Source organism: Nonomuraea sp. NPDC051941 (genome assembly GCF_044593615.1).
The window spans coordinates 1-115,017 of record NZ_JBIUCF010000020.1 but is presented as its reverse complement, the minus strand read 5'-3'; the positions used below and the strand labels follow the sequence as shown (position 1 = coordinate 115,017).

Annotated in this window: 101 protein-coding genes and 1 riboswitch (1 of these 102 only partly in view); of the genes, 60 read left to right on the top strand and 41 right to left on the bottom strand. The window is 71.0% G+C overall.

What is annotated here, in order from left to right:
• Positions 1–1,594, top strand: the 3' portion of a protein-coding gene (locus ACIHFD_RS31140) for a protein kinase (RefSeq protein ID WP_397369897.1). The gene continues 197 nt to the left of window position 1, outside the view; 1,594 of the gene's 1,791 nt are visible here — the last part of the coding sequence; its start codon lies off the left edge, out of view; its stop codon occupies positions 1,592–1,594.
• Positions 1,595–1,623: 29 nt separating this feature from the next.
• Here the strand turns inward: ACIHFD_RS31140 and ACIHFD_RS31135 are convergent, their stop codons facing one another.
• Positions 1,624–2,526 carry a D-isomer specific 2-hydroxyacid dehydrogenase family protein gene (locus ACIHFD_RS31135; RefSeq protein WP_355192353.1) on the bottom strand — a complete coding sequence of 301 codons (903 nt, stop codon included), beginning with the start codon at positions 2,524–2,526 and terminating at the stop codon, positions 1,624–1,626.
• A 107-nt stretch (positions 2,527–2,633) separates the two neighbouring features.
• Between ACIHFD_RS31135 and ACIHFD_RS31130 the strand changes: the two genes are divergently transcribed.
• The gene (locus ACIHFD_RS31130; RefSeq protein WP_397369896.1) at positions 2,634–3,947 is read left to right on the top strand and encodes an acyltransferase family protein; all 1,314 of its coding nucleotides are present in this window, start codon (positions 2,634–2,636) and stop codon (positions 3,945–3,947) included.
• A gap of 425 nt (positions 3,948–4,372) precedes the next feature.
• Positions 4,373–5,563 (top strand): hypothetical protein, encoded by a 1,191-nt coding sequence (locus ACIHFD_RS31125; protein WP_397369895.1) that lies wholly within the window; start codon positions 4,373–4,375, stop codon positions 5,561–5,563.
• 33 nt (positions 5,564–5,596) lie between these two features.
• On the opposite strand, the gene ACIHFD_RS31120 is transcribed toward ACIHFD_RS31125, so the two are convergent.
• Positions 5,597–6,220 (bottom strand): FMN-dependent NADH-azoreductase, encoded by a 624-nt coding sequence (locus ACIHFD_RS31120; RefSeq protein WP_397369894.1) that lies wholly within the window; start codon positions 6,218–6,220, stop codon positions 5,597–5,599.
• Between the two features lie 173 nt (positions 6,221–6,393).
• Between ACIHFD_RS31120 and ACIHFD_RS31115 the strand changes: the two genes are divergently transcribed.
• From ACIHFD_RS31115 to ACIHFD_RS31090, 6 genes are all read left to right on the top strand, one after another.
• Positions 6,394–7,590: a sensor histidine kinase gene (locus ACIHFD_RS31115; protein WP_397369893.1), complete on the top strand. Its 1,197-nt coding sequence runs from the start codon at positions 6,394–6,396 to the stop codon at positions 7,588–7,590.
• Positions 7,587–8,258, top strand: a complete 672-nt coding sequence (locus tag ACIHFD_RS31110) for a response regulator (RefSeq protein ID WP_397369892.1) — start codon at positions 7,587–7,589, stop codon at positions 8,256–8,258. Before ACIHFD_RS31115 ends, ACIHFD_RS31110 begins: the two co-directional genes overlap by 4 nt.
• A gap of 226 nt (positions 8,259–8,484) precedes the next feature.
• On the top strand, positions 8,485–9,729 hold the full coding sequence (locus ACIHFD_RS31105) for a glycosyltransferase (RefSeq protein WP_397369891.1): 1,245 nt from the start codon (positions 8,485–8,487) through the stop codon (positions 9,727–9,729).
• Positions 9,730–9,755: 26 nt separating this feature from the next.
• Positions 9,756–11,807 (top strand): ArnT family glycosyltransferase, encoded by a 2,052-nt coding sequence (locus ACIHFD_RS31100; protein ID WP_397369890.1) that lies wholly within the window; start codon positions 9,756–9,758, stop codon positions 11,805–11,807.
• Between the two features lie 67 nt (positions 11,808–11,874).
• Complete coding sequence (locus ACIHFD_RS31095; RefSeq protein ID WP_397369889.1) at positions 11,875–13,080, top strand: FAD-dependent monooxygenase; 1,206 nt, start codon at positions 11,875–11,877, stop codon at positions 13,078–13,080.
• Between the two features lie 34 nt (positions 13,081–13,114).
• Positions 13,115–13,831 (top strand): TetR/AcrR family transcriptional regulator, encoded by a 717-nt coding sequence (locus ACIHFD_RS31090; protein WP_397369888.1) that lies wholly within the window; start codon positions 13,115–13,117, stop codon positions 13,829–13,831.
• An 18-nt stretch (positions 13,832–13,849) separates the two neighbouring features.
• Here the strand turns inward: ACIHFD_RS31090 and ACIHFD_RS31085 are convergent, their stop codons facing one another.
• Positions 13,850–15,136, bottom strand: a complete 1,287-nt coding sequence (locus tag ACIHFD_RS31085) for an ABC transporter ATP-binding protein (RefSeq protein WP_397369887.1) — start codon at positions 15,134–15,136, stop codon at positions 13,850–13,852.
• Between the two features lie 229 nt (positions 15,137–15,365).
• Between ACIHFD_RS31085 and ACIHFD_RS31080 the strand changes: the two genes are divergently transcribed.
• Genes ACIHFD_RS31080 through ACIHFD_RS31070 form a run of 3 tightly spaced genes read left to right on the top strand, consistent with a single transcriptional unit; the run spans position 15,366 to position 18,726 of the window.
• The gene (locus tag ACIHFD_RS31080; protein WP_397369886.1) at positions 15,366–16,826 is read left to right on the top strand and encodes a glycoside hydrolase family 13 protein; all 1,461 of its coding nucleotides are present in this window, start codon (positions 15,366–15,368) and stop codon (positions 16,824–16,826) included.
• Positions 16,827–16,831: 5 nt separating this feature from the next.
• On the top strand, positions 16,832–17,857 hold the full coding sequence (locus ACIHFD_RS31075) for a LacI family DNA-binding transcriptional regulator (RefSeq protein ID WP_350726872.1): 1,026 nt from the start codon (positions 16,832–16,834) through the stop codon (positions 17,855–17,857).
• Positions 17,854–18,726, top strand: a complete 873-nt coding sequence (locus tag ACIHFD_RS31070; protein ID WP_397369885.1) for a carbohydrate kinase family protein — start codon at positions 17,854–17,856, stop codon at positions 18,724–18,726. The genes ACIHFD_RS31075 and ACIHFD_RS31070 overlap by 4 nt, the downstream gene beginning before the upstream one ends.
• Here ACIHFD_RS31070 and ACIHFD_RS31065 read toward each other — a convergent pair.
• Positions 18,710–19,921 carry an MFS transporter gene (locus ACIHFD_RS31065; RefSeq protein WP_397369884.1) on the bottom strand — a complete coding sequence of 404 codons (1,212 nt, stop codon included), beginning with the start codon at positions 19,919–19,921 and terminating at the stop codon, positions 18,710–18,712. The two genes, ACIHFD_RS31070 and ACIHFD_RS31065, sit on opposite strands and share 17 nt — an antisense overlap.
• 102 nt (positions 19,922–20,023) lie before the next feature.
• On the bottom strand, positions 20,024–21,091 hold the full coding sequence (locus ACIHFD_RS31060) for a cation diffusion facilitator family transporter (protein ID WP_397369883.1): 1,068 nt from the start codon (positions 21,089–21,091) through the stop codon (positions 20,024–20,026).
• 49 nt (positions 21,092–21,140) lie between these two features.
• Here ACIHFD_RS31060 and ACIHFD_RS31055 point away from each other — a divergent pair, with 49 nt between their 5' ends.
• The gene (locus ACIHFD_RS31055; protein ID WP_397369882.1) at positions 21,141–21,497 is read left to right on the top strand and encodes an ArsR/SmtB family transcription factor; all 357 of its coding nucleotides are present in this window, start codon (positions 21,141–21,143) and stop codon (positions 21,495–21,497) included.
• Here the strand turns inward: ACIHFD_RS31055 and ACIHFD_RS31050 are convergent.
• On the bottom strand, positions 21,494–22,123 hold the full coding sequence (locus tag ACIHFD_RS31050; protein WP_350726867.1) for an amino acid-binding protein: 630 nt from the start codon (positions 22,121–22,123) through the stop codon (positions 21,494–21,496). The genes ACIHFD_RS31055 and ACIHFD_RS31050 overlap by 4 nt on opposite strands.
• A gap of 465 nt (positions 22,124–22,588) precedes the next feature.
• On the bottom strand, positions 22,589–25,699 hold the full coding sequence (locus tag ACIHFD_RS31045) for a bifunctional cytochrome P450/NADPH--P450 reductase (RefSeq protein WP_397369881.1): 3,111 nt from the start codon (positions 25,697–25,699) through the stop codon (positions 22,589–22,591).
• 54 nt (positions 25,700–25,753) lie between these two features.
• Between ACIHFD_RS31045 and ACIHFD_RS31040 the strand changes: the two genes are divergently transcribed.
• The 3 genes from ACIHFD_RS31040 (at position 25,754) to ACIHFD_RS31030 (ending at position 28,275) form a co-directional block, all read left to right on the top strand.
• Positions 25,754–26,317 (top strand): TetR/AcrR family transcriptional regulator, encoded by a 564-nt coding sequence (locus tag ACIHFD_RS31040; RefSeq protein WP_350726865.1) that lies wholly within the window; start codon positions 25,754–25,756, stop codon positions 26,315–26,317.
• Between the two features lie 76 nt (positions 26,318–26,393).
• Positions 26,394–27,551, top strand: coding sequence for a thiolase family protein (locus ACIHFD_RS31035; protein WP_364247255.1), 1,158 nt, complete (start codon positions 26,394–26,396; stop codon positions 27,549–27,551).
• Positions 27,552–27,573: 22 nt separating this feature from the next.
• Positions 27,574–28,275: an SDR family oxidoreductase gene (locus tag ACIHFD_RS31030; protein ID WP_397369880.1), complete on the top strand. Its 702-nt coding sequence runs from the start codon at positions 27,574–27,576 to the stop codon at positions 28,273–28,275.
• A gap of 4 nt (positions 28,276–28,279) precedes the next feature.
• Here ACIHFD_RS31030 and ACIHFD_RS31025 read toward each other — a convergent pair whose 3' ends face one another.
• The 7 genes from ACIHFD_RS31025 to ACIHFD_RS30995 all read right to left on the bottom strand — a co-directional run bounded on the left by ACIHFD_RS31025 (position 28,280) and on the right by ACIHFD_RS30995 (position 36,210).
• A complete protein-coding gene (locus tag ACIHFD_RS31025; protein ID WP_364247249.1) occupies positions 28,280–28,582 on the bottom strand; it encodes a hypothetical protein in 303 nt (100 codons plus the stop codon).
• 9 nt (positions 28,583–28,591) lie between these two features.
• Positions 28,592–29,203, bottom strand: coding sequence for a TetR family transcriptional regulator (locus ACIHFD_RS31020; RefSeq protein ID WP_397369879.1), 612 nt, complete (start codon positions 29,201–29,203; stop codon positions 28,592–28,594).
• Positions 29,204–29,413: 210 nt separating this feature from the next.
• On the bottom strand, positions 29,414–30,670 hold the full coding sequence (locus ACIHFD_RS31015) for a right-handed parallel beta-helix repeat-containing protein (RefSeq protein WP_397369878.1): 1,257 nt from the start codon (positions 30,668–30,670) through the stop codon (positions 29,414–29,416).
• 55 nt (positions 30,671–30,725) lie between these two features.
• Positions 30,726–32,510: a glycoside hydrolase family 13 protein gene (locus ACIHFD_RS31010; protein ID WP_397369877.1), complete on the bottom strand. Its 1,785-nt coding sequence runs from the start codon at positions 32,508–32,510 to the stop codon at positions 30,726–30,728.
• Positions 32,511–33,350 (bottom strand): sugar ABC transporter permease, encoded by an 840-nt coding sequence (locus tag ACIHFD_RS31005; protein WP_319714304.1) that lies wholly within the window; start codon positions 33,348–33,350, stop codon positions 32,511–32,513.
• Positions 33,347–34,927, bottom strand: a complete 1,581-nt coding sequence (locus ACIHFD_RS31000; RefSeq protein WP_397369876.1) for an ABC transporter permease subunit — start codon at positions 34,925–34,927, stop codon at positions 33,347–33,349. Before ACIHFD_RS31000 ends, ACIHFD_RS31005 begins: the two co-directional genes overlap by 4 nt.
• A 2-nt stretch (positions 34,928–34,929) precedes the next feature.
• A complete protein-coding gene (locus ACIHFD_RS30995) occupies positions 34,930–36,210 on the bottom strand; it encodes a maltose ABC transporter substrate-binding protein (RefSeq protein ID WP_363964268.1) in 1,281 nt (426 codons plus the stop codon).
• Positions 36,211–36,511: 301 nt separating this feature from the next.
• On the opposite strand from ACIHFD_RS30995, the gene ACIHFD_RS30990 reads away from it, so the two are divergent.
• The 3 genes from ACIHFD_RS30990 to ACIHFD_RS30980 all read left to right on the top strand — a co-directional run bounded on the left by ACIHFD_RS30990 (position 36,512) and on the right by ACIHFD_RS30980 (position 40,295).
• A complete protein-coding gene (locus ACIHFD_RS30990) occupies positions 36,512–38,005 on the top strand; it encodes a glycoside hydrolase family 13 protein (protein WP_397369875.1) in 1,494 nt (497 codons plus the stop codon).
• A 78-nt stretch (positions 38,006–38,083) separates the two neighbouring features.
• Positions 38,084–39,427 carry a sensor histidine kinase gene (locus ACIHFD_RS30985; RefSeq protein WP_397369874.1) on the top strand — a complete coding sequence of 448 codons (1,344 nt, stop codon included), beginning with the start codon at positions 38,084–38,086 and terminating at the stop codon, positions 39,425–39,427.
• Between the two features lie 46 nt (positions 39,428–39,473).
• Positions 39,474–40,295, top strand: coding sequence for an SAM-dependent methyltransferase (locus tag ACIHFD_RS30980; protein ID WP_350726849.1), 822 nt, complete (start codon positions 39,474–39,476; stop codon positions 40,293–40,295).
• Here ACIHFD_RS30980 and ACIHFD_RS30975 read toward each other — a convergent pair.
• Positions 40,292–41,629, bottom strand: coding sequence for a cation:dicarboxylate symporter family transporter (locus tag ACIHFD_RS30975; RefSeq protein WP_397369873.1), 1,338 nt, complete (start codon positions 41,627–41,629; stop codon positions 40,292–40,294). The genes ACIHFD_RS30980 and ACIHFD_RS30975 overlap by 4 nt on opposite strands.
• A gap of 108 nt (positions 41,630–41,737) precedes the next feature.
• On the opposite strand from ACIHFD_RS30975, the gene ACIHFD_RS30970 reads away from it, so the two are divergent.
• The 5 genes from ACIHFD_RS30970 to ACIHFD_RS30950 all read left to right on the top strand — a co-directional run bounded on the left by ACIHFD_RS30970 (position 41,738) and on the right by ACIHFD_RS30950 (position 48,276).
• Entirely contained in the window at positions 41,738–43,231 is a 1,494-nt protein-coding gene (locus ACIHFD_RS30970; RefSeq protein WP_397369872.1) for an ATP-binding protein, read from the top strand.
• On the top strand, positions 43,228–43,923 hold the full coding sequence (locus tag ACIHFD_RS30965) for a response regulator (protein ID WP_350726843.1): 696 nt from the start codon (positions 43,228–43,230) through the stop codon (positions 43,921–43,923). The genes ACIHFD_RS30970 and ACIHFD_RS30965 overlap by 4 nt, the downstream gene beginning before the upstream one ends.
• A gap of 72 nt (positions 43,924–43,995) precedes the next feature.
• Positions 43,996–46,032 (top strand): N-acetylneuraminate synthase family protein, encoded by a 2,037-nt coding sequence (locus ACIHFD_RS30960; RefSeq protein ID WP_397369871.1) that lies wholly within the window; start codon positions 43,996–43,998, stop codon positions 46,030–46,032.
• A gap of 28 nt (positions 46,033–46,060) precedes the next feature.
• Positions 46,061–47,041 carry a glycosyltransferase family 2 protein gene (locus ACIHFD_RS30955; protein ID WP_397369870.1) on the top strand — a complete coding sequence of 327 codons (981 nt, stop codon included), beginning with the start codon at positions 46,061–46,063 and terminating at the stop codon, positions 47,039–47,041.
• Positions 47,041–48,276, top strand: coding sequence for a polysialyltransferase family glycosyltransferase (locus ACIHFD_RS30950; RefSeq protein WP_397369869.1), 1,236 nt, complete (start codon positions 47,041–47,043; stop codon positions 48,274–48,276). Before ACIHFD_RS30955 ends, ACIHFD_RS30950 begins: the two co-directional genes overlap by 1 nt.
• Positions 48,277–48,564: 288 nt before the next feature.
• Here ACIHFD_RS30950 and ACIHFD_RS30945 read toward each other — a convergent pair whose 3' ends face one another.
• Positions 48,565–49,725: a DUF6716 putative glycosyltransferase gene (locus ACIHFD_RS30945; RefSeq protein ID WP_397370001.1), complete on the bottom strand. Its 1,161-nt coding sequence runs from the start codon at positions 49,723–49,725 to the stop codon at positions 48,565–48,567.
• 2 nt (positions 49,726–49,727) lie between these two features.
• Positions 49,728–50,672, bottom strand: a complete 945-nt coding sequence (locus ACIHFD_RS30940) for a hypothetical protein (protein WP_350726835.1) — start codon at positions 50,670–50,672, stop codon at positions 49,728–49,730.
• Positions 50,673–50,769: 97 nt separating this feature from the next.
• On the opposite strand from ACIHFD_RS30940, the gene ACIHFD_RS30935 reads away from it, so the two are divergent.
• The 4 genes from ACIHFD_RS30935 to ACIHFD_RS30920 all read left to right on the top strand — a co-directional run bounded on the left by ACIHFD_RS30935 (position 50,770) and on the right by ACIHFD_RS30920 (position 54,548).
• A complete protein-coding gene (locus ACIHFD_RS30935) occupies positions 50,770–51,591 on the top strand; it encodes an aldo/keto reductase (protein ID WP_364247214.1) in 822 nt (273 codons plus the stop codon).
• A 19-nt stretch (positions 51,592–51,610) separates the two neighbouring features.
• Positions 51,611–52,564: a Gfo/Idh/MocA family oxidoreductase gene (locus ACIHFD_RS30930; protein WP_364247212.1), complete on the top strand. Its 954-nt coding sequence runs from the start codon at positions 51,611–51,613 to the stop codon at positions 52,562–52,564.
• Between the two features lie 117 nt (positions 52,565–52,681).
• Positions 52,682–52,819: riboswitch (cyclic di-AMP (ydaO/yuaA leader) on the top strand.
• Positions 52,820–52,832: 13 nt separating this feature from the next.
• Positions 52,833–53,519 (top strand): CHAP domain-containing protein, encoded by a 687-nt coding sequence (locus ACIHFD_RS30925; RefSeq protein ID WP_397369867.1) that lies wholly within the window; start codon positions 52,833–52,835, stop codon positions 53,517–53,519.
• A 282-nt stretch (positions 53,520–53,801) separates the two neighbouring features.
• Entirely contained in the window at positions 53,802–54,548 is a 747-nt protein-coding gene (locus ACIHFD_RS30920) for a YoaK family protein (RefSeq protein WP_397369866.1), read from the top strand.
• On the opposite strand, the gene ACIHFD_RS30915 is transcribed toward ACIHFD_RS30920, so the two are convergent.
• Positions 54,514–55,320, bottom strand: a complete 807-nt coding sequence (locus tag ACIHFD_RS30915; protein ID WP_397369865.1) for an alpha/beta fold hydrolase — start codon at positions 55,318–55,320, stop codon at positions 54,514–54,516. The genes ACIHFD_RS30920 and ACIHFD_RS30915 overlap by 35 nt on opposite strands.
• A 71-nt stretch (positions 55,321–55,391) precedes the next feature.
• On the opposite strand from ACIHFD_RS30915, the gene ACIHFD_RS30910 reads away from it, so the two are divergent.
• From ACIHFD_RS30910 to ACIHFD_RS30865, 10 genes are all read left to right on the top strand, one after another.
• The gene (locus tag ACIHFD_RS30910) at positions 55,392–56,255 is read left to right on the top strand and encodes a LysR family transcriptional regulator (protein ID WP_397369864.1); all 864 of its coding nucleotides are present in this window, start codon (positions 55,392–55,394) and stop codon (positions 56,253–56,255) included.
• A gap of 63 nt (positions 56,256–56,318) precedes the next feature.
• Positions 56,319–57,053, top strand: a complete 735-nt coding sequence (locus tag ACIHFD_RS30905; RefSeq protein ID WP_397369863.1) for a TetR/AcrR family transcriptional regulator — start codon at positions 56,319–56,321, stop codon at positions 57,051–57,053.
• Between the two features lie 82 nt (positions 57,054–57,135).
• Positions 57,136–57,576 carry a YciI family protein gene (locus ACIHFD_RS30900; RefSeq protein WP_397369862.1) on the top strand — a complete coding sequence of 147 codons (441 nt, stop codon included), beginning with the start codon at positions 57,136–57,138 and terminating at the stop codon, positions 57,574–57,576.
• A 96-nt stretch (positions 57,577–57,672) separates the two neighbouring features.
• Positions 57,673–58,953 carry an RNA polymerase sigma factor gene (locus ACIHFD_RS30895; protein WP_397369861.1) on the top strand — a complete coding sequence of 427 codons (1,281 nt, stop codon included), beginning with the start codon at positions 57,673–57,675 and terminating at the stop codon, positions 58,951–58,953.
• Positions 58,954–59,401: 448 nt separating this feature from the next.
• Positions 59,402–60,748, top strand: a complete 1,347-nt coding sequence (locus ACIHFD_RS30890) for an extracellular solute-binding protein (RefSeq protein ID WP_397369860.1) — start codon at positions 59,402–59,404, stop codon at positions 60,746–60,748.
• Positions 60,749–60,817: 69 nt separating this feature from the next.
• Positions 60,818–61,774, top strand: coding sequence for a carbohydrate ABC transporter permease (locus tag ACIHFD_RS30885; protein WP_397369858.1), 957 nt, complete (start codon positions 60,818–60,820; stop codon positions 61,772–61,774).
• Positions 61,771–62,601: a carbohydrate ABC transporter permease gene (locus ACIHFD_RS30880; protein WP_350726814.1), complete on the top strand. Its 831-nt coding sequence runs from the start codon at positions 61,771–61,773 to the stop codon at positions 62,599–62,601. Before ACIHFD_RS30885 ends, ACIHFD_RS30880 begins: the two co-directional genes overlap by 4 nt.
• Positions 62,598–64,007 carry a GH1 family beta-glucosidase gene (locus tag ACIHFD_RS30875; RefSeq protein ID WP_397369857.1) on the top strand — a complete coding sequence of 470 codons (1,410 nt, stop codon included), beginning with the start codon at positions 62,598–62,600 and terminating at the stop codon, positions 64,005–64,007. The genes ACIHFD_RS30880 and ACIHFD_RS30875 overlap by 4 nt, the downstream gene beginning before the upstream one ends.
• The gene (locus ACIHFD_RS30870) at positions 63,988–64,986 is read left to right on the top strand and encodes a LacI family DNA-binding transcriptional regulator (protein WP_363964229.1); all 999 of its coding nucleotides are present in this window, start codon (positions 63,988–63,990) and stop codon (positions 64,984–64,986) included. The genes ACIHFD_RS30875 and ACIHFD_RS30870 overlap by 20 nt, the downstream gene beginning before the upstream one ends.
• Positions 64,987–64,995: 9 nt before the next feature.
• Positions 64,996–65,991 carry an aminoglycoside phosphotransferase family protein gene (locus ACIHFD_RS30865; RefSeq protein WP_350726808.1) on the top strand — a complete coding sequence of 332 codons (996 nt, stop codon included), beginning with the start codon at positions 64,996–64,998 and terminating at the stop codon, positions 65,989–65,991.
• Here ACIHFD_RS30865 and ACIHFD_RS30860 read toward each other — a convergent pair.
• Positions 65,935–68,154, bottom strand: a complete 2,220-nt coding sequence (locus tag ACIHFD_RS30860; protein WP_397369856.1) for a M64 family metallopeptidase — start codon at positions 68,152–68,154, stop codon at positions 65,935–65,937. The genes ACIHFD_RS30865 and ACIHFD_RS30860 overlap by 57 nt on opposite strands.
• A 51-nt stretch (positions 68,155–68,205) precedes the next feature.
• Positions 68,206–69,159 carry an anti-sigma factor domain-containing protein gene (locus tag ACIHFD_RS30855; protein ID WP_397369855.1) on the bottom strand — a complete coding sequence of 318 codons (954 nt, stop codon included), beginning with the start codon at positions 69,157–69,159 and terminating at the stop codon, positions 68,206–68,208.
• Between the two features lie 116 nt (positions 69,160–69,275).
• Here ACIHFD_RS30855 and ACIHFD_RS30850 point away from each other — a divergent pair, with 116 nt between their 5' ends.
• From ACIHFD_RS30850 to ACIHFD_RS30840, 3 genes are all read left to right on the top strand, one after another.
• Complete coding sequence (locus ACIHFD_RS30850; protein ID WP_397369854.1) at positions 69,276–70,472, top strand: FAD-dependent oxidoreductase; 1,197 nt, start codon at positions 69,276–69,278, stop codon at positions 70,470–70,472.
• A gap of 92 nt (positions 70,473–70,564) precedes the next feature.
• Positions 70,565–71,902 carry a class II 3-deoxy-7-phosphoheptulonate synthase gene (locus ACIHFD_RS30845; RefSeq protein ID WP_350726801.1) on the top strand — a complete coding sequence of 446 codons (1,338 nt, stop codon included), beginning with the start codon at positions 70,565–70,567 and terminating at the stop codon, positions 71,900–71,902.
• Positions 71,903–72,341: 439 nt separating this feature from the next.
• Entirely contained in the window at positions 72,342–73,109 is a 768-nt protein-coding gene (locus ACIHFD_RS30840; protein WP_397369853.1) for an SAM-dependent methyltransferase, read from the top strand.
• Between the two features lie 15 nt (positions 73,110–73,124).
• Here the strand turns inward: ACIHFD_RS30840 and ACIHFD_RS30835 are convergent, their stop codons facing one another.
• On the bottom strand, positions 73,125–73,490 hold the full coding sequence (locus ACIHFD_RS30835) for a co-chaperone YbbN (protein WP_192792540.1): 366 nt from the start codon (positions 73,488–73,490) through the stop codon (positions 73,125–73,127).
• 370 nt (positions 73,491–73,860) lie between these two features.
• Positions 73,861–74,049 carry a hypothetical protein gene (locus tag ACIHFD_RS30830; protein ID WP_397369851.1) on the bottom strand — a complete coding sequence of 63 codons (189 nt, stop codon included), beginning with the start codon at positions 74,047–74,049 and terminating at the stop codon, positions 73,861–73,863.
• Between the two features lie 146 nt (positions 74,050–74,195).
• Here ACIHFD_RS30830 and ACIHFD_RS30825 point away from each other — a divergent pair, with 146 nt between their 5' ends.
• Positions 74,196–75,512 (top strand): pentapeptide repeat-containing protein, encoded by a 1,317-nt coding sequence (locus ACIHFD_RS30825; protein WP_397369850.1) that lies wholly within the window; start codon positions 74,196–74,198, stop codon positions 75,510–75,512.
• Positions 75,513–75,556: 44 nt separating this feature from the next.
• Here the strand turns inward: ACIHFD_RS30825 and ACIHFD_RS30820 are convergent, their stop codons facing one another.
• The 3 genes from ACIHFD_RS30820 to ACIHFD_RS30810 are packed head-to-tail and all read right to left on the bottom strand — an operon-like array spanning position 75,557 to position 76,684.
• Positions 75,557–76,012, bottom strand: a complete 456-nt coding sequence (locus ACIHFD_RS30820) for an SRPBCC domain-containing protein (RefSeq protein WP_397369849.1) — start codon at positions 76,010–76,012, stop codon at positions 75,557–75,559.
• A complete protein-coding gene (locus ACIHFD_RS30815; protein ID WP_350726792.1) occupies positions 76,002–76,334 on the bottom strand; it encodes a metalloregulator ArsR/SmtB family transcription factor in 333 nt (110 codons plus the stop codon). The genes ACIHFD_RS30820 and ACIHFD_RS30815 overlap by 11 nt, the downstream gene beginning before the upstream one ends.
• The gene (locus tag ACIHFD_RS30810; RefSeq protein WP_397369848.1) at positions 76,331–76,684 is read right to left on the bottom strand and encodes a VOC family protein; all 354 of its coding nucleotides are present in this window, start codon (positions 76,682–76,684) and stop codon (positions 76,331–76,333) included. The genes ACIHFD_RS30815 and ACIHFD_RS30810 overlap by 4 nt, the downstream gene beginning before the upstream one ends.
• Positions 76,685–76,789: 105 nt before the next feature.
• Here ACIHFD_RS30810 and ACIHFD_RS30805 point away from each other — a divergent pair, with 105 nt between their 5' ends.
• The gene (locus tag ACIHFD_RS30805; protein WP_350726788.1) at positions 76,790–77,458 is read left to right on the top strand and encodes a permease prefix domain 1-containing protein; all 669 of its coding nucleotides are present in this window, start codon (positions 76,790–76,792) and stop codon (positions 77,456–77,458) included.
• Here the strand turns inward: ACIHFD_RS30805 and ACIHFD_RS30800 are convergent.
• A complete protein-coding gene (locus tag ACIHFD_RS30800; protein ID WP_350726786.1) occupies positions 77,430–77,795 on the bottom strand; it encodes a helix-turn-helix transcriptional regulator in 366 nt (121 codons plus the stop codon). The genes ACIHFD_RS30805 and ACIHFD_RS30800 overlap by 29 nt on opposite strands.
• A gap of 156 nt (positions 77,796–77,951) precedes the next feature.
• Here ACIHFD_RS30800 and ACIHFD_RS30795 point away from each other — a divergent pair, with 156 nt between their 5' ends.
• The 8 genes from ACIHFD_RS30795 (at position 77,952) to ACIHFD_RS30760 (ending at position 85,940) form a co-directional block, all read left to right on the top strand.
• Complete coding sequence (locus ACIHFD_RS30795; protein ID WP_397369847.1) at positions 77,952–79,121, top strand: cytochrome ubiquinol oxidase subunit I; 1,170 nt, start codon at positions 77,952–77,954, stop codon at positions 79,119–79,121.
• Between the two features lie 13 nt (positions 79,122–79,134).
• Positions 79,135–79,899 (top strand): cytochrome d ubiquinol oxidase subunit II, encoded by a 765-nt coding sequence (locus ACIHFD_RS30790; RefSeq protein WP_397369846.1) that lies wholly within the window; start codon positions 79,135–79,137, stop codon positions 79,897–79,899.
• Between the two features lie 16 nt (positions 79,900–79,915).
• Positions 79,916–81,616 carry a thiol reductant ABC exporter subunit CydD gene (cydD, locus tag ACIHFD_RS30785; protein WP_397369845.1) on the top strand — a complete coding sequence of 567 codons (1,701 nt, stop codon included), beginning with the start codon at positions 79,916–79,918 and terminating at the stop codon, positions 81,614–81,616.
• Positions 81,613–83,289: a thiol reductant ABC exporter subunit CydC gene (gene cydC / locus ACIHFD_RS30780; RefSeq protein ID WP_397369844.1), complete on the top strand. Its 1,677-nt coding sequence runs from the start codon at positions 81,613–81,615 to the stop codon at positions 83,287–83,289. The genes cydD and cydC overlap by 4 nt, the downstream gene beginning before the upstream one ends.
• 82 nt (positions 83,290–83,371) lie before the next feature.
• On the top strand, positions 83,372–83,998 hold the full coding sequence (locus tag ACIHFD_RS30775) for a hypothetical protein (RefSeq protein WP_397369843.1): 627 nt from the start codon (positions 83,372–83,374) through the stop codon (positions 83,996–83,998).
• Positions 83,995–84,321, top strand: coding sequence for a transcriptional regulator (locus ACIHFD_RS30770; protein WP_397369842.1), 327 nt, complete (start codon positions 83,995–83,997; stop codon positions 84,319–84,321). Before ACIHFD_RS30775 ends, ACIHFD_RS30770 begins: the two co-directional genes overlap by 4 nt.
• Before the next feature lie 4 nt (positions 84,322–84,325).
• The gene (locus ACIHFD_RS30765) at positions 84,326–85,207 is read left to right on the top strand and encodes an ABC transporter ATP-binding protein (protein WP_397369841.1); all 882 of its coding nucleotides are present in this window, start codon (positions 84,326–84,328) and stop codon (positions 85,205–85,207) included.
• Positions 85,200–85,940 (top strand): ABC transporter permease, encoded by a 741-nt coding sequence (locus ACIHFD_RS30760; RefSeq protein ID WP_397369840.1) that lies wholly within the window; start codon positions 85,200–85,202, stop codon positions 85,938–85,940. The genes ACIHFD_RS30765 and ACIHFD_RS30760 overlap by 8 nt, the downstream gene beginning before the upstream one ends.
• A 67-nt stretch (positions 85,941–86,007) precedes the next feature.
• On the opposite strand, the gene ACIHFD_RS30755 is transcribed toward ACIHFD_RS30760, so the two are convergent.
• From ACIHFD_RS30755 to ACIHFD_RS30725, 7 genes are all read right to left on the bottom strand, one after another.
• Complete coding sequence (locus ACIHFD_RS30755; RefSeq protein WP_355192235.1) at positions 86,008–87,243, bottom strand: trypsin-like peptidase domain-containing protein; 1,236 nt, start codon at positions 87,241–87,243, stop codon at positions 86,008–86,010.
• Between the two features lie 153 nt (positions 87,244–87,396).
• Positions 87,397–88,932 carry an AMP-binding protein gene (locus ACIHFD_RS30750; RefSeq protein ID WP_397369839.1) on the bottom strand — a complete coding sequence of 512 codons (1,536 nt, stop codon included), beginning with the start codon at positions 88,930–88,932 and terminating at the stop codon, positions 87,397–87,399.
• Positions 88,933–89,034: 102 nt separating this feature from the next.
• Positions 89,035–89,880 (bottom strand): MetQ/NlpA family ABC transporter substrate-binding protein, encoded by an 846-nt coding sequence (locus tag ACIHFD_RS30745; RefSeq protein ID WP_397369838.1) that lies wholly within the window; start codon positions 89,878–89,880, stop codon positions 89,035–89,037.
• A gap of 9 nt (positions 89,881–89,889) precedes the next feature.
• Positions 89,890–90,546, bottom strand: a complete 657-nt coding sequence (locus tag ACIHFD_RS30740; protein ID WP_363964193.1) for a methionine ABC transporter permease — start codon at positions 90,544–90,546, stop codon at positions 89,890–89,892.
• Positions 90,543–91,496 carry an ATP-binding cassette domain-containing protein gene (locus tag ACIHFD_RS30735; protein ID WP_363964191.1) on the bottom strand — a complete coding sequence of 318 codons (954 nt, stop codon included), beginning with the start codon at positions 91,494–91,496 and terminating at the stop codon, positions 90,543–90,545. The genes ACIHFD_RS30740 and ACIHFD_RS30735 overlap by 4 nt, the downstream gene beginning before the upstream one ends.
• A gap of 280 nt (positions 91,497–91,776) precedes the next feature.
• Positions 91,777–93,063: an alpha-amylase family protein gene (locus ACIHFD_RS30730; RefSeq protein WP_397369837.1), complete on the bottom strand. Its 1,287-nt coding sequence runs from the start codon at positions 93,061–93,063 to the stop codon at positions 91,777–91,779.
• Entirely contained in the window at positions 93,047–94,057 is a 1,011-nt protein-coding gene (locus tag ACIHFD_RS30725) for an FUSC family protein (RefSeq protein ID WP_397369836.1), read from the bottom strand. The genes ACIHFD_RS30730 and ACIHFD_RS30725 overlap by 17 nt, the downstream gene beginning before the upstream one ends.
• Positions 94,058–94,169: 112 nt before the next feature.
• Between ACIHFD_RS30725 and ACIHFD_RS30720 the strand changes: the two genes are divergently transcribed.
• Positions 94,170–94,595, top strand: a complete 426-nt coding sequence (locus ACIHFD_RS30720; RefSeq protein ID WP_355192221.1) for a MarR family transcriptional regulator — start codon at positions 94,170–94,172, stop codon at positions 94,593–94,595.
• Here the strand turns inward: ACIHFD_RS30720 and ACIHFD_RS30715 are convergent.
• Both ACIHFD_RS30715 and lon read right to left on the bottom strand, forming a co-directional pair.
• A complete protein-coding gene (locus ACIHFD_RS30715) occupies positions 94,592–95,719 on the bottom strand; it encodes a Fic family protein (protein ID WP_397369835.1) in 1,128 nt (375 codons plus the stop codon). The genes ACIHFD_RS30720 and ACIHFD_RS30715 overlap by 4 nt on opposite strands.
• A 67-nt stretch (positions 95,720–95,786) precedes the next feature.
• A complete protein-coding gene (gene lon / locus ACIHFD_RS30710; RefSeq protein ID WP_397369834.1) occupies positions 95,787–98,144 on the bottom strand; it encodes an endopeptidase La in 2,358 nt (785 codons plus the stop codon).
• A gap of 177 nt (positions 98,145–98,321) precedes the next feature.
• Between lon and ACIHFD_RS30705 the strand changes: the two genes are divergently transcribed.
• The 7 genes from ACIHFD_RS30705 to ACIHFD_RS30675 all read left to right on the top strand — a co-directional run bounded on the left by ACIHFD_RS30705 (position 98,322) and on the right by ACIHFD_RS30675 (position 107,830).
• A complete protein-coding gene (locus tag ACIHFD_RS30705; protein WP_397369833.1) occupies positions 98,322–99,971 on the top strand; it encodes a sensor histidine kinase in 1,650 nt (549 codons plus the stop codon).
• A 19-nt stretch (positions 99,972–99,990) separates the two neighbouring features.
• Positions 99,991–100,647, top strand: a complete 657-nt coding sequence (locus ACIHFD_RS30700; RefSeq protein WP_397369832.1) for a response regulator — start codon at positions 99,991–99,993, stop codon at positions 100,645–100,647.
• 204 nt (positions 100,648–100,851) lie between these two features.
• Complete coding sequence (locus tag ACIHFD_RS30695; protein ID WP_397369831.1) at positions 100,852–102,213, top strand: phenylacetate--CoA ligase family protein; 1,362 nt, start codon at positions 100,852–100,854, stop codon at positions 102,211–102,213.
• A gap of 494 nt (positions 102,214–102,707) precedes the next feature.
• Entirely contained in the window at positions 102,708–103,880 is a 1,173-nt protein-coding gene (locus ACIHFD_RS30690; protein ID WP_397369830.1) for an alpha/beta hydrolase, read from the top strand.
• A gap of 128 nt (positions 103,881–104,008) precedes the next feature.
• The gene (locus tag ACIHFD_RS30685; RefSeq protein WP_397369829.1) at positions 104,009–104,653 is read left to right on the top strand and encodes a heme oxygenase (biliverdin-producing); all 645 of its coding nucleotides are present in this window, start codon (positions 104,009–104,011) and stop codon (positions 104,651–104,653) included.
• 1,147 nt (positions 104,654–105,800) lie between these two features.
• Positions 105,801–106,400 carry a TetR/AcrR family transcriptional regulator gene (locus tag ACIHFD_RS30680; protein ID WP_350726742.1) on the top strand — a complete coding sequence of 200 codons (600 nt, stop codon included), beginning with the start codon at positions 105,801–105,803 and terminating at the stop codon, positions 106,398–106,400.
• Positions 106,401–106,432: 32 nt separating this feature from the next.
• Positions 106,433–107,830 carry an MFS transporter gene (locus ACIHFD_RS30675; RefSeq protein ID WP_397369828.1) on the top strand — a complete coding sequence of 466 codons (1,398 nt, stop codon included), beginning with the start codon at positions 106,433–106,435 and terminating at the stop codon, positions 107,828–107,830.
• Positions 107,831–107,844: 14 nt separating this feature from the next.
• On the opposite strand, the gene ACIHFD_RS30670 is transcribed toward ACIHFD_RS30675, so the two are convergent.
• Positions 107,845–109,074, bottom strand: coding sequence for a cytochrome P450 (locus ACIHFD_RS30670; RefSeq protein WP_350726738.1), 1,230 nt, complete (start codon positions 109,072–109,074; stop codon positions 107,845–107,847).
• A gap of 120 nt (positions 109,075–109,194) precedes the next feature.
• On the opposite strand from ACIHFD_RS30670, the gene ACIHFD_RS30665 reads away from it, so the two are divergent.
• The gene (locus ACIHFD_RS30665) at positions 109,195–110,571 is read left to right on the top strand and encodes an FG-GAP and VCBS repeat-containing protein (RefSeq protein WP_397369827.1); all 1,377 of its coding nucleotides are present in this window, start codon (positions 109,195–109,197) and stop codon (positions 110,569–110,571) included.
• Between the two features lie 124 nt (positions 110,572–110,695).
• On the opposite strand, the gene ACIHFD_RS30660 is transcribed toward ACIHFD_RS30665, so the two are convergent.
• The 5 genes from ACIHFD_RS30660 to ACIHFD_RS30640 are packed head-to-tail and all read right to left on the bottom strand — an operon-like array spanning position 110,696 to position 114,857.
• Positions 110,696–112,168 (bottom strand): sensor histidine kinase, encoded by a 1,473-nt coding sequence (locus tag ACIHFD_RS30660; protein WP_397369826.1) that lies wholly within the window; start codon positions 112,166–112,168, stop codon positions 110,696–110,698.
• A 47-nt stretch (positions 112,169–112,215) separates the two neighbouring features.
• Positions 112,216–112,911, bottom strand: coding sequence for a response regulator transcription factor (locus ACIHFD_RS30655; protein ID WP_350726732.1), 696 nt, complete (start codon positions 112,909–112,911; stop codon positions 112,216–112,218).
• Positions 112,908–113,453, bottom strand: coding sequence for a hypothetical protein (locus tag ACIHFD_RS30650; RefSeq protein WP_363964164.1), 546 nt, complete (start codon positions 113,451–113,453; stop codon positions 112,908–112,910). Before ACIHFD_RS30650 ends, ACIHFD_RS30655 begins: the two co-directional genes overlap by 4 nt.
• Positions 113,454–113,463: 10 nt before the next feature.
• On the bottom strand, positions 113,464–114,723 hold the full coding sequence (locus ACIHFD_RS30645) for an ABC transporter permease (protein ID WP_397369825.1): 1,260 nt from the start codon (positions 114,721–114,723) through the stop codon (positions 113,464–113,466).
• Positions 114,720–114,857 (bottom strand): hypothetical protein, encoded by a 138-nt coding sequence (locus ACIHFD_RS30640; RefSeq protein WP_397369824.1) that lies wholly within the window; start codon positions 114,855–114,857, stop codon positions 114,720–114,722. Before ACIHFD_RS30640 ends, ACIHFD_RS30645 begins: the two co-directional genes overlap by 4 nt.
• Between the last annotated feature and the right edge of the window lie 160 nt (positions 114,858–115,017).

Sequence of the window (115,017 nt, the reverse complement as noted above, 5' to 3'; positions counted from 1 at the left end):
AGAGGTGTCCAACGCGCGCAAGGTGGCCTCGTTCTGCACGGCGCGCGTGCTCGACCACGGCGAGGACCGCGGCGTCCTCTACCTCGTCACCGAGTACATCGACGGCATCTCGCTAGAGGACCACCTGATCGAGCACGGCGCGCTGTCGCCGTCGGTGCTGCACTCCGCGGCCGTCGGCGTGGCCGCCGCGCTGACCGCGATCCACGCGGCCGGGCTGGTGCACCGCGACCTCAAGCCGGCCAACGTGATGCTGACGCTGGCCGGGCCCCGGGTGATCGACTTCGGGCTGGCGCGCTCGACGCACGTCAGCTCCCGGCACACGAACGCCGGCATGGTGATGGGCACGCCCGGATGGATCGCTCCCGAGCAGGTCTTCGAGGGGCGCACCAGCCCGGCGGGCGACGTGTTCGCCTGGGGGTCGCTGATCGCCTACGCGGGGCTGGGCGGGCATCCGTTCGGCGAGGGTGACGCGTACGTGATGGCGGCCCGGGCCCGCAGCGCGCCGCCCGACCTGCGGGGGCTGCCCGCGCCGCTGGACCGGCTGGTGGCCGCGGCCATCCACCCCGACCCGGCGCGCCGGCCCGCGGCCAAGCAGCTGCTGCTGGAGCTGGTGGGGGCGGCCGACGAGCCCGCGGCGCAGCTCGCCGCCACCAAGCACCTGACCAACTCGTGGAACCCGTCGGACTTCCCGATGATGCCGCCTCCGATGCCGCCCGACCGTTCGGGCGCGGGTCGCCCGCCCCGCCGGCCCGAGGGTCGCGGCCCGCATGCCGAGCCCCGCGGGCGGCAGCCGCAGCCGCAGCCGCCCGCCGAACGCACCGGCCCCACGCCGAGGGCGGCGAGCCACGTGCCGCCCGCCGAGCGCACCGGCCCCAAGCCCGGCATGATGCAGCCGCCGCCTGCCGAGCGGACCGGGCCCACGCCCGGCGTCGGCCGGGTGCCGCAGCAGCCGCCGGCGCCCCACCCCGAGCGGACCGGTCCCGTGCCGCAGACCGGGATGGGCCCGCGGGGGCCGCATCCGGATCTCACCGGGCCGGTCCCCCACCACCAGACCGGGCAGGGGCCGATGCCCCACCCCTCCGCCACCGGCCAGGGGCCGTTGCCGGGCTATCCGCCCGCCAAGCCCAAGCGGGGGGTGTTCGCGGGCTGCATGACCGCCTTGATCATCGCGTTCGTGCTGGTGGTGGGGCTGATCCTCGTGCTGATCTGGGTGCTGCGGCCCTCGTCGGCCGGCGAGGACGGGCCCGTGCAGGACGGCAAGCTGCGCTTCGCCGTCACCAGCACGAAGTGTCCCAAGCCCGTGAAGTCCGCGCCGACCCGCACGTGCCAGATCGGCGTGCGGGTCAGCAACGTCGGCCAGGAGGCCAGGGTGCTCTACCCGGGCCAGCAGAAGCTGGTGGATGAGGACAAGGAGTTACACGGCGGCACCAAGCTGCTCGACAAGGACGGCAAGGAGATCACGCCGATCCGCATCGAGGCGGGCCAGTCGTTCGCCGGCGCGCTGGTGTTCGAGCTGCCGAAGGACCTCGCCCCGGCCGCGCTCGAGGTGCACGACTCGGGGCTGAGCAACGGGGCCCGCCTCAACCTCGGCTGAGCCGTCTCTGAGCCGTCTCTGGGGGCGCCTCAGAACCCCTCGGTCGGGGAGACCACGCCCTCCAGCGGGGCGCCGTCGCCGAAGCGCCGCACGTTGGCGGTGACGCGTTCGGTCAGGCCGCGCCAGTAGGAGGAGGGCGGGTTGGCGGAGTGGGGCGTGATGAGCACGTTGTCCAGGCTCCACAGCGGATGCCCGTCGGGCAGCGGCTCCGGGTCCGTCACGTCCAGCGCCGCGCCGCCGATGCGGCCCGCGCGCAGCGCGTCCACCAGCTCGTCGGTCACGACGAGGCTGCCGCGGGCGACGTTCACCAGCCAGGCGTCCTCGCGCATGAGCTCGAACTCCCGCTTCCCGAACATCCCCCTCGTCTCCGGCGTGGCCGGCGCCAGGACCACCACGTAGTCGGCCTCGGGCAGCACCTCGCGGTAGCGGGCGCGCGGCAGCACGAGGTCCGCGCCGGGCGCCTCTCCGCTGTCGGTGACCGCCAGGACCCGGCAGCCGAACGGCTCCATCATCCGCATGAGCACCCGCCCGATGCCGCCGTAGCCGACGATCGCGACCGTCGAGCCCGCGAACTCCCTGGACGTCTTCGGCTCCCACGTCTTGACCCTGGCCGCCCGGTACAGCCGGCGCGCGGCCGCCAGCATCAGGGCCATCGCGTGCTCGGCCACCGGCAGGCCGTAGGAGCCGGTGGCGGCGGTGAAGACCGGGTGCTCGGAGATCAGCCCGGCGTCGGCGAACCGCTCGATGCCCGCGCTCGGCAGTTGCACCCAGCGGATGCCCTCGTGGAGCATCGGCCGCAGCTCCGCGGGACCGCCGCCGAAGAAGACGATCGCCTCGGCCTCCTCCAGCGGCACGACCTGGCCGCCCGCCTGACGCACCGCCTCGATGAGCACGGGCACCGGCTCGGGTCCGACATGGACGGCGACGGTCATGCTGGGGCCTCCTTCTCGCCACGGGATCATTAGCGTATCGGTGATGCCCGAGCACGACGTTCTCCGGTGCCAGCATCTCTTCAGCCTTCGTGGGTAGGTTTGGGCGGGTGTCCGCCGTCGCCGCCCAGCCCGTGACCACCCCCGTCCCCGCCGCCGCCCGGCTCGCGTGGCTGGACGCGCTCCGGGGGATCGGCGCGCTGGCCGTGGTGGCCGAGCACCTGCTGCCGTGGTTCCTGCCCCAGCTCAGGCCGTACTGGTTCAGCCTCGGCATCTACGGCATCCTCGTGTTCTTCCTGGTCAGCGGCTACATCATCCCCACGTCCCTGGAACGCCACGGCGACGTGCGCAAGTTCTGGATCAGCCGGTTCTTCCGGCTCTATCCCCTCTACCTCGGCGTGGTCGTCCTCGTGCTGGCCCTGGCCTGGTGGGTGCCGGTGCGGCCGGAGGTGCCCAGGGACGCCAGCGCGGTGGCGGCGCACGCGACCATGCTGCTCGACGTCGTGAACGTGGGCGGCGTGGCCGACACGATGTGGACGCTGTCGTACGAGATGATCTTCTACCTCCTGGTCACCGCGCTGTTCCTGATCGGAGGGCACGGCCGGAGCGGGCTGCTGTCGGTGTCGTTCGCGGCGGGGGCCGTGGTGGTGGGGCTGGTGGCGTCGGGGGCGGTGCTGACGGGCGGGTGGCCCGCCTACGTCTCCGCCGCGATGTTCGCAGCCGGGCTGGCCTGCGTCGTGCGGGGTCGCCTGCGCACGGCCGCGGCCTGCGTGCTGGGGCTGATGGCGCTGACGCTGCTGCCGCTGAGCAGCCGGGTGCCGTGGCTCGCGGTGGCGGTGCTGGCGGTGATGTTCGCGGGGACGGCCATCCACCGGTGGGAGCGGGGCCACGGACGGCTGTGGCCGGTCGCGATGGCCGCGGCGCTGGTGGGGATCGCGCCGCTGTGGGCCGTCCAGGGCGGCTGGTGGTGGGTGCAGGCTGATGTGTGGCTGACGACGATCGTGCTGGCCGGGGCCACGTTCGCGGCGGGGATGGCGCTGCGGGGGCGGCGGCTGCCCAGGGTGCTGACCTGGCTCGGGCTGATCAGCTACTCGCTCTACCTGGTGCATCACCCGCTGCTGAAGTATTTCGTGGCGATCACCGGCGACCTGCGGCGGGCGGAGCCGGCGTACCAGCTCATGATGGCGGCGCTGGCCCTGACCGTGGTGCTGGCCGTCAGCACGCTCACCTACAGATACGTCGAACGGCCCATGCAGGCGCTGGGCCGCCGCCTCTCAGGCGGGCGCGGACGCCGGCTCCAGGGCGAGGGCGATCGCGGGGTGGCTCGACAGGACGCGCGACACGACGGGGTCCTCGGCCACGAGGAAGCCCAGGTGCCGGACCGCGTGCGCGACCACGTTGGCCAGGGCGACGCGCTCAGGTGACGGGGTCGCGGGCGCCTCGCCCCTGGCGATCTCCAGCTCGGGCACCTCGACCGCGGGCAGCCACGGCGCCGGGTCCGGGCAGACCGCATAGGTCAGGACGACCCCGCCGTCCGGCTCGTATCGCCAGCTCGTGGAGTGCACGACGGTCCCGGGGTCCTCGGCCGCGACCCCGCCGAGCCGGCGGGCCGCCTCGTCGGGGCTTTCCCCTCGCCGCGGCCGGGTAAGGGCATGCCGGTAGGACCAGCGATTGTCGGTGCCCACCCGTAGCATGAGCGTCTCAACCAGGATCACGTGTCTTCCCGTCACCGCCACCAACTTACTGCCAATCATATGCAAGTACGTCCCAGACGCATTGTCGCAACGCTCTTGAAAGCCGTGGCGGGCCCGGATGTAGTCGATGGCATGCGAGAGAGGGGCCGACAGCCATGCCGGGTTTGCTGGTGTTGATGGGGTCGGGCGAGACGAGCCCGACCATGGTCGAGATCCACCGCGCGGCGGCGCGTTCGCTGCGTGCCGGGGCGCGGGCCGTGCTGCTCGACACTCCCTACGCCTTCCAGGAAAACTCCGCCGACATCTCCGCCCGCGCCCGCAGCTACTTCGCGCGCAGCGTCGGCCTGGAGGTCGAGGTGGCGGCCGGGATCACGGGCGCCGACTGGGTCTTCTCGGGTCCCGGCAGCCCGACGTACGCGCTCGATCGGTGGGCCGGCTCGGGCGTAGCCGGCGACCTGCGTGCCCGGATCCGCGCGCGCGAGGGGGTGACGGTGCTCGCCTCGGCCGCCGCCTGCACGGCGGGCCTGGCCACTGTGCCGGTCTACGAGATCTACAAGGTGGGCGCGGATCCCCATTGGCGCGAGGGCGTCGACCTGCTGGATCCGCTCGGGCTGCGGGCCGTGCTGATCCCCCATTTCGACAACGCCGAGGGCGGCACCCACGACACCCGCTACTGCTATCTGGGCGAGCGCCGGCTGTCCCGCATGGAGCGCGAGCTGCCGCCCGGCACCGCCGTCCTGGGTCTCGACGAGCACACCGCCCTGATGATCGACCTCGAGACCGAGTCGGTGCGGGTGGCGGGCCGGGGCGGCCTGACCGTCCGCCTGCCCGGCTCCACGACGGTCCTGCCCGCGGGCACCCACACCGACCTGGCCGAGCTGCGCCGCCTGGCCGAGGGCGGCCCCGGCACGGGCGCCGTCACCCCGCCGCCCCCGGCCGACCCCGCTCCCGCCGAGGTGACGCTGGAGGAGACCATTCACACGTGCGAGGAGCTGTTCAAGGCGGCGGTGGCCCGTCCGGACCTGGTGGCGGCGGCCCAGGCGGTGCTCGACCTGGAGGCCGAGATCGTCAAGTGGGCGGCCGACACGGAGGAGGACGCCGGCGGGGTCGACCAGGCGAGAGAGCTGATGCGGCTGCTCATCGCCCGCCTCGGCGAGCTCGCCTCGACCGCCCGCCTCCGCTCGCGGAGCCTCCCCTCCCTGGTGGAGCCCCTGCTGGTGCTCCGCGCCCGGCTGCGCGAGGAGGGGCGGTACGAGGTGGCGGACGCGGTGCGGGCGGCGATGCAGGAGGGCGGGATCCTCGTGGAGGACACCCCGGACGGGCCCCGCTGGACCTGCGCCTCCTGAGGCATCCGGCGGACACCTGTTTTCGGCTGAGCGCTAGAACGTCCTGGCGATCCGGCGGGCGCGTTCGTCGGCCTGCTTGCTTTCGGCCTCGTACGAGCCCGTCAGCGTGGGGTGGTGGCGGATCTCCTGGATGTCGGCGATGCCGGCCCAGCGGAGCCAGTCGTCGAAGTACGTCGACTGGAAGTCATTGCCGAACGCCGGCCCCAGGCCGGGACCCCAGACGGCGCTGGTGTAGACGACGGCGGCGCGCTTGCCGGCCAGCAGGCCGCGATACCCGGTCTCCGGGTGCACGTCGAAGACCATCGCCGGCTGGCTGACCACGTCGATGAACTGCTTCAGCTTGTAGGGCACGCCCCCGTTCCACATCGGCACGCTGAAGAGGTAACGGTCGTAGGAGTCGAAGCGCTCGAACGTCCGCACGGCCGCCGCCCACGCCTCCGCCTGCTCCCCCTCGGGCACGCCACCACCGAACACGGTCATCTTCGCGCCCGCGGCGGCCGGGCCGAACTCGGGGAGCGTGCCGTCCCACAGGTCGAAGTGATCGACCGTCGCACCGGGCCTGGCGGCGCGGTATTCCTCGACGAACGTCCGCGCGATGCCCAGCGAGATCGATTCGCCCCCGCGGGGGGAGGCGGAGATGTGCAGCAGTCTGCTCATGATTTCACGTCCTTTCCGGACTGTGGTCCGATTGCTGCATCGAAAATACGGACTGCAGTCCGATTGGTCAAGTGGCGGCGCGACGGGCGTACTGCGGGCGCAGTAGAGCGGATGGGTACCACGGGATGAGGGACTTCGCCCAGGTCAGGCCTAACGTTTGAAAGGTGCGTACGGTGACCTGGCTGAGACGGGAACTCCTGTCCCGGCCCTATGCGGCCGACACGGTCCTGGCCGTCTGCGTGTATGCGATCACGCTGCTGGCGCCGGGCGCTCCCCCGCCGCCCGGCGCGGAGTGGCACGACCCGATGCGGCCCCTCACCGCGTACGACATCGCGCTGGCCGCGGTCGTCTGCGGCGCGCTGGTCTTCCGGCGGCGGTGGCCCCACGCCGTGCTCGCCGTCACGGTCACCGGGTTCGCCGCCTATGCCATGATCGACGGCGCGCGGAGCGTGCTGGACCTGGCGTCGGCGATCGCGATGTACACGGTGGCCTCCCGATGCCCGCGCCGGCACGCGTGGATCTGCGGCGGGCTCGCCGCGCTGGTGGTCGCCGTGGCCAGGATCGTGTTCGGCGACAGCGCATGGCTGGCGCCCGAGGTGCTGGCGCCGATCGCGGCGATCGGCATGGCCACCGCCGTCGGGGACTCGATGCGCAGCCGCCGGGCGTACGTGGCCGCCATCGAGGAGCGGGCGCGCAGGGCCGAGGAGACGCGCGAGGAGGAGGCCGAACGCCGGGTGATGGAGGAACGGCTGCACATCGCGCGGGAGTTGCACGACGTTCTCGCCCACCACATCGCGCTGATCAACGTGCAGGCGCAGGTCGCCGCGTACATGCTGGAGAGCGAGCCCGAGCAGGCCCGCGCGGCGCTGGGCCATGTCCGCGAAGCCGGCAAGGAGGCGCTGGACGAGCTGCGGACGACGGTGGGGCTGCTGCGCCGGCCGGGCAGCCGCGACGAGCTCCTGACCGAGCCCGCGCCTGGGCTGGACCGGCTGCCGGAGCTGGTCGACTCCTTCACCGCCGCCGGGCTGAAGCTGGGCCGGCTGCTCTACGGCGATCCGAGGCCGTTGCCCGCCCCTGTGGACCTCGCCGCGTTCCGGATCGTCCAGGAGGCGCTGACCAACGTGAGCAAGCACGCGCCGCGGGCGACCGCCACCGTGCGGATCGAGTACGCCGCCGACGAGGTGATCGTCACCGTGACCGACGACGGTCGTGGCGGTGCGGGCGGGATCTCCCCCGGGTTCGGTCACGGCCTGATCGGCATGCGGGAGCGGGCGCTGTCGGTCGGCGGCACGTTCCTCGCCGGGCCCGTGGACGGCGGCGGGTTCCGGGTGCACGCCGTGCTGCCGACCTCCAGGGAGAACAGGCGATGACCGTCAACGTGCTGCTGGCCGATGACCAGGCGCTGGTCCGCGCGGGGTTCCGGGTGCTGATCGACTCGGCCCCCGACCTGCACGTGGTCGGCGAGGCCGCCAACGGTCACGACGCCGTACGGCTGGCGCGGGAGACCATGGCCGACGTGGTGCTGATGGACGTCCGCATGCCCGGGATGGACGGTCTGGCCGCGACGAGGGAGATCACCTCCGACGAGGACATGGCCGGGGTCCGGGTGCTGGTCCTGACCACGTTCGAGATCGACGAGTACGTCTTCGCCGCGCTGCGGGCGGGCGCCAGCGGCTTCCTCGGCAAGGGCGTGGAGGCCGGCGAGCTGCAGGAGGCCATCAGGGTGGTGGCCAGGGGCGAGGCGCTGCTGTCGCCGGCGGCGACCAGCCGGCTGATCACCCGCTTCCTGGCGGGCCCCGGCGTCTCGGCCCGGCACGTTCCCGAAGACCTGGCCGTGCTCACCGAGCGCGAACGGGAGGTGATGACCCTGGTCGCCTGCGGGCGCACCAACGACGAGATCGCCGACCTGCTGGGGATCAGCCGGGTGACCGCCAAGACCCACGTCAACCGGGCCATGACCAAGCTGAAGGCGCACGACCGCGCCCAACTGGTGATCATCGCCTACGAGACCGGCCTGGTCCGCCCCCAGATCCGCTGATCGGCCGGGAACCGCGGGCGCGGTAGGCCCGCGCCCACGTCTACTGCGATCGCCGCAGTTCAGAACCCTCCTCCAGGCGGACGTTCCCCCGGGGCGGGGCCACGAGGCTTGAGGGGTGACCACGACGGCCCCGGCGCGGGGATCGCGCCCGGCGTCGTGCTGATCGCCGGTGATGGAGCCGTCCCACCGAGCGATCTGACATCCCTGCGAAGAGAAGTGGACAGCGATGACCGACACCACCTGCGGCCAGGGCGTCCTCCGTGGCTTCCAGCGCTCGGAGCTGCCGAATCCCACGGTCGAGATCGTCATCCCTGTCTACAACGAGGAGCGTGCGCTCCCGGGATGCCTGCGCACCCTGCACGCGCACCTCCGTGAGCGGATGCCGTTCCCCTGGCGGATCACCGTGGCGGACAACGCGAGCCGTGACCGGACGCTGGAGGTGGCCCGGGAGCTGGCCGCCGAGCTGCCCGGCACGAACGTGGTCCACCTCGACAGGAAGGGGCGCGGGCTCGCGCTGCGGACGGTGTGGGGCGCGAGCGAGGCCGACATCGTCGTCTACATGGACGTCGACCTGTCCACGCGCCTGGACGGGCTGCTGCCGCTGATCGCCCCGCTCGCCAGCGGCCACTCCGACCTCGCCATCGGCAGCCGGCTGGCCTCCGGCGCGCGCACCGTGCGCGGGCCGCGCCGCGAGCTGATCTCCCGCGGCTACAACGCGATCATCCGGCTCACCCATGGAGCCCGGTTCAGCGACGCGCAGTGCGGCTTCAAGGCCGCCCGTACGGACGTGCTCGGCCCGCTGCTCGAAAGGACGCAGGACGACGCCTGGTTCTTCGACACCGAACTGCTGCTGCTCGCCGAGCACAACGGGCTGCGCATCCACGAGGTCCCGGTCGACTGGGTCGAGGACGTGGACACCCGGGTCGACGTCGTCGGCACCGCCACCGACGACCTGCGCGGACTGTGGCGGGTGGCCCGCATGAAGGCTTCGGGCGCCGCGCGGGCTCCGTTGCCGCGGCGCCCCGCCCCCGCCGCCGAACACCCCGACGCCGTGCTGGCCCCCGCCAGGGCGGGCTCCCGCATCACCTGGGAGGTCGGCTGCTTCGTGGCCATCGGCGTGCTCTCGACGGCCGGTCAGGCCCTGCTCTACTGGCTGCTGCGCGCGTGGTGGCCGCCCATGATCGCGAACCTGGTGTCGCTGCTCGTCCTCACCGTGCTCAACACCGAGGCCAACCGCCGCCTCACCTTCCGCTGGTCCGGCACGGGGGCCGGACGGGCGCACCTGGGAGCGGGGGCCCTCTTCCTGCTCGGGTACGTCGTCACCTCCGCCGCCGTGCTGCTGTTCCGCCAGGTCCAGCCCGATGCGTCGGCCGCGGGCGAGACGCTGGTGCTCACCGCCTCGTCCGCGCTGGTCACCGCCGTCCGCTTCGTGACGCTGCGCCTGGCCGTCTTCCGCCGTCCCACACCCTGATCGTCTTCGGAGAAGAAGAAGCACAGATGACCGACATCACCGAACTGCCGCCGCGTGCCGCCGGCCGTCGCCTGCCCGGCTGGGCGGCCCCGGCCGCGCTGGCGGCGATCCTGCTCCTGGCCACCGCCCTGTACGGCTGGGCCCTCGGCTCCCTCGGCTGGGGCAACGGCTACTACTCCGCCGCCGTGAAGTCGATGGGCCAGAACTGGACGAACTTCCTGTTCGGCGCCTACGACCCGGCAGGCGTGATCACCGTCGACAAGCCGCCGGCGGCGCTGTGGCCGCAGGTCCTCAGCACCAAGCTCTTCGGCATGCACGGCTGGGCGCTGATCCTGCCCCAGGTGCTGGAAGGCGTCGCCACGGTGTTCCTCCTGCACCGCACCGTACGCCTGTGGGCGGGCGAGGCGGCGGGGCTGCTGGCCGCGCTGGTCCTGACCCTGACCCCGATCACGGTGGCGATCAACCGCGACAACAACCCCGACACCCTGCTGGTGCTGACGCTGGTGGCGGCGGCGTACGCGCTGACCCGAGCGCTGCGGACGGATTCCGGCCGGGCCGCCCTGCGCTGGTTGTGCGCCGCCGGGTTCCTGATCGGCCTCGGCTTCCTGACGAAGATGCTGGCCGCCTGGATGGTGATCCCCGCCTTCGCGGCGGCCTGGCTGGTCGGCGCGCACGGCCCCTGGCTCGGCCGGCTGGCCAGGCTGCCGGCCGGGGGCGCGGTCCTCGCCGTGTCCTCCCTGTGGTGGATCGCGATGGTCTCGCTCTGGCCGGGGAACCGTCCGTACGTCGGCGGCAGCACCGACGGGAGCGCCTGGGACCTGGTCATCGGCTACAACGGCCTCGGCCGGGTCCTCGGCGGCGGGAGCGGCGGCGTCCCGGGCGGCTTCGGCATCTCCTTCGGCGGTGCGGCCGGTCCGGGGCGGCTCTTCAACGAGCAGGTCGGCGGGCAGATCAGCTGGCTGCTGCCGTTGTGCGGGGTGGCGCTGCTGCTGGCCCTGGCCGTCGCCGTACTGCGCCGGCGCGGGGTCGCGATGCCCGGTGAGCCGCTCGCCGCGGCCGGATGGGTGCTGTGGGGCACCTGGCTGGTGGTCTGCGGCGTGGTGTTCGCCACGCAGCAGGGGATCTTCCACCCGTACTACACGACGCAGCTGGCCCCCGCCATCGCCGCCCTCACCGCCGGCTTCGTCACGACGCTGGCCCGCGCCCATCGGGCGGGGGCTCGCTGGGCGCTCCCGCTGGGGGCCGGGGCCGTCGCGGTGACCGCGGCCTGGGCCTGTGCCGTGATCGGGCGGGCCCCGTTCTGGAACGGCTGGCTGGTGTGGCCTGTGGGCGCGGCCGGGCTGGCGGCGGTCGTCCTGCTCCTGCTGTCCGCCGGCCGGCGACGGCTGCTGCCCGCCGCCCTCGGCGTCGCGGTCCTGGCGGTGCTGGCGGCGCCCGCGGCCTGGGCGATCAGCGTTCCCGGCACCACGTCGGCGCTGGGCGGCGCCAACCCCGCCGCGGGGCCGCCGGCCATGCCCTTCGGCGGCGGTGGCGGAGCCGGCCCGGCTCCGGGCGGGCGCGAACTCCCGGGAGGGATGCAGCTCCCGCCAGGCATGGAACTCCCGCCAGGCATGAAACTCCCCGAAGGCTTCCCCGGCGGGAGCCCGGGCGGCATGCCATCCGGACTCGCGGGCGGCTTCCCGGGAGGCTTTCCCGGCGGCGGCGAGCTCACCTCCGACCAGCGCAAGATCCTCGACCATGCCGTCAAGAACTCCGGCTCCGCCCGGATCACGCTCGCCGTCGAGGGTGGCGCCACGTTCGCCTCCACGTTCATCCTCGGCAGCGACGCCACCGTGATCGGCATGGGCGGCTTCATCGGCATCGACGACGCCCCGACCGTCCAGCAGCTGGAGGACTGGACGGGTTCCGGGCAGTTGCGCTTCGTCCTGGGATCCGGCTTCGGCGCCATGATGGGCGGGTCGAGCACGAGCCGCTCGCAATGGATCAAGGCGAGCTGCGCCGAAGTCCCCGCCGCCGCCTATGGAGGAAGTCCCACGACCGGCGGCCTCACCCTCTACGACTGCGCCTCGAAAAACTGACCAACAGAACCAATCTGGTCAGTTTGTCTATTAGGGTCGTGGTGACACGACAGAAAGGGAGTCGGCAATGAAGGACGCAGTCGGGCGTGCGCTGGTGGTGGGGCTCGGGATCGCGGGCATCGCCACCGCGCTGCGCCTGCGGCAGGTCGGCTGGGAGCCGGTGCTGGTGGAGCGGGCCCCGGCCCGCCGCTCGGGCGGGTACTTCATCCTGCTGTTCGGCACCGGTCTCGCCTCCGCTCAGCGGCTGGGCGCGCTGGAGGCGATCGGCGACCGCACCCCGCGGCTTCCCCCCTACGAGGTGAACCGGGCCGGACGCCACACCGCCGGCATGAGCCTGGCCAACCTGCCCGGCAAGCCACGGGTGGTGCTGCGCGGGGACATCGAGCGGGCGCTGTTCTCCGCGCTGCCGGCCGATGTGGAGATCCGCTATTCCACCGTGCCCACCCACATCGCCCAGGACGACTCCGCGGCGGAGGTCACCCTGCGCGACACGGCCTCCGGCGCCACCGTCACCGAGCGCTTCGACCTGGTGGTGGGCGCCGACGGGATGCGCTCGACCGTACGCAGGCTGGCCTTCGGCCCCGAGGAGCACCTGCACCCGCTGAACTACATGATCGGCGCCACCGTGCTGGACCGGCCGATCGAGGGCCTCGGCCAGGGGCAGGGCCTGACCCTGGCCGAGCCGGGACGCTCAGCGTGGATCTTCCCCTTCTCCGACCACCCGCCGGGCCTGCTGTTCTCCTACCGCACCGACGACATCGACGCCGAGTTCGCCCGCCCGCCGATCGAGTCCATCCGCGCCGCGTTCGGGCCGCAGCCCGCCGGACCGCTCCTGGAGAAGTTGTTCACGGCGTTCGAGCAGGCTCCGGAGTCCCTGTTCGACTCGGTGAACCAGGTGAGGATGCCGCGCTGGCACCACGGCCGGGTGGTCCTGGCCGGCGACGCCGCCTGGTGCGTGACCCTGTACGCGGGCATGGGCGCCTCCAGCGGCATCGCCGGAGGCGAACTGCTGGGCACCATGCTGCAGCGCCACCCCGGCGACCTGCCCGGCGCGCTGCGCGCCTGGGAGGCCCGGATGCGGCCCTTCATCCAGACCGAGCAGGACAGCGCGCTGATCATGCGCAGGCTCTTCACACCGCACGACCGCAAGGAACTGGTCATGCGCGGCGCGATGCTGCGCCTCATGCGCACGCCGGTCATCGGGCCGGCCATGGGCAAGATAATGAACGGCCCGGACATGAAGAACAAGACCTTCGACGTCGCCGCCGTGTGACCCGACCCCAGCCCGAAAGCAGAGGACAGCCCACGTGAGCCAGCTGATCGAACGCCACTCGCGCAAAGCCGCCCGCATCCTGGACAGCGCGCGGGAGCTGGTGCTCGATCACGGCGTGCACAAGGTGACGGTCAGCGAGATCGCCCGCGCGGCGGGGGTCGGCAAGGGCACCGTCTACCTGTACTGGCCCGCCAAAGAGGACCTCATCCTCGGGCTGTTCGCCCGCGAACTGCTGGCCTTCCTGGACGAGATCACCAGCCGCGTCAGCGCCGACCCCGCCACCGTGCTGCCGCACCGCCTGGCCCCGCTGCTGGTCCGCACCGGGCTGAAGTTCCCGCTGGCACGCCGGGTGCAGAGCGGCGACGCCGGCCTGCTGCGGCTGCTCACCCAGCAGGCCGGCGACCGCGAGCTGTTCGCCCGCACCACACCCGGCGCCCTGTGCGAGGCGGGCATGCCGATCCATCACCGCCACGGGCTGATCCGCCACGACCGGCCCCTGCCCGAGCTGACCTACGCCGTGCACGCCGTGCTCACGGGGTTCGGCGCCGCGCTGTCCGACCCGGCCACCGCCGCCCTCGGCGTCGATCCCGACCAGGTCCTCGCCGACACCGTGGCCCGGCTGCTCGAACCCGCCGTCGCCCCCGGCGACTCGGCCGTCGCCGCGGCCGCCGACGAGGTCCTGGCCTTCCTGCGCCAGATCCAGAAAGGCATGCTGGACCTCATCGAACGCAGCCAGACCCTCCAGCAGTGAACCGCGGCGCGGCGCCGACTATCGGCGCGGGGGGTCGATGCGAGCGCCGTCGAGGGTGAAGATCATGATGCGGGAGAGGTCGATCGCGACCTTGGCGGCGTCGCCCGTGCGCCAGACGGGGCGGTTGCCCAGGCGGACGATCAGGTCGGAGCGGCGGTGGATGCCGCTGTTCGGGTGCTGGCCGACCTGCTCCTGCTCCTGGTGCTCCTCCTCCCGCTCGGAGGAGAAGATCCGCCGTACCAGTCCCGACAGCTTCCCCGAGCCGCTCTTGTTCCCGTTGCTCCGCTGGCGCGGGTCCGGCGGCTCCGGCACCGGTACGGCGGGCACCCCGCACGCCAGGTACGCCAGCCACTCGTGCCCGTGGTACTCCAGCGCCCGCACCCGCCCGAAGAACGACGGCCCGTCGTACGACTCCTGCACCGGGGCCAGCCCGTCCGGGCGCATGCCCACCAGCACCTGCCCGCCGGTGTGCTGCGAGATCGCGTACGCCCTCGGATCGCTCCACGGCATCGTGAGCTGGTGCGGGCCGAAATCGAGCATGACGTACTGGTTCTGCGGCGTCCTGACAGTGGCCGACAGCAGGTTCAACTGCTGGGAGTTGAGGAACGCCGCCACGAACGCGGTGGCTGGATCGTTGTAAATCTGGGAGGGGGTGCCGACGTCCTGGAGCACCCCACGGTTCAGGATGGCGATCCGGTCGGCGAGCGTCAGCGCCTCCACCTGGTCGTGCGTCACGTAGATCGTGGTGACGCCGAGCGACCTGACCAGCGCCGAGATCTCCATGCGCAGCTCGGTACGCATGCCCGCGTCCAGGTTCGACAGCGGCTCGTCCATGAGGAACAGCTTGGGCTGCCGGACGATGGCCCGCCCCATGGCCACGCGCTGCCGCTGACCGCCGGAGAGCGTGCCGGGGCGGCGGTCCAGCGTCTCGTCGATGTGCAAGGCCTTCGACAGCTCGGTCACCCGCTCGCGCACCATCGCCGGGTCCGACTTGGCGATCTCCAAGGGAAAGGCGATGTTCCCGCGCACCGTCCGGTGCGGATACAGCGCGCCGTTCTGGAACACCATGGCGACGTCACGATCGCGCGGGGCCAGATGGTTGGCGATCTCGCCGTCCAGCCACAGGTCACCCTCGGTGATCTCCTCCAGTCCCGCGATCATGCGGAGCAGCGTGGACTTGCCACAGCCGGAGGGGCCGAGGAGGACGAGGAACTCGCCGTCTTCAGCCCGCAGGCTCAACCGGTCGACTGCGAGGTAGTCGCCCGGATACACCTTGGACACTTTGTCGAGAACGACCGAGCTCATGGGCCCACACCTTGCGCACGTGTCACCTGTGACGGGGCTGATTGAAGAGGTAGTACATCGCGCCTTAACGCTAGATGTCCACCCTTGACATAAAGAATCTCCTGCGCAGGCGTTTCGGTCGAGGGCTTTGTGGGTTCTTACACCGAAATTTCCGGATTGGAGGGGTATGTAAGGGCTTGCGTAAACTTGCGGCAAGGGATTTCATAGTCGAGACCGTCAGGGGGAGACTATGACCGCATGGTGGCGAGACGCCGCGATTTACCAGGTGTACGTGCGTAGCTTCGCCGACGGAGACGGCGACGGCGTGGGTGACCTGATCGGCGTTCGCGATCGCCTGCCGTACCTTGCCGGGCTCGGCGTCGACGCCATCTGGCTGACGCCCTTCTACACCTCCCCCATGGCCGACTTCGGGTACGACGTCGCGGACTACCGGGACGTCGACCCGCTGTTCGGATCGCTCGCGGACGCCAAGGCGCTCATCGACGAGGCGCACGCCCTCGACCTGCGGGTGATCGTGGACATCGTCCCCAACCACACCTCCTCGGCCCACCCCTGGTTCCAGGAGGCGTTGCGCGGCGAGCACCGCGATCGTTACATCTTCCGCGACCGGCCGAACGACTGGGAGTCGATCTTCGGCGGCCCGGCGTGGACGCGGGTCGAGGACGGGCAGTGGTACCTGCACCTGTTCGATCCCGCGCAGCCGGACCTCAACTGGGACAACGACGAGGTGCGCGGCGAGTTCGAGTCGATCCTGCGGTTCTGGCTCGACCTGGGCGTGGACGGCTTCCGCGTGGACGTGGCGCACGGCATGGTCAAGCCGCGCGACCTGCCCGACATCGGCCACCCGAACCAGACCACGCTGATCGGCAAGGAGCCGGTGCCGTACTTCGACAACGACGGGGTGCACGACATCCACCGCGCGTGGCGGCGCGTGCTCAACTCCTATCCCGGCGAGCGCATCGGCGTGGCCGAGGCGTGGGCGCCGACGGCCGAGCGGCTGGCGATGTACGTCCGCCCGGACGAGCTGCACCAGGCGTTCAACTTCCACTACCTGTTCACCCCGTGGGACGCCGCCGAGCTCAGGGCGGTGATCGGCTCCTCGCTCGCCACGGCCGGCTCCGTGGGCGCCCCGACCACCTGGGTGCTGTCGAACCACGACGTCAAGCGGCACGTCACCCGCTACGGCGGCCTGGCCAGGGCCCGCGCGGCCGCGCTGCTGACGCTCGCGCTGCCCGGCTCGGTCTACGTCTACCAGGGCGAGGAGCTGGGCCTGCCCGAGGTGCTCGACCTGCCGGAGGAGGTGTGCCAGGACCCGCAGCGGCTGCGCGACCCCGACAGCGGCCGGGACGGCTGCCGCGTCCCGCTGCCGTGGACGCGCGAGTCCGGCTGGCGGGACCCGTGGCTGCCGATCCCGTCCGAGTGGGCCGAGCTGAGCGTGGAGGCGCAGGAAGGGACGCCCGGCTCGACGCTGGAGCTGTACCGGGAGGCGCTGGGGCTGCGGCGCGCGCTCAGCGGGGACCTCGTCTGGCACGAGTCGCCCGAGGGCACGCTCGTGTTCTCCAGGGGGCCGTACGTCTGTGCCGTCAACCTCACCGCGACGCCGGTGGACTTCGGGATCGACGGGGAGCTCCTGATCGCGTCGGATGTCCCTGGAGCAGGGGATTCGGCGGCCTGGTGGAAAGTAAAGTGAGTGGCATGAACGGTCACGCTCGCCTAGCCGACATCGCCGCCCAGGCCGGGGTGAGTGAGGCCACGGTCAGCAGGGTGCTCAACGGCAAACCCGGCGTCTCGGCCGCCACCCGCCAGGCGGTGATGACCGCGCTCGACCTCATGGGCTACGAGCGCCCGCCGCGGCTGCGCCAGCGCAGCAACGGGCTGGTCGGCCTGGTGACGCCGGAGCTGGACAACCCGATCTTCCCCGCGTTCGCGCAGGCCATCGAGAAGGCGCTGACCCAGCACGGCTACACGCCGGTCCTGTGCACCCAGCTGCCCGGCGGCGCGCCGGAGGACGAGTTCACCGAGCTGCTGGTCGACCGCGGGGTGAGCGGCATCGTGTTCATCTCCGGGCTGCACGCCGACAGCACCGCCCGCATGGACCGCTACACCCGCCTGACCGACCGCGGGCTGCCGATCGTGCTGGTCGACGGCTACAGCGAGCACATCGACGCGCCCTTCATCTCGCCCGACGACCGCATGGCCGCCCGGCTGTCCGTGCAGCACCTGGTCGACCTCGGCCACGAGCGGATCGGGATCGCGCTGGGGCCGCGCAGGTTCGTGCCGGTGATCAGGAAGATCGAGGGCTACAAGCAGGCCATGGCGCAGCTGCTCGGCGCGACCGACGTCGACGAGCTGATCGCCCACTCGCTGTTCTCCGTCGAGGGCGGGCAGGCGGCCGCCGCGCAGCTGCTGGCCCGCGGCTGCACCGGCATCGTGTGCGCGAGTGACCTGATGGCGCTGGGCGCGATCCGCGCCTGCCGGGAGCGGGGGCTGTCGGTGCCGGGAGAGGTGTCCGTGGTGGGCTTCGACGACTCGCCGCTGATCGCGTTCACCGACCCGCCGCTGACCACCGTACGCAAGCCGATCGGCGCGATGGCGTCGGCGGCCGTGCAGACGCTGCTCGAAGAGGTGAACGGCGCCCCCGCCAAGCACGTCGAGCTGATCTTCCAGCCGGAGCTCGTCGTCCGCGGCTCCACCGGCTCCGGCCCGCTGGTCAACCGGTGACCCACGATGTCCTGGTCCTCGGCGGGGCGGGGGTCGATTCGACCGTGTACGTGCCGGAGCTGCCGCTGCCGTACCGGGACACCTACCACGTGCCCCCGGTCGTCGACCGGATCGGCAACACCGGCGCGGGCGTGGCGCTGGGCTGCCACGCGCTCGGGCTCGCCGTCGCCTTCGCCGACCTGATCGGCGACGACCCGCAGGGCGCCCTGGTCCGTCAGGCGCTGCGCGACGTCGACTGCTCCTTCGGGCCCGCCGCGGCGGGCACCCGGCGCAGCGTCCTGCTCGTGGGTCCGGACGGCCGCCGCACCTCGCTGCACGACCCGAAGGCCACGCCGGACGAGCGCCTGCCGCGCGAGCTGTACGCGAACACGCGTGCCCGGCACGTCCACCTGTCGATCATGGACTTCTGCCGCCACGTCTACCCCGACCTCGACGGCACGCCGGTCTCCACCGACCTGCACGACTGGGACGGCGCCAACGACTATCACAAGGACTTCGCCTACCGATCCGACCTGGTGTTCCTGTCGGCCACCGCGCTCCCCGACCCGGCCGCCACCATGCGCGACATCCTCGGGCGCGGCCGCGCCCACACCGTCGTCTGCACGCGCGGGGCCGACGGCTGCCTCATCCTGACGCGCGACTCCGGCGTGCGCGCCTTCCCGGCAGCGCCGCTGCCCGGGCCGGTGGCCGACAGCAACGGCGCGGGCGACGCGTTCGTCTCCGGCTTCCTGTACGGCACCTTGCGCGGCCGGTCGCTGGAGGAATGCGTACGCCTGGGCGCGGCAGCCGGGGCGCACGCGTGCACGGTCGCCGGCACGCACGAGTCCCCGATCACGGAGTCCGCGCTGCTGGCTACGTTTTCGCGGTAGACGACTGATCCAGCTCCCGCCAGGCCCGGCAGACGAACGGCGGGATGGACGTGATCAGGTAGAGGCTGGTGAACGCGTAGAGCGTGGTCCGCAAGCTGGTCAGCTCGGTGAGGGAGCCGGCCAGCAGCCCGCCGGCCGGCATGGCCGCGTACGCGGCGGCCGTCATGGTGCCGAGCGCCCGCGCTCTCATGGGGGCGGGGATACGGCCGAACTGCAGGATGCCGAGGATCGGGTTGATCGCGCCGGCCGCGAACCCCGACAGCGCGGCCGTGGCGAGCGCCGCGGGGAACGGCGCTCCGAGCGCCAGGACCAGTACGCGCGGGACGCCGGCGATGAGGAAGCACACTCCGTAGGTCAGCCTCATGGGTAATCGTTCGCCGGCGGCCCCGTACACGATGGTCCCCGCCACGGCGCCCGCCCCGAGCGCGCCGGTGAGCAGGCCGAACGCGCGGGGGTCGCCTGCCACGTCGCGGGCGTACAGGGCCAGCAGCACCTGGGTCACGCCCGTGTCGAGCATGTTGACGACCACGATCATGCTGGTGGCGCTCATCTGCAGGCGGTCGCGCCAGAGGAATGCCAGGCCGTCGCGCAGGTCGCAGATGTAGCCGCCGGATTCGCGTTCGCCGTTCTCGATGCGCGGGACTCCGCCGGCGATGAGCGCCGCCGACAGGAGGAAGGTGACGCCGTCGACGATGAGGAGCGTGCTCGGTCCCGCCCAGAGGATCAGGATGCCGGCGAGCGGGGCGCCCACCATGGTCGCGCCGCGGCTGGCGCCGTCGTACGCCGCCGTAGCGTGCTCGATGCGGACGCGGCCGAGGGCCGACAGGTCGGGCAGCATGGCCTTGCGCGCGGTCTCCCCCGGCGTGGCGGCCAGCCACCGTACGAACAGCAGGAGCAGCAGGAGCGGATAGGACAGCCCGGTCGTCAGGAACAGCGCCGGAACGGCGAGGACGACGACCCCGCTCACCAGGTCGGACACCACGCTCGCCCCGCGGAACCCCAGCCAGTCCACCAGCGTGGCGCCGAACGCGGCGGAGATGACGATGGGGAACGTGGTGGCGAAGGCGGCCAGCCCCGTGAGCCCGGCGCTTCCCGTGGTTTCCAGGACGAACCAGGGGACGGCGAGCATGGAGAGCACGTTTCCGGTGACGGACAGAGCGTTGGCGGACAGCAAGGTGATGAATGGACGCCTCACGCGTAATGCCCCCGGCATCGTCTCCCGCTTCAGCGTTCCTCACGGTCGGCGTGCGGTCAAGGGAGGGTTCCGTGGCCAGTGGCCCGAGGCGCGGCGGCGGGCTCAGCCCGGCCGGTGGGTGGACAGGCTGGCGTGGTGGTCGGCGCCCGCGGGGCCGTGCGGGTCGGTGTGGACGGTGGCGGCTCTCAGGCGCGGGAGTTCGTGGATGAGCCGGTGCTCGGCCTCCACCGCCACCGCGTGGGCGTCCACCACCGACATGTCATGATCTACCAGGATCTCCACCTCGGCGTGCAGGGCGTGGCCGATCCAGCGCAGGCGTACGGAGCCGACGCGGTGCACCCCGTCCACCGCACCCAGGATGCTCTCGGCGCGGTCCACGAGGGCGGGGTCCACGGCGTCCATGAGCCGGTGGTAGATCTCGCGGGCGGCGTCCCGCAGCACGAAGCAGATGGCGAACGTGATCAGCAGCCCCACGATCGGGTCCGCCAGGGGAAAGCCGAGCGCGGCGCCGCCCGCGCCCAGGAGGACGGCCAGCGAGGTGAAGCCGTCGGTCCTGGCGTGCAGCCCGTCGGCCACCAGGGCGGCCGACCCGATCTCCCGGCCCACCCTGATCCGGTAGCGGGCCACCCACTCGTTCCCCGCGAAGCCCACCACCGCCGCCCCGGCCACCCATCCGACGGCCCGGAGGTCCTGGGGGTTCAGCAGCCGGGTGACGGCCTCATATCCGGCCAGGGCCGCCGAGGCGGCGATCAGCAGGACGATGACGATGCCCGCGAGGTCCTCGGCCCTGCCGTACCCGTAGGTGAAGCGCCGGGTGGCGGCGCGGCGGCCGAGCGAGAACGCGATCGCCAGCGGGACGGCGGTGAGCGCGTCGGCCACGTTGTGCAGGGTGTCGCCGAGCAGCGCCACCGACCCGGAGGCCACGACGATCACCGCCTGAACGGCGGCGGTGACCATCAGGACGGCGAACGAGACGGCCAGCACGCGCATGCCGCGACTGCTGGTCTCCAGGGCGGCATCGGTCTTGTCGGCGCTGTCGTGGGTGTGGGCGCTGAGCGGATTGTGAGCCGCGACAGCGGCGAACCACCCTCGGCTCTTGCCGAGATGCCCGTGCCCGTGTCCATGTCCGTGCCCATGTCCGTGTGGCGTATGGCCCCTGTGGTCAGTCATGGCATTCCTCGCTTGCGCAATTCGACCCTTTTGACCAGGATATGTAGTCATGTACGCACGCGACAACGTCTCAGGTGCCGACCAGTCGCAAGAGCAACCCACTCCCGCTCAGGTGAACGCGGCGGTGGACGCCTTCCGCATGCTCAGCGACGGCACCCGGCTGAGGCTGATGTGGTTGCTGTCATCGGGCGAGAAGGATGTGAACTCGCTTGCCGAGGCCATCGGCGTGCCCCGCCCGTCCGTGTCGCAGCACCTCGCCAAGCTCCGGCTGGCGGGGCTGGTGGACACCCGCAGGGACGGGCGTCGCGTGCTCTACAGCGCACGCGACTCCCACGTACGGGCTCTCATAGCGGAGGCCCTGTTCCACGCCAGCCACGAGGTGTCCGGCCTGCCCCGCCACGACTAGCCGGTTGCCGCCCCGGGCCGGGCGCGGGCGGCCAGCTTGGCGACCACGTCCACGATGCGGGCGGCGCGCTCCAGCTCGGCGCGGTGGAACACCGGCCCGTCCGCCCTGGCGACCACCAGGTGCAACCCCTGCGCCACCACCGGCAGCAGCATCAGGCGCAGTTCATTGGCGTCCAGGGTGGCGGCCCGCGGCGGGGGTTCCGGCAGGTTCAGCTCGAATTTCTCGGGGGCGGCCAGCGAGGCGTGCCGTACGGCACCGTCGGCCAGGGCCACCGACCACTCCGCGCCGCACAACCCCGGCAGCGCGTCCACCAGCGCGGCGAATCCCCGGGCGGGCTGGGACACGACGTGCATGAGAAGGTCATAGTCCAGCGCCGAGCCCGGCACCTCCTTGGTCGCCCAGACGCCCTCCACCCGTACACCCGGCATGGCCGACAATCGATCGCGAGCCTCTGAGGCGGTCACCGGCCCAGGCCAGGAAACAGTGAAATCGTCCACGGCCCGTCCGGCCTCGCGTTCGAGCACGGTGACCTGCAGGATGTCCGCGCCCAGCGCTCCAAGAGACTTGGCGACCTGGCCAAGGCCGCCCGGCCGGTCCGGCAGCGACACCCTCAGTCGCAGCAGCATTGCCGCCCCCTTTCAGAGGCTCTCACAGTGCCGTGGAAAAGTTTCGAGCATGTTCCACGGATATGTCGCGCATGCTGCGGTTATATCCCAGCATGCAGCGTTAAGTCCGGAATGTCGATAAAGGGCTGTCGCAGGTTTCCGCAGGTCATGGTACGCCCCTCCCCCGCCCCTCCGACCACCCCAAACCGCCCACGGGACCGAGGTCTCACGCCCCGCACCGGCCATCCATCGCCACCCCACGACACGCGATCTCACACCCTTGAATACGCCCCCACAGCCACGCGCCGTTCAAAGGCGCCGGCCCCCGCCGCACAACACCCCACCAACGCGGCGTGGCGTGGCGGAGGCACCCGCCGTGACGGACCGCCGTTAATTCCGCACGGTGAGTGGCCCCCGCCGCGCCGCAGCTCGCCGACCCGGGGCCGGCCGACCGGCTGGGAGCGCGGAGCGGGCGGGGGCGGGAGGTCAGGCGAAGACGTCCTGTTGGTAGCGGCCGGAGGACTCCAGCTCGGCCAGCCACCCCGCCCCGTCCTCCCCCGTCCGTGACCGGTAGATGTCCAGCAGCGTCTGCCGCACCGCAGGAGCCATCCGCAGCCCGTCACCGCAGACGTACACGTACGCCCCCTGGGAGAGCAGCTCCCACACCTCGTCGGCGTGCGCCGCGACGGCGTCCTGGACGAACCGGTACGGATGCCCAGGAACGGCGGAGTACGCGGCGTGCGCGGGCACGCCCCAGCGGGCCAGGTCGTCCGCGTACAGCTCGTCGTGCCGGGGATGGCGGCAGCCGGTGAAGACGGCGGCGCGGCCGGGAGCCCCGGCCAGCAGGCGCTCCTCGATGAAGCCGCGCAGCGGCGCGAAGCCGGTGCCGGGGCCGATGAGGATCACCGGCGTGGCCGGGTCGTCCGGCAGCCGGAACGGCGGCGCGGGCACGCGGATGTAGCCGTAGAACACCTCGCCCTCCTTCAGCCCGGCGAGGTAGGCCGAGCACATCCCCTGGTAGGTGCCCGAGCCGGACCAGGCGGGGCCCTCGACGAGGCCGACGGTGAGGCGTACGAGCGAGGGGTCGGCCAGCGGCGAGGAGGAGACGGAGTAGTAGCGCGGCTTGATCGGCCCGGCCAGCTCCAGGAACACCGGCAGCGGCAGCTCGATCGCGGGGAAGCGGTCGAGCAGGGTGAGCGGGGAGACGCGCTTGGCGAGGATCTCGTCGGCGTAGTTCGCGGTCAGCTCGGCGAGCTGGCCCTTGGTCCAGGGGCAGGCGGTGTGCGCGGCCAGCGCCTCCAGGTCGGACCTGGTGGCCACCTCCTGCAGCTCGGCGAACTCGGTCAGCAGCAGACCCGCCGTGACCGCCGTGTCCACGGGCAGGTGGGTGGATCCGGCGGCGCGCAGCCGTACCACCTGGTCGCGGGGGACGCGCAGGCAGCGCAGCGCCCACTCCACCAGCTCGGGGTCGTTCTTGGCGAAGACGGCCACGTGGTCGCCCGCCGAGTAGGTGACGCCTTCGGGCAGCCGGGCCACGATGGAGCGCACGCCGGGACGCGGCGCCTCGGTCGAGAAGTCCCAGAGGCCGGTCGGGTCGGAGGTCAGCTCCTCGTTGGAGACGACGGTCAGCGGGAACGCGCGCGAGGAGACGACCGAGGGCCTGACCTCGGCCTCGCTGAGCACCTCCATCTCGTAACGCGGCCCGGCGCTCTCGGTGCCCAGATTCGCAGCTGCCGAGTACTCCTCGGCCAGCGCCGCCCACAGCCCGGCCGTCCAGGCGGTCACGTCGCCGTCGAAGTCGCCGTCCGCGTCGGCCTCGCCGCGCTCGATCAGCGGCACCGCTCCGGCGGCCGTCAGCTTCTCGTACGCGCGCTTCGGGAACTCCTGGTACGTGGGCCACTGCGTGTTCCCGCAGCCCAGCACGGCCAGCCGGACCCCGGACAGGTCGGGCAGCGCCTCCAGCGCGTCGAAGCGCTGGGCGTTGTCGGGGGCCTTGCCGTTGTAGGAGGAGGCGACCACGATCAGCAGGCCCTCGCTCGGCGGCGTCATGTCGTCGAGCGAGGTCAGCGTCGTGGCGAAGCCCGCGCGGCCGGCCCGCTCGGCCAGCCGTTCGGCGATGTCGGAGCTGGTGCCGAGGTTGGAGCCGTAGGCGACGGTGAGCGGCACGCCGGTGACGGCGATCTCCTGCTGCGCGCTCTCCTCGACCTCCTGGGCCACGACGACGGTCCGCTCGTGCGCCCGCCGCTCGCGGACCCTGAGCGTGAACCCGTCGGGCTTGAGGGTGAGGGTCTGCTTGATCTTCATGCGGTAGACGCTCGGGTCGGAGATCGCGAACCGCCGCAGGATCATCGCCAGCGCCAGCCTGGCCTCGGTCAGCGCGAACTGCCGGCCGATGCAGGCCCGCTCGCCATTGCCGAACGGCTTGTAGGCCCCGGGGTGATGGCTCTGCTTGTTCTCCGGCAGCCAGCGGTCGATGTCGAACTCGTCCGGCCGCTCCCACGCCTTGGGGCTGCGGTGCAGCACCGGCAGCAGCACGATGACGCCCTGATCCCTGGCGATGGGGTAGCCGCCGATCGTGGTGTCCTCGACCGCGCTGACGCTGAACCCCGGGATCGGCGACCAGTGCCGCAGGGTCTCCTCCAGGACGCGCGCGATGACGTCGAGCTTCATGATCGTCTCGTACGTGGGCGGCTCGTCGCCCGGCAGCAGCCGGTCCACCTCCTCATAGGCGCGGGCCAGGGTGTGCGGCTCGCGCAGCAGGTTGTAGAGGGCGAAGGAGAGCAGGCCGCTGGTGGTCTCGTGGCCGGCGATGAGGAAGGTGAGGACCTGGTTGCGGCTGTTCTCGTCGGACAGGCGGGCGCCGCTCTGCGGGTCGGACGCCTCCAGCATGAGGCCGAGCAGGTCCTTGGAGCCGGTGGCGCCCTCGGCGCGGCGCTGCGTGATCACGTCGTCGACCAGCGACTGCATGGTGGCGATGTCGCGCCGGTACGCCTCCTCGCGCCCGCGCTTGAGCTTGGTGACGAACGGCAGCTGCTGGTTGCGCAGCATGGCCTCGGTGAGCGCGCCGCCCATGGCCTGCAGGAACGGGTGCAGCTCGGGAGAGTCGAAGGAGTTGAACCGGTAGCCGAACCCGGTGAGCGAGATCGTGTCCAGGGTCAGCCTGGTCATGTCGTCGGCGACGGGCAGGTCCTCCCCCTGGCGGGCGGCCCACGACTCGACGAGCTGCTCGGCGATCTCGAGCATCTGCCCGTAGTACGCCTTCATGGCTCGCTGGCTGAAGGCCGGCATCAGGATGCGGTGCGCGTGCCCCCACACCGGCTCGTCCGGGTCGGCCGTGAACAGCCCGTCACCGGCGAAGTCGCGCACGATCGTCAGCGGCGGCTTGATCCGCTTGACGAACCGGCTCTCGTCGCACACCTCGGCGACCAGGTCGGGGTCGTACACCACCACGACCGTGCGGCCGACGATCTCCAGCCGGTAGATGCCCTCGTCGTAACGGGTGGCGACCTGGGCGAAGTGCTCCATCGGCGAGTGAGAGGGAATCTGCAGCGTGTTGCCGAGGATGGGCAGGCCCTGCGGGGCGGGGATCTCCGCCATGATTGCTCCCTTCGAGTAGCCATACACCGTATGGCTGACGCTACCATACGGTGTATGGCAGTGAGCGCACGCAGGGGCGCACCCCTGACCCTCGACGAGATCGGCACCACGGCGGTGCGCCTGATGGACGAGAGCGGGGTGGACGGGCTGTCCATGCGCAAGCTGGCGGCCGAGCTGAACGTCAACCCGATGTCGCTCTACCACCACGTGGAGAGCAAGGACGCGCTGCTGGCGCTGGTCTGCGCCACGACGGCCGAGCGCATGCACGTCCCGCCGGACGACGGCGCCCCGTGGGAGGAGCAGCTCATGGCGCTGGCGCTGGACTATCACCGGCACGCGAAAGAGCACCCCGCCATATGGAGATATGTCCACACCCATCCGAGACTCGTCGCCGACCGGCGGTTGCCCGTCTGGCAGACGCTCTACCGCATCCTGCGACTGGCAGGAGTGCCGGAGTCGGAGCTGCGGCGGACGAGCGACATCCTGCACGCGTTCGTCTCGGGCTTCATCCTGGCCGAGACCGAGGGGCACATGTCGGACGATCCCGAGGAGATCGGCCGCACCTTCGACGCGGCCATCCAGCTGATCATCGACGGCCTCGCGCGCTCCACCTCCTGATCAAGGAGGTCCGTTGGAAAATCCAACCCACCGGGTCTAGAGTGGGTTCAGTTTTCCAACTGATGAGGAGGGCGCTGTGCGTGATGCCGTCATCGTGCAAGCCGTACGTACTCCGATCGGCAAGGGCAAACCGGGCGGCGGCCTGTCCGCGATCCACCCGGTGGACCTGCTCGCGCACACGCTGCGCACCCTGATCGAGCGCAGCGGGGTGGACCCGTCCCTGGTGGACGACGTGATCGGCGGCTGCGTCGACCAGGTGGGCGAGCAGGCCATGAACACCACCCGCAACGCCTGGCTGGCGGCCGGCCTCCCGGAGTCGGTGCCCGCGGTCACGGTGGACCGGCAGTGCGGTTCGTCACAGCAGGCGGTGCATTTCGCTGCGCAAGGGGTGATGTCCGGCGCGTACGACCTGGTGGTGGCGTGCGGCGTGGAGTCGATGAGCCGGGTGCCGATGTGGTCGAACGTGCCCGCGGGCGCCGACCCGTTCGGCCCGGCGCTGGCCGCGCGCTTCCCCGGCGGCCTGGTGCCGCAGGGCATCAGCGCGGAGCTGATCGCGGCCAAATGGTCGCTCAGCCGCGAGCAGCTCGACGAGTTCTCCGCCGGCTCGCATCGCAAGGCCGCCGCCTCCTCCTTCGCCGGCGAGCTCGCGCCCGTCGGCGGCCTCGACCGGGACGAGTCGGTACGCCCGAGCACGACGCCGGAGATCCTGGCCGGGCTCAGGCCCGCCTTCACCGACCCCGGTTACGCCGAGCGGTTCCCGCAGATCGACTGGTCGGTGACCGCGGGCAACAGCAGCCCGATCAACGACGGGGCGGCGGCTGTACTGGTCACCACCTCGGAGACGGCGGCCCGCCTGGGCCTGCGGCCCCTGGCCCGCCTGCACAGCTTCGCCGTCGTCGGCTCGGACCCGATCCTCATGCTCACCGGCGTCATCCCGGCCACCGAGAAGGTCCTGCGCCGCGCGGGGCTGAGCCTCGCCGACATCGACCTGTTCGAGGTCAACGAGGCGTTCGCGAGCGTCGTGCTGGCCTGGCTCCAGGAGACCGGCGCCGACCCGGCCAAGGTCAACGTCAAGGGCGGCGCCATCGCCCTCGGCCACCCGCTGGGCGCCAGCGGCGCCCGCATCGCCACGACCCTGGTCCACGCCATGGCCGAGCGCGGCGCCCGCTACGCGCTGCAGACCATGTGCGAGGCGGGCGGCCTCGCCAACGCCCTCATCCTCGAACGTCCCTGACCACACCTTTGGAGCAGTCGTCATGAAGATCTCCGGCAGCGTCGCACTCGTCACCGGCGCCAACCGCGGCCTGGGCGCCGCCTTCGCCCAGGCCCTCCTGGACCGGGGAGCCCGCACGGTCTACGCGGCCGCCAGGAACCCCGCCACGATCACCGGCACGAACCTCACCCCGATCGAGCTCGACGTCACCGACCCGGCCGCCGTCGCGGCCGCGGCCGAGCGCTGCGGCGACGTGGACCTGCTCGTCAACAACGCCGGCATCTCGCGTTCCGGCAGCTCGGACCTGGACTCGGCGCGCGCCGAGATGGACACCAACTACTTCGGCACGCTGTCCATGAGTCGCGCCTTCGCCCCCGTCCTGGCCCGCAACGGCGGCGGGGCGCTGGTGAACGTCCTGTCGGTGCTGTCGTTCATCACGTTGCCCCAGGCGAGCGGGTACGCCGCGTCGAAGGCCGCGGCGTGGTCCCTGACCAACGCCCTGCGGCTGGAGCTGAAGGAGCAGGGCACCCACGTCCTGGGGGTGCACGCGGGCTACATCGACACCGACATGGCCGCCCACGTCACCGGACCCAAGATCACCCCCGAGGAGGTCGTCGCGCAGACCCTCGACGCCCTGGAGACCGGGGCCTACGAGGTGCTGGCCGACGCCATCAGCCGGCAGTCGAAGGCCGGGCTCTCGGGCGAGCTGGAGCGCCTCTACCCGGTGCTGGCCGCCGGCAGCTGACGCCTCAGTCGCTCGCCTCCCAGACGGCCTCGAACGCCTCCTCCGTGATCTCGGCCAGCTCCCAGACCTCCAGCGGCTGGTCGGTGAGGAAGCCGTACTCGTCCTGCAGGTGGCGCCACCAGTAGCGGCGGGCGGTCCGGTCGGCGCCCACCAGCACCTGCCTGATCGCCCACTGTTCGAGGCCGTCGCCCTCGACGCTCTCGAACAGCCAGGCCCGCCCGTCCTCGTCGCCCAGGTGCCAGTAGCGCCGGGGGACGTCGGACTCGGCGAGCTGCCGCACCAGCGGCTGGCGAAGATCTGGAAGCACCCGTCCACTCTAGAACGGGCGCAGCCCGCCGATGGCGATCTCGGCGGCGCGGGCCATCGAGGCCACGATCTCCTCATCGGACTGGCCGGCCTCGCGGGCGGCGCCGCCCGCCCCCTGGACCGCGCCCACGAACGCGCCGGCCACCGCCGCGGCGCTGATCGGGTCGAGCACGTCGGGAAAGGCCTCCAGCAGGTGCCGGGCCACCTCGCGCTGCACCCCGAACATCATGTGCAGGGCCTTGGCCTGGATGGAGGGCACGGTCGCGACCAGGTGCTCGTAGACCTTCGCCAGCTCGCGGTCGCCCGCCGGCGGGCCCTTGGTCAGGTAGTGGGCGATGACCCGGTCGTAGGTCTTGAGCAGCACGTCGGCGACGCGGTCCGACGGCTCGCGCTCGGCGACCACGCCGGCCATCTGCTCCATGTACTCCAGGACCTCGGCGAACAGCACGTCTTCCTTGGTCGGGAAGTAGTTGAAGAACGTCTTGGTGGCGACGTCGGCCGCGGCGGCGATCTGCGCGACGGTCGTCTGCTCGTATCCCTGCTCGGCGAACAGCCTGAGCGCCGTGCCGACGAGCAACTGCCTGGTCTGCCGCTTCTTACGCTCGCGCCGGGACTCCTCCATGGCATGCAAGCTTACACTCACTGCATCTTTACACCCGCCAAGGAGAGGAGCCTTTCCCACCGTCCGGGGTTGCGGTCCTTGTGGGGGGAATGGGGAGCGCGGCAGACCGCGCCCCCGGCGTCCATGGGTATGGCGGTGCCACGTGGCCCAGGAGTCCCCGCGCCGGCGCAGGGGGCGACGCCGATGCGGGGAGGTGCAGGAGGAGGCGCGTCAGCGCTGGTAGGCGCCTGCGTCGGGCGAGCCCGCCAGGGGCCTGCCGACGATGTCCTTGCCGAGCGCCTTGCCGCCGTACCACGCGGGGCTGAGGGTCAGGCCGCGGCCGAGCGCCGGCGAGCCGGGCCGCAGCCGCAGGTCGGTACGGGAGACGAACTTCGGGTCGGCCACGATCGACTTCGGCCCCAGCTTGAACTTGTTCACCCGGCCCTGGTAGACGCTGCCGCCCTCGTCGGCCCCCTTGCCGTCCTCCCAGCCGGCCTCGCCGCCCACCACGATCACGTTGTTGCGCAGCTTCAGGATCGACGGGGCGCAGCCGTCGTGGCAGGACCAGCCGATGGTGTCCCGGGCCGGCAGGTAGACCGAGTTCTGGACGGCGATCGTGCCCTTCACGGGCCCGACGATGTGGCGCGGGCCGCGGGTGATGAGGAACGAGCCGCGGCTGCGGGAGGAGGTCACGACGTTGAAGGCGAACACGTTGCCGGTGGCGGTCTTGCCCTTCTGGGCGCCGAGCTCGGTGAACGTCTCGTTGTTCCTGGAGATGTTGTGGGTGACGCGGTTGCGGTCGCCGTCGAAGATCTCGACGGCGGCCCCGTCGGTGCCGTAGTCGGCGCTCTTGGCGTAGCTGCCGGTGATGGTGTTGCCGGTCACGAGGTTGTCGTCGCCGTTGAGCAGCACGCCGAAGGCGCCGGAGTCGTTGTCGCCGCCCTCGTCGTTGACGCTCATCCGGTTGTTGTCGGTCAGGACGCTGTCGCGGATGACGTTGCGCGAGCCGGACGGGGTGACGTAGACGCCCGCGATGTTGCCGTCGGCCTGCACGCCGGCCAGCTCGTTGCTGTCGCCGGCGACCTCGAAGCCGGCCCAGCGGCAGCGGGAGGCCCGCAGGCCGCCGACGCGCCAGTGGTCGCCGCTGAGCACGACGCAGTCGTCGTCCATGCCGCTGATCCTGGCCAGCGGGCCGGTGCCGTACGCCTGGATGACGATGGGCCTGGCCGCGGTGCCGTTGGCCTCCAGCTTGAGCGGGCCGGTGAAGGAGCTGCCGCGCTTGAAGCTGACCGCGTCGCCCGGCTTGAGGTCGGCGGAGTTGACCTTGTCGAGGGACTTCCACGGCGCGGTGGCGCTGGTGCCCGCCGCGTCGTCGTTACCCGACTTCGAGTCCACGTAGTACGTGGTGCCCGCCAGCGCGTGGGCCGGGGCCGCAGGCGAGAAAGCAGGCAGGACAGCCGCCATGACGGCTACGGGCAGCAACCTCATTCGAGCACACCACTATCGAGTTGGAGCGGATGGGGGGTAGCCCAAGGTAGCGTGATCAGCGCGCGAGACGCCAGAGACGCACCGAAGGTCCGTCGCCCGGAAGCACGTCCCCGTCCTCGGCGTCGTAGAGGCCGTGCGCGTGGACGCCGAGGCGCAGCGGCGCGCCGGGCGCCCGCCGCACGCACACCAGGATCGACTCCTCGTACGTCTCCCGCGCGAAGACCAGGCAGTCGGCGTCGGCGTGCAGCCAGCGCAGGCCGCCGTGGCGCAGCGCGGGCTCGGCGCGGCGCAGCCCGAACAGCTCCCGGTAGGCCGCCAGCGTCGGGAGGTCCTGGTCCGCGGGCCGGTTCCAGGGCATCGGGGTGCGGGAGTGCTCGCCGTTCACCCCGGTCAGGCCGAACTCGCTGCCCGCGAACACCATCGGCGTGCCCGGCAGCGTGGCCTGCAGGCCGAGCGCGAGCAGGTGGCGCTCGCGCGAGCCGGTGACGGTGCGGATGCGGGGCGAGTCGTGTGAGTCGAGCAGTTGCCAGGAATGGACGAGCGAGCGCCACGACATGTGGGACGCGAACGACCGGAACGTGGCCAGCGCGGCCGTCCCGTCGCGCGCCGGGACGCCGCCCGGCACGCCGAGGAAGTGGTCGAGGTCCAGCTCGGGGCCGCGTAGCCAGGTCCAGACGGGGCGGGTGAAGCCGCCGTAGTTCATGGTGCCGTGCCAGCCGTCGCGGTCGAGGTCGGAGGAGGCGTCGTGGTTGTGCTCGGCGATGAACGCGGCCTCGGGGCCCAGCTCGGCCCGCAGCATGGCGGCGACCTCGTGGTTGTGGTCGTCGGCGGCCCGCCTGCCGGTCATGTTGGCCACGTCCACGCGCCAGCCGTCCAGCGGCCCGAGCCACTTCTTCAGCACGGCCCGCATGCGGGCGCGGACGAGCTCGCTGCCCCAGTTGAGCTTGGGCAGCGTCTTGACGCCCCACCAGGACTCGTAGTCGCCGGAGTCGGGGTCGAAGTAGAACATCTCGCGCTCGACCGCGTTCACGTCGGAGACGGCCGCGGTGAACCATTCGTGGGTGTCGCCGCAGTGGTTGGTGGTGATGTCGCCGAGCAGCCGCATGCCGCGGGCGTGCAGGGCGCCGGACAGGCGGTGCAGCGCCTCGTCACCGCCGAGCAGCGGATCGACGTGCTCGAACGTGGAGGCGTTGTAGCGGTGGTTGGAGCGGGCGGGGAAGATCGGCGTCAGGTAGACGGTGTTCACGCCGAGGCTCTGGACGTGGTCGAGCCGCTGGGCGACGCCGTCGAGGTCGCCGCCGTAGAACTGCCCCGCGGTGCCGGGGCCGGCGGGGATGACCGGGTCGTGGTCCCAGTCGCGCGGCAGCGCCCAGTCGGGCAGGTCGCGCATGGGCCGGGAGCGGTCGAAGCGGTCGGGGAAGATCTGGTAGACGATCGCGTCCGACATCCAGGAGGGCGGCGGCTGATGGCACACGAGGCGGAAGTCGCCCGCGTCGGTCACGTCGTGGGTGACGAGCCCTGCCGCGGTCAGCCACGCCTGCCCGCCCCGCGTGGCGAGCAGGAACCGGTACGGGGTCACCGGGTTGACCGCGGTGATCTCGGCCCGCCACCAGACGTCCGTGCCGCCGTACCCGCCGGCCTCCCGCCGCGACGGGTCCGGCGCCGCCTCGGCGTAGCGCGGCTCGCCGTCGTGCACGGTACGCACGTGCACGCCCGTGATCCCGGCGGCCAGCGGCGCCCGCAGCCACAGCGTCACCCGCGAGCCGAGTGCGGGCTCCTGCTCGGAGACGTACAGAGCTGAGCCGTCGTGATGCGGCTCCCCGATGAAGCGCAAATGCACCTATCCCTTGACAGCCCCGGCGGTGAGCCCGGAGACGATGTACTTCTGCAACCAGAGGAACACACTCACCGTCGGAATCGCGGTAAGCAGCGTCGCCGCGGCGAACATGCCGAAGTTCGCGTTGCGGTGGTCGCCGGCGATCATCCCGTACATGCCGACGGCGAGGGTCTTGCTCTCGGGGTCGCGCAGGAACACGTTCGCCATGAGGAACTCGCTCATCGTGCCGATGAACGCCAGCAGCGCCGTGACCGCGAGGATCGGCGTGACCAGCGGCATGATGACCCGCCAGAAGATCTGCGCGTGCGTGGCCCCGTCCACGGTGGCGGCCTCGTCCAGCTCCTTCGGCACGGTGTCGAGGAAGCCCTTCATCAGCCAGGTGTTCACGCCGAGCGCGCCGCCGAGGTAGAGCAGCATCAGCCCCCAGACGGTGTTGAACCCGAAGGCCGGATACAGCTCGGTCACCCTGGTGAAGATCATGAAGATCGTCACGATGGCCAGGAACTGCGGGAACATCTGGATGAGCAGCAGCGCCAGCAGCCCGACCCGGCGGCCCGCGAAGCGCATGCGGCTGAAGGCGTACGCGGCCAGCATCGACAGCAGCAGGCTCGCGAACGACGCCACCAGCGCGATGAACACCGAGTTGAAGAACCACCGGCCGAACGGGTAGCTGTCGGAGGTCAGCAGGTGGGCGAAGTTGGCCAGGCTGGCCCCGGTCGGCAGCAGGTCGGTGGAGGCCAGCGTACCCATGGGGTTGATCGCGGCCGAGACCACGAACAGGATCGGGAAGAGCGCGAACGCGCACACGATCAGCACGAAGACGTGCCTGAGGGCGAGCTTCACGCGTAGACCTCCTCCTGCTTGCGGGTACGGCGGAACGCCACGGCCGAGATGACGGCCACGATCGTGAAGATGAACACCGAGACCGCCGCCGCGAAGCCGAACTGCGCCCCGCCCGCCCCGAACGCCAGCCTGAAGGTGTAGGTGATCAGCAGGTCGGTGCCGCCCACCTGCGGGTTGTCGGCCGGGAACGGCCCGCCCTCGGTGGTGAGCGCGATCGCGTTGAAGTTGTTGAAGTTGTAGGCGAACGACGAGATCAGCAGCGGCGTGAGCGCCACCAGCAGCAGCGGCAGCGTCACCCGCCGGAACGCCTTCCACGGCGTGGCCCCGTCGATGGCCGCCGCCTCGGTCAGCTCGCGCGGGATGGCCTGCAGCGCGCCGGTGGTGACGAGGAACATGTACGGGAAGCCGAGCCAGAGGTTGACCAGGATCACCCCGAACCGGGCGGTCCCGGTCTCGCCCAGCCAGTCGACGTTGGCGCCGAGAAGCTGGTTGATCAGGCCGAAGTCGCGGTTGAACATGTCACGCCAGACCAGCAGCATGGCGAAGGCGGGCATCGCGTACGGCAGGATCAGCGCGATCCGGTAGAAGCGGGTGCCGCGCATCCGCGGGTGGTGCAGCGCCAGCGCGACCGACATGCCGAGCGCGAACGTGCCGAGCACGGAGGCCAGCGCGAAGACCAGGTTCCAGCCGAACACCCCCGCGAAATATCCCGAAATAGTCGGATTTGTCAGCACTCGAGCGAAGTTGTCGAGGCCGACGCCGACCTGCCAGCCCTGCGCCAGGTGCTCGCCCTTGGCGTTGACGAAGAAGCCCTGGCTCTCGTCGGCCGTCCAGGTGTCGCCGTTGCCGCGCACGCAGTCGCAGCCGGCGTCGTACACGAGCGCCGCCTTGCCCTCGACGGCCCGGCTGAGCCCGTTCGCCTTGATCACGCCGTCGCCGGTCGGCACGGCCAGCGCGGAGATCTCCGGCCCGCGGGCGGCGGCCTCGGGCGTCTTGAGCACGGTCAGCCCGGGGGCCGCCAGCACCTTGCCGGTGACCCCGACCTGGGCGCCCGCCAGCGGCGACAGCCCCTTGGCGTCGCCCAGCCGCACCTGCTTGGTCTTGGGGTCGACCAGCAGGAACACCAGCTCGTCACCGCGCAGGGCGGCCGTCATGGCGTACTCGGGCGAGCCGGGGGTCTGGCGCACCGAGCCGGTCTCGATGGCGGTGACGGCGGCGGCCTTGTCGCCGCGGTGCCCGTCGCCGAAGTTCGTGAACGCGGTGGTGACCGTGTAGGCCACGGGGAACACCTGGAACGCGATCAGGAAGACGGTGCCGGGGACCAGATACTTGGCCGGGATGAAGCGGCGGGTCAGGTAGAGGTAGGCGATGGCCGCGCTGACGGCGCCCAGCAGCCCCAGCGAGACCCATGATTCGGCGGCGACCAGCGGCGGCGCGGCGTAGAGCAGGATCGCGGCGGCCACGGCCAGCACCGCGATCCTGCTCACCACGAACGCCGTGGTGATCTCCCGGCGGGGCCGTGAAGCCGCCTTGGGCTCCCCGCCCTTTCCAGGGGCCTCGCGCACGTCGAGGGTCATGATCAGTGCTTGAGCGAGCCGTCGATGGCCTTCTGCGCGGCCGCGGCGGCCTTGGCCGCGTCGCCGCCCTTGACGACGGCGTTCTCGGCGATGCCGAACGGCTCCCAGATGGCCGCCATCTCGGGGATGGCCGGCATCGGCAGGCCGTCCTTGCCCGCCTCCATGAACTTGACGGCGTCCGGGTCGCTCGCCTGGACCTCCTGGAGGGCGGCGGTCAGCGCCGGGGGCCGCGGGTCGGCCTCGTAGAGCGCCTTCGCGACGTCCTTGTTGGTCACGTAGTTGGCGACGAACTCCTGGGCCAGGGCCTTGTTCTTGCCCTTGGAGGCCACGAAGAACGTCTGCACGCCGACGAACGGGGTGGCGGGCTTGCCGCCCTTGAACGACGGGACGGCCGTGATGTCGTACGTGATGCCGCCCTTCTTGACCTCGCTCATCGCCCACGGGCCGGAGATCAGGTAGGCGCACTTGCCGCCGGCGAAGTTCACGATGTAGTTCTCGTTCGTGATCGACGTGCGCAGCGCGCCGTCACCCTTCTCGCCCAGGTCCTTGAGCTTGCCGAACGCCTTGACCGAGTCGGGCGAGCCGACCAGCACCTGCTTGGGGTCGGGGTCGCCGGTGGAGGTGGCGCCGAACAGCGCGCCGCCCGCGGAGGCGAAGATCGGGTAGACGTGGAAGGCGTCGCCCTTCTGGCCGACGGGGATGCAGAGCACCTCCTTGACCTTGCCGGCCGCCTTGAGCTCCTTGCCCTTGGCGATCATGTCCTCGATCGAGGCGGGCGCGTCGGGGGCGAGCTTGGTGTTGCGGATCAGGGCGATGTTCTCCACCGCGTACGGGGCGCCGTAGACCTGCCCGTTGAACGTCACGGCCTGCATCGCCTTGGCCGAGAAGGCGGCCTTCTGCTCGTCGGTCAGGGTGACGGGGTCGATGGCCCCGTTCTGCACGAGGTTGCCGATCCAGTCGTGCGCGCCGATCATGATGTCGGGGCCGCTGCCCTGCTGGGAGGCGGTGAGGAAGGTCGTCTGGTTGTCCTTGCTGATCTCCTTCACCTCGACGGTCACGCCGTTCTCGGTGCCGAACTGGTCGGCGAACGGCTTGAGCGGCTTGACGCGGCTGGGGTCGGCCCAGATCACGAGCGTGCCGCCACTCTTGGCCGCCGGGGCGGAGGCGGACGCACCGGGTGCCGCCGGGGACGCCGACGGGGAAGCCGGCTGGGATTCGCCGCACGCCGTGGCGGCGAAAGCGAGGGTCGCGAGAGCGGCCACACCCAGAGCCCGCATGCGCATGGGACCTCCTGAGGTCACGCAGGAACGGCGGTGCCACGCGAGCGCCGCCGGAAGAAAGCTCTAACGTTTCCGGGACGTTAGCGGCTCTTTGCAAGAATTGGAAGAACTTGCGAAAGAGCGTTACGTGATCCTCACCGAACCCCGCGAAAGCGCCTCCCGCAAGCGGCTTCAGGCAGGAGTACGGGCGGGTCAGGGTGACGTATGCAACTTTCCGCAAGTTGCGCTTGACCCCGGCCGAACGATCGCGACATCCTTCACCACAACCTCACGGGACATCTCGGGCATCCAGGGAAGGACAGCCATGCTCGGCAACGACGACTGGTGGCGTGACGCCGTCGTGTACCAGGTCTACCCGCGCAGCTTCGCCGACGCGGACGGCGATGGCATGGGCGACCTCGCCGGCGTGCGCGACCGCCTCGGCTACCTCGCCGACCTGGGCGTGGACGCCCTCTGGCTGAGCCCCTTCTACACCTCCCCCATGGCCGACGGCGGCTACGACGTGGCCGACTACCGGGACGTGGACCCCATGTTCGGCACGCTCGCCGACTTCGACGCTCTCATCGCCGACGCCCACGACAAGGGCATCAGGGTCATCGTGGACCTGGTGCCGAACCACTCCTCCGACCGGCACCCCTGGTTCCAGGCCGGGCTGCGCGACCGCTACATCTTCCGCGACGAGCCCAACGACTGGGAGTCGATCTTCGGCGGCCCCGCCTGGACGCAGGCGGCGGACGGGCAGTGGTACCTGCACCTGTTCGCCCCCGAGCAGCCGGACCTCAACTGGGAGAACCCGGACGTGCGCGCCGAGTTCCGCGACATCCTGCGCTTCTGGCTCGACCGGGGCGTGGACGGCTTCAGGGTCGACGTGGCGCACGGCATGATCAAGGCCGCCGGGCTGCCCGACGTGGGGCCGAAGGAGGGCCGCCAGGCCGAGATGCTCGGCGACGAGCAGCTCCCGTACTTCGACCAGGACGGCGTGCACGAGATCTACCGCGAGTGGCGGCCGATCCTCGACTCCTACCCCGGCGGCCGGATGGCGGTGGCCGAGGCGTGGGTGTCCTCCCCCGAGCGGCTGGCCCGCTACGTCGGGCCCGACGAGCTGCACCAGGCGTTCTCGTTCGAGTTCATGATGGCCGACTTCCACGCCAAGTCGTTCCGTACCGTCATCGAGAAGGCGCTGAAGGAGTCGGAGCTGGTCGGCGCGCCCACCACGTGGGTGCTGTCGAACCACGACAAGCCCCGCCACGTCACCCGCCACGGCGGCCTGGCCCGCGCCCGGGCGGCCACGCTGCTCATGCTGGCCCTGCCCGGCTCGGCCTACCTCTACAACGGCGAGGAGCTGGGCCTGCCCGAGGTGCTCGACCTGCCGGACGAGCTGCGCCAGGACCCGGCCTTCCGGCGCACCGGAGAGAGCCGCGACGGCTGCCGGGTGCCGATCCCGTGGACCGCCTCCGGCGACTTCGGCTGGCGCGACCCGTGGCTGCCGATCCCCGCCTCGTGGGGACCGCTGTCGGCCGAGGCCCAGGAGCACGACCCCGCCTCCACCCTGAACCTCTACCGCGCCGCGCTGAAGCTCCGCAGGGAGCACCCGGCGCTCGGCGGCGGCACCGTGACGTGGCTCGACTCCCCCAAGGACGTGCTGGCCATCGAGCGCGACCCGGGGCTGGTCGTGGTGCTCAACACGGGCGAGGAGCCGGTACGGGTCGACCTGGGCGGCGAGGTGCTGCTGTCCAGCGGCCCGCTGGCCGAGGACGGAGCCATCCCGCCGGACACCGCGGTCTGGATCCAGCGCTGACCGGATCCGGCCCCGGGTTGGGGGAATCTTTCCCTTAACGCGGCAAATGTCGGTAATCACGCTCGGTAACCTCACAGGGTGCCACCCTGGTGGGCCAGATCCCTGCGCGGACGCGTCACCCTCATCGCGACGGCTGTAGCCGCCCTCGTGCTCATCCCCGTGGCCGTCGCCGGGGTGATCACCGCCAGATCGCTGATGACGGCCAGCGTCTTCCGCGACACCCGGGACACGGCCGAGCGGATCGCGTACGAGATGCGCGGCGGCGCGCTGCCCATGGGCGCCGCCATCCCGGTGCCCAACCCGCCGGTGGACCTGATCCAGGTCGTCGGCCCCAACGGGCAGATCCTGGCCAGCAGCGACGCGGCCAGGAACCTGCCGCCGCTCAGCGACATCCGCCCCACGCCCGAGAACCGGGTGGTCAGCGTGATGAACTGCCTGCCGACCGAGTGCATCCACGTCACGGCCGTCCGGGTGAGCCTGTTCGCCGACTCCCCCGTGGTCTACGCGGGCCGCAGCACGCCCGACCTGCTGGCCAACCGCGGCCTGGAAGTCGTGGTGTTCATCGAGGTCGGGGTGCTCATCGGGCTGGCCTCGTGGGCCACGTGGCTGGTCACGGGACGCGCGCTGAGACCGGTGGCGACCCTGCGGGCCGAGCTGGACGCCGTCCACGCGGGCGACCTGAGCCGGCGCGTCACGCAGCCGCCGGGCGCGGACGAGGTGTCCCAGCTCGCCAGATCCGTCAACGGCACGCTGGCCCGGCTGGAACGCTCGGCCCAGCAGCAGCGCCAGTTCGCCTCCGACGCCTCGCACGAGCTGCGCACCCCCATCGCGGGCCTGCGCGCCCAGCTGGAGAGCGCCCAGCTCTATCCCGACGACACCGACGTCGAGGCGCTGGTGGACAGCGCGCTGCGCGACACCGACCGCCTGGAGGCCATCATCACCGACCTGCTGCTGCTGGCCAGGATCGGCTCCCGGGTGGACGTGGTCAAGGAGCGGGTGGACCTCGCCGAGCTGGTGCGCCAGGAGCTGTCCGTGCGCTGCGACAAGGTGCCCGTGCACGTGGAACTGACCGAGGGGGTGGTGGTCGAGGGCGTACGGCTCCAGCTCGCCAGGGTGCTGACGAACCTGCTGGACAACGCCCAGCGCCACGCCGAGCACACGGTCCAGGTCGAGGTCCGCAGGGAGGGCGAGCACACGGCGCTGCTGGCGGTCGAGAACGACGGCGTGGAGATCGCCGAGGAGGATCGCGAGCGCATCTTCCAGCGCTTCACCCGCCTGGACGCCGCCCGCAGCCGCGACGCCGGCGGAACGGGCCTGGGCCTGGCCATCGCGCGTGACGTCGTGGTGGCTCATGGGGGCCAGATCACCGTTGAGGACCGTGTGGGCGGGGCGCGATTTGTGTTGAGACTTCCAGCCGTTTGACCGCTTTTCGTAGATTTCCGGTGGTCAAGTCATAGATCATGGTGTCATGACGGAACAAGCGCCGCAGGGCGTCGACCCTCACATCCCTAACGCGGCGCGCATGTACGACTACTTCCTGGGTGGCAAGGACAATTTCCAGGCCGACAGGGATCTGGCCGAACTGGTTCTGAGCGCGGTTCCCGAAACCCGTGAAGGCACCAGGGAGAACCGGGCGCTCATTGGCCGGTTTGTGCGTTACCTGTGCGAACAGGGCATCACGCAGTTCCTTGACCTCGGCTCCGGCCTGCCGGCGCAGGAGAACGTGCACGAGGTCGCGCTCCGCCACACCCCCGATGCCCGCGTGGTCTACGTGGACAACGACCCGGTGGTGGCCACGCACGGCAGGGCCCTGCTGGCCGACCCGGACCGGGTGGCCATGGTGCTGGGCGACGTGCGCCGGCCGAAGGAGATCCTGGCCAACCCCGAAGTGCGCGCGCTCCTGGACTTCGAGCGGCCAGTGGCCGTACTGATGATGTTCATCCTGCATCTGATCCCCGACGAGGACGACCCGAGCACGTTCGTGGCCGGCTACCGCGAGGCGATGGCGCCGGGCAGCTATCTGGCCATCTCGCACGTGGGCAGCGACTCCCACTCGGCGCTGACGGACCGGGTGGTCGAGTTCTACCAGCGGGCCAACATGCCGTTCAGGCCGCGACCCGGCAAGGAGATCGCGGCCTTCTTCGGTGACTTCGAGTTCATCCCGCCCGGCCACCTCGCCAACGGCATCGGGCCGGAGCTCGGGTGGCCGTACATCGATCGCGACATCCCGATCTTCCTCGACGCGGACATGTCGCGGTTGGGCTACGCGGGCATCGCCCGCAAGCTCTAGACCTTCGACAGTTCCCGGTCGCCCGACTCGTCGGGACCGGGGCGGTTGTCGTCGTCCTCGTCCAGCAGCGTGGCCTCGTCGAACGGGGCGTTCCCGGCGAGCACCTCATTCGCGCGCTCCCGGTCGAAGTCGCCGGTCCAGACGGCGACCAGCACGGTGGCGACGGAGTTGCCGGCGAAGTTCGTCAGCGCCCTGGCCTCGGACATGAAGCGGTCGATGCCCACGATGAGGCCGACGCCGTCGACCAGCGCGGGACGGTGCGCCTGCAGCCCGCCGGCCAGCGTGGCCAGCCCGGCCCCGGTCACGCCCGCGGCGCCCTTGGAGGCGATCATCATGAACAGCAGCAGCGCGATCTGCTCACCGAACTGCAGCGGCGCCCCGGTGGCCTCGGCGATGAACAGCGTGGCCATGGTCAGGTAGATCGCGGTGCCGTCGAGGTTGAAGGAGTAGCCGGTCGGCACGGTGATGCCGGCCACGGTCTTGCTCACACCCAGGTGCTCCATCTTGGCGATGAGCCTGGGCAGCGCCGTCTCCGACGAGGAGGTGGACAGGATGAGCAGGAACTCGCGGCCCAGGTACTTCAGCAGCGACCACAGGTTGATCCGGGCGACCAGCCACAGGATCGAGCCGAGCACGACGCCGACGAACAGCAGGCACGTGATGTAGAAGGCGACCATGATGATCGCCAGGCTCTTGAGCGCCTCGAGCCCGGTCTCCCCGACGACAGCGGCGATCGCGCCGAACGCGCCGACGGGCGCGGCCCACATGATCATGGCGAGGATGCGGAACGTCAGCCGCTGGAAGTGCTCGATGGTGCGCAGGATCGGCTCGCCCTTGGCGCCCATGGCCTGGATCGCGAACCCGGCCAGCAGCGCCACGAGCAGCGCCTGCAGCACCGAGCCGCCGGTGAGCGAGGACACCAGCGTCTTCGGGATGATGCCGAGCAGGAAGTCGACCGTGGTGGACTCGCCGCCCTTGGCCGCCTGCGCCTCCGCGGCCTGCTTGGCGGCGTCGCTGAGGTGCAGCCCCGAACCCGGGTCGATGACGTTGCCGACCAGCAGGCCGATGAGCAGGGCTACCGTGGACATGACGATGAAGTAGCCGAGCGCGAGGCCGCCGACCTTGCCGACCTTGGCCGCCTGGCGTACCGAGCCGATGCCCAGCACGATCGTGCAGAAGATGATCGGCCCGATCACCATCTGGATGAGCGCGACGAAGCCGGTGCCGAGCGGTTTGAGCTCCTTGCCCACGTCCGGCCAGACGAATCCGACCAGGATGCCGAGTAGGACCGCCCCGATGACGGCCAGATAGAGGTAGCGAGTGCGATCACGCATGGGGGGCTCTCCAGCGGTGATGGAAATGACCTTCTAGACGCCCGAGTATGCGCCTCACAGTGACATAGGTCACCATTGAGTAAGTTTCGTTCACAGGGGAGATGTCAGATGCGGCGCTGGAGCCTGGCGGGCCAGATGCTGGTCCTGCAGCTGCTCGTGGTCGCCGTCACGGTGGCGGGCCTCGCGGTGCTCGCGCTCGTGCAGGCGCACGAGCTGCTCACCGACGAGGCGAGCAGCAAGGCCAGGGCCGTCGCGGTGAGCGTGGCCGCCTCGCCCAGCGTGCTGGCCGCCCTCGACGACCCGAACCCGTCCGTACGGCTGCAGCCGTACGCCGAGCAGGTACGCCACCAGACGGGCGTCGACTTCATCACCATCATGAAACCCGACGGCACCCGCTACACCCACCCGAACCCCGCCGAGATCGGCAAGCACTACCTCGGCCACACCGAGCGGGCGCTGGCGGGCGAGACGTTCACCGAGACCTACACCGGCACACTCGGCGAGTCCAGGCGGGTGGTGACCCCCGTCATGTCGGACGGCCGGGTCCGGGCGCTGGTCAGCGCGGGCATCACGATCAACAAGATCAGCGCCAGGGTCCGCGACCAGCTCGCCTGGGGCGGCCTCATCGTCGCGCTCGCGCTCTCGCTGGGCGCCGCCGGCACCTGGCTGGTCACCGCGCGGCTGCGCCGCCAGACGCACGGCCTCGGCCCGGTGGAGCTGGGCCGCATCCACGAGCACCACGACGCCGTCCTGCACGCCGTCCGGGAGGGCCTGCTGCTGGTGGGCAAGGACGGCACGCTGACGCTCTGCAACGACGCCGCCAGGATGCTGCTCGGCCTGCCCGCCGACGCCGAAGGACGGCACGTGGACGAACTCGGCCTCTCGGAGGTGCTGGCCGACGACGACGAGCGCGTCCACCTGGTCGGCGACCGCGTCCTCGCGGTCAACAGCGCCGCCAGCCGGCTCGGCACCGTCGTGACCGTGCGCGACCACACCGAACTCCAGGCGCTGACCGGGCAGCTCAACGCCGAGCGGGACTTCGCCGACTCGCTGCGCTCGGCCGCCCACGAGGCCGCCAACCGGCTGCACACCGTCATCACGCTGGTGGAGCTGGGCCGTACCGAACAGGCCGTGGCGCTCGGCACGGCGGAGCTGCGCGCCGCGCAGGAGCTGACCGACCGGGTGGTCGGCGCGGTACGCGAGCCGGTGCTCGCCGCGCTGCTGCTCGGCAAGAGCGCCGAGGCCGCCGAACGCGGCGCCGAACTCGTGATCAGCCAGGACAGCGAGCTCGACGACCTGGGCCTCGACCCGCGCGAGCTCGTCACCATCGTGGGCAACCTGATCGACAACGCCATCGAGGCGGCCTCCCGGGTGGAGGTCCATCTCAGCGCGGGCGGCGGCGAGGTCCTCATCAGGGTCGCCGACAACGGCCCCGGGCCGGCCGACCCGCAGGCGTTCGCGAAGGGCTGGACCACCAAGGGCGACGGGCGCGGGCTGGGGCTGGCGCTGGTGGGGCAGGCGGTGCGGCGGCTGGGCGGCACCATCGACGTGAAGGGCTCGGTGTTCACCGTGCGGCTGCCGGTACCGGAGCGGGTGCGATGACCATCTCGGCGCCGGGATCGGGCGCGAAGATATCCGTGCTCGTCGTGGAGGACGAGGAGATCACGGCCGAGGCCAACCGCATCTACATCGAGCGGACCCCGGGCTTCGAGGTGGCCGGCGTGGTCAGGACCGGCGGCGCGGCCCTGCGGTTCCTGCGCGGCAACCCCGTGGACCTCGTCCTGCTCGACCTGTACCTGCCGGACATGCACGGGCTGGAGGTGTGCCGGGCGATCCGCGCGGGCGGGCTCATGTGCGACGTGATCGCCGTCACCTCGGCCCGCGACCTGGCCATGGTGCGCTCCGCGGTCTCCCTCGGCATCTCCCAGTACCTGCTCAAACCGTTCACCTACGCGACACTCTCCGAAAAGCTGACGCGTTACGCCCGGTTCAAGGACGAGGCGGGCCTGGCCGTCGGACAAGGGGACGTGGACCGGGTCCTCGGCACCCTTCGGGGCAGCTCAGAGCTGCCGAAGGGCATGGCGCGCGACACCCTCGACACGGTCGCCGCGAAGCTGCGCGACAGCCCCGAGGGCATGGCCGCCCAAGCCGTGGCCGACGCGATCGGAGTGTCCCGCGTGACGGCCCGCCGCTACCTGGAATACCTGGTCGAGCTGGGGGTGGCGGCCCGCATCCCGCAATACGGAGGAGTCGGCCGGCCAGAACTCCTCTACCGGATCCCCATGGAAAGTTAATGATGGTGACGCTGGCCGTTCAATCCGGGCCTCTAGCTTCTGGTGCAGTCCGATGCACTGAGGAGACAGATCTTGCGAGTCCTGGCCGTAGTTCCCGCCCGCGGAGGTTCGGCGGGCGTACCCCTGAAGAACCTCGCCCTGGTCGGCGGCGTCCCGCTGGTCACCCGAGCGGTACGGGCCGCCCGGCGGGCCGAGCTCGTGGACCAGGTCGTGGTCAGCACCGACCACGCGGGCATCGCCGAGACCGCCCGTGAGGCGGGGGCGATCGTCGTGGAGCGGCCCGAGGAGCTGAGCGGCGCGACCGCCTCCAGCGAGTCGGCGGTCCTGCACGCGCTCGACGCCCTCGGCGAGGACCCCGAGGTCGTCGTGCTGGTGCAGTGCACCAGCGCGTTCATCGACCCGGAGAACCTGTCCGAGGCCGTACGCAAGGTGCTGGACGGGGAGGCCGACTCGGTCGTGTCGGGGCTGCCGACGCACGAGTTCCTGTGGACCGCCGCCGGAGGCGGCATCAACCACGACCCCGCCGTCCGGCAGCGCCGCCAGGACCGCGACCCCGAGTTCCGCGAGAACGGCGCCTTCTACGTCATGCGCACCTCCGGCCTGCGCGAGCACGGCCACCGCTTCTTCGGCCAGGTCGCCGTCCAGCAGGTGTCGCCCAAGCACGCCGTCGAGATCGACAACCCGGATGACCTGGAGCTGGTGCGCGCGCTCGCCCCGTTCATCGACGAGCCCGAGCCGATCGACGTGGACGCCGTCATCACCGACTTCGACGGCGTGCACACCGACGACCGCGCCTACGTCGACTCCGACGGCCGTGAGATGGTGCTCGTCAGCCGCTCCGACGGGATGGGCATCGCGCTGCTGAAGCGGTCCGGGGTGAAGGTGCTGGTCATGTCCACCGAGCACAACCCGGTGGTGGCCGCCCGCGCCCGCAAGCTCGGCGTCCCCGTGCTGCAGGGCCTGGCCGAGAAGCGGACCGTGCTGCGCGACTGGCTGACCATCGAGGGCCTCGACCCGGCCCGCGTCGCCTACGTCGGCAACGACGTCAACGACCTGGGCCCGATGGGCGAGGTCGGCTGGGCCATCGCCACCCCCGACGCCCACCCGCGCGTGCGCGCCGCCGCCAGGGTCGTGCTGACCAGGGCCGGCGGGTCCGGCGCCGTGCGCGAGCTGTGCGACCGCGTCGTGGCCGCCCGGCCCGAGCCGCCCGCCGCCGAGGTCCGCACGCGGCCCAGGCTCGGCCCCGTCGCGATCGGCGACGTCCTGGTCGGCAACGGCGAGCCCGTGTACGTGATCGGCGAGATCGGCATCAACCACAACGGCGACATCGACATCGCCCGCCGCCTCATCGACGTGGCGGCCGAGGCCGGTTGCCAGGCGGTCAAGTTCCAGAAGCGCACCCCCGCGATCTGCGTGCCCGAGGAGCAGAAGGGCCAGATCAGGCAGACGCCGTGGGGCGAGATGACGTACCTGGAGTACAAGGAGCGGACCGAGTTCGGCTACGACGAGTACCGGCAGATCGCGAAATACTGCGACGAGCGTGGCCTGCACTGGTTCGCCTCGCCGTGGGACGTGCCCTCCGTGGAGTTCCTGGAGGAGATGGACGTCCTCGTCCACAAGGTGGCCTCGGCCAGCGTCGCCGACCACGAGCTGCTGCGGGTCCTGGCCGCCACCGGCAAGCCGATCATCCTGTCCACCGGCATGTCCACGCTGTCGGAGATCGACGCGGCCGTCGAGATCCTCGGCACCGACAAGCTGATCATGATGCACGCGACGTCCACGTACCCGCTGCCGCCGGAAGAGGCGAACCTGCGCACGATCACCACGCTCAAGGAGCGCTACGGCGTGCCCGTCGGTTACTCCGGCCACGAGCGCGGCCTGCAGATCTCCCTGGCCGCGGTCACGCTCGGCGCGGTCACCGTGGAGCGGCACATCACGCTCGACCGCACCATGTGGGGCTCCGACCACGCCGCCTCGCTGGAGCCGGCCGGCCTCGAGCACCTCGTCCGTGACATCCGCATCATCGAGCAGGCCATGGGCGACGGCGTCAAGCGCGTCTTCCCCGGCGAGGAGGCTCCCAAGGCCCGCCTGCGCCGGGTGACCGTCTGACCTCGTCCGCACTCTGGAGAAACCACTCTTGATCACTCTCTCGGTCGTCGTGCCGGTGCTGAACGGCGAGAAGTACATCGCCGACACACTGTCGTCGCTCTGCCGCAACGCCCGGCACGACTTCGAGTTCATCGTCGTCAACGACGGGTCCACGGACGCCACCGCGGACATCGTCGACGACTTCACCCGCGACCTGCCCGGGCTGACCATGCTGCGCAACCCGGCCCCCGTCGGGCTGGCCGACGCCCGCAACACGGGCCTGTCGGCCGCCTCCGGCCGGTACGTCACGTTCATGGACGCCGACGACTGGCTCGCCCCGGGCTACCTGGCACGGCTCGTCGAGGCGATCGACGGGCTCGGCTGCGACTTCGTACGCGCCGACCACGTGCAGGTCGAGGGCCGCAAACGGGTCGTGCACCGCGCCCCCATGGCGCGGAGGGGCGTGGTGCTCGACCCACGGGAGGCGATCCTGCCCGCCGGCGTGCGGACCATGGTCGACTACCCGTACGCGTGGGCCGGGATCTACCGGCGCTCCCTTCGCGACCTGCTGCACTTCCCCGGCTCCCTGCACACCGCCGAGGACCGGCCGTGGATCTGGCGCCTGCACCGGGAGGCCGCCACGTTCGCGGTGGTGTCGCTGGCCGGGGTGTTCTACCGCCGCCTGGTGTCCGGGTCGCTGACCCAGGTCGGCGACGAACGCCAGCTGCACTTCTTCGACGCGTTCGACCTGGTGTTCAAGGATCTCGAGCCGGAGTTCCTGCCCAAGGCGGTGCGGAACTTCTGCGCGCTGCTCGCCCACCACCTGGAGATCGCCGACCGGTTCACCCCGGCGCTGCGCTCCCGCTTCGAGGAGCGCGGCGCCCACATGGTGCGCGCCCTGCCCGCCGAGCTGGTGTCGGAGTCGGTGGCGCGCATGTCCGTCGAACGCGAGACCACGCTGCGGGCCCTGGTGCCCGACCTGCCGCCCAGCCCGCACGTCCGGGTCCGCCGCGACCGGGAGGAGACATAGTGAAGGTCTTCTACGCCTCGACGCTGTTCGGCGCGATGTCGCTGGCCGCCGCCATCGACGACGGCCGCTTCGGCGACGGGCGCCGCGTCCTGATCGTGTCGAACAACGCGGCCATCCCCGAGGTGACGGCGCCGCTCGACAGGTCGCCCGGCTTCGCCGTGCTGCGCTCGCGCTTCGACGCGGTGCACTCGTGGAACGACCTCATCGCGCCGCTGCACCCCTCCGACTGGCGCGCCCGCGTCATCGAGGTGCCGATGATGGAGCGCCTCATCGGCTCCGTCTGGGGCCTGGACGGGGTCGAGGAGCTGGTGCTGGAGTCCATCGCGGTGCCCCCGGCCCGGACCATCGCCGGGCTGGTGCGCGACTGCCCGATCACCGTCTACTCCGACGGCCTGATGAGCTACGGCCCCACCCGCGACCCGCTGCCGGCGGAGATCTACCGCCGCATCGGCCGCCTGTTCCACCTGGACCTCGTGCCGGGCCTGACCCCGCTGCTGCTCAGCGAGTACGACGTCGCACCCTCGATCCTGCCGGACGAGCGGTTCATGTCGGTCGTGCACGAGGTCACCGCCACCGCCCCCGACATGCTGCCCGGGCAGGCGATGATCCTCGGCCAGTACCTGTCGGCCCTGGAGATCGTCACCCCGGAGGAGGAGGCGGCGCTGCACGAGACGATGCTCAAGGCCCTGGCCGCGCGCGGCTACACCGACATCGTCTTCAAGCCGCACCCGGCCGCCGGGCGGCGGCACGCCCAGCTCCTGCGGGCCGCGGCCGAGCCCCTGGGTGTACGGCTGTCGGTGGCCGCCGAGAGCGTGCCCGCCGAGGTGTGCTTCGCGGCACTGCGGCCCGAACTCGTCGTGGGCTGCTTCTCGACCGGGCTGCTGACCGCGCAGCGCTACTTCGGGCTGCAGGTGGCCGCGTACGGCACGGAGATGGTGCTCGACCGGCTGGCGCCGTACGAGAACAGCAACCGGATCCCCGTCACGATCGTGGACGCGCTGCTGCCCCGGCTGTCTCCGGACGGCGGCATCGAGCACCCGACGGCGGTGGACCTGCGCGGGCTCGTCCGGGCGGTGGGCTACTGCATGCAGGCCGAGACGTACCCGGAGCTGCGGCCGGCGAGCATCGAGTTCGACTCCCGCTACTTCAAGCGCAAGCGCCTGGAGACCCTCGGCCTGGTGGCCCGCCCCACGGCGCTCACCCGGCTGCGCCGGAAGATCCGCTCGGCGATCTGACGTCTCTCCCCCGAAAGGCCGCAACCCCGACTCCGGGGTTGCGGCCTTTCTGCGTGAGGTCTCCGGCCACCGCGCTTCCCAGGGGACCGCAACCCCGGGCGACGGGAGGGACCCTCTCCCGCCGTCCGGGGTTGCGGTCCTTTCGGGGGAAAGGAGCGCGAATGGCCGCGCCCCAGGCGGTCCTTCGGGGAAACGGGCGCGCGTGAGCCGCACCTCAAGCGGTCCCTCGGAGGGACGGGCGTGCCGCTCAGGTGGGGCGGTGGGCTCGCCGGGTCGGGAGGGCGGCGGTCAGCCGAGGGCCTTGAGGTAGCGGCGCATGCGGCGCTTGGCCCGGTAGCCGGCCCGCAGCATCGACGGATGCACCTCCACCCGCAGCCTGGCCCGCCGCCGCGCCGCCGCGTGCTCCGGCCCGTCCAGCAGCGATCGGACCGGTACGCGCGGCCCGCCCGCCACCAGCCCGGCCAGCCGCCCGGCCCAGTCGTTGTGCGCCGGCGGGTGGAAGTAGTTGGCCTCGCACCACTCGGGAGAGGCCGCCCGGAAGCCGCCCTTCGCCAGGTCGTCGAGCGTGCCCAGCAGCCCGCTGCCCTCGAACACCAGGTTGATCATCTCGGCGCTGACGCCGAAGTCCTCCAGCACCAGCGACGGCACGCCCAGCGCGATCGCCTCCAGCGCCGCCGTCGAGCTCACCGTGACGAACCCGGCCGCCCGTTCGAGCTGGTCGTGCATCGACCCCGCCGCGAACTCCACCCGCCCCGGCTCGCCCATCTCCCGCCACAGCCGCTGGTAGTGGTGGCGCTCGTTGTGCGTCTGCCGCTCGTCCTCAAGGGCCCGCAGCTTGACCACCACGTCCAGCTCGGGCCGCAGCCGGGCCAGCTCGGCCAGCGCCAGCAGGATCCGCTCGCGGTCCTGGCGCTCCCGCGGCACCTTGGCCTGGGTGGCGAACACGACCCGGTTCCCGCCCCCGGCGACCACGTCGGAGCGCAGGAACGGCAGCCTGGCCAGCCCCACCGCCCCTCCCCCGCCGAGCCGGCCGGCGATCTCCGAGAACTCGGCCACCTCACGCTCGCTGTGCACCACGAACAGGTCGCACCCGCTGCGGAACAACCACGCCTTCTCCGTCGCCGGCACCGAGATGCCCGGCAGCCCGCTCACGAACACCGGCCGCGGCCGCAGGTCGCCGAGCACGTCGGCCACCAGCACGTCCACCACCGGGCCCGTGCAGGCCACCAGCACCACGTCCGGGCGCATGCGCTCGGCCAGCCGCCGCACGGACCGCGCCGACACCACCGGCGGCGGCTCCAGACCGCCCACGGCGGCGGCGATCTGCTCCGGCGACGGCGCGATCGGCGTGCGCACCACCACGAGCTCCGCCGTGTCGCCGGGGGGAAGGTCGCCGAGCAGGCAGGCCGCCCACTTCAGATACGAGTCGGAGTCGGCGACCGCCAACACTTTCAACCGGACACTCCTGTCAGATGCGAGCGAAGGGCGGGGGCCGCCCTGCTGGTCCACCAGTCGTCAGGAACGTCCACGGGCTCCACGGCGACACCGCGCGGGCTGAGCAGCACCCGCAGCGAGGTGATCGCGGTCGAGGGCAGGCTGAGCACGCGCTGGCCCGCGTCCAGGCCGCGCAGCGTCAGCTCGGCCGGCGCGCCCACGTCGTGCACGGTGATGCCGGGGCGCTCCCTGATCAGGGCCACGTCCACGGGGTCCTCGCGGCGGTGCGGGTAGTACGCGAGCGGCTCCTGGGCCGCCAGGTCCGTCAGCCAGCGCAGGTAGTGGTCGCGGTGCACGAGCCCGTTGCGGACGAGCGAGGTGCCGAGGACGACCGTGCGCTCCGCGGGCCCCTCCGCGCTGGGCGGCTGGGCACGCAGCCAGTCGAACTGGTGGCGTACCAGGTTGATCCCGGCCTGCCGTACACCGTCCGCCAGGGCCTCGTCCACGGGCAGGGCGGTGAAGACCGACACGTCGCTCAGGCGCAGCCGCAGCGCGGCCGCCAGGCCCAGCACGGAGCGCAGCTTGGTCGGCTGGGCCCTGGCCCGCAGCAGCGGCCGGTACGGCCCCGCGGCCAGCAGCTCCAGCAGCCGGAGCGTGGCCAGCCCGTCGTCCACGATGACGATGCGTCCGGGACGCGAGGTGAGCCAGCGCACCTGCACCCTGCCGGAGAAGGCGTCACCGACGGCCTGCACGCGCCTGGGCATGCGCTCACGCGGCTCCGCCAGCTCCAGGCCGTCGGGCAGCCCCAGAGACCTCAGCTCCCGACGCGTGGCCTTCAACGGCCTCAGACCGGCGCGCGGCACGACCACCGTCTCGGGGCCGAGCACGCCCGCGTAATGGGCCTCGACGGCGCACAGCATCTGGAGCGGTGACTCCACCCAGGCCGACGCCTGTTCGACCACTCCTGTCCTCCCAGCCGGGTGATGGCCCGTTCACGACCGCTTCAAGCTAGCCCCGCCGCCTTAAGCCACCAGAAACGCGACGTGAACAATGGAGAGTATGAACTCGCTCATGCTCAACACCGACGGCGTGCAGATCCCGCAGCTCGGCTACGGCGTCTGGCAGGTCCCCGCCGACGAGGCCGCGCGGGCCGTCACGACCGCGCTCAAGGCCGGTTACCGGCACGTGGACACCGCCGCCGCGTACGGCAACGAAGAAGGCGTGGGGCAGGCCGTACGCGAAAGTGAGCTGCCGCGCCGGAAGCTGTTCGTGACCACCAAGCTGTGGAACGCCGACCACGGCCGCGCGGAGGCGGCGTTCGACGAGTCCCTGGCCCGCCTCGGCCTCGACTACATCGACCTTTTCCTCATCCACTGGCCGGTGCCGCAGCAGGACAAGTACGTGCAGGCGTGGAAGGCGATCGAGAAGATCTACCGTGACGGGCGCGCCAAGGCCATCGGCACCTCCAACTTCAGCATCGCCCACCTCACCCGCCTCATGAACGAGACCGACCTCGTGCCCTCCATCAACCAGATCGAGCTGCACCCGTACCTCCAGCAGCGCGAGCTGCGCGCCTTCCACGAGGCCAACGGCATCCTCACCGAGGCGTGGAGCCCGCTCGGGCAGGGCCAAGGCCTGCTGAACGACCCCGCGCTGGCCAAGCTGTCGGACAAGTGCGGCAAGACGCCCGCGCAGATCGTGCTCCGCTGGCACCTGCAGCTCGGCCACGTCGCGATCCCCAAGTCGGTCACCCCGGCGCGCATCGCCGAGAACATCGGCGTCTTCGACTTCATCCTCGACGCCGAGGACATGGCGGCCATCGGCGCGATGAACAGGGGTCAGCGGATCGGACCCGACCCCGACACGTTCAACATGACCTGACTCGTCTACGATCGCCCGCGTGCGGGATTTTGCGTGGGGCATAGCGGCGACAGGGAATATCGCGCGGACCGTCGGGGCGGCCATCGCGGCCGAACCGGGCATGCGGGTGGCCGCCGTCGGATCGAGGAACCTGGGGCGGGCGCAGGCACTGGCCGCCACTCTGGGGGCGGAGTCCGCGTACGACTCCTATGAGCGGCTCTGCGCCGACCCGGCCGTGGACGCGATCTACGTGGCGACGCCGCACGCCCAGCACCTGGAGGTGGCCGAGGTCGCCATCGCCGCGGGCAAGGCCGTGCTGTGCGAGAAGCCGCTGGCCGCCACCGTGGACGACGCGGAGAAGATGGTACGCCTGGCGCGCGAGGCGGGCGTGTTCCTGATGGAAGCGATGTGGATGCGGTTCAACCCGCTCGTCCAGAAGATCGCGGCCGACGAGCGCTTCGGCGACCTCCGCTCGGTGCACGCCTCCTTCGGCTTCGCCAAGCCCTACGACCCGGAGCACCGGCTGTGGGCGCCGGAGCTCGGCGGCGGAGCGCTCCTGGACCTGGGGATCTACCCGTTCGGGCTGGCCCAGCTGATCCTCGGCATGCCCTCCGACCTGCGGATCACCGGCACTCTGGCGCCCAACGGCGTCGACGCGGAGGCCGGCGGCGTGCTGCTCTACCCCGGTGGCAGGAAGGCTCTCGTGGAGACTTCGTTGCTCGGGAATTACCCGAACCATGCCAGTGTTGTAGGGACTCAGATGCGGGCGGACCTCCAGGCACCGTTCTGGGCTACGCCGCGGATTCTGCTCTCCGGGCCCTCCATGGAGCCGGAGGAGTACATCCTCGATCCGGCCGACAACGGGTACGCCGGGGAGCTCCGCGAGGTCCGGGCCGCGACGGCCGAAGGCAGGACCGAAAGTTCGATCATGCCGCTCGACGAATCCCTTGCCATGATGGGGCTTCTGGCCGAGGCTCGCAGGCAGGTCGCCTAGCTGGGCCTTTATCGATTTGTAACGCTCTTGCCTTATGCATTACGTTTGAGGCATTCTTGAGGCATACGTCCGGTTTGTCCGGACTTGTCCGACCATCGCAAGACACATCACAGGAACGTCCTGTGACCGCTGAATCCGCCCTCGGGCGGAACCGGGGACCCACGTCCTTTGGGGTGAATCGGCACTTCGGTGCCGTAGGGCAGCTTCCACGTCCGAACCCGTCAGCTAACCCGGTAAGCGGCATGGAAGCAAGGAGTAAACCCCCTCGATGGCCAACATCCGCTTTACCTCCGCTGCGAAGACCAACATCGCCCGCGCCCTTCTCGGCGCCACCATCCTCGGGACCGCGTTCGGCGCCCACATGACCAGCGCCACCGCAGCGGACAAGCAGCCGATCGGCACCGTCGCCGGCACCGCCACCGTCGCCGACCACACCGAGCGCTCGCGCGAGGCCAAGGTCAGCGCCACCGCCGGCGAGGTCCTGGCCCTCGCCAAGTCCCAGGTCGGCATCACCGAGAACGCGGCCGGCGGCGGCACCAAGTTCCAGCGCTGGTACGCCAACTCGCAGCGCGCCGCGGAGACCATCGCCCGTGACGGCGGCAGCCGCGCCGACTACCTGAACGCCGCCTGGTGCGCGATGTTCGTCTCCTGGGTGGGCGATCAGACCGGCGCCCGCTCGCAGATCGGCTGGGACGCCTGGACCGTCGCCCACGCCAAGTGGTTCCAGGCCAACCACCGCTTCGGCACCGAGGCCAAGCCCGGCGCCATCGTGTACTTCTCGTGGAGCGGCAGCAAGAACCTCAACGACATCAAGCACGTCGGGTTCGTCGAGAAGGACAACGGCGACGGCACCATCTCGACCGTCGAGGGCAACACCGGCAACGGCAAGGTCGAGGAGCGCGTCCGTCCCAAGTCCCAGGTCGTCGGCTACGGCTACCCCCAGTACCGTTCCTGACCGGACCGTCCCCCTCCAGGCTGGACTTCCCCCAGGCGCCTACTGACCGGACTCCCCCAGGCAGCTCCTGGCCGGCCTTCCCCCAGCGCCGAACGAGCGCGCGTCCCGCAACGGGACGCGCGCTCGTCGCGTTTCGCCCCCGGCGAGTGCGGCGGCGTGCCGAGCGGAACCCGGCGATCGGTGCCGTTCGGCCGTCGCGTTTCACCCCCGCGAGTGCGGCGGCCCGTCACCGGGGAAGACCCGAGGCGAACCGCCCGCGACCTCGCCAAGGAGCCGCCCACCATGCCAGCCGCACGCAGACGCCCCGGAAGGCTGGTGCGGAGTGGGCTGCGACGGGTCGCCGACGAGCTCTTCCCGCGCGGCGCCAACCCGCACGGCGTCCTGCCCGCCCTGCTGATCCTCCTCGCCTTCGTCACCGGCCTCGTCGACGCCGTCAGCTTCCTCGGCCTGGGCCGCGTCTTCGTCGCCAACATGACCGGCAACATCGTCTTCCTCAGCTTCGCCCTGGCCGGGGAGGCCCAGATGTCCAGATGGGCCTCCCCGGCGGCCCTCGTCGCCTTCGGAGCCGGCGCCTGGAGCGCGGGCCGGGTGATCAGGCGGACCGCAAACCCGCGACGGGCGTTCGCCGCCGCCACCGCCGTACACGCGCTCCTCGTCGCCGCCGCCCTCGCCGTCGCCCTCACGGCCGGACACCGCACAACCTGGCCCCAGGCGGCCCTCATCGTGCTGCTCGCCTGCGGCATGGGCCTGCAGAACGCGTCCGTACGGGCGCTCGGCGTACCCGACCTGGTCACCAACGTCCTCACCACGACCCTCACGAGCCTGGCCGCCGACACGCCGGGCCGGGCCGCCCTGCGTCGATCCGCCTCCATTGCCGCGATGTTCCTCGGCGCCCTGACCGGCGCCCTCCTCCACCTCACGACCGGCCCCGCACCCGCCCTGGCGGCCGCCCTGGCCCTGCTCACCACCGTCGCCCTCGTCGCCCGCAGTGGTCTCAGCCGAGAAAGAACTCCGCCAGCGCCCGGGTGACCCCGGCCGAATCGTTCTCCATCGGGATGTGCCCCGCCCCGGGAACACGCACCAGCGTCGTGTTCGGCACCTCGGCGGCGAAGCGCTCGGCGTACCGGACCTCCTGGAACGTGTCGTCCTCCCCCCACACCAGCAGCTTCGGCGTCCCATCGGCCTTGAGTGCGGGCACCAGGTCCAGCGTGTAACGGCTGTCGGCCGCACCCGCCAGCGCCATCCACGACCGGCCCACCCGCGGGTCGTTCCACGGATCAAGGTAATCGGCCAGCTCCGCCTCGGTGGCCGGCCGGGCGAGCGCGGTGGTGACCGCCTTGCGGCGGGCGGCCAGCAGTTCCTCCACGGTCGTGGCCGCCACCACGGCCGGATCCCGGTAACGGGCCACGCCGGGCACCGGCCAGGAGTCGTATGTGACCGAGTTGACCAGCGCCAGCCGCCGCACCTCTGGCCTCCCCTCCACCAGCAGGTGCTGGGCGACCGCACCGCCGATGTCGTGCCCCGCCACCGAGAGCCGCTCCCCCGCGCCGACCGCGGCCGCGAACCGTGCCACCCACGCCGCCAGCGCCGGAACCGCCGCCGTCTCCGCCGTCAACTCCCCGCCGGAACGCCCCAGCCCCGGCAGATCCACCGCCACAGGACGCAGCCCCGCCGCCGCCAGCCCGTCGATCACCGACGCCCAGACCCGGCTCCAGTACGTGCCGTGCAACAGCAACACCACCGGGCCCCGCTCGCCCGCCGTCAGATAACTGGCCACGCGGCCGTCGACTTCGATCGTCATTCGCTCGAACATGGGCATAACCATCATGTTCTGGAAGTGTCCCGGTCAAATACCAATTAAGGTATGCCGGTATGACATTGGCGCAGCTTAGGGCCCTGGTCGCGGTCGCCGAACACGGCGGCTTCACCGCCGCCGCCGAGCACACCGGCATGTCCCAGCCCGCAGTCAGCCGCGCCATCGCCGCCCTCGAACGCGAGCTCGGCGCCGCCCTGTTCGTCCGCCACCGCGACGGCATCGCCCTCACCGAGGCCGGCCGGCGAGCCCTCGCCCGCGCCCGCGAGACCCTGCGCCACTTCGACCTCATCCGCGCCGACGTGGCCGCCGCCGGCGGCCAGATCACCGGCGAACTCCGCCTGGCCAGTCTCCCCAGCGCCACCGGCACGCTCGTCGCCAAGCTGCTGCGCGCGTTCACCGACCGCTACCCGCAGGTCCGCGTACGCCTCTTCGAGGGCATGGACGACGACATCCGCGAATGGCTGCACCGCGGCGCCGCCGAGGTCGGCGTCGTCACCCTGCCCGCGCCCGGCCTGCACACCGTCCACCTGAGCACCCACGACATGGTCGCCGTGCTGCCCGCCGACCACCCCCTGGCCGCCCGCCCGGCCGTCACTCTCGCCGATCTGGAGGACAGGCCGTTCATCCTGACCACCGCCGGCTGCCGTCCCCTCATCATGGGCGCTGCGCTGACGGCCCAGGTACGGCTCGACGTCGCCTTCGAGGCCAGCGGGCCCGCCGCCATCCTGGAGATGGTGGCCGCGGGGCTGGGCGTCAGCATCGTCCCGACCCTCGGCCTCCCCGCCGACCTGGGCACCGTCGCCACCCGGCCCCTGGAGCCGAAGATGACCCGTTCGCTGGCCCTGGCCGTTCCGTCGGCGGACGACTGCGCCCCGACCGCACGCGCTTTTCTCGACCAGCTCGGCGCCTTTACATTGTAGATCAGCGTGTACGTCGTCTACTTCTGATACGTTGTACACAATTCGTCGAGAGGAGGGTGATCCATGGCTGCCCCGCGCAAGCCCGATGACAGGCCTCCGCTGTGGGCCCGCCTCGAGCGCCCGGCGCCCGCCCCCCGCCAGACCCTGTCCCCGCACCGCATCGCCACCGCCGCCGTGGGCGTCGCGGACGCGGAGGGCCTCGACGCCATCACCATGCGGCGGCTGGCCACCGAGCTGGGCGTCGCCCCGATGGCCGCGTACCGGTACGTGTCGGGCAAGGACGAGCTGCTGGAGCTGATGGCCGACCACGCCTACGGCGAGCTGGAGCTGCCCGGCGAGACGGCGGGATGGCGGGAGACGCTGCGGGAGATCGCCGTCAGGACGCGCGAGCTGATGCTGAAGCACCTCTGGCTCGCCCAGCTCCCGCCGAGCGCGATGCTCGCCGTCACCCCCAACCGCCTGGCGGTGGCGGAACGCTCGCTGCGCGCCGTCGACGGCCTGGACCTGGACGCCGACACCAAGATGGCCGTCGTCAACACCGTCGGCTCCTACACGCAGGGAGTCACCGGCGCCGAGATCGCGATGCGCCGGCTCATGGCGGGTCAGGGCTGGTCCAGCGAGCAGCAGGTCTACCTCAGCATGGCCCCGCAGCTCACGTACCTCCTCGACACCGGCCGCTACCCCGGCTTCCGGCAGTACATCTACGAGGGCAGGCATAAGGACCGGCCGGGCTGGCAGTTCGAGACCGGGCTCGAGTACGTTCTGGACGGCATCGCGGCCCGGCTGTTCGCGCATTGAATCTCTCGCGTACGTGTCGATCCCGCCTGTCGCCGTTCGACGCGTTCGACGAGAGCTCGAACCGGACGAAAGAGAGACACCCATGAAATTCATGATCGTCGGCAAGGCCAACGCGGAGACCGAGGCCGGGGCGCTGCCCAGCCAGGAGGTCGTGGACAACATGCACGCCTACAACGAGGCGCTGACCAAGGCGGGCGTGCTGCTGGCGGCCGAAGGGCTCTACCCGAGCTCGCAGGGGGCCCAGATCGCGTACAGCGGCGGCAAGGCGACCGTGATCGACGGCCCCTTCGCCGAGACCAAGGAGCTCATCGCCGGCTTCTGGCTGATCCAGGTCAAGTCCCGGGAAGAGGCGATCGAATGGGCGATGCGCGTGCCGGTGCCGCCGGGGCACGACGGGATCGGGCTGGACGTGTGGCGGGTGTTCGACGCTTCGGACGTACCGGACGATTCGCTGCCCGCGGACGAGCGGGAACACGAACAAGCACTACGCGACCGCCTCGGCGCCCACACGCCCAACCCCTGACCCACCCGCACGCGCCCGCCCCGGCACTGTCAGGCACGCGCTCAGGAGACGGGACGCGGGTTGCCAGCGGCGCCTTCGTGCTGCTCTCATGGGCCGGTGACGGCTTCCGACACCGACGACCAGGCCACCTCCCGCCGTGGAACGGAGACCCATCGGGCCATCGAGGCGGTGTGGCGGATCGAGGCGGCCCGGCTCATCGCCGGGCTCGCCGGGCTGGTGCGCGACGTCGGCCTGGCCGAGGAGCTGGCCCAGGACGCGCTGGTCGCCGCCCTGGAGCAGTGGCCGGAGACCGGCGTGCCCCGCAACCCCGGCGCCTGGCTGATGACGGTGTCGAAGCGCCGCGCCATCGACCTGATCCGCAGGAACGAACGCCTCGAACGTAACCTGATCGAGCTCGGCCACCGGCTCGACACGGACGAGGACCTGCCCGAGGTGGACGAGATCGAGGACGACCTCCTGCGGCTGGTGTTCACGGCGTGCCACCCGGCGCTCTCCGTGGAGGCCCGGGTGGCCCTCACGCTCCGCGTGCTCGGCGGCCTGACCACCGACGAGATCGCCCGGGCGTTCCTGGTCCCGGGGTCCACGGTGGCGCAGCGGATCGTCCGCGCCAAACGGACCCTGGCCGACAAGGAGATCCCCTTCGAGGTCCCCCAAGCGACCGAGCTGTCGGCGCGCCTGGAATCGGTCCTGGAGGTCATCTATCTGATCTTCAACGAGGGCTATTCGGCGACGGCCGGCGACGACTGGATGCGTCCCGCCCTGTGCGAGGACGCGCTCCGGCTGGGCCGGGTCCTGGCCGGCCTGATGCCCAAGGAGCCGGAGGTGCACGGCCTGGTCGCCCTCATGGAGATCCAGGCCTCCAGATCGGCGGCCCGGGTGAGCCCGTCCGGCGAGCCCATCCTCCTCCTCGACCAGAACCGCGCCCGCTGGGACCGGCTCCTCATCCACCGCGGCCTCACCGCCCTGGACCAGGCCGAGAAGCTCGGGGACGGCACGCTCGGCCCTTACACCCTCCAGGCCGCCATCGCCGCCTGCCACGCGCGAGCCCTCAACCCGGAGGACACCGACTGGGTACGCATCGCGAGCCTGTACGAGGCGCTGGCCAAGCTGTCCCGCTCCCCCATCGTCGAGCTCAACCGGGCCGTCGCCCTCTCCATGGCCTACGGCCCGGCGGTCGGCCTCCAACTCCTCGACCAGATCGCCGACGAGCCGTCCCTCAAGGGCTATCACCTGCTGCCGAGCGTACGAGGAGACCTGCTCTTCAAGCTGGGCCGGAAGGAGGAGGCCCGGACCGAGTTCGAAAGGGCGGCGGACATGACCCGCAACGCCCGCGAACGCACCCTCCTCCGGGAACGCGCCACCGCCTGCCGCGCATAGGGCGGGCGACCCACAGGGTGGGGGGTCGAAGGGGGGCGTGAGCCTCCTGGGAGGCGCTGTCTGGAGCTCCGTCGCGCGCAGCGCCCTCATTGCGGAAGGCCGTGCTGTTCGCCCCGAACCACGGGTGCGGCCCCGGGCTTCCGACTGGGGTTCTCACTGGTGGTGTGACCGGGAGAAAGCGTGGTGGGTGCGGGTGACATGCCCTTGATGCGACACAAAAGATGCCTCTTGAGGTGGGAGCGCTCCCAAGCAGCCTTTTGCGAGGTATAACGCGAAAAATCCGGTTCTAGAGTGACAAACCGCCTCATTGGTAACGGTTGCGTTTCGGTGGATTGACGTGCAGACCACGTAAGTGCACCCTTTGTGGGAGCGCTCCCAAAGATCCCACCGCGGCGGAGCGCGAGCCGCGGTGCACTCCCCCAACATTCACCCGAGAAGGGGTCCACCCATGATGATCAGCAAGCGTCGCGGCGGTCTCGCCGCGGCCTCTGCCCTGGCCGTGGCGGCGCTGACCGTCGCGTCCTGCAGCTCCGGCGGCGGCACCGCCACGGGGTCCAGCAGCGCTCCCGCCTCCTCCGCGGCGGCTGAGCCGGTCACCATCCGCGTTCAGACCTTTGGCGGCGGCACCAACTTCGGCTACAAGAACGCCATCACGAAGTGGAACGCCGAGCACAAGGACATCCAGATCAAGGAAGAGCACCTGACCGACCAGTTCGAGCAGCAGTACTGGCCGCAGATGATCCAGTGGTTGCAGGCCGGCAACGGCGCCGGCGACGTGGTCGGCATCGACGAGGGCGGCATGGGCCTGGCCAAGGCGCACCCCGAATGGTGGGCCGACCTCAAGGAGTACGGCCTGGAGTCCCGCAAGGCGGACTTCCCGGCGTGGAAGTGGGAGAACGGCGTCACGGCCGACGGCAAGCTGTTCGGCCTGGGCACCGACATCGGCGGCATGAGCCTCTGCTACCGCACGGACCTGTTCAAGAAGGCCGGGCTGCCGACCGAGCGTGACAAGGTCAGCGCGCTCTGGCCGACGTGGGACGAGTTCATGAACGTCGCCAAGACGTTCCAGTCGAAGGTCAAGGGCACCAAGTTCGCCGACGGCACGAACACGCTCTACCAGGTCGTCCTCTACCAGGAGGCGGCCAAGAACGGCAACGTGACGTACTTCGACAAGGACAACAACCTCATCGTCGACAAGAACCCGGCGGTGAAGGCGGGCTTCGACTTCGCCACGAAGATGAGCCAGCAGGGCCTGACCGCCAAGCTGCGCAACTTCACCGACGAGTGGGCGGCGGGCACCCAGAAGGGCGCGTTCGCCACGGTCGGCTGCCCGTCCTGGATGCTCGGCGTGGTCAGCGGCAACGCCGGCGACGGCGGCAAGGGCAAGTGGGACGTGGCCGGCGTGCCGGGCGGCGGCGGCAACTGGGGCGGCTCCTGGCTGGCCGTGCCCAAGCAGTCGAAGCACCCGAAGGAAGCCGCGATGGTCGCCGACTTCCTGACCAACGCGCAGACCGAGGCGAGCATCTTCACGGACTTCGGCAACATGCCGAGCAACACGAAGGCCCAGCAGGACCCGGCCGTGCAGGGGGCGAAGAACGAGTTCTTCAACGACGCCCCCATCGGTGAGATCTTCGCCAAGTCCGCGTCGAGCCTGCAGCCGGTCTTCCTCGGCGTGAAGCACGCCCAGGTCAAGAACGCCATCGAGTCCGTCATCCAGGGCATGGACGACGGCTCCGTCCCGTACGACAAGGCCTGGCAGCAGCTGGTCGACGACGCGGTGAAGGCCGCGGGCTAGTCTCCCCGCCCGGCCCGCGAGCAGCGGGCCGGGCGTGTTGCCGACGACAAGCTGCCGAAAGGTTCCGTTATGAGCCTCGACACCCTTCCGCGGGCGGCGCGGAACAACCATCGCCGCGCCCGTCCGCCCGGCCACCGCTGGCGTTCACGATTCGACGTCAAAGCGATGCCGTACGCCCTGGTGTCCCCTTATTTCCTACTGTTCGCCGCCTTCGGGCTGTTCCCGTTGGCCTTCACCCTGTACTACTCGCTCTACGACTACGACCTGGCCGGGACCGTGGAGTGGACCGGGCTGGGCAACTACACCGCCCTGCTCGCGGACGAGGACTTCTGGAACGCCGTGGTCAACACGGTGGGCATGTTCATCCTCGCCACCGTCCCCCAGATGATCCTCGCGCTGCTCCTGGCCAACGCGCTGAACAAGCGCCTGAAGCTCCGCCTGGCCATCCGCATGAGCGTGCTGCTGCCGCTGGTCACGTCGGTGGTCGCGGTCGCGGTGGTGTTCACGCAGCTGTACGCCCGCGACTGGGGCCTGGTCAACTGGATCCTGAGCGGGTTCGGCGTGGACAAGACGAACTGGCGGGCCGAGCGCCTCCCGTCGTGGATCGCGATCGCCACCATGGTCGACTGGCGCTGGACCGGCTACAACGCGATCATCTTCCTGGCCGGCATGCAGACGATCCCCCGCGACCTGTACGAGGCCGCCGCGATCGACGGCGCGTCGCGGCGCAGGCAGTTCTGGCAGATCACGCTGCCGATGCTGCGCCCGACGATGATCTTCGTGGTGCTCAACTCCACGATCGGCGGCCTGACGCTGTTCTCCGAGCCGACCACGTTCTACAACGGCAACGTCGACGGCGGCTCGCAGGGACAGTTCCAGACGGTGGCCATGTTCATCGTCAAGCAGGGCTTCCGCGAGTTCGACTACGGCTACGCCGCGGCGGCCGCCTGGCTGCTGTTCCTGCTCATCCTCATAGGAGCGGCGATCAACTTCCTGTTCGTGCGCAGGATCGGGGGCACCCGATGAACAACTTCTCCCCGACCCTCGCCACCCGGCTCATGCTGGCCCTGGCCGTCCTGCTGTCGGCGTTCCCTCTGTACTGGATGCTCGTCATCGCCTCCCGTACGAACGCCGACGCCGTCGCGATGCCGCCGCCGTTCCTGCCGGGCGGGAACCTGGGCGAGAACATCGTCGCGGTGCTCAACAACGAGGACGCCAAGTTCCTGCTGGGCCTGACGAACTCGTTCATCGTGTCGAGCATCGTCACCGTCTCCGTGGTGATCATCTCCACGCTGGCCGGCTTCGCCTTCGCGAACCTGAGCTTCAAGGGCAGGAACCTGCTGCTGGTGCTCGTGCTGCTGACGATGGCGGTGCCGTTGCAGCAGATGGGCGTGGTGCCCCTCTACCGGCTCATGGTGAGCCTGGAGTGGACCGGCACGCTCAAGGCGGTCATCCTCCCGTACCTGCTCAACGGGTTCGGCGTGTTCCTGATGACGCAGTACACTCGCCAGGCCGTGCCGATGGAGCTGGTCGAGGCCGCCCGGGTGGACGGCGCCGCCACGCTGCGGATCTGGTGGAACGTCGTCCTGCCCGCCGTACGTCCGGGCATGGCGGTGCTCGGCATCAACACGTTCATGCTCATGTGGAACGACTTCATGTGGCCGCTGATCGTGCTGACCCCGGACAACCCGACCGTGCAGATCGCGATCACCTCGCTCAACGCCAGGTTCTCCACGAACTACACGTTGATCTTCGCGGGAACGGCGTTGTCCATCATTCCGCTCATCGCAGTATTCGTCGCATTCGGCCGCCAGATCGTCGGCGGTCTCATGGAAGGTGCGGTCAAGGCGTGACGACACAAGAGGAACAGACGCGTGCCGGGCTGCGCTTCCCTGCGGGCTTCACGTGGGGCGCGGCGACCTCGGCGTACCAGATCGAGGGCGCGGTCGACGAGGACGGGCGCGGCGTCTCCATCTGGGACACCTTCACCAAGACGCCGGGCCGGATTCTCAACGGCCACAACGCGGACGTGGCCATCGACCACTACCACCGGTACCGGGAAGACGTCCGGATCATGGCGGAGCTGGGCCTGTCGGCCTACCGCTTCTCGGTCTCCTGGCCCCGCATCCAGCCCACCGGCTCCGGCCAGACCAACCAGAAGGGTCTGGACTTCTACAAGCGGCTCGCCGACGAGCTCCGCCGGCACTCCATCGACCCCTGGCTCACCCTCTACCACTGGGACCTGCCCCAGGAGCTGGAGGACAAGGGCGGCTGGCCCAACCGCGACACGGCCTACCGCTTCGCCGACTACGCCGCGGCCGTGCACGAGGCGCTGAAGGACCACATCCACACCTTCAGCACCGTCAACGAGCCGTGGTGCGCCGCGTTCCTCGGCTACGCCTCGGGGGAGCACGCCCCCGGCAGGCGGGAGCCGCAGAACGCGATCAGGGGCGCGCACCACCTCAACCTGGCGCACGGGCTGGCCGTGCAGGCGATGGACGCCCGGCGCGTCGGCGGCTGCGTGAACCTGTACGCGGTCACCCCCGCGACCGACAGCGCGGAGGACCTGGAGGCCGCCCGGCGCATCGACGGGCTGCAGAACAGGTTCTTCCTGGACGCGCTGCTCACCGGCCGCTACCCGGAGGACGTGCTGGCCGACCTGCCGCTCGAGATCGACTTCATCGAGCCCGGCGACATGAAGACCATCAACGCACCCATCGACCTGCTGCTCGTCAACTACTACAGCCGCTTCACGGTCTCGGGAGCACCAGGCGGCAGGCAGTCGGCGGCGGCGGCCCCCACGGACTCGGCCTCGCCGTGGGTGGGCAGCGAGCACGTGTCGTTCGTCAGCGCCGGCTACCCGGTCACCGCGATGGGCTGGGAGATCGACGAGAGCGGCCTGGTGGAGGTGCTCACGAGGATCGCGCGGGAGTACCCGCCGATCCCCATGGTGGTCTCCGAGAACGGCGCCGCCTTCGAGGACGTGATCGAGGACGGCCGGATCCACGACCGGGAGCGGCAGGCGTACGTGGAGGCGCACCTCGGCGCCTGCAAGTCGGCCATCGAGGCCGGCGTGCCCCTGGAGGGCTATTTCGCCTGGTCACTGATGGACAACTTCGAGTGGGCCTGGGGCTACGGCAAGCGGTTCGGCCTGGTGCGCGTGGACTTCGAGACGCAGGAACGGCTGATCAAGGACAGCGCGCTCTGGTACTCGGAGATCATCCGGCAGAATAGGCGCCATGAACCGACCGACTCTTGAGGCAGTCGCGGCTCGGGCCGGGGTGGGCCGGGGCACGGTGTCTAGAGTCATCAACGGCTCGCCGAACGTCAGCGCCAAGGCCCGCGAGGCCGTGGAGCTGGCCATCCGCGAGCTGGGCTACGTGCCCAACCGTGCGGCGCGCGCCCTGGTGACGCGCCGCACCGACGCGGTGGCCCTGGTGGTGTCCGAGTCGCAGCTGCGGGTGTTCGACGACCCGTTCTTCGCGGGCACCATCCGCGGCATCGGCTCGGCGCTGTCGGAGACCGGGCTGCAGCTCATCCTGGCGATGGCCCGCACCACCGAGGAGTACGACCGGCTGGAGCACTACCTGACCGGGCAGCACGTCGACGGCGTGCTGCTCCTGTCGCTGCACGGCGCCGACCCGCTGCCGGGGCGGCTCGAGGAGATGGGCGTGCCGACCGTGCTCGGCGGCCGGCCCGTCGGGCTCGACCCCTACAGCTACGTCGACATGGACAACCGGGCGGGGGCCCGGCAGGCGGTCAAACACCTGCTGGGCCTCGGCCGCACGCGCATCGCCACCATCGCCGGTCACCAGGACATGGGCGTGGGCGTCGACCGTCTGGCCGGCTATCGCGACGCGCTGTTGCCCGCCGGGCTGCCGGAGCTGGTGGTGTACGGCGACTTCTCGGAGGAGAGCGGCTCGGCGGCGATGACCCAGCTGCTGGCGAGCCATCCCGATCTCGACGCGGTCTTCGCCGCGTCCGACCCGATGGCCCTGGGCGCGATGCGCGTGCTCAAGGCGGCGGGGCGGGCGATCCCGGAGGACGTGGCGGTGATCGGGTTCGACGACTCCAAGGCCGCGCTGCACGCCGACCCGCCGCTGACCACCGTCCACCAGCCGACCGAGCAGATGGGCCGGCAGATGGCGCAGCTGCTGGTGGCCCGGATCAACGGCGAGGAGCTGCGCCAGCCGGTCGTGATCCTCGACACCCACCTGGTACGCCGGCAGTCAGCGTGAAAGGCTCCCGTGGACAGTAGAACCAAGCGCCGCTTATCCGACGCCGAGCTCGACGCCCTGCTCCGCCGCGCGCTGGGCACGGGTGTCGTGGCCGTCACCGAGCTCACCGACGGCTACGCCAACGCCGTCTGGCGGCTCAAGCTGGACGACGGACGCGAGGTGGTGCTCAAGCTGTCCCCGCCGCCCGACCTCGACCAGCTCAGCTACGAGCGCAACCTGCTGCGCATGGAGGCCGCCGCGTACGAGCTGGCGGCGCAGGCGGGCGTGCCGGTGGCGACGCTGCTGCGCGCCGAGTTCGACGACCCGGTGCTGGGCGGCGACTACCTGCTGCTCGACGCGCTCGACGGGGTCTCGTGGAACGACGTCAAGCCGGAGGGCGAGGAGGCGCTGCGCCGGGAGCTGGGCCGCCACCTGGCCAGGTTCAACGCGGTGAGCGGCGAGGTCTTCGGCTACCCGCATGCCGGGATCGTCGGCGCCACCTGGCGGCAGGCGTTCCTGGCGATGGTGGGGGCGCTGGTCGGCGACACCGAGCGCTATCCGACACCGCTGCCGCGCTCCCCCGGGGAGATCATGGCGCTGATCGAGGCCGCGTCGCCGGTGCTGGACGAGGTGACGACGCCGCGGCTGGTGCACTTCGACGTCTGGCCGGGCAACGTCTTCCTCGACGTCAGCGGCCCGCCCCGGATCCAGGCCATCATCGACCACGAACGGGCCTTCTGGGGCGACCCGCTCGCCGAGTTCGTCACGCCGACGATCTTCGGCGAGCTGGCGGAGGACGACCCGCTGCTGGCGGGCTACCGCGAGGTGACGCCGCTGGAGCTCACCCCGGCGGCGCGCACCCGCATCGACCTCTACCGCGCCTACCTCTACCTGATCCTGCTGGTGGAGAACGGACCCCGGCAGTATCCGGAGGAGGAGTACGCCAGGCTCCGCGAGGCCTCGTTCGGCTCACTTACCGCGGTGCTCGACCGCCTCGTAGGCGCCTCCCCTGGCGGCCGCGGCTAGCCGGATGCACGCTCTCGCGCCCTTGTTGGGCACGCCGAGGTCGACGGGTTTGTCACCCGTGCACAGCAGCGCGCCGCTGATCGTGCTGCCCGACAGGATCGGCGCGGTGTTGCCGGTCAGCAGGACGGCGCCGCGCAGGTCGGCGCCCACGATGGTCAGCGCCTTGGCGCCGCTGACGTTGAGCGCGCCGGTGAGGGAGGCCTTGAGCAGGTGTACGGCGGCGGGCTGCGCCGCGGTCAGCGTGCCGGCGATCCGGCCGCCCTTGACCACGAGCGAGGCTCCGGGCTTCACCGTGATGGGCCCGCTGATCTGGGCGCCGTCCAGGCAGGTGACGCCGTCGGCGGCGACGAGGGCGCCCTGGTAGACGCCGGTGACCGTGCGGGTGCAGGCGGGCGGCGGGGCGATCGTGGTGACGGTGAAGCTCTTCGGCGTGCCCTGGTTGCCCGCGGCGTCGATCGAGCGGTACTCGATCGTGTGCCGGCCGCGCGGCAGCTTCCCGTACACGAGGGAGTCGATGACCGTGCCCTCCTCGCTGAACGTCCACGGCAGCTCCGAGGAGGTGGGCCAGCCGAAGTAGTTGAACCAGCCGTCCCCGTCCACCCTGGACTCCGAGACCACGTAGCCGCCGCGGTCGTCCTCGCCCGCCAGCCGCATGGAGAAGGGGCCGTTGTAGACGTAGGCGTCGCCGACCGCGGCGAGCGGCTCGGACAGCTCGTAGCGGGTGGCGGGCCGGCTCGCGTCGATCTGCCAGTTGAGGGTCTGGCCGCCGAGGGCGGCGGTGAGGGCGTGCGTGCCCGGTTGCAGGTTCAGCCTGCCCAGGTCGAGGTCGGTGCCGGTGCCCGCCGGGCGGCCGTCCACGGTCCACGTCACCTCGGGCACGGTCGCGGCCGGATGGGTGGTCTCCACGTACACGACGTCGGCGCGGCCCAGCGGCCGGTCGGTAGGGGTGGAGGAGACGAACGCGGGCTCGGCGCCGTCCGGCGGGGTGGTCAGCGACGTGTCCACCGTCCAGGTGCGGGACTTGGTGATGGCCGCCCTGATCGCCGGGTCCCTGACGAACTCGGTCGGGTCCGAGACGGTGGCCGTGACGGTGTGCGTGCCCGGGGCGAGGCCGAGGGTGCGCAGGTCGAGGGCGTCCTCGTGGCTCGCGAGGTCCTTGCCGTCCACGTTCCAGGTGGTCGTCAGCGAGTGGCCGACGGGGCGCATCGGCTCGACCCACAGCACCCGGTCGGCGCCGACGGGCTGCTGGTTGGGCGTGGCGTCCTGGATGACCATGGTCTTGGCGGTGATGCGCTGGACCATGACCTCGCGGCTGACCTGGTCGTAGGCGTAGCCGAGGGTCTTCATCATCGAGTGCCGGCTGGGCCGCCAGACGCCGGTCGTGTAGTACAGGCCGCCCTCGTAGCGGCCGATGGGGCCGCCCGACTCGCTGGGCTCGCCCAGCCAGCGCCACCACTTCTTCTGCTGGTCCTTCAGCTGCTGCTCGGTCAGCAGGGTGTGGTGGGGGCTGGACGGCTCGGCTCCGGGGTAGGCGCCGCCGGGGACGCCGCGCTGGTAGTAGTCGTACTCGTCCTGGAGGCCGCCCAGGGAGTGGCCCAGCTCGTGCGGGCTGATCAGGGCGGACATACTGTTGCTGCCCGAAGCGGTGGCGTACGAGCCGCCGGCGCCGCCGTACGTGCCGCTGTTGCCGAGCGCGAGGATCTGCCGGTTGCCGGAGGAGGTGCCGGTGACCAGGTCGGCGTAGCGGGTGGCGGCGGTGTTGTCCATGGTGATCAGGCGCTGGACGCTGCCGGGGTTGCAGCGGCCCCAGAAGCCCATGCCGAGCGGGGTGACCTTCTTCGGCGAGTCCAGCCCGGGGTCGCAGCTGATGCCCGACTCGCCGGAGACGATGTCCACGCGGTAGATGTTGATGTAGTTGCGATACGTCTTGAACGGCTCAATCGACCACATCACGTTGAGGTGCCGGTCCACGTCGGCCCGGAATTTGGCCTGTTCCGGCTCGGTGTAGCCGTCCCCCATGATGATCAGGTTGAATCGCCTGGCCGGGGAGCCCGTGACCTGGACGGGCACCACGGTGGCCGCGCCCGCCGCGGCGGCCGCCGCGGGCACGGGTAACACGGGTAACAGTGCGGCGGCCAGCGCCAGGGCCGCGAAGATACGCATGCCCTGCACTATCTACGATCAAACGCGCGTGACCAAGTCCCTAACTGCGTGTCAGGCCTCAGGGAGCTCGGCCAGCAGGATCGGCTGGGTCGTGGGCCTGCCGGAACCGGCCGCCGGCTCGACCGTGAGCGCCACGCGGTCGTCCCCCCGCTCCGGCGTGATCAGCAGCGGTGCGGTCAGGCCGCTCTCGGCCCGGTCGAGCATCCCGGCGGGGCGGGGGCCGTCCGGGCCCATCAGCCACAATTCGTATCCCTTGGAGCCGGGCAGTTCGGCCAGGCCGGACGAGGCGAACACCATGCGTCCCCTGGCGCGGGAGATCACGACCGTGCCGGTGCCGCCGGAGGTGGCGGGCTGACGTACCGTCTCGGCGTCGGGCGCGGCCAGCACGGCGATCACCTCGTCGTTCCTGGCGGTCAGGTCGCTCAGGTCGCGGCGGGCGTCCACGGCGACGGCGCCGAGCGCGACCGCGGCCGCCGCGGCCACGGCCGCCAGGCCCGCCGTTACCCTGGCCCGGCGGCGCCTGAGGAGCACGACGCGGCCGCCCTCGTGAGCCGCCGGGAGCTCCGGCGCGGTCCTGAACGGGGGGTACTGCTCGGGCTCGGGCGGGATCCTGAGCGTCGGCGAGTCCTCCGGCGCGGACGGGGGCGCGGACGGGGGCGCGGATGAGGGTACGTGCGGGGCCACAGGCGGGGCTGCGGGCGTGCGTGACGCCGGGGGCCGCCAGATGGTCGGGCTGTCGTCGGGCACCGCTCCTGACCCCCGCTCCGGCCGTTCCTCGGGCCGCCGCAGCTCGTGGGCGGCAGCGAGCAGGCGCTGCCGGAGCGTGGCGGGCGGCGGCTCGGCCACCGCCTCGGCGAGCCTGGCCGCCGTCTCCCGCAGCCGCCGGACCTCCATCCAGCAGGCCGAGCACGCCAGCAGGTGCTCCTCGTACAGCACCCACTCGGCGTACGGCAGTGCGTGCACGGCGTAGGCGCCCGAGAGGGTGTGGAGGTCGTCCGTCATCATCCACTCCCTTTGTGAGAGGCGGCTCACGCATGTACTTCGGCGGCTCGGGCATGTCGGATGGCTGCGGGGCTTGCTCTTTTCTCATGGCGTGAGACAATCTCATCGGGTGATGAATTATGAGCTGTGTAATAGCGGGGGGCGGACCGGCCGGCGCGATGCTGGCGCTGCTCCTGGCCAGGGCAGGCGTCGAGGTCACGCTGCTGGAGAAGCACGGCGACTTCCTGCGTGACTTCCGGGGCGACACGATCCATCCGTCCACACTGCAGGTCCTCGACGAGCTGGGGCTGGCCGAGGAGTTCCTGAAGATCCCCCATCGCAAGGCGTACGGGATCAGCATGGTGACCGACCGCGGCGACGCCAGGCTGGCGAGCCTGCGCGGGCTGCCCGGCAAGTACGACTACATCGCGTTCGTACCGCAATGGGATTTCCTCAACCTCATCACGTCGGCCGCCGCCCGGTATCCGAGTTTCCGGCTGCTGATGAACGCGGAGGCGTACGACCTGATCCGCGACGGCCAGACCGTGCGCGGGCTGCGCTATCGGGACGAGTCGGGCGAGCACGAGATCAGGGCCGACCTCACCGTCGCCGCCGACGGGCGGCACTCGACCCTGCGCGAGCGCGCCGGGCTCGTGCCGGAGGAGCTCGGCGCGCCGATGGACGTGGTGTGGTTCCGGCTGCCCCGGCACCCGTCCGACCGTGACGACTCGTTCCTGCGGATCTCCGGCGGACGCATGATGGTGTCCATCAACCGGCAAAGTTATTGGCAACTCGCGTACGCGATCCCCAAGGGCGGGTTCGACGAGCTGGTGCGCGCCGGGATCGACGCGCTCCGCGAGCCGGTCGCGACGCTGCTGCCGTGGCTGGCCGACCGGATCGGGCAGATCGGAAGCTACGACGACGTCAGCGTGCTCACCGTCGCGCTCAACCGGCTGCACCGCTGGCACCGGCCCGGATTCCTGTGCATCGGGGACGCCGCGCACGCCATGTCGCCGGTGTTCGGGGTGGGGATCAACCTGGCCGTCCAGGACGCGGTCGCCACCGCCAACCTGCTGGCCGGCTCGCTCAGGTCCGGCGCGCCGATCCCCGAATCCACCCTGCGCCTGGTGCAGAAGCGGCGGATGCCGCCCACGCGCGTCACGCAGGCGGCCCAGCGGGTGGTCCAGAATCTGGTGATCAAGCGGGCCCTCAGCAACAGGCTCGACCCGTCCAGGATGCCCCGCGACCTCACGCGGATCCCCCTGCTCAGGCGGGTGGCCCGGCGTTTCATCGGGCTGGGGGTGCGGCCCGAGCACGTGTCCGTAAAGGAAGTTTGACCGCCTCAGAGTCCCCAGGGGTATAACTGCATTCTCACAACGTGGACAACGAGGTCCGTGGGCCCGTAGCCAGTGGATTACCCTCGTATCTCGTGAGCAGCAATCTCGTGGATCTCGATTCCTGGCGAGCCCTCCCCGCGGCGCAGCAACCTGACTGGCCCGACCGCGGCGAGCTCGACAAGGTCGTCGCCGAGCTCGGCGGCCTGCCCCCACTGGTCTTCGCCGGCGAGTGCGACCAGCTCAAGGAGCAGCTGGCCGCAGTCGCCCGGGGCGAGGCCTTCGTCCTGCAGGGCGGCGACTGCGCGGAGACCTTCTCCGGCGCGACCGCCGACAACGTGCGCAACAAGCTCAAGACGCTGCTGCAGATGGCGATCGTGCTGACGTACGCGGGCAAGGTGCCGGTCGTGAAGATCGGCCGGGTCGCGGGCCAGTTCGCCAAGCCGCGTTCCAAGGGCAGCGAGACCCGTGACGGGATCGAGCTGCCCGCCTACCGGGGCGACATGGTCAACGGGTTCGACTTCACCGCCGAGTCTCGCCGGCCCGATCCGTGGCGGCTGCTCAAGGCGTACCACTCCTCGGCCGTGACCCTCAACCTCGCCCGCGCGTTCACCAAGGGCGGCTACGCCGACCTGCGCCAGGTGCACGCGTGGAACCAGGACTTCGTGGCCGAGTCGCCCGCCGGGCGCCGCTACGAGCAGCTGGCCAGGGAGATCGACCAGGCGCTCGCGTTCATGCGGGCCTGCGGGGCCGATCCCGAGGAGTTCCACACCGTGGAGTTCTACTCCTCGCACGAGGCGCTCATCCTCGACTACGACCGCGCGCTCACGCGCATCGATTCGCGTACGGGGCTGCCGTACGACGTGTCGGCGCACATGGTCTGGATCGGCGAGCGCACCCGCCAGCTCGACGGGGCGCACGTCGACTTCTTCGCCCGCATCCGCAACCCGATCGGCGTCAAGCTCGGGCCCACCACGTCGCCCGACGAGGCCCTGGGCCTCATCGAGAAGCTCAACCCGGGCAACGAGGCGGGGCGGCTCACGTTCATCACCCGCATGGGCGCCTCCAAGATCCGCGAGCACCTGCCGGCCCTGGTCAAGGAGGTCACGGCCACGGGGGCGCGGGTCGCGTGGATCTGCGACCCGATGCACGGCAACACCTTCGAGGCGCCCAGCGGGCACAAGACCCGCCGGCTCGACGACGTGCTGGACGAGGTGGCGGGCTTCTTCGAGGTGCACCGGTCGCTGGGCACGCATCCCGGCGGGATCCACATCGAGTTCACCGGTGACGACGTGACGGAGTGCGTGGGCGGCGGGCACGAGATCGCCGAGGACGACCTCGCGACCCGCTACGAGACGGCCTGCGATCCGCGGCTCAACCGCAGCCAGTCCCTCGACCTCGCCTTCCGCGTCGCCGAGCTCTACCGCGGCTGACCTCATCGCGCATTCAAGGGGACGCGTCCGCCTTCCAGGCCCGCGTCCCCTTCTGCTGCCCGCTCCACTTCAACGCCCGCCTTGTCGCCCGCCCCACTTCGACGCCCGCCTTTTGCCGCCCGCCTCCCTTCGACGTGCCGCCCCTGCGCGAGCGGCCGCGGCGCCAGAGGGTCCAGCGCACGGCGGCAGCGCGGCGGCGGTCGGGTGAAATGCGGGGCCTCGCCCGCGACGGCGGCGCGGTCGGGGGTGCGGTGGCGGGTGGGTCTCAAGGGGCCCGCCGGGGGGGCAGTGTCACGGGGTGCGAGGGGTGTGGGGCGGGGGGTGATGGTGATACGTGATGTATGTCTCACTGATGCCGCGAGTAGAACCAAATTCCGGGGAAACCGGGTAAACCACGGCTATGATCGCCCGCAATAAGGGCGATATTTCAGGAGAAATCGTGGACAGTGCCCCGGAGGGGGTGGACCCTAACGTCCCCAACGTCGCGCGGATGTACGACTACTTCCTCGACGGCAAGGACAACTTCGCGGCCGACCGGGCAGCCGCCGAGCAGATCCTGCAGACGTTCCCCAACACCAAGGAGGGCGCCCGCGCGAACAGGGCGTTCCTGCGCCGCGCCGTGCGGCACCTGGTCGATTCGGGGGTGCGGCAGATCGTCGACCTCGGCGCGGGCCTGCCGACCCAGGGGAACACGCACGAGATCGCCCCTGAGGCGGGGGTCGTCTACGTGGACAACGACCCCGTGGTCTGCGTGCACGGCAGGGCGCTGCTGGCCAGGACCGAGAACGTGCACTTCCTGCAGGCGGATGTACGCGAGACCGACACGCTGCTGCACAAGCTGGGCGACGTGATCGACTTCGACCGGCCGGTGGCGTTCCTGATGCTGGCGATCCTGCACTTCATCCCGGACTACGTCGCGTACGACATGGTGGCCAAGCTGCGGGCGGCGAGCGCGCCCGCGAGCCGGCTGGTGATCAGCCATGCCATCGACACCACGCCGGACACCACTCCGCAGGCCATCGAGATCTACCGGCGGGCCACGGCCGCGCTGAGCCTGCGGACGGGTGAGGAGATCCTGCGCTTCTTCGAGGGGTACGAGCTGGAGGAGCCCGGGCTGACATACCCGAACGGCTGGAGGCCCGACGACCCGGACGCGCCCGGCAACGGGATCACATTCGGGTACGTCGGGGTCGCCCGCAAGCCCTGAGACCCCTGGGAAGGGTCAGTTCTGCTTCATCTCCTCGGCGAGCTCGGCCCTGATGGCGTCCATGTCGAGCGCCCGCACCTGCCTGATCAGGTCCTCCAGTGCGGGCGCCGGGATGGCGCCGGCCTGGGCGAAGACCACGATGCCGTCGCGGATGGCCATGAGCGTCGGGATCGAGGTGATGTCGAAGCCCTGGGCGAGCCCCTGCTCGGCGTCGGTGTCGATCTTGCCGAACGTGATGTCCTCGTGCAGGCCCGAGGCCTGCTCGAAGATCGGACCGAACTTCTTGCACGGCGGGCACCACTCCGCCCAGAAGTCGAGCAGCACGATCCCCTTGTCGGCGATGTCGTTGAAGTTCTGCTCTGTTACTTCGATGGTCGCCACAAGTGGCTCCTCGTCCCTCGCTGAAAACTGTCCATCGTTATGAACCCCTACCCTCTCACCGACATTCCAGTGTCCATGCGGACGGCCGCAGAAGGCCGGGGTCGGGCAGGAGCGCGCGCCTGACGTCGTGCATCGGGGATCGGGTGCCGTCGAAGACGACCTCCCGCGGGGCCGGCTCCCTGATCAGCCGCGCCACCTCGCGTGTGCCCGATTGATCGCCACCGTCGTAGGTCCCGACGCGCGGCGCGCGCGTCCGGGGTCGATCAACGTGCGCCAATGCAGGCTCACCCTCTCCCAGGGGGGTTCGGAAGATCCATCCTATTTGCGCTGCCCCGCGCGAGACCTGGGCGGGCGGGCGTTGTGACATTCATCACCCCGGCAGGGTCAGGCCGATGACCAGCGGGTCGTGGTCGGAGGAGCGGAACGCGTCCGGCCGGTAGAGGCCGGGCGGGTTGTACTCCTGGTCGGTCCACTGGAAGTCGCCGGTGACGACGCCCTCGACCCGTACGGTCTGCCGGGATGCGGGAGCCGCCACGGCGGGCGAGGCGGAGAGAGCCACCACAATCAGGGCAGCAAGGGAGGGTCTGGATAAAGCGCGCATGCCCGGCACTTAGAGCCTATTTAGAGCGCATATTTCCACATAAAAGCGGATACAACATTAAAACATCGAACCTTGACGCCGTCTCCGGCGGGTATGACCTCTTCATGGACTGGGTCACCTGCGCGCATTCCGCTGCCTGCACCGGAATCGCCAGCCGGACGACCGGCTTCTGCCTCGCACACCTCGCACCCGACGAACTCCCCCAGGCCCTCGACGAGATCTCCCCCGGCCGCCTGCTCGACCTGCGCGGCACCACCGTCAGCGCCGAGCTGCTGTCCCGGGTGCTCGAAGCCGCCGGCGGCAGGCCCGGCAGGGCCCGGCTCGACCGGGTCAGATTCACCGGCGACGTACGGCTGTCCGGCGTGACGTTCACGGGCGACGTGTCGCTCGACGGCGCCAGGTTCGAGCGGCTGGCCTCGTTCTTCGGCGCCCGCTTCGAGGGCAACGTGTCGCTGGCCGGCGCCAGGTTCACCCGCGAGCTGTCCTTCCACGGCGTCACCGTGCGCGGGCACGTCTCCCTCGACCGGGCCGTGATGTCCCGCGACGCGCTGTTCAGCCAGGCCGTCTTCGGCCACGGGCTGTCGTGCGAGCGGGCCAGGTTCGACGGGTACGCCACCTTCGACGGGGCCAGGCTGGGCGACGGGGCCGCCTTCAGAGGGGCGCGCTTCGGCCGTACCCTGTCCTTCCGCAAGGTCAGCGGGCACGCCGGGTTCGAGGCCGCGCACTTCGCCGCCGACGCGTACCTCTCGGCCACCGGCAGGCTGTCGGCGGCCAGGGCCCGCGCCGACGGGCTGCTGGACGTGGCGGTGTCCCGGTGCGGCGTCGACCTGCGCGGCGTCGAGGTGGCGGGCACGACGACGCTGCGGCTGACCGACTCCCAGGCCGACCTGGAGGGCGCGGTGCTGCGCGGCCCCGCCACCGTGACCGGCCGGGGCAGGTCCGTGCTGACCTCGCTGCGGCAGGTGAACGCGAGCGACCTGGCGCTGTACGGGCTGGACCTGTCGGCGTGCAGGTTCGCCGGGCTGGCCCATCCGTCGGCGGTGCGGGTCAAGGACTGCACGTTCGCGCTGACGCCGCGCGGCCTGCGGGTGAGCCTGCGCTGGCCGATGCTGCGCTGGTTCTCCCGCCGGCGCGCGCTGGCCGACGAGCACACCATGCGCGGCTGGGAGGCGGCGGGCGACCCCGGCGCCACACCCGACCGGCTGGCCGACCTCTACGCCGGGCTGCAGCCCAGCGACCGCGCCACCTCGGCCGACTTCGCGTTCGCGGCCATGGAGATGCGGCGCCAGGCCGGTCACCGCTGGTGGCTGTCGGTCTCCTGGCTCGTGTGCGGGTACGGCATGCGCATGGGGCGGGCTGCGGGCTGGTTCGCGCTGCTGCTGGCGATCACCACGGCCACCGTGATGTGGACGTCCACCTAGCACGCCGAACGCCGGGCGGAGCCGCCGAGCCCGGCCCTGAACCTTTAGGCGTCCAGCTCCTCCACGACGGCGGCGATCGCGCGGAAGTGGCGCGAGCGCCAGCCGCCGCCCATGATGCGGCGGGAGAGCTGCTGCAACTCGTCGCCCGGGTCGAAGCCCTCATGGTCGAGGAACAGCCGGGTGCCCTTGCCCTCGGGCTCCAGCCGCCACGTGACCGTCCAGTCGGCCCGCTTGCGATCGCTCCAGCTGATCTTGAGCAGCTTCTCCGGTTCCAGCTCCAGCACCTCGCAGTAGACGATCCCGTCGAAGCCCACCTGCGGCTTGGGCTCCGTGGTGAACGTGAACCGGTGCCCCACCTCCGGCCTGAAGTCGTTGGGCATGAGCCAGCGGGCGACCAGCTCGGGCTCGGTGAGCGCCCGCCACACCTTCCTCGGGGGATGCGCGATGAACTGGTCGATCCTGATCGCGCGCAGGTCCTCGGCCGCCGTGTCACGGGGCATGGTCGTCGTCCTCCATCTCGTCCAGCAGGGTCGTGAGGTCGGCCAGCTTCTCCCGCCAGAACCGTTCGTACGGGGTGAGCCAGTCGCGGATCTCCATGAGCGGTGCCGCCTCCAGCCGGTAGTGCCGCTCCCGCCCCTTGCGGCTCTCGGCCACCAGCCCGGCGTCCCTGAGCACCTTGAGGTGCTCCGACACGCTGGGCCTGCTCATGTCGAACCGCTCGGCCAGCCGGCCGGCGGGCTGGGCTCCCTCGTCGAGCAGCAGGCGCAGCAGCTCCCGCCTGGCCGGGCTGGCCAGCGCGGTGAACACGTGGTCGGCCGTCATGCCTGACTGACCACGAACCCGTTGCCGAACGGGTCCTGGAACAGCAGCTGACGCCCCCACGGCTCGTCGCTCGGCCCCTCGAACGAGACGCCGTGCTCCTGCAGCCGCGCGGCCAGGACGTCGAGGTCGGGCGCGGCCACCACCAGGCCGCCGATCGGGGCCATGCCGGGGAACCAGGAGGCCAGCAGCAGCGCGGTCCCGGACCCCTTGGGGGCGACGGTGAGCCAGCGGCCCATCGGGAACGGGTTGTCGGTGCGCACCTTGAAGTCGAGGACACCGGTGTAGAAGGCCAGCGCCCGCTCCTGGTCGGCGACGGGCACGGTGATGGTGAGGATCTGAGATATCGGCATGTCGGACACTATACGTAGGAATTTTCCTACACATCAACCCGGCCCCGGAAATATCGGGGAATTCCCCGATGGGAGACCGAGATCGTCCTCCGTAGACTGGGGTCCATGCGTATCGACGACTACGTGGCGGAGCTCGACAGCGCCCTGGCCGGCCCGCAGGGGGCGAAGCGCGATCTGGTCGTCGAGGCGCGCGACAGCCTGACCGACACCGCCGACGCGCTGGAGGCCGAGGGGCTCGCACGGGCGGAGGCGGAGCGGGTCGCGGTGGCGGAGTTCGGGGAGGTCGCGGAGGTCGCCCCCGGCTACCAGTCCGAGCTGACTGCCGTGGCGGGGCGCCGGCTGGGCTTCCTGCTGTTCATCAGCGTGCCGATCACCGCGCTGATGTGGTCGGTGATCTGGCGCATTTATCCCGGCGACGACCAGGCCTGGCGCCTCGCGCCCGCCTGGTACCGGCCCGTCTCGCGCCTGCTCGACGTCCTGCAGCTCTGCGTCGGGCTCTACGGCGGGCTCGCGCTGTTCGCGCTGAGCCGGGGCGCCCGGTGGATCCGCCGGCCGCGGCTGGTGACCAGGTCGCTGGGCGTGCTCGTCTGGGGCATGCTGCCCGTCACCGTGGCGCTGGGCATGCTGCTGACCCTGGGCTCGAACGGGGCGAGCCATCTGGACGTCCTGCCCTCCATGCTGGCCAACGCGGTGACGTCCGCCTGCTGGGGCCTGCAGATCTACGGCGCGACGCGCTGCCTGCGCATCAGCCGGCCGCCCTTCGCGCGCCGCTGACCTCTCCGGCTTCCACGGCGTCCGCGCGGAGCACGCCGCCGATCACGCTGGCGAACTCCTGCCACGCCGAGCGCTCCCCTTCGAGCTGCTTCCTGCCCGAATCCGTCAGCCGGTAGGTACGGCGCTTGCGCCCGCCCACCGTGGCCCACTCGCTGGACAGGTAGCCGATGCGCTCCAGCCGGCGCAGGGCCGGGTAGACGGTGCCCGTCGGCACGTTCAGCGCGCCGCCGCTGCGCTCCAGCAGCGCCTCGATGATGGCGTAGCCGTGCAGCGGCTCCCGCTCCAGCACGGAGAGCAGGAGCGCGTCCATGTGCCCGCGCAGCGCGTCCGGATTCATGATTCCGATCCTAGACACCGCACGGGCGACCCGGCATGCTCCGCGCCCCGCCCCTCCGTCCGGGGGACATCGGCCGAAGTGCGGACGCGTGCGCTCATGTAGGCAGTCTACATGTAGGCTCTCTATATGTAGGCAGACACAACAACGGAGTTCGCGATGGATGTACTCGAACTGGCCCGGACACAGTTCGCCGTGACGGGAAGCCTCCACTTCCTGTTCGTCGTGCTCACCCTGGGCCTGGCGCCACTGGTGGCGATCATGAACACGCGCTGGGCGATCTCGGGCAAACCGCTCCACGAGGCCATGGCCCGCTTCTGGGGCCAGATCTACGTCGTCAACTACGCGCTGGGCATCGTGACCGGGCTGGTGATGGAGTTCCAGTTCGGCCTCTCCTGGAGCGGCCTGTCCCACTACGCCGGTGACGTGTTCGGCGCACCGCTGGCCATGGAGACCCTGGTGGCCTTCTTCCTGGAGTCCACGTTCCTGGGCCTGTGGATCTTCGGCTGGGGGCGGCTGCCGAAATGGGCGCATCTGGCCTGCATCTGGCTCGTGACGCTGACCGCGTACGCGAGCGCCTTTTACATCATGCTCGCCAACTCGTTCCTGCAGAACCCGGTCGGCTCCGTCGCCCGCGGCGACCGCCTGGAGCTGGTCGACTTCGGCGCCCTGCTCACGAACAAGAGCCTGGTCTTCTCCTTCCCGCATGTCATCGGGGCCGGGCTGTTCACGGGGGCCATGGTGCTGGTGGGGGCGAGCGCGTACCAGCTGCGCCGCCGTACCGAGCACGTGGAGTTCTTCACCAGGTCGCTGCGGACCGGCGTGGTCGCGGCGGCGATCGGGATCTTCGTCACGATCGGGTTCGGGTACGCGCAGTTCGCCGGGATTCAGGACGGGAAGTTCAGCGGCAACGTGGGCGCGGCGGTCGCGCTCGGGATGATGATCGAGTTCGGGCAGCTGCTCGCGCTGGTCGTGCTGTTCGTGATGCTGCCGATGATCGCCGTGCTGCCGCGCTGGCGGTGGACGCATCCGCTGCTCATGCTGATGACGCCGCTGCCGTTCGTGCTGGCGATCATGGGCTGGCTGGCGCGGGAGGTCGGCCGGCAGCCGTGGATGATCTGGGAGAAGCTCACCGTGGCCGACGCCATGTCCCCCGGGCTGACCTCGGGCATGGTCACGGCCTCGCTCGTCGGGTTCGCGGGCGTGCTGGGGCTGCTGGCGGTCGTCGACTACGTGCTCATCGCCAGGATCGTCCGGCGCGGGCCGCGCGACGTGGCCCTGGGCGCCGTCCCCGCCGGTGAGACCCGCTCCCCCGCCCTGAGCTACTGAGTGAGGTGCCGACATGGAAGTGATCTGGTTCGTTCTCTTCGCCGTGCTGCTGGCCGGATATTTCGCCCTTGAGGGGTTCGACCTGGGGGTGGGGCTGCTGCTGCCGCTGCTGGGCAGGACCCGCGAGGGCCGCGACCGCATGGTGGCCGCGATGGCGCCGTTCGTGCTGGCCAACGAGGTGTGGCTGGTGGCGGTCGCCGGGACGCTGTTCGGCGTCTATCCGCTGCTCGAGGGCGAGGTGCTGTTCAAGCTGTATCCGCTGGTGGTGGCCATGCTGCTGAGCTGGATCCTGCGGGACGCGGGGCTGTGGTTCCGGCGCAGGCTGGACGGGTTCAGGTGGCGGGGGTTCTGGGACGCGATGATCGCGTTCGGGTCTCTGGGGCTGTCGTTCGGGTGGGGCATGACGATCCACGCGGCGGCCACGGGGTTCGCGGGCCCGGTGGTGCACCCGGTGGGGGTGATGCTGGGGGCGGTCGTGACGCTGCTGTTCGCCTTCCACGGGTGGACGTTCCTGGCGTGGCGGGCGCCCGGGGTCTTCGGGGCGTCCAGGTCGGGGCGGGCCCTGGTGGTGTCGGGAGTCGTGGCGGCGGTCCCGGCGGTGGGCGTGCTCGTGGGCGCGATGCCGTACCTGCTGGCGAACAGCGCGCCGGCGGCCACGTTGAATGTGCTCAGTGTCATGGTGCTGCCGTTCGCACCCATCGTCCTGGGCGCGCAAGTATGGGTGTGGCGCACTTTCCGCCCAGGGAAGGACGCCGTCCTGCTTCCGTCGTTCTTCTGAGGGCTTCTGAGGGCTCGTGCACAAGGATCTCCTACGGCTCATGCGGGCCGAGCGGTCGGTCCGCCGCCACCTGGCCGTGACCATGGTCGCGGCGGTGCTGGCGGGGCTGCTCGTGCTGGTGCAGGCCGAGTTGCTGGCCGGGGTGCTGTCCGGCAGGTTCACCGCCGTCGCCCTGGCGGGGCTGGCGGCGGTGGTGGGCGTGCGGGCGCTGCTGGCCTGGACGCAGGGCGTCTTCGCCGGGCGCACCGCCACCGGCGTGAAGTCGGCTCTGCGCCACCGGCTGCTGGCCCGGCTGCGCGACCTGGGCCCCGGGCGGCTCACGCAGCACCGCTCGGGCGAGCTGGTCACGCTCACGGGGCGCGGCCTGGACGGGCTCGACGCGTACCTGACCGGCTACCTGCCGTCGATCGCGGTGGCCGGGGTGGTGCCGCTCGCGGTGCTGGTACGGCTGTTCGCCGCCGACCTGGCGAGCGCGGTCATCGTCCTGATCACGCTGCCCCTGATCCCCGTCTTCGGCGCCCTGGTCGGCATGACCACCAAGGCCGTCACCGAGCGCCAGTTCCTGGCCCTGTCGCGGCTCGGCGGCCACTTCCTCGACGTGGTGCGCGGGCTGCCCACCCTGCGGGCCTTCGGCCGGGCCCGCTACCAGGCGGGCGTCATCCAGCAGGTCGCGGACGCGCACCGGAACGCGACGATGCGGACGTTGCGGGTGGCGTTCCTGTCGTCGCTGGTGCTGGAGCTGTGCGCGTCGCTGTCGCTGGCGCTGGTGGCGGTGCCGATCGGGCTGCGGCTGCTCGGGGGGTCGCTGGATCTGACGACGGCGCTGCTGGTGCTGCTGCTGGCGCCAGAGGCGTACCTGCCGCTGCGGGCGATGGGGACGCGCTTCCACGCCTCGATGGAGGGGGTGGCGGCCGCCGACGCGGCCTTCGCCGTGCTGGACGGCGCGGACGAGCCCGAGCCCGCATATGGGCGGGTTTATCCGGCCGGGCAGGGGGCACCGGAGATCCGCCTGGAGAACGTGACCGTGCGCTATCCCGGCCGTGAGGTCGCGGCCCTGGAGGACGTCTCGCTCACGATCGGCCCGGGGGAACGCGTGGCGCTGGTCGGCGAGAGCGGCGGCGGCAAGAGCACCCTGCTCCATCTCGTCCTCGGGTTCGTCCGGCCGTCGGAGGGCCGGGTGCTCGTCGACGGCACCGACCTCCGTGAGCTCGACCTGGGGAGCTGGCGGGCGCGGCTGGCATTCGTGGCGCAGCGGCCCCACCTGTTCGCCACCTCCGTGGCCGGCAACATCCGGCTCGGGGCTCCCGCGGCCTCCCTGGAGGAGGTCCGCAGCGCCGCGGCCGCCGCGCACGCCGACTTCGTGGACGCGCTGCCGCAGGGGTTCGACACGGTGGTGGGCGAGCGCGGCGCCAACCTGTCCGCCGGTCAGCGGCAGCGGATCGCGCTGGCGCGGGCCTTCTGCCGGCCCGCGGCCTCGGTGCTGCTGCTCGACGAGCCCACGGCCCGCCTGGACGGGCGCAGCGAGGCCGCCGTGGTGGCGGCCACCTCGGACCTGGCCCAGGGCCGTACGGCCGTTATCGTCGCGCACCGCCCGGCCATGATCGACCTGGCCGACCGCGTCATCCGGGTGCACGAGGGCCGCGTCGTCTCCGACACCACCCGCGTGCACCGAAAGGCCGAGCCCGCGGCGCGGCGGGGCGAAGGGAGCGGCCGGTGAACCGGCGCATGGGCACGCGGCTCCTCTGGGCCGTGCTGGCGGGCGCGGCGGCAGACCTGGCGGGGCTCGGGCTCATCGCCGCCGCCGCCTGGCTGATCACCAGGGCCGCGCAGCAGCCGGGCCTGGCCGCCCTGAGCGTGGCCATCGTGGCGACCAGGGCGTTCGCCACGAGCAAGGGCGTCTTCCGCTACGCCGAACGCCTCACCGGCCACGACGTCGCGCTCCGCGCCCAGGCGGGCACCCGCGAGCAGCTCTACCGGGCCCTCATCCCGCCCCAGCAGCCCCGGCACGGCGGCGCGGACCTGCTCAGCCGCATGGTCGACGACACCGAGGCCGTACAGGACCTGCTCGTGCGCTGCCTGCTCCCCGCCGCGGCGGCGGCGCTGGCGGGGCTGGCGGCCGTCGTCATCGGGCTGGCCGTCCTGCCGGTGACGGCGCTCGTACTGGTGGCCGGGCTCGTGCTGGCCGGGGTGGCGCTGCCCGCCGGTACGGCCGCCGCGGCCCGGCGCTGGTCGGCCAGGATCGCCCCGGCCAGGGCGGCGCTGGCGGGCCGGGTGGCCGACCTGGTGCACGGCTCCGCCGACCTGGCCGCCTACGGCGCCGACGAGGAGGCGCTGGCCAAGGCGCTGGCCGCCGACGAGTCCCTGGCCGCGCTCGAACGCCGCCAGGCCCGCGTCCACGCCGCCGCCCTGGCCGGGGGCACTCTCGTGCAGGGCCTGACGGTGGCGGCCGTCGTCCTGCTCGCACAGGGCGCGGGCGCCGGCTCGGTCGCGACGGCCGTGCTCGCGCTGACCTCCCTGGTGGCGTTCGAGCCGGTGCTGCCGCTGGCGGCGGCGGGCGAGCGCCTGGCCGGGATCACGGCGGCGCTGCGCCGCCTGCGCGAGGTCCGCGCCGCCACCCCGGCCGTCGCGGAGCCCGCCCGGCCCGCGCCCCGGCCCGAGGCCCCGCTGACCGTCGAGATCGACGACCTGGTGGTCCGCCACGGGTCCGCGCGGGCCGCCCTGGACGGCGTGTCGCTGACGCTCACGCCCGGCAGGCGGGTGGCGATCGTGGGCCCCAGCGGGGCGGGCAAGAGCACGCTGCTGGCCGCCCTGATGCGCCTGGTCGAGCCGGAGTCGGGCAGCATCCGCGTCAACGGCGTGGACGTCCGCGACCTCGACGGCGACGACGTGCGGGCGCTCATGACCGGCCTCACCCAGGACCCGTACATCTTCCGCGCCAGCCTGAAGGACAACCTGCGCCTCGCGGGCCCGGAGGCCGGCGAGGAGGAGCTGGAGCGGGCCGTACGCGACGCCAGGCTCGACGGCTGGGTCGAGCGGACCGGGTGGGACGCCGAGCTGGGCGAGGACGGCAGGACCGTGTCCGGCGGCCAGCTGCAGCGCCTGGCCCTGGCCAGGGCCCTGCTGTACGACCCGCCGGTGCTGCTGCTCGACGAGCCTGCCGAGGCGCTCGACGAGGAGACGGCCGACCGGCTGATGGGCGACCTGCTCGACGTCACCCGCGACCGCACCACGCTCCTCGTGACGCACCGGCTCAGGGGGCTGGAGAGCGTGGACGAGGTCGTGGTGCTCGAAGAGGGCCGGGTCGTCCAGCGGGGACGGCATGACGAGCTCGTCTCGGTGCCCGGCTACTACCGCGATCTGTGGGAGTCCGAGGTCCTGACCAGGCGCTGAGTCCCCCGACGAACACGGGATTGAGTTGGCGCGGCAAGCTGGTTTAAAATACAAACCAGTTTGAGAGACCGAGGAGTTTGCGATGACGAGCGACGACGACCAGGTGACCAGCCCTGAGGAGATGCTGCGCGTCATCGAGGAGCAGCGGGCCGCCACCACGAGGTGGCTGCGCGGCGATCCGTTCCTGCTCTACGCCCCCTGGGGCGTCGCCTGGCTGCTCGGCTTCACCGCGTTCTTCCTGCACTACGGCCTCGACGGCCGCCCGTACGCGCCGATCTCCCAGACGCAGGCGCTGGCGGTGCTGATGGGCGCGCAGATCGTGGCCGGGGCGGTGGCCGCGTTCGGGATCGTGCGGATGAACAAGGGCATCCGCGGCGACCACACCGCCAGGGGCACGATGTACGGCTACGCATGGTTCGCCGGGATGATGCTCGTGGTCGTCATCGCCACCAGGGTGAGCACCCTGCTGCCACCCGCTGAGAGTGGCCTCGTCTGGGGAGGCGCGTCGCTCATGGTCGTCGCGGTCATGCACATGGCCGGGGGCGCGATCTGGCTCAACTGGCCGATGTTCTTCATCGGGGCGTGGGTGGCGGGCGTCGACGCCGTGGGCGTGCTCCTCGGCGCCGGCTGGCACGCGCTGCTGACGGCGGTGCTGCTCGGAGGCGGCTACATCGTCGCGGGCCTGTGGCTCAGGCGGCGCGCCCGGTGACCGCGGACAAGGCGCCGCCGGAGCTCGACCCGGTGATCCACGCGCAGGCCAGGCTCCGGGTGGTCGCCGCGCTGAACGTGCTCGGCGAGGGGAACGAGCTGGCCTTCCCCGCGCTGAAGGACCTGCTCGGCATGACCGCGGGCAACCTGTCGGTGCACCTCAGCAAGCTGGAGGACGCCGGATACGTCCAGATCACCAAGACGCACAAGGGCCGCACGCCGGTCACGTTCGCGGCGCTCACCAAGCGCGGGCGGCTGGCCTTCGACGACTACACCAAGGCGATCCGCGCCTTGCTGGACAACGCTGGGACAACGCTGGAGTGATGCCATGACCATCCTCGCCAGAACGATCGAGGTCACCCGTCGCTACGGCGACGTGCTCGCGCTCGACGGCGTCTCGCTCGACATCCGGGCGGGCGAGCTCGTCGGACTGCTCGGCCCGAACGGCGCGGGCAAGTCCACTCTGATCAACCTGTTCGTGGGGCTGCGCCGCCCCACCTCCGGCACGGTTGAGCTGCTCGGCGGCTCCCCGCAGGACCCGGCCATGCGGCGCGGGATCGGCGTGACCCCGCAGGAGACCGGGCTGCCCGAGTCGTTACGCGTCGGCGAGATCGTCGACTTCGTCTCCTCACATTTCACGAAAAAGGCGGATAAAGGGGAGCTGCTGGCCCGCTTCGGCCTCGACGACCTGGCCAAACGGCAGGTCGGCGGCCTGTCCGGTGGCCAGAAGCGGCGGCTGGCCGTGGCGCTGGCCTTCGCGGGCGACCCGCAGCTGGTCTTCCTGGACGAGCCCACGACCGGCCTGGACGTCGAGGCCAGGCGCTCGCTGTGGGAGGGCGTCAGATCCTTCCACGAGGGCGGTGGCACGGTCCTGCTGACCAGCCACTACCTGGAGGAGATCGAGGCTCTGGCCGAGCGGGTCGTGGTGGTGGGCCACGGCCGCGTGCTGGCCGACGACACGGTGCGGGCCGTGCGCGACATGGTGGGCGTGCGGCGCGTCTCGCTCGTCGCCGAGAACCTGCCCGAGTTGCCCGGCGTGATCGGCACCGAACACGAGGACGGCCGGACCCACCTGGTGACCACCGACCCCGACCGGCTGGTCGTCGAGCTGGTGCGCAGCGGCACCCCGTTCTCCGGCCTCGAGATCAGGCCGACCACCCTGGAGGAGGCCTTCCTCACCATCACCTCGAAGGAGACGGCCCATGTCTAGCCTGGTCCTCGCGCACACCCGCTACCTCATGCTGGAGCAGCTGCGGGTGCCCATCAGCCTTCTGGCCAGCGCGTTCTTCCCGGCCGTGTCGATGCTGGCGTTCGTGGTGCCGTTCGCGGGGCAGGATCCGCAGCAGGCCACGATGGCGACGGCGTCGCTGATGTTCTTCGGGGCCATGTCGGGGGCGTTGATCGGGCTCAGCATCACCGTTTCCCAGGACCGCGAGCAGCCCTGGAACCCGTACCTGCGCACGCTCCCGGCGGGCCCGTTCCCCCGCTTCGCCGGGCGGATCCTGACGACGGTGGCCGTCATGCTGATCTCGGTGATCCCCGTGCTGCTGGTGGCGGCGTTCCTCACGGAGGCCACCATCACGCCGGTGAAGCTGCTGCTCGGGCTGGCCGTGCTGGTCGTCAGCGGGATCCCGTTCATGCTGCTGGGCCTGCTCATCGGCTTCCTGCTGAGCTCGAAGGGGGCGATCGCGGTGTCGCAGATCCTGTTCTTCCCGCTGGCGGTGCTGGGCGGGCTGCTGCTGCCGCCTCAGGTCCTGCCCGGCTTCATCGAGGCCGTCTCCCCGTACGTGCCGACCCGGGGTGCGGCGGAGCTGCTCTGGGCGGTGACCGCGGACCGCCCCCCGAACGTGGTCGCCGTCGTCATGCTGGCCGTCTGGACGGTCGTCCTCGCCCTCGCCGCGGGCTGGGCCTACCGCCGCGACGAGGGCAGACGCTTCTCCTGAAATGGGGGGGTGTGCCGCCGAGTCCGCAGCGATCTCAACGGCACACCCGTCCGGGAGGGGGTCCTTGTTACTTCTTCTCTTCGAGGGTCACGGTGACGTCGGCCGTCTTGCCGTCCCTCATGTATGTGATCTTGACCTGTTGGCCGGGTTTAAAACCTCTGACCTGCCCAACTACAGTATCTCCCCCGTCAACCGCCTTGTCACCGATCTTGGTGATCAGGTCGCCCTGCCGCAGTCCCGCCTTGGCCGCCGGGCTCCCGTCGGTGACCTGCCTGACGAGTGCTCCCGGCACGTCGCCGGTCGCGTCGGTGACGCTCACGCCGAGGAACGCGTGGCTGACCTTGCCGCTGCCGATGAGCTGCTCGGAGACCTGCTTGGCGGTGTTGACCGGGATGGCGAAGCCGACGCCGCCGCCCGCGGCGTCCGAGGCGATCGCGGTGTTGATGCCGATCAGCTCGCCCGCGGCGTTCACCAGCGCGCCGCCGGAGTTGCCGGGGTTGATCGAGGCGTCGGTTTGGATGGCGCCGGCGATCGTGGTGGTCCCGCTCCCCTGGTCCTGCTGCTGGCCCCAGCCCCAGCCGGGCGGGATCTGCTGGCGCTGCTCGCCGCCGACGGTGAGCGTGCGGTCGAGCGCGCTGACGATGCCCGCGGTGACGGATCCGTCGAGGCCGAGCGGGCTTCCGATGGCCAGTACGGGGTCGCCGACCTTGACGATGTCGCTGTCGCCGAGCGTGGCCTTGCTCAGCCCCGACACGCCTTCCGCCCTGATGACGGCGAGGTCGGTGGCCGGGTCGGTGCCGACGACGCTGGCCTTGGCGGTCTTGCCGTCGTTGAACTTGACGGTCATCTGCCCGCCGCCCTCGCCGGCGCCCACGACCACGTGGTTGTTGGTGAGGATGAGCCCGTCCTCCGACAGCACGACGCCGGAGCCCTCACCGGTCTGACCCTGGATCATCACGACGGTCGGCTGCACCTTGGCGGCCACCTGCGCGATGGTGAGCTGGTTGGAGGCCGACTTGAAGACGGGACTCGGCGTTGCGCTGCTGGCCAGCTGCGTCGGCTGGAACGCGTTGGCGACGACGGCCCCCACGACGCCGCCGCCGATGGCCGTGGCCGCCAGGGCGAGCCCGGCGACGGTCTTGCGACCCGCGGCGAAGCCGAGCTTCTTCGGTGGCGAGGAAGGCGGGGCCGGCTGGTCCATGATCTGCGTGTCCCGCCGGGGAAAGCCCCCGGCGGCCGGCGGGTTGCTGCCGAACTGGCTCCACCCGCCGGTCCCCTGCTCGTGAGGCTCGTTCGCGTTCATCTGTCATCTCCCTCGAGTACCGATGACTCCAGGGTGCCAAGCGACGCGTAAGCGCACGTTAAGCCGCTGATCAGAGCTTTATGAGAAGTCTGAACGGGCGCCTTATCCGCCAAGGTGAAACCGTCGGGGACGGTCCGGAGAAATGCGGAAAATTTACCCGGAAGCCGGCCAGTACTCGTCCCTGAGCAGGCGCTTGTAGAGCTTGCCCGTCGGATGGCGGGGCAACTGCTCGCGGAAGTCCACCGACTTCGGGCACTTGTAATGGGCCAGGCGCTCCCGGCAGTACTCGATCAGCTCCGCCTCCAGCCCCGGGCCGGCCTCGGCCATGGAGACCGGCTCGACCACGGCCTTGACCTGCTCGCCCATCTCCTCGTCCGGCACCCCGAACACCGCCACGTCGGCCACCTTCGGATGCACCGACAGGACGTTCTCGGCCTCCTGCGGGTAGATGTTCACACCGCCGGAGATGATCATGTACGAGCGGCGGTCGGTGAGATAGAGGAAGCCGTCGGCGTCCAGGCGGCCGATGTCGCCGAGCGTGGTCCAGCCCCTGCCCTGGGGATCTTCCGCGGAGCGGGTCTTGCCCGGGTCGCCGTGGTACTCGAACCGGCCGCCCTTCTCGAAGTAGATCGTGCCGTGCTCGCCCGGGGGCAGGTCGTTGCCGTCCTCGTCGCAGATGTGCACGATGCCGAGCAGGGAACGGCCGACCGTGCCCTTGTGCAGGAGCCAGTCCTGGGAGTTGACGTAGAGGAAGCCGTTGCCCTCGGTGCCCGCGTAGTACTCGTGGATGATCGGGCCCCACCAGTCGATCATCTGCTCCTTGACGGGGACGGGGCAGGGGGCGGCGGCGTGGATCGCGTACGCGAGCGAGGAAATATCGTACTTTGTCCGGGTTTCCTCGGGCAGTTTGAGCATCTTGATGAACATCGTGGGCACGAGCTGCGCGTGCGTCACCCCGTACCGCTCCACCAGCCCCAGGAACTGCTCGGGGTCGAAGCGCTCCATCACCACCACCGTGGCCCCGAGCCGCTGGAACGTCAGGCTGTAGCGCAGCGGGGCGGCGTGGTAGAGCGGGGCCGGCGAGAGGTAGACGCTGTCCGCCGACGGCGCGAACAGCGCCTGGACGAGCTGGAGCAGCATGCCGGGCTCGGTGAGCGGGCCGTGCGCCGAGGGGATCTTGACGCCCTTCGGCCGTCCCGTGGTGCCCGAGGAGTAGAGCATGTCCACGCCCATGCACTCGTCGTCGATCGGGGTGGCCGGCTGCTTGGCGACCGCCTCCTCGTACGACGCGAAGCCCTCGGCCGTGCCGTCCAGCATGAGCCGCAGCTCGACCCCGGGAGTGGCGGCGGTGACCGAGGTGGCGACGGCGGCCAGGTCGGCGCTGGAGATGAACGCCCGGGCGCCGCAGTTGCCGATGATGTAGGCCAGCTCGTCGGTCTGCAGGCGGGAGCTGATCGGCGTGTAGTACAGCCCCGAGCGCTGCGCCGCCCAGGCGACGGCCAGGAAGAGGGGGTGGTTGGCGAGCATGAACGCGATGTGGTCACCGGGCCGCAGCCCGGCGGCGCGGAGCAGGTGGGCCAGCCGGTTCGACTCCTCGTCCAGCTCGCGGTAGGTGATGATCCGTCCGGAGCCCGCCATGATCACAGCGGGCTTGTCTGGGGTGACTGCTGCGATGGCTCCCGGATACATGACCGAACACTATTCGGTGCCTCGCGCCCACGCCAGGCCGCGCGCCCGCCCATCCCCTTTGCGTGTCGGCGGGACGGGCGACGCGGCTTCGCGCGGGAGGGGTCACTGGGCGGGGATGACGGAGCCCTCGTACTTCTGCTTGATGAAGTCCTTGACCTTCTGGTCCTGCAGCAGCTTCCCGAGCGTGACGATGTTGGCGTCCTTCTCGTGGCCGGCCTTGACGACGAGGCCGTTCACGTACGGGTTGCCCTCGGTCTTCTCCAGCACCAGCGCCTGCGAAGCCGGCTTGAGCCCCGCCTCGATGGCGTAGTTGCCGTTGATGACGGCGGCGTCCACGTCCTCGAGCGAGCGCGGGAGCTGAGCGGCCTCGAGCGGCTTGAACTGCAGCTTCTTCGGGTTGTCCACCACGTCGCGCTCGGTGGCGGCGGTGCCGACGCCGTCCTTGAGCTTGACCAGGCCGTTGTCGGCGAGCAGCTTGAGCGCGCGGCCCAGGTTGGTGGCGTCGTTCGGGACGGCCACGGTCGCACCGGCGGCCAGCGCGGACACGGAGGTGATCTTCTTGGAGTAGAGGCCCAGCGGTTCCAGGTGCACCGGCGTGACAAAGGTCAGCTTGGTGCCCTTGGAGGCGTTGAAGTCGTCCAGGTACGGCTTGTGCTGGAAGAAGTTCGCGCTCAGCTGGCCCTCGTCGAGCTGCACGTTCGGCTGCACGTAGTCGGTGAACTCCACGACCTCGAGCTTGAGCCCGGCGGCCGGGGCCAGGTTCTGCTTGACGAAGTTGAGGATCTCCGCGTGCGGCACCGGGCTGGCGCCCACCTTCAGCACGGTGTCGGCCGACTCGGCGGCCGACCCAGTGGCCGACTCAGTGGCCGTCGTCGCGGACTGCGACGTTCCGCATGCGGCGAGCGACAAGGCCAGCGCAACAGCACCCGCTATATAACGAAATTTCATGATTTTTCCTTATTTGTGAGATAGGCGCCGAGCGACCCAGTCGCCCAGGCTTTGCAGAAGTTGCACGATGATGAGGAGCAGGACGACCGTCACGATCATCAGCAGCGTCTCGAACCGCTGGTAGCCGTACCGGACCGCCAGGTCGCCCAGCCCGCCGCCGCCGAGCGTGCCGGCCATGGCGCTGTAGCCGATGAGCGCGACGACGGTCACGGTCAGGCCCGCGACCAGCCCGGGCAGCGCCTCGGGCAGCAGGACCTTGCGCACGATGGTGGCCCGGCTCGCGCCCATGGCCTGCGCGGCCTGCACCACGTCCGGGCCGACCTCCCTGAGCGCCGTCTCGACGAGGCGGGCGAAGAACGGCACCGCGCCGACGGTGAGCGGCACCACGAACGCGGCCGTCCCGATGGTCGTGCCGACGACGAGCCGGGTGAAGGGGATGATCGCGATCATCAGCACGATGAACGGCAGCGACCGCCCGATGTTGACCACGAACCCGAGGGCCGACTTGAGCGCCGGCGCCGGCCGCAGCCCGTTCCGGTCGAACACCACCAGCGCCACGCCGAGCGGCAGCCCGAGCAGCGCCGTGAACAGCGTCGACCAGCCGACCATCTGCGCCGTCTCCAGCGTCGCCGGACCGAGCAGCGGCAGGATCTCGTCCCAGTTCATGCGCTTTCCTCCACGATCAGGCCTGCGTCACGCAGGTACGCCAGCGCGGCGGCGGTTTCGGCGCCGTCGAGCGCGACCCGCAGCCGGCCCACCGAGCCGCCGGCGAGGTCCTCGATCGAGCCGCCCAGGATGCTCAGGTCCACGGAGAACTTCCTGACCACCTCCGACACCACCGGCTGCCGCGGGTCGCCGGTGAACGTCAGCGTCACCGAACCGGCCGGGGCGGGCTCGGGCAGCGGGAAGATCTCCCTGGTCAAGCGGGATCCGGGGGTGCGGATGAGGTCCGCGATGGCGCCCGACTCCTCGATGCGCCCGTTCGCCATGATGGCGACCGAGTCGCAGACGCTCTTGACGACGTTCATCTCGTGGGTGATGAGCAGGATCGTCAGGCCCAGCTCGGCGTTGAGCCGCTTGAGCAGCGCGAGGATCGACTGGGTGGTGGCCGGGTCGAGCGCCGAGGTGGCCTCGTCCGACAGCAGCACGGACGGGTTGCCCGCGAGCGCCCTGGCGATGCCGACCCGCTGCTTCTGGCCGCCGGAGAGCTGGTTCGGGCGGTCCTTGCCGCGGCCCGCGAGCCCGACCAGCTCCAGCAGCTCGGCCACGCGGCGGTCGCGCTCGGCCCCGGGCACGCCCATGATCTCCAGGGGGAAGGCGACGTTGCCCGCGACCGTGCGCGAGTTCAGCAGCGCGAAGTGCTGGTGGATCATGCCGATGCGCTGGCGGGCGCGGTTGAGCTCGGCGCTGCGCAGCGCGGTCAGGTCCTGCCCCGCTACGGTGACGGTGCCCGCGGTGGGGCGTTCGAGCAGGTTGACGCAGCGCAGGAGCGTGCTCTTGCCGGCGCCGCTCTGGCCGAGCACGCCGTAGATCTCGCCTTCGCGCACGTGCAGATCGACGCCGTCCAGCGCCACGGTGTCCCCGTACTGCTTGCGCAGGCCTGAAGCCTGGATCACGGAATATCCCCACGACTGAGAGCGGCCCGTCGGCGGGCCGCGGAAACGTACATCACATGAAGGAAGAAAGGGGGCCGAAGTCAGGGGGCCGGTGTCAGCGGGTGCCGGGGTGGAAGGGCAGGTGGCTCAGCCTGCGCAGCACGAAACAAGGTGCGATCATGGTGACCTTCGAGGAGGAACGGGCGGATCTCTGCTTCAGCTCGGCATTCGCCCCATACGACAACACGAGCCGTCCCGGTGGGCGCTCGTGTCGTACGCGTATGCCTCGTTCACGCCCGATTCAACGGATCCCTTGACTCCCCTTATTCCCTACTTCTTTGGTGACCTGAGTCACGATGCGCCAGCCGTGGCCTGGGACCACGGCCGGATCCCCCCGATCGTCCCGGAAGGCGGCCCGCGCGTCGCCGATGAGGAAGCGGTGCGGCCGGTCGCCGAGGTTCAGCAGCGTCACGACCCCCTCGCCGGGTCCCCCGCGGCTGCGGAGCGCGACGGTGGTGTTGGTGAGCTGTTCGGCGGTGGTCCGGGCTCGGTGCAGCCACGGGTGGCGCCTGCGGAAGCCGATGAGCCGCTGGTGAAGCCGGTAGACCTCGGTCCCGTACGGCGCCAGGCCGCCCGGCTCCGCGGGGAACGCCGGTCTGATCGCGTCGTCGCCGCCCGCCCGCTCCTCCTTCAGCCCCTGGAACGCCTGCTCGTCCCCGTAATAGACGCTGGGCAGGCCCGCGACGGTGAACAGCACGGCCAGCGCGTGGCCCAGGTGGCGGGGGTCGTCGAGCCGGGTGGCGAGCCTCGTGACGTCGTGGTTCCCGACGAACGTGAGCGGCACGAACGTGTCGAGCAGCTTGTCATGGCGGTCGAGAGCCCAGGCCAGCTCGAAGAGGTTGCGGTCGTTGAGCGAGCTCCAGATGGCCTTCCACAGCTCGTACTGGGTGACCGAGTCGAGCCCCGACTCGCTGACGTAACCGGCGTAATCGCCGTGGATCACCTCGCCGCCGAACCACGCCTCGGGGTGCCGTTGGCGTACCTCCGGCAGGACCTTCCGCCAGAACCACGCCGGCACGGCGTACGCGGCGTCGAGCCGCCACCCCGAGGCGCCGCGGCGGAGCCAGTGGTCGAGCACGCCTGCCACGTATTGCTGCACGGCGGGTTCGGCGTGGTCGAGCGTGACGAGCCCGTGGTGGCCCTCGAAGACCTCGAAGCCGCCGGGGGCGCGCTTGAACCATCGTTCGCCGGCCGCGAAGGAGCGGCCCACGTGGTTGAACACGCCGTCGAGGACGACCCGCAGCCCGCGGTCGCGCGCCTTGGCGACGAGGGAGTCGAAGTCCCGATCGTCGCCGAGGCGCGGGTCGATCCTGAGGTGGTCGACGGTGTCGTACCCGTGGGACTCGGCGGCGAAGATCGGGCCGAGCTGCAGGCCCGAACAGCCCAGCTCGACCGCGTAGTCCAGCCATGACTCGAGATGCCGCAGCCGGTGCCGCATGCCTTCGGCAGGCTCTGCCGTGGCGGGGGCTCCGGTGAAGCCGAGCGGGTAGACGTGCCACCAGATCGCATGTTCAGCCCACGACGGCACGAACGCTCCTTTCCCGGCGTACCACCCAGGGCAGATACCCGAGTCCCAGGGCCAGTACGCAGCCGATGGCCGTGTCCGCCAGCCGGTACCCGATCGTGGCGGGCGGCACACGTGCGCCGCCCTCCATGAGCAGCAGGACGAGCGGGGTCATGACGGTCGCGTACAGGGTGTAGTTGCGCTCCTTGAGCGCGGGCCTGACCGCGGCGAGCGCGGCGACGAGCAACAGGAACAGCCACGACGGCGGCACCCACAGCAGCACGGCGGATCCGGCGACGACTCCGGCGGCGGTGCCGGCGGCCCGCTCGACCGACCGCCTGGCCGCGCCGTCCAGGCGGCGCCGGACGACGATCACCACGGTGACGGCGATCCACGACGCGGCCGGCTGCGGCCACAGGAGCCCGACGGCCTCGGCGGCGGCGAGGCAGGTGGTCAGGCGGATGGTGTACTGCCACCCGGGCACGCTCCCCAGCGTCCGCCACCAGCGCCGCAGCAGCGCTCTCGCCGGAGGAGGAGCCGGCCGGGGCTCCCCCGGCTCGGCGGGCCCCTTCCGGGCGTGGAGGCAGAGCGCGGTGACCAGCAGGCCCCAGGCCGCCCCTCCGGCGAAGAGCACGGCGGCGGCGACCGGCTCGACACCCTTGGCCACGCCGGTGCTGATGACCATGAAGACGATGAAGCGGGTGCTGTGCTCGGCCATGGGGCGGCTGATGCCGCCGGCCACCGCGAGCAGGCCCGCGATCAGCACGACGGCGACGGCGGTGAGCCACCCGCGCCCCGCGACCACGACCCCGGCGAACCCGGCCACAGCCGTGCCCGCCACCGCGGCGGCGCCATGGACCAGGCCCGGCCGGGCCTCGTTTCCGAAGAGGCCGCTCACGGCGAGGGCTCCGATGGCGGCCAGGGCTCCGAGCGCGGGCCACCCCAAGGCGACTCCCCACGCGACCGGCCCGCCGAGCCCCAGCCCGGCGGCGACCATGTGTCGCAGTTCGATCCGCACGTCGGCACCTCCCGACGCGGGAGCCTATCCCAATTTCCTACGCATCGCGTAGTAAGTAAGCGCGCTTTCTTCGCTAGATGCTGTCGAATTAGTAAGTGCTATCGTAATAATCATGGACGATGAGGAACTGCGGGCCACAGCCGTGGCACTCCGCCGGGCGACGATCGGCCTGGCGCGGCGGCTGCGCGACGAGCGCCCCGCGCACGGCCTCGGCCGCCTGGCGCTCTCCCTGCTCGGCCACCTGCACCGGCGCGGCGCGATGACGGCGGGAGAGCTTGCCGCCGCCGAGCACCTCCAGCCCCAGTCCGTGACCCGCGTGCTCGCCTCGCTGGAGGAGCAGGGCCTGATCCGCCGCTCGCGCGGCGAGGCCGACCGCCGCAGGCACCACATCGTCCTCACGGAGGACGGCACGGCGGCGCTCACCCAGCAGGTCGGCACCACGGATCTGTGGCTGGCCGAGGCCATGGCCGGCAAGCTCACCCCCGCCGAGTGCCGCATCCTGGCGGTGGCCGCCGACCTGCTCGAACAGCTCCGCTAGCGGTAGGGGTCGCGCAGCGGGGTGACGCGTTCGGCGAAGTCGGCCTTGATCCGCTCCATGCGGGGCCCCGGCGCGTAGAAGCGGCCCTTGGTCTCGCCGTACGGCCGGAGCCAGCCCTTGGCGGCCAGGTCGCGCAGGTCACGCGCGGCCTGCCCCTGGCTGAGGCCCTCGTCGGACTGGTAGCGGCTCCTGCGCAGCCGCCTGTTCACGAAGACCTCGTAGAGCGCGGAGACGGTACGGCTGTTGAGCCCGTCGGCGTCGACCTGCTCCTCCAGGAGCATCCAGATCTCTCCGGCTTCGGCCAGGCGCTGGCGGACCCGCTGGGCCTGCATGTGGTGCGCCTTCAAGCAGAACCGCACCCACGGCAGCGTGTCCCCGTGGGGGCCCCATCGCCGCCCTCCGACCTCGCCCAGCACGTCGTAGTAGTCAAGGGTGACGCGCTGCTGGCCGAGCCACTCCTCGATGGAGCAGAACTCGGGCAGCAGGATCTGCTCCCGGCCGAGGACGAGCGTCTGCAGCGCCCGCGACATCCGGCCGTTGCCGTCACGCCACGGGTGGATCTTGACGAGGTTGAAGTGGGCCATGGCGGCCCGGACATAGCCGGGGACGTCGAGGTCGCCCTCGTTCAGCCAGGTGACCAGCTCGTTCATCGCGCCGGGGACCAGCTCGACGTCGGGGCCCTCGTAGACGACCTCCCCCGTGTCGGAGTCACGGATGAAGATGGCTCCCGGCCGGATGACGCCCGGCCCCTTGTTGCGATGGTGACCGATGACCATGAAGTTGAGCGCGTTGAGCATCCCGGCGTCGTAGCGGAACACCGGCGCCCGCGACAGCACCTGGATGTACGTCAGCGCCTGCTGGTAGCCCGCGATCTCCTGAGCCACCGACATCGACGTCTCCAGCGGCTCCTCACCCGCCATGATCGACTGGATGTCCTCGACGCTGGCCTGGTAGCCCTCGATCGAGTTGGAGCCCTGGATCGCCCGCGCCTGCAACTGCCTGCGCAGCTGCCCGTCCCACCGATGGGTCTCGGCGAGCCGGTACTTCAGGTCGCGCCGCATCTCCTCGATCTCCTCGAGGACTGCTTTGTCCGCGGGCTCCAGCGCCGGGGTCTCGTACAACATGCCCACATAACAGCATGGGCGAATCATCCAGTCAAACGACTGAATGATTCGCCCATTTATGCCCCGATTAGGCGGCTGCCGTGGCGGCCACCTGCGCCGGGGTCAGCGCGATGTCGAGGACCTCGCGCACGTCGCTCACCGCGTGGATGGTCAGCTCGTTGCGAACCTCCTCGGGCACGTCGTCCAGGTCCGGCTCGTTGCGGGCCGGGATGAGGACGGTCGTGATGCCCGCCCGGTGCGCGGCCAGGAGCTTCTGCTTGACGCCGCCGATCGGCAGGACCCGCCCGGTCAGGGAGATCTCGCCGGTCATGGCCACGTCACTGCGTACGAGACGGCCCGACAGGAGGGAGGCCAGCGCGGTCGTCAGCGTCACACCGGCCGAGGGGCCGTCCTTGGGCACGGCGCCCGCCGGGAAGTGGACGTGGACCGAGCGGTCCTTCAGCGCGGTGACCGGCAGCTCCAGCTCCGCCCCGTGCGAGCGGAGGTAGGACAGCGCGATCCTGGCCGACTCCTTCATCACGTCGCCCAGCTGGCCGGTCAGCGTGAGGCCGGTCTCGCCGGTCTCCGGGTCGGCCATGGACGCCTCGACGTACAGGACGTCGCCGCCCGCTCCGGTGACCGCCAGGCCCGTGGCCACGCCCGGCACCGAGGTGCGCTGGGTGGACTCGGGCAGCGACGACTCCGGCACGAACCGCGGCCGCCCGAGGTAGCCCACGAGGTCGCCCTCGCCGACCGTGACGGGCAGCTCGTCCTTGGCCGCCACCTTGCGCAGGATCCTGGCGACCGAGCGCTCCAGCGACCGGACGCCCGCCTCGCGGGTGTACTCGGCGGCCAGCTTGCGCAGCGCGTCGTCCTCGACCTTGACCTCCTCGGCGCTCAGCCCGGCCAGCTCCAGCTGCCTGGGCAGCAGGTGGTCGCGGGCGATCGCGACCTTCTCGTCCTCGGTGTAGCCGTCGAGCGTGACGATCTCCATCCGGTCGAGCAGCGGCCCGGGGATGGCCTCGAGCACGTTGGCCGTGGCCAGGAACAGCACGTCGGACAGGTCCAGCTCGACCTCGAGGTAGTGGTCGCGGAACGTGTGGTTCTGGGCCGGGTCGAGCACCTCCAGCAGGGCCGCCGTCGGGTCGCCGCGGTAGTCGGAGCCGACCTTGTCGACCTCGTCGAGCAGGACGACCGGGTTCATCGAGCCGGCCTCGCGGATGGCGCGGACGATGCGGCCGGGCAGCGCGCCGACGTAGGTGCGCCGGTGGCCGCGGATCTCGGCCTCGTCGCGCACGCCGCCGAGCGCGACGCGTACGAACTTGCGGCCCATCGCGCGGGCCACGGACTCGCCCAGAGACGTCTTGCCGACTCCGGGAGGGCCGGCGAGGGCGAGCACGGCGCCGCTGCGGCGGCCGCCCACCACGCCGACGCCCTTGTCCTGGCGGCGCTTGCGCACGGCCAGGTGCTCGATGATGCGGTCCTTCACGTCGGACAGGCCCGTGTGGTCGGTGTCGAGCACGGCCCGCGCGCCGGTGATGTCGTAGTTGTCCTCGGTACGGTCGTTCCAGGGGATGTCGAGCACCGTGTCCAGCCAGGTGCGGATCCAGCCGGTCTCAGGGGACTGGTCGGAGGTCCGCTCCAGCTTGTCGACCTCCTTGAGCGCGGCCTCGCGCACCTTCTCCGGCAGGTCGGCGGCCTCGACGCGGGCCCGGTAGTCCTCTTCCTCGGTCTCGGTGTCGCCGTTGAGCTCCTTGAGCTCCTTGCGCACGGCGGCGAGCTGCTGGCGCAGCAGGAACTCACGCTGCTGCTTCTCCATGCCCTCCTGGACGTCCTTGCGGATCGTCTCGGCGACGTCGAGCTCGGCGAGGTGCTCGCGGGACCACTCGATCAGCCTGGCCAGCCGTTCGGCGGGGTCGGCGGCTTCGAGCAGCTCGACCTTCTGCGCCGTGGTCAGCCAGGGGGTGTAGCCGGAGCTGTCGGCCAGCACCGAGGGATCGTCGATCTGGTTGACCTGGTCGACCACCTGCCAGGCGCCGCGCTTCTGGAGGATCGTGGTGGCCAGCGCCTTGTACTCCTTGGCCAGCTCCTGAGCGCGCTCACCGGCGGCGACGGTGTCGATCGTGTCGGCCTCGACCCACAGCGCGGCACCCGGGCCCGTCGTGCCGGTGCCCACGCGGACGCGGTTGACGCCCCGGACCACGGCGGCGGGCTCGCCGCCGGGCAGCCTCCCGACCTGCTCCACAACGGCCTGCACGCCGATGGCGCCGTAACGGCCGTCGATCCGGGGAACGAGGAGGACCCGCGGCTTGTTGCCACCGGATGCACGGGCCGCGTCTATGGCAGCCCGCACCTCGGAGTCGGACAGGTCCAGCGGAACCACCATGCCCGGCAGGACGACCTCGTCGTCCAGTGGCAGGACCGGAAGGATCAGGCTCTCACTCATGCGAACTCCAAAGGGTTGAGTTATACCGACTCAATTCATTGGAGCCCTTCGTTGTTCCCTCTCTTGCCGATGTTCGCTCACGGCGATCGTAATTGTGTAAGCGATACCTGAGAGGGACGTGCGGGATCAAACCCTGGTGTGACGCCTGGCGGGGCGCGCGCCCGTACCCTTGACCAGGTGATCTCCGTCCCCCGCCGCCGCTTCATCGGCCGCCGCCGTCGTGGCGCGGCCGCCGAGGAGCAGGCCGGCGCGCCAGGCGGGAGCGGTGAGGAGCGGGCAGGCGTGCCAGGCGGGGGTCGCGACGAGGCGGCGGCCGAGCCGCACGACGATGACGCGGCAGCCCGGCGGCGTGGCGGCGGGGAGCGTTCGGGCGAGCGGATCGGCCGGTCACCGTCCAGCACGGACGGCGAACGGAGCGGCGGCGAACGGGGGCTCTTCGGGCGGCTCGGGGCGTGGGCGGAACGGGGGTTCCTCGGGCGGCTCGGGACGTCGGCGGGACGGGCCGTGTGGGCCGTTTCGGGGGCGGTCGGGCTCGCCTTCTTCCAGGGCGACGCCGATCCGCCGCCGAAGGTGCGGCGGCTGGCGTTCGGGGTGCCGCAGCGGCTCAGGCTGCTCGTCCCGTTCACCGTGATCAGCCTCGTCCAGGTGGCGGAGCTGATACTGGCGCTGCTGCTCTACAGGCAGACGCAGAGCACGGTGTGGTCGTGGAACATCGGCCCACAGATCGGCCCTTACCGACAAGGGCCGATCTGGGAGGGCTTCGTCTACCTCACCGCCGTGGCGGTCGCGCTGCCCATCGCCCTGCGCGACCGGTGGCCGCTGGCGGCCTGGCGGGTGTCGTTCGCGCTGATGCCCGTGGCCGTCGGGGTGACCAGGACGATCGGGTTCCCTCACGGCGAGATGCCGTACATGACGTGGCTGATCGTCTCCTACCTGCTGGTCCTCTACTCCGTGGCCGTGCGCTGCGACCGGCGGATCACGGTGGCCGTCTGGGTCGTCACGTTCCTGGCCACCTGGATCATCGACCCCAACTCGATGCCGGTCGCCATGGTCGTCGTGTCGGTGGCGGTGCTGTTCGGCTACAACGTGCGGGTCCGCCGTTCCGCCACGGCGAAGCTGAAGACGGAGGAGCGGCGCACCCGGCAGGCCGAGAGCGCGCAGGCGGTGCTGGCGGAGCGGGCCCGCATCGCCAGGGAACTGCACGACGTGGTCGCGCACCACATGTCGGTGATCGCGATCCAGGCGGAGGCGGTGCCGCTCAAGGCCAGGGGCGATCCCGCTCAGCTGGAGGCGGGGCTGGCGGAGATCCGGGGGCTGTCGCTGGAGGCGATCGCCGAGCTGCGCCAGGTCCTCGGCGTGCTGCGCGATCAGGACGGACGCGTCGACACCGCCCCTCAGCCCGGGCTTGACCGGCTCGACGAGCTGGTCTCCAACGCCCGCGCCGCCCGGCTGACCGTGCTCGTCAAGCGCGCCGGCCCGCTCGACCGGCTGCCTCCGGCTGTGGGGCTGTCGGCGTACCGGATCGTGCAGGAGTCGCTCAGCAACGCGATGCGGCACGCGCCCGGCTCGACGGTGGCGCTGGACGTCGCACACCGGCGGGGTGAGCTGCGGCTGCGCGTCGCCAACGGCCCGAGTGCCGCGCCCGGCGCGGGGCCCGGCGCCGGTCGGGGGGTGGTGGGCATGCGCGAACGGGCGACGCTGCTCGGCGGCACGCTCGACGCCGGTCCGATGGCGGGTGGAGGCTTCGAGGTACGTGCCACGCTGCCCGTCGCCGACGCCGACGAGGAGGCCCATGAGCACCTCATCACAGGGGACAACGTCGGATGACCATGGAGAGGGAGAGGGCTTGATCCGGGTTCTGATCGCCGATGACCAGGGGATGGTGCGCACGGGGTTCACCGTGTTCCTGAGCGGGCAGCCGGACATCGAGGTCGTGGGCGAGGCGGCCAACGGGCGGGAGGCCGTGGAGCGGGCCTCGGCGCTGCGCCCCGACGTGGTGCTCATGGACGTGCGCATGCCGGTCATGAACGGTCTGGAGGCGACCAGGGAGCTCCTGTCGCGTGGCGGGACGCCGAAGGTGCTCATCCTGACGACGTTCGACCTCGACGACTACGTCTACGAGGCGTTGCGGGCCGGGGCCAGCGGGTTCCTGCTCAAGGACGCCTCCGCCACCCAGCTCGTGGAGGCGGTGCGGGTGGTCGCGGGTGGGGAGGCGCTCATCGCCCCGGCGATCACCAAGCGGCTCATCCACGAGTTCGCCAAGCTGGGCGCGCCGCGACCTGTGACGGGCAAGCGGCCGGCCGAGCTGACCGAGCGCGAGACGGAGGTGCTGACGCTGGTCGCGCAGGCGCTGTCCAACCAGGAGATCGCGGAGAAGCTGTTCGTGGCGGAGCAGACGGTCAAGACGCATGTCGGGCGGGTGCTGATGAAGCTCGGCCTGCGCGACCGCGCCCAGGCGATCGTCTTCGCCTACGAGACCGGCCTGGTCCGCCCCGGCGAGTAACCCTGGGAGTGGCACCCACTCCCTTGCACGGCCGCGTTCCCCCTCTCCCGACCAGCGTCGGTGCCGGCCTTGCCGGTGGCGCCCCTCCCTTGCACGGCCGCGTTCCCCCTCACCCGACCAGCATCCGTGCCAGCCTTGCCGATGGCACCCCTCCCTTACACAACCCCCGTTCCCCTTCACGGGCCGCCGCCGTACAGTCGGCTGATGAACCCGGTTGAGCTCTTCCATCAGGTGGCGGCGACCGTTCCCGCCTACAGGGCCTTTCTGGCGGAGAACCACATCAACCCCGAGCAGATCTCGACATTTCAGGATTTCGTCGGACTGCCGATGACGTCCAAGGAGAACTACACCCGCCGCCACCCCCTCCCCGACCTGTGCAGGAACGGCACGATCGGGGACATCATCGCCGTGTCCTCCGGCTCGACCGGCGTCCCGTCCTTCTGGCCGCGCTCGGCGGCGGACGAGCGCGTGATCGCCGCCCGTTTCGAGGAGGTCTTCAGGGACTCCTTCGACGCCCGCGAGCGCCGTACCCTCGCCGTCGTCTGCTTCGCCCTGGGCACCTGGGTCGGCGGCCTGTTCACCGTCAACTGCTGCCGCCACCTGGCCGAACGCGGTTACCCGATCACCGTGGTCGCCCCCGGCACCGACCGGAGGGAGATCCTGCGGGTCATCCCAGAGCTGGCGCCCCACTTCGACCAGGTCGTGCTCCTGGGCTATCCGCCGTTCCTCAAGAACGTCATCGACACCGAGGACCTCCCCTGGGCCGACTGGAACATCAAACTCGTCACGGCCGGTGAGGTGTTCAGCGAGGAGTGGCGCACGCTGGTCGCGCGGCGGGCGGGGATCGCGGACCCCGTCCGGGGCATCGCCTCCCTGTACGGCACCGCCGACGCGGGCGTCCTGGGCAACGAGACCCCGCTGTCCGTCGAGATCCGGCGCTTCCTGTCCACGCGTCCGGACACGGCCAGGGAACTGTTCGGCGAGTCCAGGCTTCCGACGCTCATCCAGTACGACCCGCAGGTCCGCTTCTTCGAGGAGCACGAGGGCACCCTGCTCTTCTCCGGCGACAACGGCATCCCGCTCATCCGCTACCACATCGCCGACGAGGGCGGCGTGGTGCCGTACGAGGACATGCTGGACTTCGTCCGGCGGCACGGCTTCGAGCCGACGGCCGGAGGGCCGGAGCGGCCGTTCGTGTACGTCTTCGGCCGCAGTCACTTCACCGTGTCCTACTACGGCGCGAACGTCTACCCGGAGAACGTCGCGGTCGGCCTGGAGCAGCCGGAGGTCAGCGGCTCGGTCACCGGGAAGTTCGTGGTGGAGGTGGTGGAGGACGCCGACCGGGACCGGCACCTGACGATCACGGTGGAGTTGATGCCCGGCGAGAAACCGACCGACGAGATCGCCCAGGCGGTGGGAGGGTCGGTCCTGGCCCAGCTGCGGCGGCTGAACAGCGAGTTCGCCAACTATGTGCCCGTCCCGCAGCAGGTGCCGTTCATCCGGCTACGGGAGTCCGGCGACCCCGAGTACTTCCCCCCAGGCGCCAAGCACCGTTACACCCGCTGACCCGGGCGGGGTGATGCGGAACTCCGCGACCCGCCGCTCGGCCGTGGCCAGGCCGTAGTCGTGGATGGACGGTCTCTCGCGAGTACGCACGCAGGCCGTCGCCGTACACAGTGCCCGGCATTACCGGTCGGATCGCGGGCCGGGCGGGGTGATGGGGTACGGGCACCCGTTCCACACGGCGTTCTCCGACGACGCGAGGCGGCGCAGGAAGCGGCGATCTGTGGCCGGCTCGCCGAACCGTCCTCCAAGTCTGATCCGAAGAACTGCCGGGATGCCGCGCGCTTCCACGCACCGTTGGACGGCCCTGACGGGCACACCGAGGTGGAGCCCCGTTCAAGGCGATCGCCGGCCATTAGGCCGACCGGGCATCAGGCCGACCGGGCATCAGGCCGACCGGGCACGCACCGTAGTCCCGTATCCCCCTCCGGTACTACGGGAAAGGTCAAACCCTGCGGTGACGCGGACGACAGGCCACTCTCCGTAACGTTCCCAGCATGCTCAGAAACCTTCTCCTCGCAGGGCTCGTGACGGTGGGGGCGCTCGTGGTGTGGCCGGGCCAACCGGGCGGGCGGCTGGTGCGGGTCTACGGCGACCTGGCCACGGCCGACCGGGTGGCGGTCATCGTGCCCGGCGCCGACACGACGGTGGCCACGTTCGACGACGGCACAAAGCGACCCGGAGGCGCGGCGAGGGCCCTGCTGGCGGAGGCCGCGCGGCTCGCCCCGCACGAGCGACTGGCGGTGGTGGCCTGGCTGGGCTACGACTCCCCACCCACGCTGAGCCTGGGCGTGCTCACCAGCGATGCGGCAGTCAAAGGTGCCCGCGCACTGCGCCGCACCATCACGGAGCTCCACGCGCGCACCCCGGCTCCGATCGCGTTGTTGTGCCACAGCTACGGCTCGGTCCTGTGCGCCAAAGCCGTCCCCGGCTTACCCGTGACCGACCTCGCGGTCTTCGGCAGCCCCGGCCTCGACGCACCCTCCGCCACCGCCCTGACCCAACCAGCCCGCCCCCCGGAGACCACCCGAGCCACCGCCCTGACCCAGCCAACCCACACCACAGAAGCCACCCGAGCCGCCGCCCTGACCCCTCCGGTCCGCGCCGCGGAGACGGCCCGAGCCGCCGTCAGCGCGCCGACCGCAGACACCACTCGTGGCATCACAGGCGGACACGACGCTCAAGGTGCAACAGACCCGCAGGACACCCGCGGCACGACCGGCGCGCAGGACGATCAGGACGCGGCAGACTCATACAACGTCCAAAAGGCGACAGGCTCGGTCGGCGCACAGGATCCCAAAGGCGCGCAGGAGGCGGACTCGCCGGACACCACAGGCACGCCAAGCCCGCCCGATACCGGGGACGCAGCAGACTTGCCGGGCTCCTGGAGCACGGCAGGCGTAAAGGGTGCTCAGGGCGGCGCGAAAGGTGTGGCGGTGGTGCCGCTACGGGTGTGGGCGGGGCTGGGGGAGAACGACTGGGTCAGGTTCGTGCCGAAGGTCAAGCTCGGGCCCGTGGGCTTCGGCGCCGACCCTATGAGCCCTTCGTTCGGAGCTCGTGTCTTCGCGGTGGGCTCGGGCGGTCACAGCGACTACTTCACCCCCGGGACCCCATCGCTGCGCAACCTGACCCTCATCGCTCTCGGACACGAAGGCGAGGTGACCTCTTGACGTGGTGTTTCCTGGGTACGAGACAGAAGAGCCGGATTTTGATGACATGGTGTCGTCATCAGCTTGACGCCGGATGCCGATGTTTGTGACACTTTGTCATGAAACTTCCGTGCGAGTTGAGGTAGGCCGTGACCACCCCGTTCTCCGAAACCCTGAAGAACGCCACCTGGGCTGACCACGAGTCCGCCGAAGGCGAGAGCTATCTCGCGGAGCTCATGGGCGGCCGGCTGAGCGAGCACGAATACGGCGAGATGGTAGCTCAACACTACTTCGCGTACATAGCGCTTGACGGCGTGTCACGCCAACTCGCCGACCATCCGATGGCGGGCCGGTTCGTCTTCCCTGAGCTGTATCGGGAGCGAGCGCTGGAGCGGGACCTTGCGACGATCTACGGTACGAGCTGGCGGAGCCGGATCGTGCCGTCCAAGGCCACCCGCACGCTGGTCGCGCGGATTCACCAGGTGGCCGATTGGCCGAGCGGCTACATCGCCCACCACTACACGCGCTACCTGGGCGATCTGTCTGGTGGTCAGTTCATCCGCATGGAGCTGCAGAAGATCTACGGGTACGGCACGGGCGGGGGCGTCGACTTCTACATCTTCGACGGGCTGGGTAGCCTGCCGAGGTTCAAGAACGAGTACCGTGCGCGGCTGGACGAGCTCGAGCTGGACGACCGGGAGCGTCAGCGCATGATCCGCGAGGTGAAGCTGGCGTACCAGCTCAACACCGAGGTACTCGCCGAACTCCTCCACGTCGTCAAGACCGCCGCCTAACCACCAGCACCCCGCCGCCACGACCGCCGCCCAACGCCCGGCGACCGGCCTCGCCACGCCGTCATGACCGCCGCCTAACCACCAGCACCCCGCCGCCACGACCGCCGGCCAACGCCCGACAACCGGCCTCACCACGCCGTCACAACTGCCGCCTAACAGCAGCGACCCGCCGTCACAACTCGGCCTAGCAGCAGCGGCCCGCTGTCAGGACCGCCGCTTAACCAGCAGGCCTCGCCGTCACGGCTGCCGCCTAACGGCCCGGCGACCGGCCTCGCCACGCTGTTACGGCTGTCGCCTCCTACCAACGTGCCTCCGCGCCCCTTGCCCAGCAACCAGCCGCCCGTCATCAGGACCCACCACCCAGCGGCCGACCTCACCACGCGGTCACAACAGCCAGCCAATTAGCCACCGACGCCCCCTTACGTGCGCCGCCCAGCCACCAGCGGCCCTTCGTCACGGCCGCCACCTGACGACCGACGACCGGCGACGCCACACCTCCGCGGCTGCCATCCGAACACCGGCGGGCGCCCTCACCACGCCGCCGGAACCGGGACCTGACCCCCGGCAGCCGCACCTCCCCCATCGCCGCAATCGCCATCCACGCACCAGCAACCCCTCGCCACGGACGGCCACCCAACATCCGACGACCGACCCCGCCACGCCGTCACGGCCGCCCAACCAAACACCGGCGGGCGCCCTCATCACGTCGTCAGGACAGCCCATTAACCACCGGCGTGCATCTCACCACATCATCAGGACCAACCACCAACCGCCAGTGGAAACCCTCGCCACGTCATCAAGACAGCCCACCAGCCACCGACAGGCGCCCCACCACATCATCAGAACCGACCACCAACCGCCAGTGGAAACCCTCGCCACGTCATCAAGACAGGCCACCAACCACCCACAGGTGCCCCACCACATCATCAGGACCGACCACCAACCGCCGGTGGAAGCCCTCGCCTCATCATCAAGACAGGCCACCAACCACCCACAGGTGCCCCACCGCATCATCAAGGCAAGCCATCAACCGCCGACGGGCCGTTCTCGCTGGTCCGGTGTCCGTTGGCGGTGGGGGGATTCGGAGGGGAGGGTGAATGAGGGGAGTGCGCGTTGGCTTGTGACGATCTCGGCCTACGATGGGCGTATGCCTCGGATCTCCGCCGCCACGATCGGCGAGCATCGAACGCAGACGCGGGACCGGATCCTGCAGGCCGTCTCCCGGCTGTCCAGGGTGCACGGTATCGACGCGATCTCGATGACGGACGTGGCCGGCGAGGCCGGGATCACCAGGACCGTCCTGTACAACTACTTCCCCGACAAGGCGGCGCTGTTGCTGGCGTTCACCGAGCGGGTGACCCAGTACTTCATCGACAGCTACGAGCAGGAGCTGCCAGGGGGTGCCTCACCGGCTGATCGGCTGCGGGCGTTCGTGCGGCTGCAGTTGACCGGGCTGGTCGCCCATCCGCACCCGGGTGCCGCTGATCTCAGTGCCGCGCTCGGGCCCGACGCCTACCAGCAGCTGGCCGAGCATGTCGCTCCCATGCAGCGCATTCTGGTGGAGATCCTCGAGAGCGGGGTCGAGTCCGGCGATTTCCGGGTGCTCGACGTGCAGGCCACAGCTCGCATGATCCTCGCCGTCGTCGGCGCCGAGCGGGTTCCGCTGATCAGCGGGAGCGTGACGGTGGACCGGGCCGGGGAGCTGGTGTCCGAGTTCGTGCTCCGGGCCATCGGCGGACTCGCGTGAGCGGTACGGCTGACGGCCCGGGGACGGCGCCTGTGAACGGCCATGTCCAGCTCGGGTCCGCCCGCGGCCGCTGGATCCTGGCGGCGACCGTGCTCGGCTCCGGGCTGGCGCTGCTCGACAGCACCGTGGTCAACGTCGCCCTCCCGTTCCTGGGCAAAGAGCTCAACGCGGGCATGGACGGCCTGCAGTGGACGATCAACGCGTACACGCTCACCCTCGCCGGGCTGATCCTGCTGGGCGGGTCGCTGGGCGACCGGTACGGGCGGCGGAAGATCTTCTTGATCGGCACGGTGTGGTTCGCCGTGGCCTCGGCGCTGTGCGGGCTGTCGCCGAACATCGAGTTCCTGATCTCGGCCCGAGCCCTGCAGGGCATCGGCGGGGCGTTGCTCACGCCGGGTTCACTGGCGATCATTCAGGCGTCGTTCGTGCGGCACGACCGGCCCCGGGCCGTCGGGGTGTGGTCCGGGCTGGGCGGTGTGGCCAGCGCGATCGGGCCGCTGCTGGGCGGCTGGCTGGTGCAGAGCGTGGGGTGGCGCTGGGCGTTCCTGATCAACCTACCGTTCGCGGCGCTGATCGTGCTCGTGACGCTGCGCCACGTGCCGGAGAGCAAGGACGAGGAGGCGGCGGGGCGGTTCGACGTGCTGGGGGCGGTGCTGGCGGCGCTGGCGCTGGCCGGGATCACGTACGGGCTGATCGAGACGGGCGCGCCGATACCGCTGATCGCGGGACTGGTGCTGGGCGCGGCCTTCGTGGTGACCGAGATCCGCAGGTCGCCCGACGCGCTGGTGCCGGTGGAGATCTTCCGCAACCCGGTCTTCACCGCCGTGAACGTGGTGACGCTGATCATGTACGCGGCCATGGGCGTGGTGTTCTTCCTGCTCGTGGTCCAGCTCCAGGTGGTGTCCGGGTTCGGGCCCATCGCGGCGGGGCTGGCGATGCTGCCGACGACGATCCTGATGCTGCTCCTGTCGCCCCGGGCCGGAGAGATCGCCAAGCGACGCGGGCCACGCTGGCCGATGACGGGCGGGATCCTGCTCGCGGCCTGCGGGTTCCTCGCGATGAGCACGATCGGGCCGGGCGCCTCCTACGCGCTGCAGGTCCTGCCCGCGGCGACCCTGTTCGGGCTGGGGCTTTCGGCGGCGGTCGCGCCGCTGACCTCGACCGTGCTGGCCACCGCCGAGGAGCGGCATGCCGGCACCGCCAGCGGCGTCAACAACGCCGTGGCCCGCACCGGGAGCCTTCTCGCCGTGGCGGCCGTGCCGCCGCTGGTCGGGCTGGTGGGTGACGCGTTCAGGAACCCGCCGGTGTTCAACGCCGGGTTCCACATGGCGATGCTGGTCAGCGCCGGGATGATGGTGGTGGCGGCGCTGATCACGTTCTTCACGATCAGGACGAACGTGCTGGCGGTCGACGACGACCAGCCCGACTGAGTCCCGTCACAGCGTCAAAAGGTGAACGGCTGGGCCCGGACGCTGTTGTCGAAGTTCGACAGCAGCAGGTCGGGCTCGCCGACCGAGCGGATGTCGGGCAGCCTGGTCAGCAGCTCGCGGAACATCGTCCGCATCTCCTGCCTGGCCAGGTTGGCGCCGAGGCAGAAGTGCGGCCCGGGGCCGCCGAAGCCGACGTGCGGCTTGGTCTCGCGGGTGATGTCGAACGTGTCGGCGTCGGGGAAGACCGACTCGTCACGGTTGGCCGATCCGTAGAACAGGACGACCTTGTCGCCCTTCTTCAGCTCCAGCCCGCGCAGCGAGTAGTCCTCGGTGACCGTGCGCCGGAACTGCATGATCGGCGACACGTACCGGACCATCTCCTCGATCGCGCCGTTGATGTGCGTGTCGAAGTCGCTCATCAGCAGCTCGCGCTGCGCCGGGTTGTCGGTGAGGAGCTTGATGCCGTGCGCCATCGTGTTGCGGGCCGTCTCGTTGCCCGCGACCAGCAGCAGCGAGAAGAACGAGCCGAGCTCCTTGTCGGCCAGCTTCTCCCCGTCGGGGTTGGCGTTGACCAGCAGGGACACCAGGTCGCCCTTGGGGTCGGCGACGCGCTCGTGGCCGAGCTTGATGACCATGCGCTGCAGGGCGAGCAGGGCCAGCATGTTCTGGCCGGCCATCTGGACGCTGCGGGCCAGGCTGGGGCGCACACCGGTGTACGCGGTGGAGATGTCGACGTGCTGGTGGACCTTCTCGCGCAGCTCCTGCGGGATGTCCAGCATGTCGCAGATGACGTGGATGGGCAGCCGGGCGGCCACCTGGGCGACGAAGTCGCGCGGCCCGTCCCTGACGACGTCGTCGACGATGCGGGCGCAGGCGGCCTCGATGTCGCTCTGCAGGCCGGCCAGCATCTTCGGGCTGAACGAGCGGGTGACGATCCGGCGCAGGCGGGCGTGGCGCGGGTCGTCCATGTTGACCATCGACTCCCCGAAGACCTGCTTCACCCAGCCGGGCGGCTCCGGGTTGGTGACGGCGGGCTCGCTGGAGAAGATCTTGGCGTTGCGGCTGGCCTCGACCACGTCCGCGTGCCGTACGAGGGCGTAGAAACCCTTGCCTGAGCGCAGGAACGGCACCTTCTTCTCGGGGAAGAACACCGGATGCTCCACCTGCCGGAGCCGGGCGAATGCCTCGTTACGCTCTTTCGGCGGCTTACGCCAGAAATCCAGATCCGCGAGATCGATGTCCACCCGTCTATCCTGGCACGTTCCCACCACGCCGTGGATCGCCAAGCGATGTGCATCCGGCTCTCCTGGGCCGTTCTCGCGCCGTTCAGGCACGGTTCGACCTGTGTGGACATTACTTCCGTTATGAACCTTCTCCTCGCCGCCTGCCTGGTTCTCCCTCTCGCCTCCGGCACGACTCCCGCCGCGGCACGGGCGTGCGGCGGGCACCCTCTCGACTTCGACGGTGACGGACGGCCCGACCTCGCCGTGGCCGCACCCTACGACGACTCCCGGGCCGGGTCGGTGACCGTGATGTACGGGTCCGGGAAGAAGGTGAAGCTCACCCAGAACGGCGCCGAACCCGGTGACTCGTTCGGATCGGCGCTGGCCGTCGGCGACTTCAACGGGGACAAGTGCGCCGACCTGGCGGTCGGGGTGTCGGAGGAGTTCGTGGGGGCGCGGGTGCCGGGCGGGGACGGGAACGGGGTCGTCCAGATCTTCAACGGCTCGGTCGGCGGGCTGGTCCCGGGCAAGGAGCTGGCGCCGGCCAAGCCGTCCAGCGACCGGTTCGGGGCGGCGCTGGCCGCCGGTGACCTCGACGGGGACGGCAAGGACGAACTGGTCGTCGGCGCGCCCAGCCACCGCTCGGGCGGGGCGGTGACGGTGTACTGGATGAAGGGGCGCAAGCCGTACCAGATCACGCAGAAGACGTCGTGGGTGCGGCAGGCGGCGAACGTGACCGACCAGTGGGGCGCCGCGCTGGCGACCGGGGACTTCGACGGGGACGGCAAGGACGAGCTGGTCGTCGGCGCGCCCGCCGACAGCGTCACGCTGGACGGGCAGGGGTCGGTGACCGTCGTCGACGTACGGGCGAAGCGGGCGCGGGTGCTCACCCAGAGCAGCCCCGGCATCAAGGGGGCCTCCGAGAAGTGGGACGCGTTCGGGGCCTCGCTGGCCACGGGCGACTTCAACGGGGACGGGCGGGCCGACCTGGCCATCGGGGTGCCGAGCGAGGGGCTCAGCGCGAACCAGCGGGCGATGGACTACGGCGACGGCACCGTGGACGTCCTGTACGGGTCGCGCGGCGGGCTGACCACCCGTAAGAGCGAGGCGTGGTCGCAGAACACGCTCAAGGGGGTGCCCCGGTACTACGACCGGTTCGGAGCGTCGCTGGCCGCCGGGGACTTCAACGGGGACGGGCACGACGAGCTGGCGATCGGCGTGCCCGGGGAGAAGGCGGTCCAGGTGCTGGCGGGGCGGGCGTCCGGCGGGCTGACGCGGGTGGGGAACCTGCTGATCAAGGGCGAGGGGCGGGACTTCGGGGCCGCCCTGGCCTCTTTGCCGCTGAGTGAGCGTTATCGGGCGCTGGGGGCGCGGCGGCCGCTGTACGGGCTCGTGGTGGCGGCGCCGGACCAGGGGCTGGTCATGTACGCTCCCGGGTCCCGGAAGGCGGGGCTGAAGCTGGGCAAGGTGCGCCGGCTCAGCAAGGGCACCGGGCTGTACGGGTACACCTTCGGCTGAGCCGCTGCCCGGCCGCCGACGTGCTGAGTTCCGAGGGACGGCGTGGGGTGGGGATCGCCAGGTGCGGGATTCGGGCCGAGCGTGACGTGGGTGGCGGTGTCGAGGCCGAGCGTGACGCGGGTGGTCAAGTGGGGGGTGGGGTGACGGTGGTGGGGAGGATGATGCGGAAGAGGGCGCCCTTGCCGGGTGAGCCTTCCGCCATCACGATCCCCCCGTGCGCCTCCACCAGCGTCGCCGCGATCGACAACCCCAGCCCCGACCCGCCCGCGCTCCGCGCCGGATCCGCCCGGTAGAAGCGCTCGAAGACGCGCTCGGCCACCTCCGGCGGGAAGCCGGGCCCCTCGTCGGCCACCTCCACCACGGCCTGGTCCCCGTCCAGCCCGACCCGCACCTGGAAGGGCGTGCCGGGCGGCGTGTGGGTGAGGGCGTTCGTGACGAGGTTGTTGATCACCTGCCCGAGCCGCGACTCGTCCCCCGTCACGGTCACGTCCCCCTCACCCCCGAACAGCCGCACCAGCTCGATCCTGCGGTCCGGCGCCAGCGTCTGGGCGTCGATGACGGCGGTGGCGGCCAGGCTGAGCAGGTCCACGGGCCGCCGGGCCAGCTCCCGCCGCTGGTCGAGGCGGGCCAGCTGGAGCATGTCCTCCACCAGCAGCCCCATGCGGGCCGCCTGCCCCTCGATGCGGCTCAGCAGCCGTACGGCCTCCGCCAGGTCCTTCTCCTCCCCCAGCCGGTACAGCTCGGCGAACCCCCTGATCGACGTCAGCGGCGTGCGCAGCTCGTGGGAGGCGTCAGCCATGAACCTGCGCATCAGCTCCTCGGAGCGCCGCGCGGCCGTGGCGGACTGGCGGGCCGACTCTGCGGCCGCCTCGCGCTCGCGCGCCGCCGACTCGATCTGCGCGAGCATGCCGTTCAGGGAGCGGCCGAGCTTGCCGACCTCGGTGGTGGCCGCCCACATGGGCACGCGGCGGGACAGGTCGCCGCCCGCGATGTCCTTGGCCGTACGCGCGATCTCGCGGAGCGGGCGCAGGCTGCGGCGTACCAGCCAATAGCAGGCGAACCCGAGCACCACCAGCGTGCCGCCGCCGGCGACCCCCACGATCAGGGCGAGCTGCGAGACCGTGGCGTCCACGTCGTTCAGGTTGACGGCGATCACCCGGGTCTCGCCGTCCCGGACCGGCACGGCGGTGACGCGCCAGCTCGGGCCACCGGCGGCGCGCGACTCGACGGTGAAGGGGTGGCCGTGGAGCTCCAGGACCGTGGCGAGGTCGAGCTTGGGCAGGGCGGGCGTGTGGTCCTCGGTGGACTCGCTGAGCGTCCTGATCGGGGCGCCGGTGGAGTCGAGGATCACCGCGTAGAACAGGCCGAAGAAACGCTGCGGGCGGGTGCCGGGACGGGGCTGGTCGGTGGGCGGCGGGGGCGGCTCGCGCAGCGGCCGGCTGGCCGCGAGCAGTTGCTGGTCCACGCGCTCGACGAGGTAGCCGCGCATCAGCCGTACGGCGAACAGGCCGGTCACGGTGATGGCGAGGGTGACCAGCAGGAGGGTCGCCGACACCAGCCGCAGCCACAGCGGGGACCTGGCCAGGTGTTTGCGCACCGCCGCGCCCTTCGCGCGGAGGTGTTGAGCGGGAGAGACGGCGCCGCTCATATGCGGGGCGGGCGCAGGATGTAGCCCACCCCGCGCAGCGTGTGCAGGTATTTGCGGTCCCCCGTGTCCACCTTCCGCCGCAGGTAGGAGACGTACGACTCGACGAGCCCGACGTCGGTGCGCCAGTCGCCGTTCCAGACGTGGTCGAGGATCTGCGTCTTGGACAGCACCCGGCCCACGTTGAGCATGAAGTACCGCAGCAGCCTGAACTCCGTCGGCGACAGCTTCACCGGGATGCCGTCGCGCCACACCTCGTGGCTCTCCTCGTCCAGCTCCAGGTCGGCCACCCGCATCCGGTTGGGCGGCGGCACGCCGCGCCGGGTGCGGCGCAGCACCGCCCGGATCCTGGCGATGACCTCCTCCAGGCTGAACGGCTTGGTCACGTAGTCCTCGCCCAGGCCCAGCCCCGCGATGCGGTCCTCGGGGGTGTCCTTCGCCGTCACGAACAGCACCGGGACCCGGCGGCCGCGGGACCGCAGCCTGCCCGCGACCGCCAGGCCGTCCAGGTCGGGCAGCATGACGTCGAGCATCACCAGGTCAGGTGAGCTCTCCTCGGCCACCCGCAGCGCCTCCATGCCGTCGGCCGCGGTCAGCACCTCGAAGCCGGCCATGCGCAGGCTGGCCGAGAACAGCTCCCTGATGTTGGGCTCGTCGTCGACCACCAGCAGCCGGGCTTCGGGCTCGCGCGTCATCGCGGGCCTCCTCCCAGGTTCCCCTGCGTGATCGACGTCGCGGTCACCGAACCGTCGCCGCCCTGCCGGCCGCGGACGACCACCGTGGTGCCGGTCTGGAGGTCGGTCACCTTCCCGGGCTTGGAGATCTGGACGGTCGTCTGGTCGTCGGTGGCGACCGTGACGGTGGAGCCGTCCATGGTCTTCACGTAGACCTTGCCGCCCTCGACCTTCTCGACGGTGCCGATGGTGCCTCCCCCGCCGCCGCCCATCCGCTGGCCTCCACCGTAACCGGGCGGCTGTCCGGATCCGCCACGCTGCTGGCCGAAACCGCCCTGCTGCTGGCCGTACCCGCCGCCCATGGGGCGCTGCTGCGCCCCGGCGGCGGAGGCGGCCGGCGAGCCGAACAGGTTGGCGGCCTGAATGCCGATGAGGATACCGGCCACCAGCACGACGCCGGCGGCCAACGCCAGCGTGAGCTTGGAGGCGCCCTTCCGTGGCTGGACGGCGAGCTCCTCCTTCAGGTCGTCGGGGTACGGCGAGGAGTCGTCGAGCTGGGCCATGTCATTCTCCTTACTCGTGGCGCAGGGCCTGGATCGGCCTCAGCTTGGCCGCCCGGTTGGCGGGATAACTGCCGAAGAACAACCCGATCCCCACCGACACGCCCAGCGCGAGCGCCACCGACGACGGCACCAGGACCGGTTCGATGCCGGCCACCGTGAACCTGGTCCCGATGAACGCCACCAGTACCCCGGACAGCCCGCCGACCAGGCTCAGCAGCGTGGCCTCCAGCAGGAACTGGCCCAGGATCGCGCTCCTGGGCGCGCCGATCGCCTTGCGGATGCCGATCTCGCGCGTGCGCTCCGTGACGGTCACCAGCATGATGTTGGTGATGCCGATGCCGCCCACCAGCAGCGAGATCGCCGCCACGGCGCCCAGCAGCACCGTGAAGGTGCCGGTCGCCGCGCTGACGGTCTCCTGCAAGGTGGCCTGGTTGAGGATGCGGTAGTCGGCGTTGTCGTTCTTGATGCCGTGCCGCTGGTTGAGGATGGCCGTGACCTCGGCCTGCGCCGCCGTCGTGGTCTCCGCCCCGGACGCCTGCACGACGATCGAGTTGAGCGAGCCGAACCCGCTCAGGCTCTGCTGTACGGCGGGCAGCGGCGCGATGGCCACGTCGTCGGCGTCCTGCATGCCGGTGGACCCGGCCTCCTTCAGCACCCCGACGACCGTGAACGGCACGCCGGACACGCTGACCTGCTTGCCGATGGGATCGACGGTGCCGAACAGCTCCTCCACGACGGTCTGGCCGAGCACCACGACCTTCCTGGCGGCCAGCACGTCGTCGTTGAAGAAGTACGTGCCCTTCGTGACCGGCTTGTTGACGGCCTCGAAGTAGCTGGGGTAGGTGCCGACGAACTGCGAGATCGCGTGGCTGGCGGCCCCGTACGTGGCCGTCGAGGAGGAGGCGGTCACGACCGGCGAGACGCTCCTGACGGAGGGCGCCAGGGTCTTGTCGGTCAGCGCCTTGGCGTCGGTCAGGCTGAGCTGCCTGGCCTGGGTGCGCGGGCCGGTGTTCGTGCCGCCGCCGGACGCCCGCACGACGCCGCCACCACCACCGCCGCCACCGCCCGAGAACTGCGGGGAGATCGTCAGGGTGTTGGCGCCGAGGCGCTGGATGTTGCGCTGGATGCTCTGCGAGGAGCCCTCGCCGATGGCGACCAGCATGATGACCGCGGCGACGCCGATGAGGATGCCGAGCGTGGTCAGCGAGCTGCGCATCTTGTTGGCCAGCAGGCCGCGCAGCGCGAAGCGGAGGATCTCGAGCTGGTTCACCGGGCCGCTCCCGCCATCCGGGGCGGCGGGCCGTCCACCGGGCCCTGGCGGCGGTCCTCCACGATCTCGCCGTCCACCAGCCTGATCACCCGCTTGGCGTGCGCGGCCACGTCGTTCTCGTGGGTGATGAGCACGATCGTGCGGCCCGACTCGCTGAGCCGGTCCAGGATCTCCAGGACGTCGTGCGTGGAGGCGGTGTCGAGGTTGCCGGTCGGCGCGGGGGGGGGGGGGGGGGGGGGGGGGGGGGGGGGGGGGGGGGGGGGGGGGGCGCGCGCCGGGGGGGGGGGGGGCCGC

Coding starts and splice junctions, on each gene's coding strand:
- ACIHFD_RS31135 (WP_355192353.1), bottom strand. CDS start 2,526: ATGACCGTCGCCGTCCATGTCGGACCCGAGCCGGTGCCCGTGCTCATC.
- ACIHFD_RS31125 (WP_397369895.1), top strand. CDS start 4,373: ATGCCGGGTTTGCTGGTGTTGATGGGGTCGGGCGAGACGAGCCCGACC.
- ACIHFD_RS31120 (WP_397369894.1), bottom strand. CDS start 6,220: ATGAGCAGACTGCTGCACATCTCCGCCTCCCCCCGCGGGGGCGAATCG.
- ACIHFD_RS31110 (WP_397369892.1), top strand. CDS start 7,587: ATGACCGTCAACGTGCTGCTGGCCGATGACCAGGCGCTGGTCCGCGCG.
- ACIHFD_RS31105 (WP_397369891.1), top strand. CDS start 8,485: ATGACCGACACCACCTGCGGCCAGGGCGTCCTCCGTGGCTTCCAGCGC.
- ACIHFD_RS31100 (WP_397369890.1), top strand. CDS start 9,756: ATGACCGACATCACCGAACTGCCGCCGCGTGCCGCCGGCCGTCGCCTG.
- ACIHFD_RS31095 (WP_397369889.1), top strand. CDS start 11,875: ATGAAGGACGCAGTCGGGCGTGCGCTGGTGGTGGGGCTCGGGATCGCG.
- ACIHFD_RS31085 (WP_397369887.1), bottom strand. CDS start 15,136: ATGAGCTCGGTCGTTCTCGACAAAGTGTCCAAGGTGTATCCGGGCGAC.
- ACIHFD_RS31080 (WP_397369886.1), top strand. CDS start 15,366: ATGACCGCATGGTGGCGAGACGCCGCGATTTACCAGGTGTACGTGCGT.
- ACIHFD_RS31075 (WP_350726872.1), top strand. CDS start 16,832: ATGAACGGTCACGCTCGCCTAGCCGACATCGCCGCCCAGGCCGGGGTG.
- ACIHFD_RS31060 (WP_397369883.1), bottom strand. CDS start 21,091: ATGACTGACCACAGGGGCCATACGCCACACGGACATGGGCACGGACAT.
- ACIHFD_RS31055 (WP_397369882.1), top strand. CDS start 21,141: ATGTACGCACGCGACAACGTCTCAGGTGCCGACCAGTCGCAAGAGCAA.
- ACIHFD_RS31050 (WP_350726867.1), bottom strand. CDS start 22,123: ATGCTGCTGCGACTGAGGGTGTCGCTGCCGGACCGGCCGGGCGGCCTT.
- ACIHFD_RS31045 (WP_397369881.1), bottom strand. CDS start 25,699: ATGGCGGAGATCCCCGCCCCGCAGGGCCTGCCCATCCTCGGCAACACG.
- ACIHFD_RS31040 (WP_350726865.1), top strand. CDS start 25,754: ATGGCAGTGAGCGCACGCAGGGGCGCACCCCTGACCCTCGACGAGATC.
- ACIHFD_RS31030 (WP_397369880.1), top strand. CDS start 27,574: ATGAAGATCTCCGGCAGCGTCGCACTCGTCACCGGCGCCAACCGCGGC.
- ACIHFD_RS31020 (WP_397369879.1), bottom strand. CDS start 29,203: ATGGAGGAGTCCCGGCGCGAGCGTAAGAAGCGGCAGACCAGGCAGTTG.
- ACIHFD_RS31015 (WP_397369878.1), bottom strand. CDS start 30,670: ATGAGGTTGCTGCCCGTAGCCGTCATGGCGGCTGTCCTGCCTGCTTTC.
- ACIHFD_RS31000 (WP_397369876.1), bottom strand. CDS start 34,927: ATGACCCTCGACGTGCGCGAGGCCCCTGGAAAGGGCGGGGAGCCCAAG.
- ACIHFD_RS30995 (WP_363964268.1), bottom strand. CDS start 36,210: ATGCGCATGCGGGCTCTGGGTGTGGCCGCTCTCGCGACCCTCGCTTTC.
- ACIHFD_RS30990 (WP_397369875.1), top strand. CDS start 36,512: ATGCTCGGCAACGACGACTGGTGGCGTGACGCCGTCGTGTACCAGGTC.
- ACIHFD_RS30980 (WP_350726849.1), top strand. CDS start 39,474: ATGACGGAACAAGCGCCGCAGGGCGTCGACCCTCACATCCCTAACGCG.
- ACIHFD_RS30975 (WP_397369873.1), bottom strand. CDS start 41,629: ATGCGTGATCGCACTCGCTACCTCTATCTGGCCGTCATCGGGGCGGTC.
- ACIHFD_RS30970 (WP_397369872.1), top strand. CDS start 41,738: ATGCGGCGCTGGAGCCTGGCGGGCCAGATGCTGGTCCTGCAGCTGCTC.
- ACIHFD_RS30965 (WP_350726843.1), top strand. CDS start 43,228: ATGACCATCTCGGCGCCGGGATCGGGCGCGAAGATATCCGTGCTCGTC.
- ACIHFD_RS30935 (WP_364247214.1), top strand. CDS start 50,770: ATGAACTCGCTCATGCTCAACACCGACGGCGTGCAGATCCCGCAGCTC.
- ACIHFD_RS30925 (WP_397369867.1), top strand. CDS start 52,833: ATGGCCAACATCCGCTTTACCTCCGCTGCGAAGACCAACATCGCCCGC.
- ACIHFD_RS30920 (WP_397369866.1), top strand. CDS start 53,802: ATGCCAGCCGCACGCAGACGCCCCGGAAGGCTGGTGCGGAGTGGGCTG.
- ACIHFD_RS30915 (WP_397369865.1), bottom strand. CDS start 55,320: ATGACGATCGAAGTCGACGGCCGCGTGGCCAGTTATCTGACGGCGGGC.
- ACIHFD_RS30910 (WP_397369864.1), top strand. CDS start 55,392: ATGACATTGGCGCAGCTTAGGGCCCTGGTCGCGGTCGCCGAACACGGC.
- ACIHFD_RS30905 (WP_397369863.1), top strand. CDS start 56,319: ATGGCTGCCCCGCGCAAGCCCGATGACAGGCCTCCGCTGTGGGCCCGC.
- ACIHFD_RS30900 (WP_397369862.1), top strand. CDS start 57,136: ATGAAATTCATGATCGTCGGCAAGGCCAACGCGGAGACCGAGGCCGGG.
- ACIHFD_RS30890 (WP_397369860.1), top strand. CDS start 59,402: ATGATGATCAGCAAGCGTCGCGGCGGTCTCGCCGCGGCCTCTGCCCTG.
- ACIHFD_RS30885 (WP_397369858.1), top strand. CDS start 60,818: ATGAGCCTCGACACCCTTCCGCGGGCGGCGCGGAACAACCATCGCCGC.
- ACIHFD_RS30880 (WP_350726814.1), top strand. CDS start 61,771: ATGAACAACTTCTCCCCGACCCTCGCCACCCGGCTCATGCTGGCCCTG.
- ACIHFD_RS30870 (WP_363964229.1), top strand. CDS start 63,988: ATGAACCGACCGACTCTTGAGGCAGTCGCGGCTCGGGCCGGGGTGGGC.
- ACIHFD_RS30860 (WP_397369856.1), bottom strand. CDS start 68,154: ATGCGTATCTTCGCGGCCCTGGCGCTGGCCGCCGCACTGTTACCCGTG.
- ACIHFD_RS30855 (WP_397369855.1), bottom strand. CDS start 69,159: ATGATGACGGACGACCTCCACACCCTCTCGGGCGCCTACGCCGTGCAC.
- ACIHFD_RS30850 (WP_397369854.1), top strand. CDS start 69,276: ATGAGCTGTGTAATAGCGGGGGGCGGACCGGCCGGCGCGATGCTGGCG.
- ACIHFD_RS30825 (WP_397369850.1), top strand. CDS start 74,196: ATGGACTGGGTCACCTGCGCGCATTCCGCTGCCTGCACCGGAATCGCC.
- ACIHFD_RS30820 (WP_397369849.1), bottom strand. CDS start 76,012: ATGCCCCGTGACACGGCGGCCGAGGACCTGCGCGCGATCAGGATCGAC.
- ACIHFD_RS30815 (WP_350726792.1), bottom strand. CDS start 76,334: ATGACGGCCGACCACGTGTTCACCGCGCTGGCCAGCCCGGCCAGGCGG.
- ACIHFD_RS30810 (WP_397369848.1), bottom strand. CDS start 76,684: ATGCCGATATCTCAGATCCTCACCATCACCGTGCCCGTCGCCGACCAG.
- ACIHFD_RS30805 (WP_350726788.1), top strand. CDS start 76,790: ATGCGTATCGACGACTACGTGGCGGAGCTCGACAGCGCCCTGGCCGGC.
- ACIHFD_RS30800 (WP_350726786.1), bottom strand. CDS start 77,795: ATGAATCCGGACGCGCTGCGCGGGCACATGGACGCGCTCCTGCTCTCC.
- ACIHFD_RS30795 (WP_397369847.1), top strand. CDS start 77,952: ATGGATGTACTCGAACTGGCCCGGACACAGTTCGCCGTGACGGGAAGC.
- ACIHFD_RS30790 (WP_397369846.1), top strand. CDS start 79,135: ATGGAAGTGATCTGGTTCGTTCTCTTCGCCGTGCTGCTGGCCGGATAT.
- ACIHFD_RS30775 (WP_397369843.1), top strand. CDS start 83,372: ATGACGAGCGACGACGACCAGGTGACCAGCCCTGAGGAGATGCTGCGC.
- ACIHFD_RS30765 (WP_397369841.1), top strand. CDS start 84,326: ATGACCATCCTCGCCAGAACGATCGAGGTCACCCGTCGCTACGGCGAC.
- ACIHFD_RS30760 (WP_397369840.1), top strand. CDS start 85,200: ATGTCTAGCCTGGTCCTCGCGCACACCCGCTACCTCATGCTGGAGCAG.
- ACIHFD_RS30755 (WP_355192235.1), bottom strand. CDS start 87,243: ATGAACGCGAACGAGCCTCACGAGCAGGGGACCGGCGGGTGGAGCCAG.
- ACIHFD_RS30750 (WP_397369839.1), bottom strand. CDS start 88,932: ATGTATCCGGGAGCCATCGCAGCAGTCACCCCAGACAAGCCCGCTGTG.
- ACIHFD_RS30745 (WP_397369838.1), bottom strand. CDS start 89,880: ATGAAATTTCGTTATATAGCGGGTGCTGTTGCGCTGGCCTTGTCGCTC.
- ACIHFD_RS30740 (WP_363964193.1), bottom strand. CDS start 90,546: ATGAACTGGGACGAGATCCTGCCGCTGCTCGGTCCGGCGACGCTGGAG.
- ACIHFD_RS30720 (WP_355192221.1), top strand. CDS start 94,170: ATGGACGATGAGGAACTGCGGGCCACAGCCGTGGCACTCCGCCGGGCG.
- ACIHFD_RS30715 (WP_397369835.1), bottom strand. CDS start 95,719: ATGTTGTACGAGACCCCGGCGCTGGAGCCCGCGGACAAAGCAGTCCTC.
- lon (WP_397369834.1), bottom strand. CDS start 98,144: ATGAGTGAGAGCCTGATCCTTCCGGTCCTGCCACTGGACGACGAGGTC.
- ACIHFD_RS30695 (WP_397369831.1), top strand. CDS start 100,852: ATGAACCCGGTTGAGCTCTTCCATCAGGTGGCGGCGACCGTTCCCGCC.
- ACIHFD_RS30690 (WP_397369830.1), top strand. CDS start 102,708: ATGCTCAGAAACCTTCTCCTCGCAGGGCTCGTGACGGTGGGGGCGCTC.
- ACIHFD_RS30680 (WP_350726742.1), top strand. CDS start 105,801: ATGCCTCGGATCTCCGCCGCCACGATCGGCGAGCATCGAACGCAGACG.
- ACIHFD_RS30665 (WP_397369827.1), top strand. CDS start 109,195: ATGAACCTTCTCCTCGCCGCCTGCCTGGTTCTCCCTCTCGCCTCCGGC.
- ACIHFD_RS30655 (WP_350726732.1), bottom strand. CDS start 112,911: ATGACGCGCGAGCCCGAAGCCCGGCTGCTGGTGGTCGACGACGAGCCC.
- ACIHFD_RS30650 (WP_363964164.1), bottom strand. CDS start 113,453: ATGGCCCAGCTCGACGACTCCTCGCCGTACCCCGACGACCTGAAGGAG.